The following is a 115,343-nucleotide window of genomic DNA, read 5'->3' on the forward strand; positions in this document are numbered from 1 at the left end:
CCGCACGTCGCACACGACACGCCGCCCCGGACACCCGCCGCGTGAACAACGAGGCGCCGCCGAGCACCCAGCCCGGCGGCGCCTCACCCTGCCCACTTGACAGGAAACCGCTACATATCAGCCGAGGTCGACCGTCCGCACCGTGTCCGCACCGATCTCGACACCGATCGCGGTCACGACGTCCTCCGGTATGGCGCTGTCGACGGTCAGCGCGACGAGCGCCGGGCCGCCCTCGTCGTTGCGCGAGACCTGCATCGAGGCGATGTTGACGTCGGCGTCCCCGAGGAGACGGCCGAGCGCGCCGATGACCCCGGGGCGGTCGACGTAGGAGAAGAAGGCCATGTGCTGGCTCATCGGCACCTCGAGGTCGAAGCCGTTGACGCCGATGACCTTCTGGACCATCTTCGGGCCGGTCAGCGTGCCCGAGACCGAGACGACGGTGCCGTCGGCGAGCGTGCCGCGCAGCGTCGTGACGTTGCGGAAGGCCTCGCTGTCGGCGTCGGTGAGCAGCCGCGACTCGCATCCGCGCTCCTGCGCGAGCAGCGGGGCGTTGACGTAGGTGACCGGGTCCTCGGTGATCGCGGTGAACAGGCCCTTGAGCGCCGAGAGCTCCCAGATCGAGACGTCGTGCTCGGTGATCTCGCCGCGGACGTCGACGTCGAGCTGGACCGGGACCGAGCCGGCCACGGCCGTGAAGACCCGGCCGAGCTTCTCGACGAGGTCGATGCCCGGGCGGACCTCCTCGGCCACCGCGCCGCCGGAGACGTTGACCGCGTCCGGGACGAGGTCGCCGCCGAGGGCGAGGCGGACGGACCGCGCGACCGCGACGCCGGCCTTCTCCTGGGCCTCCTCCGTGGACGCACCGAGGTGCGGGGTGACGACGACGGACTCGAAGTCGAACAGGGGGCTCTCGGTGCACGGCTCCTTGGCGTAGACGTCGAGCCCGGCGCCGGCGACCCGGCCGTCGGCGATGGCCTCGGCCAGGGCCTCCTCGTCGAGGACGCCGCCGCGGGCCGCGTTGACGACCCGCACCGAGGGCTTGACCTTGGCGAGGGCCTCCTTGCCGATGAGGCCGATCGTCTCGGGGGTCTTCGGCAGGTGGATCGTGATGAAGTCGGACTCGGCGAGCAGCTCGTCGAGGGTCACGAGACGGGCCCCGAGCTGGCCGGCGCGCTGCACCGAGACGTAGGGGTCGTAGGCGAGGATCTCGACGCCGAAGCCCTTGAGCCGCTCGGCCACGAGCTGGCCGATCCGTCCGAAGCCGACGATGCCGACCTTCTTCTCGAGCAGCTCGACGCCGCCGTACTTGCTGCGGGCCCACCTGCCGCCCTTGAGCGCCTCGTTGGCGGGGGCGATGTTGCGGGCGCAGGCCAGGAGCAGGCCGATGGCGAGCTCGGCGGCGGACGTGATGTTCGAGGTCGGCGCGTTGACGACCATGGTCCCGGCCTTAGTCGCGGCGTCGATGTCGACGTTGTCGAGGCCGACGCCCGCACGCGCGATGACCTTGAGGTTCTTCGCGGCGCCGATGGCCTCGGCGTCCATCTTCGTCGCCGACCGGATGAGGACGGCGTCGACGTCGGCGAGGGCCGGGAGCAGCTGGGAGCGGTCGGCGCCGTCGGTGTGGCGGACCTCGAAGTCGGGTCCGAGGGCGTCGATGGTCGCGGGCGAGAGCTCCTCGGCGATGAGCACGACGGGCTTGGTCACGTCTGGGTGCCTTCTTTCGATGCGGGAACCGGGGTCACCGGACGGCGATGGGGCGCCCGGCGCACCGCTGCGTCCGGACCCGTCCATCGTAGGTCCAGGCCAGCATGTGGACACCGGTGCCCACCATCCGGGCAACGCCGGGACGTCAAAGCGTGGCACGGTCGGCGACCCGGCGGTCCACCCGGTGCATGACGAGCACCACCCCGGCGAGCAGCGCCGCTCCCCCGACGGCCCACCACCAGGAGAGCCTGCCGAGCCAGGCGTCGACGACGGCGAGGCCGACGGTCGTGTAGAGGACGGCCCACACGAGCGCCCCGAGCGTCACGGCGGGCAGGAAGCGGCGCAGCGGCATCCGCAGCATCCCGGCCGAGGCGTTGATGGCGCTCTGGAGGCCGACGGTGAGGAACCCGAGGGTCACGGCCGGCGGGCCGAGGCGGCGTACCCAGCGCTCGGCGCGGGCGACGACCGGCCGGTCGAGGTGGTGTGCCCAGCGCGAGCGCGCTCCCCCGGCCCGCACCCCACGCCCGACCCAGTACGTGGCAGTCCCGCGGGCGAACGCGCCGAGCCAGAAGGCGACGAGGACGACCCAGTAGGGCCACCCGTCGACGAGCTCGCGCACCCTGCCACCCTACGGCGGCCGACCGGTGCGCCCGGACCCCGCTCCCGCACGTCCGCGCGCCACGCCGGACGGACGGCGTGGCGCGCGGAAGGGACGGGGCGGACGTGGTCAGCGCGCGGCGGAGCCCTCGGTGTAGTCGCTGTCCTGGTCGGTGTCGATCCAGGCCATGAGACCGCGCAGCTCGCGGCCGGTGCCCTCGATGGGGTGGGCCGCACCCTTGGCCCGCAGCTCCTGGAACTCCGGCGCGCCGGCGTCCTGGTCGTCGATGAACCGCTTGGCGAACGAGCCGTTCTTGATGTCCTCGAGGACGGCCTTCATGTTGTCCTTGACGCGGGGGTCGATGACCCGCGGCCCGGACACGTAGTCGCCGTACTCGGCGGTGTCCGACACCGACCAGCGCTGCTTGGCGATGCCGCCCTCGATCATGAGGTCGACGATGAGCTTGAGCTCGTGGAGGCACTCGAAGTACGCGACCTCGGGCTGGTACCCGGCCTCGACGAGGGTCTCGAACCCGTACATGACGAGCTGCGAGGCGCCACCGCAGAGGACGGCCTGCTCGCCGAAGAGGTCGGTCTCGGTCTCCTCGGTGAAGGTGGTACGGATGCCGCCGGCCCGCAGGCCGCCGATGGCCTTGCCGTAGGACTTCGCGAGGTCCCAGGCGCTGCCCGAGGCGTCCTGCTCGACCGCCAGCAACACCGGCACGCCGCGGCCGTCGACGTACTCGCGGCGGACGATGTGGCCCGGGCCCTTCGGCGCGACCATGAGGACGTCCGAGCCGGCCGGCGGCTCGATGTACCCGAAGCGGATGTTGAACCCGTGCCCGAAGAGCAGCGCCGCGCCCTCGCGCAGGTTGGGGGCGATCTCGGCGGCGTAGAGCCCGCGCTGCACCTGGTCGGGCGTGAGGACGACGACGAGGTCGGCCTCGGCGACGGCGTCGGCGACCGACAGCACGCGCAGGCCCTCGGCCTCGGCCTTGGCGCGGCTCTTCGACCCCTCGGCGAGACCGACCCGGACGTCGACGCCGGAGTCGCGCAGGTTGAGGGCGTGCGCGTGGCCCTGGCTGCCGTAGCCGATGACCGCGACCTTGCGGCCCTGGATCACCGACAGGTCGGCGTCGTCGTCGTAGAACATCTCGGCCATGGGAGGCGGCCTCTCCTTCGATCTCGGGGGTGGGTCTTCGGTGACTCTAGGTGGTGCGGGCTCAGGCGCTGCGGAGCGCCCGGTCCGTGATCGAGCGCGGCCCGCGGCCGATCGCGACCATCCCGGACTGGACGAGCTCGCGCACGCCGAACGGCTCGAGGACCTCGAGCAGCGCGGTGAGCTTCTCGGAGGTTCCGGTGGCCTCGATGGTCAGCGACTCCGTGGCGACGTCGACGACCTTGGCCCGGAACATCTGGACGAACTCGAGCACCTGGCTGCGCGTGGCCGCGTCCGCGCGGACCTTGATGAGCATGACCTGGCGCTGCACGGCCGAGGACGGCTCGAGCTCGACGACCTTGAGGACCTCGACGAGCTTGTTGAGCTGCTTGGTCACCTGCTCGAGCGGCAGGTCCTCGACGTCGACGACGACAGTCATCCGGGACACCTCGGGGTGCTCGGTCTCGCCGACGGCGAGGGACTCGATGTTGAAGCCGCGCCGGGAGAACAGCGCCGCGATGCGGGCCAGGACGCCCGGCTTGTTCTCGACGAGGACGGACAGGGTGTGCTTGGACATCGGGTGCTCCTGCCGGCTCAGCGGCCGTCGTGGTCGGCGTCGGTGGGCTGCTCCATGGCCTCGGACTCCTCGCGGTCCCACTGCGGCGCGGTGTCGCGCGCGACCTGGATGAGGTCGTTGCTCACCCCGGCCGGGACCATCGGCCACACCATGGCGTCGCGCTCGACGACGAAGTCGACGACGACGGGCCGGTCGGTGACCTCCATCGCCGTGCGGATCGTGTCGTCGACGTCCTCGGGGCGCTCGCAGCGCAGCCCGACGCAGCCGTAGGCGTCGGCGAGCTTGACGAAGTCGGGCACCCGGGAGCCGACCGAGGTGTGGAGGTCGGTGTTCGAGTAGCGCTCGTTGTAGAACAGGGTCTGCCACTGGCGGACCATCCCGAGGCTGCTGTTGTTGATGACGGCGACCTTGATCGGGATGTTGTTGATGACGCAGGTGGCGAGCTCCTGGTTGGTCATCTGGAAGCAGCCGTCGCCGTCGATGGCCCACACCGTCCGGTCGGGCTCGCCCACCTGGGCTCCCATCGCGGCGGGCACCGAGTAGCCCATGGTCCCGAGCCCACCGGAGTTGAGCCACGAGTTGGGGCGCTCGTACCCGACGAACTGGGCGGCCCACATCTGGTGCTGCCCGACGCCCGCGACGTACACGGCCTCCGGGCCGGCGATCGCCCCGAGCCGCTCGATGACGTACTGCGGGGCCAGCGCCTCGCCCTCCGGAGCGGTGTAGCCCACCGGGTAGGTCTTCTTCCACCCGGCGACCCGGGTGCGCCAGGCCGAGTAGTCACCGCCCTTGCCGGCCTCCATGTCGGCCTCGACGGCCTCGGCGAGGTCGGTGATGACGGCCTTGCAGTCACCGACGATCGGCACGTCCGCGGTGCGGTTCTTGCTGATCTCGGCGGGGTCGATGTCGGCGTGGACCACCTTGGCGTGGGGGGCGAAGGTCGACAGCTGCCCGGTCACGCGGTCGTCGAAGCGGGCGCCGAGCGCCACGATGAGGTCGGCCTTCTGCAGCCCGGTGACGGCCGAGACCGAGCCGTGCATCCCCGGCATGCCGAGGTGCAGCTCGTGACTGTCGGGCAGCGCGCCGCGCGCCATGAGCGTCGTGACCACGGGGATCCGGGTGAGCTCGACGAAGTGGCGCAGCTCGTCGCTGGCCCGGGCGCGGAGGACGCCGCCGCCGACGTAGAGCACGGGACGCTTCGCCGCGGCGATGAGCCGGGCGGCCTCGCGGATCTGCTTGCCGTGCGGGCGGGTGACCGGGTGATAGCCGGGCAGCGCGACCTTCGGCGGCCACGAGAAGGTGGTCCGCGACTGGAGGACGTCCTTGGGGATGTCGACGAGCACCGGCCCGGGACGTCCCGTGGAGGCGATGTGGAAGGCCTCGGCGATCACCCGAGGGATGTCGGCGGCGTCGGTCACGAGATAGCTGTGCTTCGTGATCGGCATCGTGATGCCGCGGATGTCGGCCTCCTGGAAGGCGTCGGTGCCGATCGCCGACGACACGACCTGCCCGGTGATCGCGACGACCGGCACGGAGTCCATGTAGGCGTCGGCGATCGGCGTGACGAGGTTGGTGGCACCGGGCCCCGAGGTGGCCATGCAGACGCCGACCTTGCCCGTGGCGCTGGCGTAGCCCTCCGCCGCGTGGCCGGCCCCCTGCTCGTGGCGCACGAGGATGTGCCGGACCTTGACCGAGTCGAGCAGCGGGTCGTACGCCGGGAGGATCGTGCCGCCGGGGATGCCGAAGACGGTGTCGACCTCCATCGCCTCGAGCGCGAGGACGAGGCTCTGCGCACCGGTCACCTCGACGGGGGTCTTGGCTCGGGCCTGCTGGGCGACCTGCGCCGGGGTGGGGGCCGGACGCAGGGCTGCCGGGGTCGCCGGTCGGGTCTCGCTCACGATGGGGTCACCGCTCTCTCTCGCCGTGGTGGCGTGGTCCGTGGTCCGCACACAAAAAAACCCTCCAGTCCCGTGGCGGGACGACGGAGGGAGCGCGCCTGGTCGTGCGGGTCAGGCGCGCTGTCGAAGTACGAGGACTCGAGCCACGCCCTCAGCGTCCTCCCCCGTCTCATCCGTGTCAACCGGCGAGACGGCCGGTCCCATCATCCGGGACCGTGAGATCGGCCACGCGATCCTCAGAGCTGCGCGTGCGCGAGCTGGCCCAGCATCTCCGGCGCGCGCCGGTCGAGCCGGCGGCCACCGAGGACGACCCCGGCCACGAGGAGCGCGGCTCCGTAGGCCGTGGCTCCACCGAGGACGACCCACCGCAGCACCGGGTGCCCCGAGGTCACGATCGCCAGCCACGCGACCGGCACGACGAGCACGACCGGACCGACGAACGAGATGAGCGCGGTGAGACATCCCTGGGCCGCGCCCCCCGACGTCGCGGCGAACGGGTTGCCGCCGGTCCTCGGCGCCGTCCCCGGCAGCACGGCCCCCACGCCCACCGCGAGCGCGAGGCTGGCGAGGAAGGACGCGACGACGACGGACAGCCACGGCACGGGCGACCCGATGACCCCGAGGGCCCACGAGACGAGGTAGGTGGCGAGGACGACCGGGCCGAAGACGACGAAGGACGCGATGGCCCGTCCGAGCCGGTCCTCCCAGCCGCGCAGGCCCGTCGAGACGTGCATCCACCAGGCCTCGCCGTCGAAGGCGAGGTCGTTCATCAGGGTGAGCCCGGCGAAGATGCCGAGGGTCACGACGCCGGTACCCGCCAGGGCGTCGACCTCGGTCAGCACGGCCTGGACGACGAAGAAGACGGGGAGCACTCCGGTGCGCAGGGCGATGCCGACGAGCCGGCTGTCGCGGTACCAGGCCCGGATCCGGCGCGTCGCGACGGTGGCCACCGGGGAACGGCCGAGGAGGAGGGGCAGCAGGCGGCCACGGCCGATGTGCTGCCCGCCGCTGCTCGTCATCGGCGAGGTGAGCACCCGTCCCAGCTGCGCGACCCAGACCCACCACAGGAGGGCCACGGTGGCGACCGCGAGGGCCAGGTGCACCGCGGCCACCCACCAGCGCCCCGACGCGACGTCGAAGGGCAGCGCCCACGCCCAGCCGACCGGCGTCCACGACGTCGCCCGGGCGGAGGCCCGCGCGTCGAAGGTCGAGAGGTCGGTGCGCAGCGTGTCGGTGGCGATGAGCAGGTTGAGCAGCAGCGGCAGCAACGTCGCGAGCGACACGACGGCCGCGCCGATGACCCGGCCGCTGCGGCTCGTCATCACCCGGGCCAGGACGCTGGTCACCGCTCGGGAGGCGAGGATGGCCGTCATCGTGCCGAGCACCGCGGCGACGAGGGCCGCGACGAGCGTGGCCGGACGGGCGCCCCAGGCGATGACCTGGGCGAGGGCCAGCAGGCAGAGCATGACGGCCGGCACCCCGGTGTAGGCCGCGGCGAGCAGACCCCGGCCGAGCTCGCGGCGACCCAGCGGGAGCACCGCGAACCGGGTGGGGTCGAGCATGTTGTCGACGCCTGCGGCGACGAGGCTGAGCACGACCCACATGAGCGTCACGAACGAGAAGAGCGGGACGGTGGCCGCGCGGATCTCGAGCGGCTGGAGGACGAGCAGCGCGATCGCCGGCCCGAGGAGCAGGACGATGCCCAGGGCGGCCAGGCCGCCGACGATGCTCGAGAACAGATGCAGCGGGCTGCGGGCCATCGACGTCCGCCACATCGTGAGCCGCAGCCGCACGATGAGCCGCGTCATGCGTCCCCGTCCGGCGCGCCGAGCCAACCCAGGCCGTCGTGGGCGACCTCGGCGGCACCGACGAGCTGGAGGAACCGCTGGTGCAGCGACCCACCCGCGGTGAGCTCGGTGACGGCGTCCGCGGCCAGCACGCGGCCCCCCGCGACGACCGCGACGTGGTCGCACAGCCCCTGGACGAGCTCCATGACGTGGCTGGACATGACGACGGTCCCGCCGGACGCCACATAACGGCGCAGGATGGTGCGCACGACCTCGGACGAGACCGGGTCGACGGCCTCGAACGGCTCGTCGAGCACGAGGAGCCGCGGGGCGTGGATGAGCGCGGCGGCCAGGCTGATCTTCTTGACCATGCCGGCGCTGTAGTCGGCGACGACGGTCTGCGCGTCCCCCGCGAGGTCGAGGACGTCGAGGAGCTCGGTGGAACGCTCGTCGACGACGGCCGCGGGCATCCGGCGCAGGGATCCGACGTAGCGGAGCAGCTCGCGCCCGGAGAGCTGCTCGAAGAGCCGCATGCCGTCCGGTGAGACCCCCATGAGGGACTTCGCACGCGACGGGGACTCCCAGACGTCGACGCCGAGCACGCGAGCCACGCCCGCGGTCGGGCGGAGCAGACCGGTGGCCATCGAGAGCGTGGTCGTCTTGCCCGCGCCGTTCGGCCCGACGACACCGTAGAGCGACCCTCGGGGCACGCTGAGCGAGAGCTCGTGGACGACCCTCCGTCCCCGGAACTCCTTGACCAGGCCGACGAGCTCGAGCGCCGGCGTCTCGACGACCGTGTCAGTCACACACGGCGCCCTTGCTGGCGCTGCGGACGAGCCGGCGGTACTTCGCGAGCACCCCGCGGGTGTACTTCGGCGCGGGGTGGGTGACACCGGCGGCCCGGCGGCGCTCCATCTCGGCGTCGTCGACGAGGAGGTCGAGCGTGCCGTTGGCGACGTCGAGCCGGATCGGGTCGCCGTCCTCGACGAACGCGACGGGGCCCTCGTCGACGGCCTCGGGCGCGACGTGGCCGACGCACAGCCCGGTCGTCCCGCCGGAGAAGCGGCCGTCGGTGAGGAGCAGGACGTCCTTGCCGAGCCCGGCTCCCTTGATCGCACCGGTCACGGCGAGCATCTCGCGCATCCCGGGGCCGCCCTTGGGGCCCTCGTAGCGGATGACGACGACGTCACCGGCCGTCAGCGTGCCGTCGGCCACGGCGTCCATCGCCGCCCGCTCGCCGTCGAAGACCCGCGCGGTGCCCTCGAAGACCTCGGAGTCGAATCCGGCCGACTTCACGACGGCACCCTCGGGCGCGAGCGAGCCGGTGAGGACGGTGATGCCGCCGGTGCGGTGAATGGGCTCGCGCATGGCCCGGACGACCTTGCCGTCGACGTCCGGCGGGGCGATGTCGGCGAGGTTCTCGGCCATGGTGCGGCCGGTGACCGTGAGGCAGTCGCCGTGCAGCAGCCCGGCGTCGAGCAGGGCCCGCATGACGACCGGCACACCACCCACCCGGTCGACGTCGGTCATGACGTACTGCCCGAAGGGCTTGACGTCGGCGAGGTGCGGGACCCTGGCACCGACCCGCCGGAAGTCCTCGAGGGTGAGCTCGACCTCGGCCTCGTGGGCGATCGCGAGCAGGTGGAGGACGGCGTTGGTGGACCCGCCGAACGCCATGACGACGGCGATGGCGTTCTCGAACGCCTCCTTGGTCATGATGTCCCGCGCGGTGATGCCGCGGCGGAGGAGCCCGACGACGGCCTCGCCGGACTTGCGGGCGAACCCGTCGCGGCGCCGGTCCGTGGCGGGCGGCGCGGCCGACCCGGGCAGCGACATCCCGATCGCCTCGGCGACCGAGGCCATCGTGTTCGCCGTGTACATGCCGCCGCAGGCGCCCTCGCCCGGGCAGATGGCGCGTTCGATGGCGTCGACGTCCTCGCGCGACATCAGGCCGCGCGAGCACGCACCGACGGCCTCGAAGGCGTCGATGATCGTCACCTGCTTCTCGGTGCCGTCGGAGAGCTTGGCGATGCCCGGCAGGATCGAGCCCGCGTAGAGGAAGACCGAGGCGAGGTCCAGCCGGGCCGCGGCCATGAGCATCCCCGGGAGGGACTTGTCGCAGCCGGCGAGCAGCACGGAGCCGTCGAGGCGCTCGGCGTTCATCACGGTCTCGACCGAGTCGGCGATGATCTCGCGGCTCACGAGCGAGAAGTGCATCCCCTCGTGGCCCATCGAGATGCCGTCGGACACCGAGATGGTGCCGAACTCGAGGGGGTAGCCACCGCCCGCGTGGACGCCGTCCTTGACGGCCTTGGCCAGCCGGTCGAGGGAGAGGTTGCACGGGGTGATCTCGTTCCACGAGCTCGCCACCCCGACCTGCGGCTTGGCGAAGTCGTCGTCCCCGAGCCCGACCGCCCGCAGCATCCCTCGCGCGGCGGTCTTCTCGAGACCGTCCGTGACGTCGCGGCTGCGGGGCTTGATGTCGGGTGACGTCGTCATGGCGTCATCCTAGGTTCGGCCGTCGCAGCCTGCCGGTCGGTTCCGGAGGCCGGTCGCCGACGGCCGGGCCACCGCGTCCCGGCCGTCGTGGACGACGGCGGGCGGTCAGGCCGGCCCGGCCAGCGCCCAGTAGCCGACGGCCAGGCTCGTCGCGACCGTCATCCAGGCTGCGTACGGCACGAGGGCCCAGCCCGCCCAGGTGAGCTGCTGACCGGCGAGCACGACGAGGACCCAGGTGAGGACCGCGGCCCCGGCGAGGGCGGCGGCCGCCGGGCCCAGGGCGTGGGGGACGTAGAACAGGTACGCCCAGCCGAGCGCGAGCACCACGGAGGCGCCGAGCACCCCGAGCACCGGCCAGGCCTCGCGCACCGGCGTGGTCCACGCCACGGCTCCACAGGCCACGGCGAGCGCGAGGAAGTTGAGCGGCCACATGACCCCGAAGACCACCGGCGGTGGTTGCCAGGCCGGCTTCTCCAGGTCCGCGTACCAGCCCGGGTCGGCCCCGACCCACGTGCCGGAGAGGCCTGCGTAGGCGGCCACGAGGGCCAGGACGGCGACCGTCGCGGCCGCCCTCATCGTCCGGCCCCCACCGCGACGGTCCGACCGGCGGGCTCCGGCTCCGGCTCGGGGTCGACGGGAGCGACCGTGCGCGGCCACCAGAACCGCTCCCCGAGCACCAGTGCCACGGCCGGGACGAGGAGGGTCCGGACGACGAGCGTGTCGAGAAGGACGCCGATGCAGATGACCGTGCCGAGCTGGGCGAGCACGACCAGGGGCAGGACGCCGAGCACCGCGAACACCGCGGCGAGCAGGATGCCGGCACTCGTGATCACCCCGCCCGTGGCGGCGAGGGCGCGCAGCATCCCGGCTCGGTGCCCGCGCGTGCGTGACTCCTCGGCCGCGCGGGTGACGAGGAAGATGTTGTAGTCGACGCCGAGCGCGACGAGGAACACGAACGCGAGCAGTGGGACCCCCTCGTCCAGGCCCGTGAAGCCGAACACCTGGGTGAAGACCACCCACGAGAGGCCGAGGGCGGCGAGGTAGGTGCCGACGACCGTGGCGACGAGCACGACGGGTGCCACGACGCTGCGCAGCAGCCCCGCGAGCGCGACGAGGACGAGCCCGAGGATGAGGGGCAGGATGAGTGCTCGGTCCCGGTCGGAGGCGTCGGCCGTGTCGAGGGTCTCGGCCTCGGTGCCGCCGACGTGGGTGCCCGTCAGGCCGGCCACCGCGTCGCGGACGTCCCGCACGGCCTGCCGCGCCTCGTCCGAGCCGGGCGCCGCGTCGAGGACGACGTCCACCTGGGTGACCCCACCACCGCTCGCGCCGACGCGTACGTCGTCGAGCGACGGGGTCCGGCCGAGGGCGTCCGCGACGGCCTGGCCGTCCCCGGTCGTGAGGACGAGCACGGGGTCCACCGAGCCGGCGGGGAAGGACTGCTCGTACCGCTCGGAGGCGGTGATCGACTCGGGGGTGTCGAGGAACTGGTCGGCGGTCGGCAGGCCGGTGCGTACCTGGGTGAGGCCGACCGTCGCGAGCGCGAGGGCGGCGAGGACGCCCACGGCCACCGCGGCGGGCCGCGCCGCGACGGCGTCCCCGACCCGGCGCCAGACGGACCGGCCGTCGGCCAGCCCCGTCTGTCCCACCCGGGGCACCCGCGGCCAGAAGACCCAGCGCCCGAACACGACGAGGGCGGCAGGCAGGACGACCAGGGCGAACAGGGCCGCGACGACGACGCCGACGGCACAGGCGAGGCCGAGCCCTCGCGTCGAAGGGAAGGCCGACAGCAGCAGGGTGAGGAGGCCGACGACGACGGTGGAGGCGCTGGAGAGGACGGCCTCGCCCGTGCGGCGCACGGCCGCCGCCATCGCGACCCGGCGGTCCTCGGTGGCGCGGAGCTCGTCGCGGTACCGGGAGATGAGGAGGAGGGCGTAGTCGGTGCCCGCCCCGAAGACGAGCACCGAGAGGATGCCGACCGTCGACTCGTCCCACACGACGTCCACCGCGGCGAGGGTGCGCGTCGCGAGCACCGCCGCGAGCTGGTCGGCCACCCCGACGACCGTCAGCGGGACCAGCCAGAGCAGGGGGCTGCGGTAGGTGACCACGAGGAGCAGGGCGACGACTCCGGCGGTGACCGCCAGCAGCCGGGTGTTCGCGCCGTCGAAGACGCCCGCGAGGTCGGCCTGGACGGCCGCGGGACCGGTGACCTGGGCGGTCAGCCCTTCGGGCAGGTCGGCCCTTGCTGCTGCGCGCAGGTCCGCGACGAGCTCGGCAGTGCGCGCGGCGTCCCCGGCGGGCACCGGCACGACGACGACGGACGCCGTGCCGTCCTCGCTGGTCCGCGGGGGCGCCCCGGAGGCACCCGGGAGGTCGGCGGCACGCTCCTGGACGAGGCGGGTGTCCTGCGGGGTGAGGCCGGCGTCGCGGGTGAAGAGGACGATGGCGGCCACGCCCTCCGTCTCGGGAAGTCGTTCGCGCAGCTCGGCGGCCTGCCGGCTGTCCGAGCCCAGGGGAAGGGCGGTCAGCGTGCCGTCGGGGGTCTCGGGCTGGCCGAGCAACCCCACGGTCGCGCCGGCCCCGAGCAGGGCGGTCAGGGCCAGGAGACCGGCCACCCAGCGGCGGGTGATGAGGTCGGGAAGCGTGCGCACGGAACCCCTCCGGAGTAGAGTCGATGAATAGATAAGTCATCTGATTGCTAAGTTGGTGAGTGACATTAGTGACCACGGAACCCCGGACGCAAATCGCGTGGTCGCCGAGGTCGTCCCGGGGTGGCGGCCGTCCGGCACGCTGGACGCGCTCCAGGAGCTCGTCGACGTCGCGGCCCAGGTGCCGCAGGAGGTGGCCCGGCGGGCCGGGCTGTCCACCTCCGAGCTGCACGCGCTCAGGCACCTCTCGGGCGGGGCCATGGGCCCGGTCGACCTCGCCCGGGCGCTCGGTGTCACCTCGGCCGCCGCGTCCGGAGTGGTCGACCGGCTGGCCGGGCGCGGTCACGTCGAGCGCCGCCCCCACCCGGACGACCGCCGCCGCACCGAGGTCGTGCTCACCGATTCCGGCAGCCACGAGGTGGCCGTTCGCCTGGCCCCGATGTTCGCGGAGCTCGCCCGCGTCGACTCAGAGCTCGGCCCCGACGAGCAGGCGGTCGTCGAGAGGTACCTGAGGGGCGCGACGAGGGCCATGAAAGCGGTGCTGTAGGGACACCTCGCGAGCCGCGCGGCGTCGCTCGCGACCCGCGGCGTCAGGACCGGGAGCGACGAGGTACGGCGTCAGTCCCCGTCGCAGGCCACTCCGTCACCGTCCCGGTCCAGGTCGTAGGGGTCGCTGCCCGTGACCCGGACCGGGCCCGTGTACGCGGGGCCGTTGCCCGACCCGCCGGCGCAGTCGTAGTCGGACGCGGGCGGAAGGCAGGGGTCGTAGCCGGGGGTGCAGCTCGCCGCGAGGATCGTCGGCTTCTTGGTCTTCGTCGCCTTCGGGGCAGGAGGCGGCTTCGGGGCGACGACCTTCGCGACGACGAGGGTCACGCGGGCGCCCGTCTCCGGTCGCGTCGCGGCCTTCGGCGACTGGCCGAGCACGCGACCGGACGTCCCGGACGACACCTTCTTGGTCGTGACGCGGACGACGTACCCCGCCGCCTCGAGCGTCTCGACGGCCGCGGCCTTGGACCGACCCACCACCGTCGGGAGCTTCGGGTAAGGCGACGCGACGACGAGGGCCACGAGACCGCCCGGGCTCAGGACCGTGCCGTCGGAGACGTTCTGCTCGAGCACCGTGCCCACCGCCTCCGCCGACGGCTGCTGCTCGACCTCCCCGACCTCGAGCCCCGCCGCCTCCAGTGCGTGCTCGGCGTCGTCCTGCCCCAGCCCGACGAGCGCAGGTACCTGCACCGGCGTCTCGGTGGGCTCCGGCGAGGGTGACGGGGTGGGGGGCCGCTGCGTCTCGGTGGTCAGGGCGACGGTCCCGTCGTCCGACCCGCCCGGGTCACCGGCCAGGGTGACCGCGACCGCCCCGGCGGGGAGGCACAGGAGCGCGGTGGCGAGAACCGCCCACCCGGTCCGCCACCAGGGACGGGAGACCGGTCCTCCGGGCCTCGCGCTCGCGGCGCCGGTCGTCGCGGTCGCCGGGCCGGCAGCCGCCATGGGTGCCCGGTGCTCGGTCCAGCGCGTGCCGTCCCAGTACCGCCACTGCCCGGGCACCTCGGGGTCGGGGTACCAGCTCGCTCGGGGTGTCGACGTCACGACGACCCCTCCCTCCGTCCGTACCGGTCCGCGGCACACCCAGGTGCCGCGCCCCTGCACGGCAGCGAGTCAAGCAGGAGGAGGGGTGCCGCGTCAGGCGATCGGAGGAAGCCGGCTGCTCCGGCCCGGGGCCGTGCGGCAGGCTCAGGCGTCGGCGCGCGCGACGTGGAAGCGCTGGAGGCGGGCGTCACCGTAGGTGAGGTCGGCCCACGGCCCGGCGTAGTGCAGCACCGCCAGCCCGCACGTGGGGAAACCCTCGGCGAGCGCCCGGTGGCCGGCGTCGCTGCCCGCACCCTCGGCGAGCATCGACGTCAGCCCCGGGATGCCCGGCGCGTGACCGACGACCATGACGACGTCGGCGTCGTCGTCGGCCTCCCGGACGACCTCGAGGATCGCCTCCGGCGACGCGTTGTAGATGCGGCGGTCGTGGTGCACCTCGCCCTCGCTGCAGCCCGCCTGCCAGAGCGCCTCACAGGTCTGGCGGGTCCGCTCGGAGGTCGAGCACAGGACCTCGTCGATGCCGACGCCCTGGCCACACAGCCAGCGCCCCGCCTCCGCCGCGTCCCGCCGTCCACGGGCGGTGAGGTCGCGTTCGTGGTCCGGGCCGGTGCCCTGCTCGGCCTTCGCGTGCCGCAGCAGGACCAGGGTCCGGTCGCGGGCTGCACGGGTCACTCTCCGATGATGCACCCCCGGGCCGCTCACGTCAGCCCCGGTGGGGGCCCCGGCCGTCGCCGGGGACCCCACCGGAGGGGCCGGTCGTCAGGGTGCGGCGACCAGCACGTCCCACTGGGAGGCGTCGGACGTGTTGCCGATGGCCGTGCGGACGCTGCCGACCATGCTCTGCAAGCTGCTCGCGCCCGTCAGCACGTGCACCGCGGTCCGGCCTCCGTCGTTCGTGTTGAGCGCGTACAGGTCACCTCTGGCGTCCCCGTCGTAGCGGCCCACGTCGAGGCGCCACACCGGGTCGGTCGTCGCGTGCATGGCGGTTTTGGTGTGCGCGAGCGGCGACTGGAAGCTGCTCGCCGCGCTGTAGATGTGCGCCGCGGTCGCCCCTCCGTCGTTGCGGTTGACGGCCCACAGGTCCGCCCGGCCGTCACCGTCGTAGTCCCCGGCCATGAGCTTCCAGACGTCCGCGGTCGTCTCGTGCTGCCCGCTCAGCGTCTGCATCGAGAACAGCTGGTAGCTCGACGCGGCGTCGAGGACATGGACGGAGGTCCTGCCCTGGTCGTTGCGGTACATCGCGTACACGTCGTCCCTGTTGTCGCCGTTGAAGTCGGCGACGTCGAGGGACCACAGGCTCGAGGTCGTCTGGTGTAGTGCCGTGAGGGTGTGGAGCAACGCGGTCTGGTAGTTGTTCGCGCCGTTCCACACGTGGACGGCCGTCTTGCCCTGGTCGTTGCGGTTGATGCTGTAGAGGTCGAGCACCCCGTCGCCGTTGAAGTCACCCATGAAGTTGCTCCACACGGGGTTCGTGGTCTCGTGCATGCCCGTCTTGGTCTGGGTGGAGTACGCCTGGAACTGGGTCGAGCTCTGCAGGCGGTGCAGTGCGGTGGTGCCGCCGTCGTTCTTGTTCAGCGCGAAGAGGTCGCCGGGCGAGTCGTTCTTGGCCTGGGTGACGACCCGGGCGTCCGTCACGACCATCTGCTGGGTGGGGAAGACCGCCGACGCGTCGGGTGGCGCGAACTTCCCGCTCTGCGTGGCGCTGAAGACCTCACCCTGCAGGATCGCCCTCCAGCTGCCACCGCCGAGCGACTGCGAACAGGTGTAGCTGGTGTTCGGGAACCCGTTCTGCTCGAGCTTGGCCGCACTGAACGTGCCGACGCCGCAGGTGTAGTCCGCCACGCCGCCGCCGTTGAGCCGGTAGCTGATCGCGTTGTCGGTCCGGGACGCCTGCCAGGTGTTGAACTCACCGGGCCGGAACAGCTCCGCCTTCGTGCCGGCGGAGACGAACGACCCGTCCTTGCACGAGATGTGCGTGTTGGTCTCGGACGTCGTCCGGGCGGAGCCGTACATCTCGGTGAGGTCGAGCTCACCCAGGTAGCTCTTCTCGCCGTTGGCGCAGTAGCGGCCGTTCGTCATCCAGATGGCGTTGCGAGTGCCCCGGACGGCGTTGGCGGGGAGCTTTGCCGTGGCGGTCATCGTGAAGTTCTGCCCGGCGAGCGCGGCGTCCGGAAGCTCGATACGACCCGTGGAGTACCACATCTGGCCCTCGCCCGGCTGGCACGCCGCGGGATGCTCCGGCTGTCCTTCCGCGCCCACGTTGCCACAGTGCCGCTTCGTCGTGATGACCACCTGGCCCGAGGCGTTGGTGTCCACGTTGCCTTTCATCATGTACGCACCCGAGCGTGGGTTGGTGGCGGGCCCCTCCCGCTTGAACCAGGTCTGACCCCCCAACACGATGGTCGGGTCGCTCGGCGCCGCGGTGGCGGTGCCGGCTCCGGCCAGGCCGGCCGCGGCGAGCAGGCCGAGCAGGACCACCCCCGAACCGAACGTTCTCGATGTGCGTCGACGCATGACGTGTCCCCTCGATGAGCGGTGGCGGAGGCAGGCCCCCCGCTGACGGGCCCAGTCTGGTGTCGCGGGGCCCCGTGCTCCAGCGAGACGGCCCTGGTTGCAGGTTCCTGCAACCAGGGCCCCGTCGAACAGCCGAGGCCGGGCCGCGGAGGAGGCCGCCGGGTCAGGCCTGGCCGAGCCTGTCGAGGATCAGCTGACGGGCGGCGCCGGCGTCCGCCTGGCCGCGCATCTCCTTCATCACCTGGCCGATGAGGGCACCGACCGCCTGGACCTTGCCGCCGCGGATCTTCTCGGCGACGTCGGGGTTGGCGGCGATGACCTTCTCGACGGCGGCTTCCAGCGCACCGGTGTCCTGGACGAGCTCGAGCCCGCGCGTGTCCGCGACCTCGGTGGGGCTGCCCTCGCCGTCGAGGACGCCCTCCCAGGCCTGCCGGGCCATCGAGTCGTTGAGCCGCCCACCCGTGACGAGGCCCTCGAGCTCGACGACGTGCGCCGGCGTGACCCCGAGGCGCGCCGCGTAGGTGGGCACGTCCTCGCCCTCGGCGTTGGCGCGCCGGGCGACCTCGCCGGACCACCACTTCCGGGCGGCCGCCGGCGAGGCACCGGCGGCGACGGTCTCCTCGACGAGCTCGACGAGGCCGGCGTTCATGACGTCGCGCATCTCGAGGTCGCTGTAGCCCCACGCCGTCTGCAGCCGCTTGCGCCGCTCGGCGGGCGGCTCCGGCAGAGTGGCCCGCAGCGCCTCCACCGTCTCGCGCGAGGGCGCCACGGGGACGAGGTCGGGCTCGGGGAAGTACCGGTAGTCCTCGGCGTCGGACTTCACCCGCCCGGACGTCGTGATCCCGGTGTCCTCGTGCCAGTGCCGGGTCTCCTGGGTGATGGCGCCGCCACCGGCGAGCACCGCCGCGTGCCGGCCGATCTCGTAGCGCACGGCACGCTCGACCGACCGCAGCGAGTTGACGTTCTTGGTCTCGGTCCGGGTGCCGAAGACGTCCGAGCCGGCCGGCGTGAGGGACAGGTTGACGTCGCAGCGCATCGAGCCCTGCTCCATCTTGACGTCCGAGACGTCCATCGCCTTGAGCAGGTCCCGGAGCGTCGCGACGTAGGCGCGGGCGACCTCCCCGGCCCGCTCGCGGGTGCCGGTGATGGGCTTGGTGACGATCTCGATGAGCGGGATGCCGGCGCGGTTGTAGTCGACCAGGCTGTGCGTCGCGCCGTGGATGCGGCCGGTGGCACCGCCGACGTGCAGCGACTTGCCGGTGTCCTCCTCCATGTGGGCGCGCTCGATCTCGACCCGGTACGTCGACCCGTCCTCGAGCTCGACGTCGAGGTGGCCGTCGAACGCGATGGGCTCGTCGTACTGCGAGGTCTGGAAGTTCTTCGGCATGTCCGGGTAGAAGTAGTTCTTCCGCGCGAACCGGCACCACGGCGCGATCTCGCAGCTCAGCGCCAGCCCGATCCGGATGGCCGACTCGACGGCGGTCGCGTTGACGACGGGCAGCGCGCCCGGCAGGCCGAGGCACACCGGGCAGACCTGGGTGTTCGGCTCGGCGCCGAACCCGGTCGGGCAGCCGCAGAACATCTTCGTGGCGGTCCCGAGCTCGACGTGGACCTCGAGGCCCATCACCGGGTCGTAGGACGCGAGCGCGTCCTCGAAGGACAGGGTCGGCTCGCCGGTCGTCGTGCTCATCGGGCCACCTCCAGCTCGGGGGCGCGGTCCAGGAGGGGGCCGCCCCAGGCTGCCGTGAGCCGCGCCTCCAGGGCGGCGCCGACGGCGTACATCCGGTCATCGGCCATCGCCGGCGCGAGCACCTGGAACCCGGTGGGCAGGCCGTCCTCGTCGGCGACGCCGCTCGGGACGGACAGCCCCGGGATGCCCGCGAGGTTCGCCGGGATGGTCGCGATGTCGTTGAGGTACATCGCCATCGGGTCGTCGAGCTTGTCGCCGAACCGGAAGGCCGTGGTCGGCGCGGTGGGGCTGACGAGGACGTCGGCGCTGCCGAACGCGGCGGTGAAGTCGTCCGCGATGAGCCGGCGCACCTTCTGGGCCGAGCCGTAGTACGCGTCGTAGTAGCCGCTGGAGAGGGCGTACGTGCCGAGGATGATGCGGCGCTTGACCTCGTCGCCGAAGCCCGCGTCACGGGAGGCGGCCATGACCTGTTCGGCGCTCGGGGCGTCGACGCCGCCCGGCGCGACGCGCAGGCCGTAGCGCATGGCGTCGAACTTGGCGAGGTTGCTGCTCGCCTCGCTCGGGAGGATGAGGTAGTACGCGGCGAGCGCGTAGGTGAACGAGGGGCAGGAGACCTCGACGACCTCGGCCCCGGCGTCGACGAGGTGCTGCACGGCCTCGTCGAAGCGCTGCTGCACCCCGGCCTGGAAGCCCTCGCCGGTGAGCTCGCGGACGATGCCGATACGCATCCCGGACACGTCGGCGCGGCGGGCGGCGTCGACGACCGGGGGCACCGGGGCGTCGACGGACGTGGAGTCCATCGGGTCGTGGCCGCCGATGACCTCGTGCAGCAGCGCGGCGTCGAGGACGGTGCGGGTGCACGGGCCGGCCTGGTCGAGCGAGGAGGCCAGCGCGACGAGCCCGTAGCGGGAGACCCCGCCGTACGTGGGCTTCGCGCCGACCGTGCCGGTGACGGCGGCGGGCTGGCGGATGGAGCCGCCGGTGTCGGTGCCGATGGCCAGCGGTGCCTGGAACGAGCCGACGACGGACGACGACCCGCCGCCCGACCCGCCGGGGATGCGCTCGAGGTCCCACGGGTTGCGGCTCGGCCCGTACGCGCTGTGCTCGGTGGAGGAGCCCATCGCGAACTCGTCCATGTTCGTCTTGCCGAGGATGGGCATCCCGGCGGCCCGCAGGCGCGTCACGAGCGTGGCGTCGTACGGCGGCACCCAGCCCTCGAGGATCCTCGAGCCGCACGTCGTGGGCAGACCGCGGGTGGCCATGACGTCCTTGACGGCGATCGGCACACCGGCGAGCGCGTGCAGCCCCTCGCCCGCGGCCCGGGCGGCGTCGACGGCGTCGGCCGCCGCGAGCGCGCCCTCGGCGTCGACGTGCAGGTAGGAGTGCACGGCGCCGTCGACGGCGGCGGTGCGGTCGAGGAGCGCCTGGGTCACCTCGCGTGAGGAGACGGAGCCGGCGCCGAGGAGGTCGGCGAGCTCGGCGGCGGTGGCGCGGGTCAGGTCGGTGGTCACGGTCGGGTCCTCAGGGGGTCCGGGAGCGGCGGGCGGCGAACGGGCCGCGGCTCACTCGTCGTCCAGGATGCGCGGCACGCTGAAGCGCTGCTGCTCGGCCTCGGGGGCCCCGGCCAGGGCCTCCTCCGGGGCGAGGCAGGGCCGGACCTCGTCCGGCCGGGTCACGTTGACGATCGGCATCGGGTGGCTCATCGGCTCGACGTCGGCGATCGGGGCCTGCTGCACGGTGGCCACCGACTCGAGGATGACACCGAGCTCGCCGACCATCCGGTCGAGCTCGGCCTCGGACAGGTCGATGCGGGCGAGCCCGGCGAGGTGAGCGACGTCGTCGCGGGTGAGGTCGGCCATGGCGGCCAGTCTATGGGCGTGCCGGCACTGCGCCCGCCGCGGGCCGGGTGCGGCCCGCCCGGCGCGCACCCTGCGAGAATCGCGCGGTGCTCACGGACACCGCGTCGCTCCAGACGGTCCTCGACGTCTGCGGTGTGTTCGTGTTCGCGCTGTCCGGCGCACTCGTCGCGGTCCGTCGCGGCCTGGACCTCTTCGGCGTCATGGTGCTCGCCTGGGTGGCCGGGCTCGGCGGCGGGATCATCCGCGACGTCTTCCTCGGGATCACCCCACCGGTGGCCGTCAGCGACTGGAGGCTCCTCGCCTCGGCCGTCCTCGCGGCCCTGGCGGTCTTCTTGCTGTACGGCAGCTGGCAGCGCCGGTCCGCGGGCGGGGGTGGCGGGCGGCGGCACGTGACCCGCGCCGTCCGGCTCCTCGACGCCGCCGGGCTCGCGCTCTTCGCGGTCAACGGCGCCCTCGTCGCGCTCTCCCGCGACGCGGGGCCACTCGCCGCCACGATCGTCGGTGGCATCACGGCGGTCGGGGGCGGGGTGCTGCGCGACGTGCTCGCGCGGCAGGTGCCGGAGGTGCTCCAGCGCGAGCTCTACGCCGTGCCGGCCCTGGCGGGGTCGGCCGCCGTCGTCGTCCTGGACCGCACCGGCACGCTCTCCCCCGCGACGGCCTGGCTCGCGGTGGCGCTCGTGTTCGGGATCCGCGTGCTCGCCGTCGCGCTCGACCTCAACGCACCCCGGGCGCTGCGCAGCAGCCCGGGTGACTGAGCGGCTCGTCAGGCGTCGGCGCCGAGCAGCCGCTCGCGGGAGTAGTCGCCCTCGACGAGCGAGGGGTCTCGCCTGGCCCACTCGCGCACGACGCCGAGGGCCGCCGGCCACTCCCGCATCGACTCCTCGAGCTGGGCGGCGACGCGTCCGTCACCGTCGAGCAGCTGCACCCGGGCGCCGCGGTTCGCCCGCCCGACGACCGCGGCAGGCAGGGCCCGGATCTCGCGGAGCGCCGAGACGGGGACCGACACGTTGCCCGGGCGGCGCTCCACCCGGTCGTTCACGACATCGAGCACGATGCGGTACCGGGCGATCCCCCACGCGGCAGGGGGGATGACCGCGACGAAGAAGAACAGCAGCACGTAGCCGACGAGCGTCGCGGCGAGCGGCGTGCCGTCCCCGAACCCGGCCCGGGTGACGACGAAGCCGACGAAGGTGTAGGCGCACGCTCCCCAGAACACGAGCATCAACGGCAGCGCGACGAACCGGACCCAGGCCGGGGACCGGACGACGACGCGGGCGGGGAGTGCTCCCCGTTGAGGCTCGCTCACGCCCGTCAGTATCGTCTCTTTCCGAGGGGCCGCACCCATCGAGGACACGGCCACCGCAGACGCACCACACCGGGAGGAGACCCGACGTGACGCACTTCGACGTGACTCCGGGCGAGATCCGGGCGCACGCCGCGGATGTCTCGCGGGTGGCCCAGACGCTGGGCCAGATGCAGGAGGCGAGCTCGGTCAGCGGGGACAGCTACGGGCTGCTCCTCCAGTGGCTGCCCGGGGCCATCAACGCCGTCATCGGCGACGTCGAGGGCGCCCTCGACTCCGTGGCCCGCAACGCCGACCACGCCGTCAACGGCCTGAAGGCGATGGCCGACCAGTACGAGGCCGACGACGTCAACGCCTCGTGGCAGCTGAGGGGCTCCTACCCGTGACCGAGACACCCCCGTCCATGGGCCCCGCCAACCCCTACAGCGTCGCCGACCAGGGCAGCACCAACGCCGGGGACTCCGTCCTCGGTCTCGACGAGGGGTCCGGCTGGACCTCCGGCGCGGGCCTCATCGACAGCGGCTACGGCACGATCGACGCGCTGTGCAGCGGCAACTGGGTCGACGCCGCCCTGAGCGGTGTCGCCACCGTCATCGACGCGGCCGCGACCGCCGCCGACCCGCTGGGCTCCGCGCTCGCCGCCGGGATCGGATGGGTCATCGACCACCTCAACCCGATCAAGAAGTGGTTCGAGGAGGTTGCGGGCAACCCCGGCGGCGCCATCGCCCAGGCGCAGACCTGGGGCCTGGTCTCCGCCGACCTCGGCCCCGCCGCGACCGACTGGGGCGCGAGCGCCGCGACCCTGTGAGGAGGCAACGAGGGCCCGGCCGTCAACGCGTACCTCGGATGGCAGCAGACCCACACCGAGGCGATCACCGCGCTCCAGGGAGCCACGTCCGCGATGGAGACCGCGATCAGCGTCTCGGCGGGCATCGTCGGCTTCGTCCACGGGTTCCTGCGCGACATCCTCGCCCAGCTCGTCGGTGCAGCGATCAGCTGGATGGCCGAGGCGCTGCTCTCCTTCGGCACGCTCATCCCGTGGATCTGTACCCAGATCGGCACCCGGGTCGCCGCGCTCACCTCCAGGTGCTCGACCTTCGTCGAAGGCCTGGTCAGGTCCGGCAGCAAGCTCGGCGAGCTGCTCGAGCTGCTCGGCTCCTGGGGCCGCCAGCTGCTGCACCTGCTCGACAAGGTGCAGACCAACCCGGCCCTGCACCGCCCGGCCCCACGACACCTCGCGCCGGGTGGGCCCACGGTGAGGCCGTGGAGCTGGACACCGCCGGACGGATGGCGCCCCCGCGGGGCCCACTCGGCAGCCCCGCCGACCTTCGGCGACGCCATGCGCGACGCCGGCGCGGCGGCCGGCCGGGATACCGGCTACACGACGACGACCAACGCGACCGACGGTGGCAAGAACACCCACGAGGCGCTCGACGAGCCCGAGGACTAGGCCCCCCCGGGCAGCGTCAGAAGGCGCGTGCGATGAGGACGGCGAGGTAGACCGGGTAGTAGGCGAGCCCCGCCACGACGACGGTCCAGACGACCCAGCGGGTGACCAGCCCTGCCGTCGTCCGGCGCTTCGGCTCCGGGGCGCGGAAGACGGCGAAGAAGCGCGAGGCGGCCATCGGCCCGTAGTTCCCGCTCGCGCGGCCGGCGAAGGGACTCCACCAGTCGCCGGTGCGCAGCCCCACGACGACACCACGGACGAACGGGATGAGGAAGACGAGCAGGATCCCCCCGAAGAGCAGGAGCCCGATCGCCCCGGCGAGGGCGACTCCGCGCTCGGGGTGCAGCTCCTGGACCAGCACGACGCTCTCCTCCCAGACGACGGCCCGCCCGTCCGCTCCGGCGTGCTCGGGCCCGACGGTACACGCCGGCTGCGCGCGGTCGCCCCTGGCCGAGGACGCGGGCTAGGGTCGCCGTCATGACACAGCCGAGCGGCTACTCCAGCCCCGAGGAGGCCCTCGCCGCGATCGCGCGGGACACCGCCTCGGCGGGCCCCGCGGCCGACGCGGCCCTCGCGTGGCAGCAGGAGGCCGAAGCCCTCACCGGCACCGGGACCGCCGAGGACGGGCACGTGCGCGCCGTCGTCGACGTCCAGGGGATGCTCACCGGGCTCGTCGTCGGTGACGCCGTCGCCGCCCGGGGCGGGCGGGCCGTCACGGCCGCGGTCCGCACTGCGCTGCGCGGAGCCCAGGAGGACGTCCGCCGCGCCGCCCGAGAATCCGCCGAGCGGGCGTGGGGCCCGGGCTCGGCCACCGCTGAGGCGTTCGGCGCCGAGGTCGACCGCGCGACGCCGCTCGTCGAGATCGAGCCCCCCGAGTCCGACGGGCGCACGATGCCCGGCGACCGTCCCGGCGGCCCGACGACGGGTGGCACGTGGTGAGCGGCCCGGCGTTCGGCGCCGACCCACAACGGTTCGCCGGCGAGACGCCCACCGAGACCGAGCTGGGCCGTCTCGTCGCCCAGGCCCAGGCCGCGATGGCCTGGCGGGCGTCGGTCGACGCGCTGCGCGGCCGAGGGCGGTCGGCCGACGGGGTCGAGGCCGAGGTCAGCGCGTCAGGCGGTGTCGTCGGCGTGCGCGTCCCCGACGCCGCGTGCGCGAACGGCGGGCAGGGTGTCACCGAGCAGGTGCTCGACGCCGTGCTGGCAGCCCAGCAGGACCTCGCCGAGCAGCTGCGACGCTCGAGCGCGGAGACGTTCGGCGAGGACTCCCCCGCCGCCCGCACCGTCGCGACGTCCACCGAGACGCGTTTCCGTCGGGCGGCGCCGCTCCCCGACGACCCGGACGCACCGGGCGGCGGCTGAGCGAGCACCACTGCCCCGTCCGGTGCGGCCCGGACGTATCAGGAGGGGGCTCCGGCCCTCCTGCGAGGTGAGCGGCCAGACGGACTGGTGGATCGGCCCGCCACGCTCGGAAGAAGCACCAGCATGCCGACCAAGAAGAGGAAGAGTCCCTCCCTGCCCGCCGCCGTGCGGACCCGTCTCGCGGACGCCCTGGGCGCCGACCCGGTGCTCGGCCCCGTCGCCGAGACGACCCTGACGTCCGGCACGACCCTCACGGCGTTCCACGCCACCCACCCGGAGCGGCCCAACGAGGTCACCTCGGTCGTCGTCGACGACGAGGGGAGCATCCGGCCGCTCGCCGACGTCGTCGCGACCCTCGGCCACGACCCGTTCGTCCCCGTCTTCGGCCCCGGCGTCCTCGTGCCGAGGCCGCTCCCGAAGGACCCGGTCACGATCAGCCCGACCCGCAACGACTGGCGCCTCGACGAGTGCGACCGGCACCGGGAGAAGATCACCGTGACGATCCCCCCGACCGGTGCCGCCCCGAAGGCGGACCTCTACCTGCTCGCCGACACCACGGGCAGCATGGCCCCGGTCATCGAGGCCGTGAAGGCCGGGGCCGACGCCATCCTCGGCGACCCCGGCCTCGCCGCGTTCGACATCGCGTGGGGCGTGGGCAGCTACCGCGACTTCCCGGCGCCGGGTGTCAACTCCTACGCCTTCCAGCACCAGCTGAGCCCGACGACCGACCACGTCGCCGCGGACGCCGCCATCTCGGCGTGGAGCGCCGACGAGGGCGGGGACACCCCGGAGGGACAGCTCTACGCGCTGCACGAGCTCGCGACGAACCCCGGCATCGGCTGGCGGCCCGACAGCAAGCGGATCGTCGTCTGGTTCGGCGACGCGCCGGGCCACGACCCCGTCTGCACCGACCTGACCGGGCTCGCGTCGGCGGTCACCGAGGCCTCCGTCACCGCCGAGCTCACCGGAGCGGACGTCACGGTCGTCGCCGTGAGCACGACGACCGGGACCCCGGCCGCGCTCGACGGTGACCCCGACGTCGGGGTCACCGACTACCCGACGTGCCCGCCGAACGGGAACGCCGGGCAGGCGACGCGCATCACGGCGGCGACCGGCGGTGAGCACCGCACCGGGGTCGACCCGAGCGCGATCGTCACGACGCTCACCGACCTCGTCGAGGCGGCGGTGACGTCGACCGGCAACGTCCACCTGGAGCCGACCGGAGACACCGCCCAGTTCGTCGGCTCGATCACGCCGTCCGGCGGATACGGCCCGCTGCCCGGGGACGAGACCCACACGCTGTCGTTCGTCGTCGAGTGGGTGGGGACGCGTCGCTGTCTCGAGCGGGACCAGGTGTTCACCGGGACCATCGACGTCGTCGCCGACGGCGTGGTCGTCGCGCGCAAGCGGGTGCGGGTCACCGTCCCGAAGTGCCGCTACCACTACGTCGTCGAGATGGTCTGCGGCACCCGCAAGCCGGGCGACGGCGACGACCGCGAGGGCGCCTGCGCCGTCGTCCCGGGTCGCTACGCGACCGCCGTGCTCGTCGACAACCCGGGCACGTGCCCGGCGACGATCGAGAAGCGCTTCGCCCCGCTCGTCGTCCACGGCAAGACCATCGGGCGAGAGCCGGAGGTCCAGCCGGCGCGGCCGTTCGCGCAGATCGAGCTGCCCGCCGGGCACGCGACGATGGACGACTGCTGCGCCCTCGACGAGGCCGTCGACCACGGCCCGGAGCTGCTCGTCGGCGTGCTCGACATCGTGTCGGACCGACCGCTCGAGGTGCGGGCCGTGCACACCGCGGACGGCGGGCCCGAGTCGGTCGGTGCGCCGTCCATCACCACCCGGTCGGTCGAGGCGCGGCACGCGCCCTGACCGAACGTCCGGGCGCACCCACCGACCTGGGCGCGCCCCCGGAGCACGACCCGGCGGGCCATCGCCGATCCAGGCCCGCCGGGTCGTCTGCGCGCGGCCCCGCCCGCTCAGCCCGGGTCGCCGGTCTCCAGGAGCCGGACGAACTGCGCCTCGTCGAGGATGGTCAGGCCGAGCTCGCGGGCCTTGGTCTCCTTGCTGCCGGCGTTCTCGCCGACGACGACGTAGTCGGTCTTCTTCGACACCGAGCCGGATGCCTTCCCACCCGCCGCGAGAACCGCCTCCTTCGCCGAGTCGCGCGAGAACCCCTCGAGCGAGCCGGTGACGACCACGGTCTTGCCGGAAAGCACTCCACCTCCCTCGCCACCGCGTCCCGGCCCGGGATGGTCCGGCACGGCGAAGGCCACGCCTGCCGCGCGCCACTCCCGGACGATCTCCTGGTGCCAGTCGCCGGCGAGCCACTCGACGACGGCCTCGGCGATGACCGGCCCGACGCCGTCGACCTCGGCGAGCTCCTCGACCGACGCCCGCTCGATGTGCTCCAGCGAGCCGAACCAGCCGGCGAGCGCACGCGCCGCGACCGGTCCGACGTGCCGGATGTTGAGCGAGACGAGCTGGCGCCAGAGGTCCTTGCCCTTGGCGGCCTCGAGCTCGGCGATGAGCGTCTCGGCCTGCGCGGACGGGAGGACCTCTCGGTGGCTCTTCGTGACGCCCTCCCTGCGGCGTTCGGCCGGCGTGAGGCCCTCGGTGCCGGGCGGGTAGGTCGCCTCCCCGAGCTTCTGGAACGGGCGGCGCACGACCGGCTCCCCGGTGTCGTCGTCGACCTTCGGCTCGCCGGTCTCGGCGTCCCGGACGACGACCTCGATGGGCACGAGCTGCTCGAGGGTGAGGCCGAACAGCCCGGCCTCGGTGCGCAGCGGAGGCGCCTCGGGGACCCGGGGCTGGGTGAGCGCCGCCGCGGTGACCTCGCCGAGCGCCTCGACGTCGAGGGCTGCGCGGGACCCGATGTACTCGACCCGCCCGCGCACCTGCGCCGGACACGACCGCGCGTTCGGGCAGCGGAGGTCGACGTCGCCCTCCTTCATCGGGCGCAGCGTCGTGCCGCACTCGGGGCACCCGGTGGGCATGACGAACTCGCGCTCGCTCCCGTCCCGGAGCGCGACGACCGGGCCGAGGATCTCGGGGATGACGTCGCCGGCCTTGCGGAGCACGACCGTGTCGCCGATGAGCACTCCCTTGGCGCGCACGACGTCCTGGTTGTGCAGCGTGGCCTGGCGCACCTGGCTGCCGGCCACGAGCACCTTCTCGAGGACGGCGTACGGGGTGGCCCGCCCGGTGCGTCCGACGCCGACCAGGATGTCGAGGAGCCTGGTGTTCACCTCCTCGGGCGGGTACTTGTACGCCATGGCCCACCGGGGCGCCCGGCTCGTGGCCCCGAGCTGACGCTGCACCGCGGTCTCGTCGACCTTGACGACGACGCCGTCGATCTCGTGCTCGACGCCGTGCCGCTGCTCGCCGTAGCCGTCGACGAACGCCTGGACGTCCTCGACGGTGTCGAGCACCCGGTAGTGGCTGCTCGTCGGAAGCCCCCAGCCGTGCAACAGGTCGTAGGCCTCCGACTGCCGGGTGATGTCGAAGCCCTTCCGGGCGCCGATGCCGTGGACGAGCATCTGCAGGGGGCGCGTGGCCGTGACCCGGGGGTCCTTCTGCCGCAGCGACCCTGCCGCCGCGTTGCGCGGGTTGGCGAAGGGTGGCTTGCCCTGCTCCACGAGGCTCGCGTTGAGGCCGGCGAACGCCTCGACGGGGAAGAACACCTCGCCCCGGACCTCGACGAGGGCCGGGACGTCGTCGCCGTGCAGCTCGGTGGGGACACCGTCGATGGTGCGGACGTTGAGCGTGACGTCCTCGCCGGTGCGGCCGTCGCCGCGGGTCAGTGCGCGGGTGAGCCGACCGTCCTCGTAGAGGAGGTTGACCGCGAGGCCGTCGATCTTCAGCTCGCACAGGTAGTGGAAGACCGCTCCGCCGATGTCGCGCTCGACCCGGGCGGCCCAGGCGGCGAGCTCCTCGGCGGAGAAGGCGTTGTCCAGGCTGAGCATCCGCTCGAGGTGGTCGACGGCCCGGAAGTCGGTGGCGAACACCGCACCCCCGACCTGCTGGGTGGGGCTGTCCGGGGTGCGCAGCGACGGGTGCGCCTCCTCGAGCTCGTTCAGGCGGCGGACCAGCCGGTCGTACTCGCCGTCGCTGACCGTCGGGGCGTCCTTGACGTGGTACGCGAACTGGTGCGCCCGTGCCTCCTCGGCCAGGCCCTCCCACTCGTGGCGGACGTCGTCCGGCACGGCCTCGGCAGGCTGCTGCACGGCGGGGTCCGAGGGGGTGTCGCTCACGGCGTCATCCTGCCGCACGGCACCGACCGGGACCGACGACGAGCCCCGGACCCGGCTTCAGAAGGTCGGCGGCACGAGGACGATCATCTGCGTGGCCTGGTGCCCCTTCGACGCGAAGCCGACCGTGCTGGCCGGCTGCGCCATGCCCAGGCCCTTCGGCTTGTAGAAGCCGTCGATGGACCCCTCCGGAGCCCGCGGGACGATCCGCCCGCCGGTGCGCGCCGACAGGTCGTTCGGGTCGCTGCGGACGACCTTGTTCCAGTCGCCGCCGAGGACGAGCCGCTTCGGGTGGCTGTCGGAGAGCTGCTTGACGTTCCTGACCATCCGCTCGTACGGGCCGTCGGCGCCGGTCTGGCAGCGCGGGGGCGGCAGGTGGAGCGACGCGGGGCGGATGACGCCGCCGTTCTTCAGCTCGACCCGCACGTGGGCCACGTACCGGGCGAGGATCCCGCAGGCCCCGCCCACGTCGGGGGTCCCGAGCGTGAGCCGGAGCGGGCCGATGTCGGACGCCGCGGCGACGATCGAGCGGCGGACGATGACCGCCGAGCCCTGCTTGGCGTCCGAGGTCGTGTCCTGGCGCACGACCCACCGGTCGTCGCCGCGCAGCGCGCGGGCGAAGTCGACGTTCTTCGCCTCCTGGACCAGGACGACGTCCGCCCTCTGGCTGTACTTGGCGAACCGCTCCATGACCAGGTCCGGGTCGGCGCCGAAGTTCACGTTGGCCGTGACGATCCGGACCCGCTGCGGGTCGGCGGCCGACGCGGCCGGGGCGCCCGTCGCCAAGGCCGTCCCGGCCAACGCCGTCGCCAGCGCCGCGAGCACCGTCCGTCGGGTGCGTGTCGTACCTGCCATCGCCGATCACTCCTCGAGTCGTGCCCTCCCCCGTCGGACGGGCCCGGGGGCGACCCTCCCGACCGCCGCTGTGCCCGTGGTGCGTGTTCGCTGCGAGACAGTGGGCCGGGAGCACGGTACGGCCGACACCACCATTCGGCACAGATGCTGGCGGTCCGGCCGTCCGGCGGCAAGGATGGGACTCCGCCACCGCCGCCGGACAGGAGCACCCGATGACCAACCTCTCGACCAACCTCGTCACCACCGCGACGGAGCTGCCCGAGAAGGACGCGCTGCGGGTGAACGGCCAGGGGGTCACCTACGCCCAGCTGCACGGCATGGCGGCGAAGGTCGCCGGCACCCTGCGCGAGCAGGGCGTCGAGCCGGGCGACCGCGTCGCCGTGATCCTGCCCAACGTCCCGGCCTTCCCGGTCGTGTACTGGGGGATCCTGCTCGCCGGGGGGATCGTCGTCCCGATGAACCCGCTGCTCAAGGCCGGGGAGATCGACTACTTCTTCACCGACTCCGGCGCGAAGATCGCCTTCGTCTGGCCCGACTTCGTCGACGAGGCCACGAAGGGCGCGCAGAACAGCGGGACGCGCATCGTCACGACCGGTGCGATGGGCCCGGAGGACTTCGAGGGCGGCGAGGCGGTCGCCGAGCCCACGCCGCGCGAGGACGACGACACGGCGATCATCCTCTACACCTCTGGCACGACCGGCCGGCCCAAGGGCGCCGAGCTGACGCACAGCAACATCCACCTCAACGCCCACCGCTCGGCCCAGGTCATCCAGGAGATGACCTCCGACGACGTCGTCATGGGCTGTCTGCCGCTGTTCCACGTGTTCGGTCTCGTCGTGGGCCTCAACGCGGCGACGATCGCCGGGGCGTCGCTCGCCCTCATCCCCCGTTTCGACCCGCAGGCCGCGATCGAGGTCATCGAGAAGGAGCGGGTGACGATCATGCAGGGCGTGCCGACGATGTACGCCGCCATCCTCAACCACCCCGGCTCGGACGGCATGGACGCCTCGAGCCTGCGCACCTGCGCCTCCGGTGGCTCGGCGATGCCGCTCGAGGTCATGCGCAGCTTCGAGGAGAAGCTCGGCTGCGTCATCCTCGAGGGCTACGGCCTGTCCGAGACCTCGCCCGTCGCGTCCTTCAACATGCCCGACAAGGAACGCAAGCCCGGCACGATCGGTGTCGCGATCCCCGGCTGCGAGATGCGCTGCGTCGACCTGGACGGCAACGAGGTCCCCGTCGGCGAGGTCGGCGAGATCGCCATCCGCGGCGACAACGTCATGAAGGGCTACTGGAACAAGCCGGAGGCCACGGCCGAGGCGATCCCGGACGGCTGGTTCCGCACCGGCGACCTCGCGACGATGGACGACGAGGGCTACTTCACGATCGTGGACCGCAAGAAGGACATGATCCTGCGTGGCGGGATGAACGTGTACCCGCGCGAGGTCGAGGAGGTCATCTACACCCACCCGGACGTCCTCGAGGTCGCGGTCGTCGGGATCCCGGACGACCTCCTCGGCGAGCAGGTGGGCGCGGCCGTCGCGCTGCGGGAGGGCGCCGAGACCACGCCGGAGGACATCGTCGCGTTCACCAAGGAGCGCATCGCCGCGTACAAGTACCCGCGCACGGTCTGGGTCGTCGAGGCCCTCCCCAAGGGCCCCACGGGCAAGATCCTCCGGCGCGAGGTCCACGCGCCCGCCGGATGAGCACCGCACCGGACGCCGCGGAGGCACAGCGCCAGCACGCGAGGCTGCGTGCCGCCGAGCTCTGGCGTGCCACCGGACTGGGCTTCTCCATCGTGTGGGCCGTCGTCCTCGCCCTCGTCGTCTTCTTCTGGGTCAGGATCGCGTTCATGCCGCGACCGGGTGACGACGTCTCGCGCTGGAACGACGCCCTGCTGGCCCCGATCGCCCTGGCCGCGGCCTGCCTCGCGGTGTGGGTGGTGGTCTGCGCGTACCGCCTGGCGAGGCGACGGGCGAGCGGATGGGACGCCGTCGTCGTCTGCGGGGCGTTCTCGCTGGCCATCGCGGCCTTCCTGTGGCTGCCGGGAAAGCTCGTCGACCGGCTCGACCCGGGGTCCTCCGAGCTCATCCTGCCCCTGACCGTCCTCGGCGCCGCGTCGGTCGTCACCGGGCTCGTCGCCCAGCGGGCCTTCCGTCGCGTCGCGGTCGACCTCGAGCCCACGGAGGAGTGGGTCGACGGCGACGAGTGGGACCGGACCCCGGTCATCGAGCCCCGGGACGGCTACCGCGACTGAGCCCGGGTCAGCCCCGGGTGGTGGCGGCGTCGGCGAGACGCCGTGCGAGGTCGAGCGAGCCCCGGGTCACCGTCCTGGCGGCTTCCGGTGCCAGCCCGGCCAGCCCGCAGGCGGGTGAGACGTCGAGCCCCGAGGCCTCCTCGGCGACGAGCCCGGTCCGTTCGAGCGCACGGCGCAGCAGGTCGTGGGCCCGGGCGTCGTCGGTCCCGCCGTCGGTGGCGAGCACGCCGGCGACCACCCCGACGCCGGACTCGAGCGTCGCGGCCACGGACTCCCAGCGCGTGGCGGAGGCGTCGACGAGGTCGAGCGCGAGCGCCCCCGCCCCGACCGACCGCAGCAGCGGCAGCGGGGCACGCGGATGGCACGAGTGGACGACGGTCGGCCCGTCGTGGGCGGCCAGCACGTCGCGCAGACCGGCCGCGACGACCTGGCGGTCGACGGCCCGGACCCGCCCGTACCCGGACGCCGTCGGCAGGCTGCCCTCGAGCACGGCCGGCAGCGACGGCTCGTCGAGCTGCAGGACGACCTCGGCCCCGGGCACGAGCCGGCGGACGTCGCCCACGTGGTCCGCGACACCCTCTGCGAGCGAGGCGACGAGGTCGGCGACCGCTCCGGGGTCGGAGACGACACGCTCACCGCGGGTCAGCTCGAGCGTGGCGGCGAGGGTCCACGGGCCGCAGACCTGCACCTTGAGGGGGCCTGCGTACGCCTCGTAGGCCTCGGCGAGCTCGTCGAGATCCTCGCGCCGGAACGCGGCGGTGCGCGCTGCGTCGCGGCCGGGGCGGCCGACGAGCCGCCAGCCGCTGGGCTGGAGGTCGACCGGAAGGTCGACGAGCAGCCCGGCCGCTCGGCCGATCATGTCGGCACCCGGGCCACGCGCCGGGGTCTCGGGGAGGTACGGCAGCCCGAGCCCGTCGGCGTCCACGAGGAGGTCGCGCACGGACCGGACGGCCTCGCGTGCCGAGGTCCCCGGCCACGACCCGATGCCGGTGGCACGGGTGGGTGTCGGGTTCGTCGTCACCCGGACATTGTCCAGGGGCCGTGGTCGGACGTGTCGCCGTGGTCCGGTGCCGGGCGCCGCCGGACCGCACCGGCGGCCATCAGCCCGAGGCACAGGATCCACAGGCTCGTCACGGAGATCTGGAACCGCTGGGCCAGGCCCGCCTCCCACGAGGACGGTCCGACCAGCGCGGTCACCCCGAGGAGGACGGTCCCGAGGACGCCGCCTACCCACACGGTCGCCCACGCGCTGCGGTGCAGCCAGGCCGGTCCGCCCCGCCGGGTGTCGAGGCCCACCGCCGCCGCCCCGACGAACACGCCCCCCTGGGAGACGACGCTCAGGGCGTCGTGGACCCACCACTGCACGAGGTCGGCCCCGGTGCCGCACCGCGAGATGTCCTCGCACGGCAGCGGGACGAGGGCGGCCGCCGCACATCCGATCGCGAAGGCCGTCGTCGCGACCACGAGGACGCGGCGCCACCGACGCCTCCCGGCGACGGTGGCCACGAACGGCAGCAGGACGAGGACGAGAAGACCGCACACGACGTCCGCGGTGCGCAGGAACCCCGACAACGGGGCGCCGGGGACCTGGAGCCTGCTGACGACGGCGAACCAGTCATGGCCCGGTGAGACGGCGGCGTCGACGAGGTACGCGGAGTAGCAGCACGCGGCCACGGCGCCGGCCGCCGCGAGCGTCAACGCGCGGCGCCCGCCGCCGCCCGCGCCGTGCTCCCCGGGACCCGGAGCCATGGACAGGATTGTCCCCCGACCGGCTCGGACCAGGCACCCCGCCGGGCGACGCGCTACGTTGAAACCTGTGCTTCCGGGGCTGGTCGGAGCCTTCGGTGCCGCCGTGGCGTACGGCCTCGGCTCGGTGCTCCAGGCCGTCGCGGCCCGGAGCACCCCCACGGTGGACGGCCTCGACCCGCGCCTCATGCTGCGGCTGGCCGCGTCCTGGCGCTACCTGCTCGGCGTGGGTCTCGACGTCGTCGGCTTCGTCCTGTCGATCGCCGCGGTCCGGACCTTGCCGCTCTTCGTCGTCCAGGCGGTCGTCGCGTCGTTCCTCGCCATCACGGCGGTCGTCGGGGCGGTCGTGCTCAAGATGCGGCTGCGCCGGTCGGACCGGGTGGGGCTCGTGGTCGTCGTCGCCGGGCTCGTGCTCGTGGGCCTGTCCGCGGCCGAGGACCGGGCGGTCGACGTCGTGCGGGCCGAGGAGTGGGGCGTCCTCGTCGCCACCGTCGTCCTCGCGCTCGTCGCCGTCCCCCTGGCCCGGCTGTCCGGTGCTGCCGGCGCGGCCGCGCTCGGCGCCGTGGCCGGTCTCGCCTTCGGCCTCACGTCGGTGGCCGCCCGGATGCTGCCCGGCTCGCTCGCGCCGGACGCGCTGCTCGGCTCGCTCGAGGTGCTCCTCGAGAGCCCGGCGACGTACGCGCTCGGGCTCGCCGGCGCACTCGCCCTGCTCACCTACTCGACCGCGCTCCAGCGAGGAACGGTCACTCAGGCGACCGCCCCGCTCGTCGTCGGTGAGACCGTCCTGCCGGCCGTCGTCGGGCTCGTGCTGCTCGGGGACCGGCCCCGCGAGGGCTGGGGCTGGGTCGCGGTTGCCGGGTTCGTGCTCGCGGTGGCCGGGGCCGTGAGCCTCTCCCGGCACGGCGAGGTGACCGACCACGACCTCGGCGACGCGCCCCACCCCGGCGCACCCCCCACGCCCACCACACCGACAGGGAGCCCCGAATGACGGACGTGCGCGTACCCACCGACTCCCCTGCGCCGGAGGACACCGAGGCGGAGCAGCCCGCCGACGGTCCGCGGGTCGACCTCACACGGCACGACCCCCGGCGCGACGTGTGGCCGGACCACCTCGCCCTCGGGACCTTCGCCGTGGCGGCCCTCGTGCTCGTCGCCACCCTCGTCCCGCCATGGCACCGGTACTTCGCCCAGGAGGACGACACGGTCTCCGCGCTGCTCGTGCCGGTCGTCCCGAGCCTGGTCTACGCGGCGCTGCTCGTCGTCCTCGGGGTCGCGCTGCGGCGGCGGCTCAGGGCGGCCTGGTGGGTGCTCGTCGTCTGGTGGCTCGTCCTCCCCGAGCTGGACCGGCTCGCCCGCATCGCCATCGGTGACCAGGTCCTGGTCCAGTCGGCCGGTGCGGTCGTCGGGCTCGCGCTCATCGTCCTCGCGGTCCGGGCCCGCCCGCAGTTCACCGCGCACCGGGTGTCCGGCAGCCTGCGGAAGGCCGTGGCCGTCTTCCTCCTCGGTGGCCTCGTCGTGCTGCTCGGCGGCGGCTGGCTCGTCACCCGCTTCGCGCGCCCGACCGGGTACGGCGAGGCGACGACGTACGTCTACGGCCAGATGCTCGCCGACATCGGCCGGATCGGGCTGGCCTCGCCGCCGCTCGACATCCCGGTCTGGGTGCGGCTCGTCATCGGCGTCTCCGGGGCGGCGGTCGTCGGGTGGTCCGCCGCGCTCCTCTTCCGGCCGTCCCGGACCACCCGGACGAGCTCGGTCGCGGACGAGGCACGCATCCGCACCCTGCTCCGCGACTTCGGGGAGCACGACTCCCTCGGCTACTTCGCGACCCGCCGCGACAAGGCGGTCGTGTGGGACACCGGCGACCCCGCCACGGCCCGGGCGGGCGTCTCGTACCGGGTGTTCGGCTCGGTGAGCCTCGCGAGCGGCAACCCGCTCGGGGACCCGGCGCACTGGGCCGCCGCGATCGAGCGCTGGCGCGCCGAGGCCCGGCAGCACGGGTGGTCGCTCGCCGTCATGGGCGCGGGCGAGGAGGGCGCGGTCGCGTTCACCGACGCCGGGCTCGTCGCCTACGAGATCGGCGACGAGGCGATCGTCGACCTGCGCGCGTTCTCGCTGAGCGGACCGGGGATGAAGGCGGTGCGGCAGTCGGTGTCGCGGCTGCAGCGCGAGGGGTACACCACGCGCATCCTGCGCCACTCGGCGCTCGACGCGAGCGGCTTCGCCGACCTCGCGACCGCGGCGTCCCGGTGGCGCGGGGACGGCGGGGACGAGCGCGGCTTCTCGATGGCCCTCGGCCGGCTGGAGGACCCGCTCGACGGGGACTGCGTCGTCGTCCTGGCCCACGGGGCGACCGGTGAGCTGCGGGGGTTCCTCAGCCTCGTGCCCTGGGGCCGGACCGGCCTCTCCCTCGACCTCATGCGCCGCGACCCGTCGGCGGGCAACGGGCTCGTCGAGCTCATGGTCAACGCCCTCGCGGACGAGTCCGCGGCCCTCGGGGTCGGGCTGGTGTCGCTGAACTTCGCGATGTTCCGCGAGGCGTTCGAGCGCGGCGCGCAGGTCGGGGCGGGGCCGCTGGCGCGGGTCTGGCGCCAGGGGCTGCTCCTCGCGAGCCGCACCTGGCAGCTGGAGTCGCTGTACCGGTCCAACGCCAAGTACCTGCCGGACTGGCAGCCGCGGTTCATGTGCTTCGAGTACGCCTCGGACCTGCCGCGGGTTGGCACGGCCGCGGGGAGCGCCGAGGGCTTCCTCACCGCGCCGTCCCTCGCACGGATCCGGCGCCCGGGCGGACCCGGTGACGGCGACGCCCTGGCGCGCCGGGGCCAGGAGTACGCGGACGCGGTGCGTGCGCTCGTCCCGCCCGCGCCGGACCCGCTCGCCGAGGCGATGTCGGACGCCGGCCTGCCCGAGCAGGTGCGGGTGCGGCGGGCCAAGCTGCGCCGGATCCGGGAGATGGGCGTCGACCCGTACCCGGTGTCCTACCCGCGCACCCACACCCTGGCGCAGGTGGTGGCCGAGAGCGGCGACCTGCCGCCGGACACCTCGACCGGGCGTGAGGTGTCGGTCGTCGGCCGGGTCCTGCTCAAGCGGGACCACGGACGGCTCGGGTTCGCGCAGCTGCGGGACGGCAGCGGCGACCTCCAGGTCATGGTCGACCTCTCCGACGTCGGACAGGAGCTCGACGACCTCTGGCGGCACGAGGTCGACCTCGGCGACCACGTCGGCGTGACCGGCGAGGTGATGACGACGCATCTCGGCGAGCTGACCGTCCGGGCGCGCACCCTGGCGCTGACGAGCAAGTCGCTGCGGCCGCTGCCCGACAAGCACAAGGGGCTGACCGACCCCGAGGCACGGGTGCGGATGCGCTACGTCGACCTCGTCGTCCGCCCCGACTCGCGCGACATCGCCTACAAGCGCGCCACGATCGTGCGCAGCGTGCGCGACTCGCTGCACACGCGCGGGTTCACCGAGGTCGAGACGCCCGTGCTCCAGGCCATCCACGGCGGGGCGAACGCCCGGCCGTTCGAGACGCACATCAACGCCTACGACCTCGACCTCTACCTGCGGATCGCGACCGAGCTGCACCTCAAGCGGCTGCTCGTCGGCGGGATGGAGAAGGTGTTCGAGGTCGGGCGGCAGTTCCGCAACGAGGGAGCCGACTTCAAGCACAACCCCGAGTTCACCTCGCTCGAGGTCTACGAGACCTACGGCGACTACGACACGATGCGGGTCCTCACCCAGGAGCTGGTCCAGGAGGCCGCCACGGCCGTGTACGGCTCGCCCGTCGCGTACCGCGCCGACGCGGACGGGCGGACGGTCGAGTACGACTTCTCCGGCGACTGGCCGGTGGTCACGATCTGCGAGGCGGTCTCGAGGGCGCTCGGCGAGGAGGTCACGGCCGACACCCCGAAGGCCGAGCTGCTGCGGCACGCGGAGGCCGTCGGGCTCGACCTCGACCCGGCGAGCCCGTGGGGCTTCGTCCTCGAGGAGATCTACGGCGAGCTGTGCGAGGGCAGCACGACGACGCCGGTCTTCTACACCGACTTCCCCAAGGAGAACGCGCCGCTCACCCGGCAGCACCGGGACGACCCGCGGCTCGCCGAGAAGTGGGACCTCGTGATCTTCGGTGCCGAGCAGGGCACGGCGTACTCCGAGCTCGTCGACCCGCTCGACCAGCGCGAGCGCCTCGTGTCGCAGTCGCTGCTCGCCGCCGCGGGCGACCCGGAGGCGATGCAGGTGGACGAGGACTTCCTCCAGGCGCTCGAGTACGGGATGCCGCCGACCGGCGGGATGGGGATGGGCATCGACCGCCTCGTCATGAACCTCACCGGGCTGTCCATCCGCGACACGATCCTGTTCCCCCTGACCCGGCCCGGAGCCTGACGACCACCCGAGGAGCACAGCGGATGACGACCGTCGACCAGCCGACCGGCACCCTCGGGCGCGTCTCCCTGCTCACCCTGACGGGCGTGGTCGTCGGCTCCATGGTGGGCGGCGGCGTGTTCACGCTGCCGGCCGAGTTCGGCGGGTCGGCCGGGGTCATCGCGGCGGTCGTCGCGTGGACGCTCGCCGGGGTGGGGATGCTCATGATCGGCTTCGTCTTCCAGTCCCTCGCCGTGCGCAAGCCCGACCTCGACTCGGGCGTCTACGTGTACGCGCAGGTGGGGTTCGGCAACTATGCCGGGTTCAGCTCCGCCTTCGGGTACTGGGCGAGCAACATCGCGGGCAACGTCTTCTACCTCGTCTTCACGATGACGTCGCTCAGCGCGTTCTTCCCGGGCCTGGACGACGGCACGACGCTGCTCGCCGTGGTGCTGTCGTCGGCCGGGATCTGGCTCATCCACACGCTCGTCGCGCGCGGGGTGCGCGAGGCGGCGGGGGTCAACCGGGTCGTCACCGTCGTCAAGGTCGTCCCCATCCTCGTGTTCGTCGTCGTCGTGGCGCTCGCCTTCGACCCGGCCACGTTCGCGGCGAACCTCTGGGGTGGCGAGGCGCACACCGTGGGGTCGCTCTTCGAGCAGGTGACGCAGACGATGCTCGTCACGACGTTCGTCTTCCTCGGCATCGAGGGCGCGAGCGTCTACTCGCGGCTGGCGCGTCGCCGCGAGGACGTCGGGCGCGCGACGCTCGCCGGGTTCGGCAGCGTCCTCGTCGTCTTCGTCCTCGTGACGATGGTGTCCTACGGGGTGCTCCCCCGCACCGACCTCGCCGACGCCGCGCAGCCCTCGATGGGCACGGTCCTCGAGGAGGTCGTCGGGCCGTGGGGGGCCACCTTCGTCCGGGTCGCCGTCATCGTGTCCGTGCTCGGCGCCTACCTCGCGTGGACGCTGCTCAGCGCCGAGGTGCTCTACATGCCGGCGCGCACCGAGGTGATGCCGCGCTTCCTGCGCCGGCTGAACCGGCACGAGACGCCGATCGCGGCGCTGCTCACGACGAGTCTGGCCGTGCAGGTGCTCCTGCTCGCCACGTTCGTCGTCGAGGACGCTCTCGACTTCATGCTCAAGCTCGACACCGCACTGGCCCTCATCCCGTACCTGCTCGCGGCCTCCTACGCGCTCAAGCTCACGGTGACCGGAGAGACGTACGGCGCAGGCGACACGGGCGAGCGGCGGCGGCAGCGGACGGTCGCGGTGCTCGCGGTCGTCTACTCGGTGTTCCTGCTGTACGCGGCCGGGGTCGTGTACCTGCTCATGGCCTGCGTCGTCTACGCCCCGGGGACGCTGCTCTACGTCATGTCCCGGCGCGAGCAGGGGCTGCCGGTGTTCCGGCCGGTCGAGGCCGTCGTCGCGGCGGTGTTCGTGACCGCCGGGGTGGTGGGCGTGGTCGTCGTCGCGACGGGGGCGCTGTCGATCTGACAGCGCCCCGCGTCGGACCGGAGGACGACTCGCTCAGAGGACGTCGTGCCCGGGGTGCGGCTCGCTCGGGATGGTCCCGAGCCGGCCGGCCTGGAAGTCCTCGAAGGCCTGGACGAGCTCGGCGCGGGTGTTCATGACGAACGGGCCGTACGCCGCGACGGGCTCGCGGATCGGGCGCCCGCCGAGGATGTAGAGGTCCAGGCTCGGGCTGCGGCTCTCCTGGGACTCGTCGGCGCCGACCTCGACGACGTCGCCGCCACCGAGCACCGCGAGCTGGCCCATCCGCAGGGCGCGCCGGTCCGGGCCGACGCTGCCGTTGCCGTTCAGGGCGTAGACGAGGGCGTTGTAGCCCGGCTCCCACGGCAGACGGACCCGCGCGCCGGGCGCGACGGTGACGTGCAGGGCCACGATCGGGGTGTGCGTGATGCCCGGACCCTCGTGGCCGTCGAGCTCGCCGGCGATGACCCGCACGAGCGCCCCGCCGTCCGGGCTGGAGAGCAGCGCGACGTCACCGCCGCGGATGTCCTGGTAGCGCGGCGGGGACATCTTCTGCGCCCGCGGCAGGTTGACCCACAGCTGGAGGCCGTGGAAGAGGCCACCGCTGACGACGAGCTCCTCGGGCGGGACCTCGATGTGCAGCAGGCCGGAGCCGGCGGTCATCCACTGGGTGTCTCCGTTGGTGATGACGCCTCCCCCACCGGTGCTGTCCCGGTGCACGAAGGTGCCGTCGATGATGTAGGTGACGGTCTCGAAGCCACGGTGCGGGTGCCAGGCGGTCCCCTTGGGCTCGCCGGGGGCGTACTCGACCTCGCCCATCTGGTCCATGTGGATGAACGGGTCGAGCGCTGCGAGGTCGACGCCGGCGAACGCGCGCCGGACCGGGAAGCCCTCGCCCTCGAAACCCTGCGGCGCCGTCGTGATGCTGCGGACGGGCCGCGAGACCGCCGTCGCCAGAGGCTCGGCGACCTTGGGCAGGGTCAGGATGTCCTCGACGGTCACGGCCGGCATGTCACTCACGCTCCTCGGTGCACATCCTCCGGGGTGGAGGCTGCCGGGTCCAACGATAGTTGACGCTTCAACATTCCGGTGGAGGACGAGGGTGCGCAACATGCCGACCGTCGAACCTCGTCGTCCGCATGTCGCGCGCCCTCGTCATGCGGCCCGCTGCCGCACGGCGTGCCCCCGGGCTAGGGTCGGGGGCGTGAACCGGACGGTGTCGCTCGTGCTCGGGGTCGTGTGCGTCCTCGTCGGTCTGCTCTGGACCGGACAGGGGCTCGGCTACGTCGGTGGCAGCCCGATGACGGGAGTGACCCTGTGGGCGGTCGTCGGGCCGGTCGTCGTGCTCGCCGGTGTCGCGCTGCTCACGGTCCGGGGTCGTGGCCGCCGCGGCGGAGGCTGACGCGGGTCAGCCGGCATGCTCGACACAGGTGCGGGCGGTGGGCCGCGCCTCGAGGCGCGCGGCCGGGATGGGCTCGCCGCACACGTCGCACCGGCCGTAGCCGCCCTCCCGCAGCCGGTCGGCCGCAGCCTCCACCTCGGCCAGGCGGCGCCGCACACCGTCGGTCAGCGCGGCGAGCTGGGACCGCTCGTAGGCGATCGTCTGCCCCTCGGGGTCGTGCTCGTCGTCGGCGTTGGAGTCGCGCGAGGCGGCGACGAGCCGCTCCATGTCGCGCTCCATCGTGGCGAGCCGCTCGCGGAGCGCGTCGCGCTCGTCGGTGACCCGGGCGGCCGCCCGCGCGTCGGGCGGCGGCTCAGCGGGCACGTGAAGCCGCGGTGATGGTGGCCGAGCCCACGACGCGGGTGCCGTCGTAGAGGACCACAGACTGCCCCGGTGCGACGCCGCGCACGCGACGGTCGAGGCCGACAGTGACGGCGTCGTCGGCGACCTGCGCCACCGCCGGCACCTCCTCGCCGTGTGCCCGCACCTGGGCGCCGACCCGCACCTGTCCCGCGGGGGCCGGCCCGCACCAGCGGAGGTGCTCGCCCTCGACGACGTCGACGCCGAGGAGCTCGGCGGTCCCGATGACGACGCGGTTGCGCGGGGCGTCGACCTCGACGACGTAGCGCGGGTCGCCGTCGAGGCGGGATCGGTCGATGCCGAGGCCGCGCCGCTGTCCGACGGTGAACCCGTGGGTGCCGGCGTGCTCGCCGACGACCTCGCCGGTGACGGCGTCGACGAGCTCACCGGGCTGCTCGCCGAGACGCCTCGTGAGGAAGCCGCGGGTGTCGCCGTCCGGGATGAAGCAGATGTCGTGGCTGTCCGGCTTCTTCGCCACCGAGAACCCTCGCTCGGCGGCCTCCTCACGGACCCGGGACTTCAGCGAGTCGCCGAGCGGGAAGAACGACCGGGCCAGCTGGTCGGCGTCGAGCACGCCGAGCACGTAGGACTGGTCCTTGGCGGGGTCGACGGCCCGGTGCAGCTCGCGACCGGCCGCGCCCTCGACGACCCGCGCGTAGTGACCGGTGGCGACGGCGTCGAAGCCGAGCGCGAGGGCCTTGTCGAGCAGGCCGGCGAACTTGATCTTCTCGTTGCAGCGCAGGCACGGGTTGGGGGTCCGGCCCGCGGCGTACTCGGCGACGAAGTCCTCGACGACGTCGCGCTCGAAACGCTCGGCGAGGTCCCAGACGTAGAACGGGATGCCGAGCCGGTCCGCCACGCGGCGGGCGTCGCCGGCGTCCTCGATCGTGCAGCAGCCGCGCGCGGACTCGCGCAGCGTGGCGGCGGACCTGGACAGCGCGAGGTGCACCCCGACGACATCGTGGCCGGCGTCGAGCATCCGGGCCGCGGCGACCGCGGAGTCGACGCCGCCGGACATCGCGGCGACGACGCGCATCAGGCCGGGCCGCCGGCCCGTCGCGCCCGCTCGACGACCCCGGGCAGGGCCGCGAGGAAGGCGTCGACGTCGGCGTCGGTCGACGTGTGCCCGAGGGAGAGCCGCAGCGCGCCGCGGGTCTCGGTCTCGGAGTACCCCATGGCGAGGAGGACGTGGCTGGGCTGCGGCACGCCCGCCTGGCAGGCCGAGCCGGTGCTGCACTCGACCCCCGCGGCGTCGAGCAGGTAGAGCAGCGAGTCGCCCTGGCATCCGGGGACGAGGAGGTGGGCGTTTCCGGGCAGCCGCCCGGTGCCGTCGCCGGCGCGCCAGCATCCGCTGACCGTGATGCCGAGGTCGAGCGCGAGCGCGCCTTCGACGAGACGGTCGCGCAGCGCGAGGACCCGCTTGGCCTCGACGTCGCGGGTCGCGACGGTCTCGTCGAGGGCGACGGCGAAGGCGTGCACGGCCGGGACGTCGAGGGTCCCGCTGCGGACCTGACGCTCCTGGCCGCCTCCGTGCAGCTGCGGGACGAGGGAGGCGTCACGGGCGGCGATGAGCGCGCCGACCCCGACGGGTCCCCCGACCTTGTGCGCCGTGACGGTCATCAGGTCGGCGCCGGACTCGTCGAAGCGGACGGGGAGGTGGGACAGCGCCTGGACGGCGTCGGTGTGGAACGGCACGCCGTGCTCGCGGGCGACGGCGGCGAGCTCGGCGACGGGCTGGACGGTGCCGACCTCGTTGTTCGCCCACATGACGCTGGCGAGTGCGACGTCGTCGCCCTCGTCGAGCGCGGCGCGGAGGTCGTCGACGGCGAGGTGGCCGCAGCGGTCGGGCTCGAGCCGGCTGACGGTGGCGCCGTGGTGCTCGGCGAGGAAGTCGACCGGGTCGAGGACGGCGTGGTGCTCGATGCGGCTCGTGACGAGCCGGGTCCGCGCCGGGTCGGCGTCGCGGCGGCTCCCCCAGGTGCCCTTGACGGCGAGGTTGTCCGCCTCGGTACCGCCCGAGGTGAAGACGACCTCGGACGGGCGGCAGCCGAGGGCGGCCGCGATCCGCTCGCGGGACTCCTCGACCGTCTTGCGGGCGGCACGGCCGGCAGTGTGCAGCGAGGATGCGTTGCCGACCCGGCCGGCGGACTGCGTGAAGGCCTCCACCGCGGCAGGGAACATCGGCGTCGTCGCCGCGTGGTCGAGGTAGTGCGTCACAAGGGTCGAGTCTACGGTTCCGGCGGGCTTCGAGCCCTCCCGAGCCCCGCCCCGGGCGGTCAGGCCGGGAAGATGCAGAACGGGTGGCCTGCGGGGTCGGCGAGGACGTAGAGCGGCTCGTCCGGGTCGTCGGTGCGGTCGAACACGAGCCGCGCCCCGAGCGCCTCGGCCCGCGCGCGCTCGGCCTCGAGCTCCGAGACGTCCGCCACGGTGAGGTCGAGGTGCAGCTGCATCGGCACCTCGTGGTCGGGCCAGGTCGTCGGTGTCAGCCGCTCGACCTCCTGGAAGGCGAGCCGGCGCGTGCCGTCGGCCTCGGTGAGGACGAGCCAGTCGGCGTCGTCGGTCGAGCCGTCGGTGGGCGGCTCGTCGCCCGGCCGGTACACCAGGCCGAGCAGCTCGCGGTAGAACTCCGCGAGCACGCGGACGTCGGTCGTGTCGATCACGGTGTGCAACAGACGCGGCGGCACGGCATCCCCTCTCGGTCGCTACGGGCTCCTGAGGGGCCACCATCCCCCATGCCCACGCCGCGGGCAACCGGCACCCGTGCGCCGGCCCGTCCGTCCGGCGGGTACCGGGTCGCGTCCTGCCGCTCGCTGCGGTCGCTGCCCTCGGCGGCCCGCCGAGACGTCGGCTTCCGAGCCTTCCCCGCGCTGGCCGGTCGTGCGCCCGTACTGACCGGCCGGGCGACGGACGGGAGCCGACGGTCGGCCCGGGCGCCTCCTGACACGATCCATGGTGTGAGAAGTGGGGTGATCACCCCACTTCTCACACCATCAGACAGGCTGTCACCGAGTGCACGGGGTCAGCGGCCGGCGAGACCGGCCTGATGGCAGCGGTCTCTCCGGGCGCGGCCGGGGGCACGCCCGGGAGTGCCGCGGGACGACGAAGGGGCGAGCGGATCGCTCGCCCCTCATCGGTCGCGCACCGCGCGGCAGGACCGCCTCGTGAGCGGTGGTCGTGCTCAGCCCTTGCGCTTCTTGACCTCACCGGTCGCCTGCGGCAGGACGGAGAAGAGGTCGCCGACCACACCGAAGTCGACGAGCTCGAAGATCGGCGCCTCCTCGTCCTTGTTGACGGCGACGATGGTCTTCGACGTCTGCATCCCGGCCCGGTGCTGGATGGCCCCGGAGATGCCGGCCGCCACGTAGAGCTGCGGCGAGACCTGCTTGCCGGTCTGGCCCACCTGGTTGCTGTGCGGGTACCAGCCGGCGTCGACCGCGGCGCGGCTCGCACCGACCGCGGCGCCGAGCGAGTCGGCGAACTCCTCGACCGGCGAGAAGTCTCCGCCGGTGCCGCGCCCGCCGGAGACGACGATGGCCGCCTCGGTGAGCTCCGGGCGTCCGGTGGCCTTCTTCGGCTGGCTGTCGGTGACCTTGGCGGCCTTGGCGTCGTCGCTGACGGTGGCGTCGAACGCCTCCACGGCGCCGGCCTCCGGGGCGGCCTCGATGGCGGCCGAGTTGGGCTTGACGCAGATGATGGGCGTGCCGGTCGTGACCGTCGCGGTGACCGTGTACGAGCCGGCGAACACCGACTGCGTCGTCTCGACCCCGTCGTCGCCCGCACGGACGTCGACGGCGTCGGTGATCATCCCCGAGCCGGTCTTGACCGCCAGGCGAGCCGCGATCTCCTTGCCGGAGGCGTTGCTCGGGACGAGCACCGCGGCGGGCGAGACCTTCTCGACGAGCTGCGCGAGGATCTCGGCCTGCGGCGCGACGAGGAACGACGCGGCGTCCTCGGCGTCGACGGAGTAGACCTTGTGCGCGCCGTACTTGGCGAGGGTCTTCTGGGCGGTGTCGGCGCCGGGGCCGATGTGGACCGCGGACGGCTCGCCGAGCCGGCGGGCGAGCGTCAGCAGCTCGGCGGTGGCCTTGCGCAGGCGGCCGCCGGCGTGGTCGGTGAGAACGAGAACTTCAGCCATGGGTGTGCTCCTGGTCTTCGGTGCGGCCGCGGGTCAGAGGAACTTCTGGGCGCTGAGGAACTCGGCGAGCCTGGCGCCACCGTCCCCCTCGTCCGTCACGATCTCGCCCTGCTCGCGCGGCGGGCGCTTGGCGAACGACACGACCTTGGTCCAGGCGGCGTCCAGGCCGACCTGCGAGGCGTCGACGCCGAGGTCCTCGAGCGACCACGTCTCGACCGGCTTCTTCTTCGCGGCCATGATCCCCTTGAAGGAGGGGTAGCGCGGCTCGTTGATCTGGTCGGTGACCGAGACGAGTGCGGGCAGCGAGGCCTCGATCGTCTCGGACGCGGTGTCGCCGTCCCGGCGGATGGTGACCCCGCCGTCGGCCAACGTGAGCTCGGAGGCGTACGTGACCTGCGGGAGCCCGAGCCGCTCGGCCATCATCGCCGGGACGACGCCCATGACGCCGTCCGTGGAGGACATCCCGGTGAGGACGAGCTCGGGGCTGCCGTCCGAGGCCTTCTTGACGGCCTCGGCGAGGACGAGCGAGGTGGCGGCGGCGTCCGAGCCGGCGATCGCGTCGTCCTGGACGTGCACGCCCTTGTCGGCCCCCATCTGCAGCGCCTTCTTGATCGCGTCGGCAGCGGCCGCGGGCCCGACGGTGACGACCGTGACCTCGCCCTCGCCCTGGGCCTCGACGATCTTCAGGGCCTCCTCGACGGCGTACTCGTCGAGCTCGGAGAGCAGGCCGTCGACGGCCTCGCGGTCGACCGTGTTGTCGGACTCCTGGAACGTCCGCTCGGACTGTGCGTCCGGGACGTGCTTGACGCAGACGACGATGTTCATGCGCGCCTCGTCCTCTTTCTGTCGCTCGTGGGTCGCCCGCGGGGCGGGCCGGTTCGCGCCCCATCCTCTCAACAGGTGAGCGCTTGTTCACCACCCGGGCGGCGTGACGGTCACCACCCCGGCCGGTCGCCTCACGCCGGGACCGTCCGGTGATCTGACAGGATCTGGCGGATGAGCAGCGAGGACGCGGTCGGGCCGGGGTCGGTACGCCGGACGCTCGGGCCCCTCGGGGACCCCGAGACCGTCGGGTGGTGGGAGAGGGTCTGGCGCCCCTTCTGGGTCCTTCCGTCGACCATCACGGCCGGTGCCGTGCTCCTCGGCCTCCTCCTGCCCTGGGTCGACGACCACGTCCTCGGCAACGTGGCGTTCCTCTTCAACGGCAACGCCGACTCGGCTCGAAGCCTGCTCGGCACCATCGCCAGCGCGATGATCTCGGTCACCGGCCTGGTGTTCTCGATCACGATGGTCGTCATGCAGCTGGCGAGCAGCCAGTTCACGCCGCGGCTGCTCGGGACGTTCCTCGGCAGCCGGATCACCCAGGTGACGCTGGGTGTGTTCACGTCCTCGTTCGTGTTCGCCTTCATGGTGCTGCGCGACGTCCGCGGCGGTTCCGCGCCGTTCGTCCCCCAGCTGTCGGTGACGGTGGCGTTCGGTCTCGTCCTCACCAGCGTCGCGCTGTTCTTCGCGTTCATCCACCACATCACCGTGTCGATCCAGGTCGACCGCGTCATCGACCGTATCGCCGAGAACACGGTCGCCGCGCTCGAGCGGGGCTCGGAGCAGGAGTGGGACGACACCTCGGCCGTCCCGCCGTCCTGGGCCCCCGGCGACGGGCCGACGGTCGTGGTGACCACCCGCGAACGGCACGGCATCGTCCAGCGCGTCCACTACACCGCGATGGTCCGCGGCGCCCGGGAGGCCGGCGCGGTCGTCGAGCTGCTGGCGAGGCCCGGCGACGTGCGACACCGGGGCCAGGAGGTCGCCCGGGTGCACGGGGCGCAGGCCGACGACGAGATCGTCCACGAGGTGCGCGCGGCGTTCGGCCTGGGGCGGGAGCGCACTCTCCAGCAGGACCCGGAGTTCGGTGTGCGCCAGCTCGTCGACATCGCCGAGCGCGCCCTCTCCCCCGGCATCAACGACCCGACGACCGCCGTGCAGGTTCTCGACGAGCTGCACCGCATCCTGCGCGTCGCGGCGGTACGCCCGGACCGCAGCGAGTACGTCGTCGACGGCGAGGGCGCGGTACGGGTGGTCGACCGGCCGACGACGTTCGCCCGGATGCTCGACCTCGCCCTCGACGAGGTGGCGTACTACGGCAAGGACACCCTCCAGGTGCCGGTCCGGATCGAGGCCCTGCTCGACGACGTCGAGGGGATGGCCCGGACCGAGCACGCGGTGACCGTCGGTCAGAAGCGCGCCGACCTGCGGTCCCGGCACGGCGGCCGGCACGCGGAGACGTGAGGCCCCCGGGCCTCAGGCGCCCTCGAACTCCGCCTTGCCCGGACCGTTCTCGACGAAGCTGCGCATCCCGGTGGCACGGTCCTTCGTGGCGAACAGTCCCGCGAACAGCTGCCGCTCGATCTCGAGCCCGGTCTCGAGGTCGACCTCGAGGCCGCGGTCGATGGCCTCCTTGGCCGCCCGGACCGCGTAGGACGGCCCGCCGACGTAGCGCGCGACCATCGCGCGGGCGGTGTCGTAGACCTCCGCGGCGGGCACGACGGCGTCGACCAGGCCGATCTCGAGGGCCTCCTGGGCCGCGACGAAACGGCCGGAGAGGACGAGGTCCTTGGCCTTGGCCGGGCCGACGAGACGGGCGAGGCGCTGGGTGCCACCGGCCCCCGGGATGATGCCGAGGAGGATCTCGGGCTGCCCGAGCTTCGCGTCGTCGGCAACGACCCGCCAGTCGCAGGCGAGCGCGACCTCGCACCCACCACCGAGCGCGTACCCCGTGACGGCCGCGACGGTGGGCTTCGGCAGCTTGGCGAGCGCCTTGGTGAAGTCCTGGAGCATCCCGGAGCGGTCGACCATGTCGGTGTACGACATCGCCTCCATCTCCTTGATGTCCGCGCCGGCCGCGAACACCTTCTCCCCGCCCCAGACGACGACCGCGGCGACGTCGGAGCGCTCGGCGGCCTCCCGGCACACCTCGACGATGCCGGCCTGCACCTCGCCGTCCAGGGCGTTCATCGGCGGCCGGTCCAGGCGGATCGTCCCGATCCCGTCCTCGACCTCGAGCCGGACGACGTCGCTCACGCCTCGCCCTCGGGCTTTCCGGTCTGGGGGTCGATGCCCATGATCCGCTGGTGCCACAGGTGGACGGCGGAGAGCACGACCTGGATGGAGACCTGGACCATCGCGTCGAGCTGGGCGCCCTCGGTGACGACGTGCTCCCCGGTGACGACGAGGGTCGTCCCGGCCAGCCCGGTCTTGACGTGGTTCATGTGCAGATTGATCTCGTTGCACGTCTCGTGCAGCTTGAGCCGGTCGCCCGTCAGCTCGTCCTGGACCTGCCACTGGCCGAAGAGCCGCATGATCTCGACGTCGCCCTCGGTGCAGCGCACGAAGAGCTGCTGCTCGTTGACCGTGAAGGCCACATCGCCGTCGGAGTCGATGTTCGGCGCGACCCCGAGGTCGACGAGGACGTCGAGGACGCGGCCGCGCAGCGGGTGCTCGTCCGGCGGCGGCGGGAAGTTGGGCAGCGACGTGGGATCGGTCATCGCTCCACCGTAGCCATCCCCCACGGTGGCTTCCATGGCGGGCGGGCCCGCGCGCGCCCGGTCAGTGACACGGGGCCTCCCGGTTGGCCGGGTCCTGCCAGTCGAGCTGCCCCAGGTCGTCGCGGCGGGCCAGCTCCGTCACGAAGACCTCGAGGTCGGTGAGGGCCAGACCGTGGTCCCCGGCCGGGCCGGCCCGCCAGGCGGCGACGACCGGCGTCACCTCCTCGTGCCACCACGCGGCCGCGAGGTCGGCCGCGCAGCAGTAGCTCGTGCCGTCCACCAGGAGCCTGCGGTACCCCCAGGCCATCGCCGCGTCCGCGATGCGCGTCCAGTCGGCGGGCGAGCCGAGACTGTTCTCGGTCCGCACGTCGTCGGGCAGGGGCAGCACCTCGAGGAACCGGCGCTCGGCGGCGCTCGTCGTCAGGTCGCAGGCCCGCAGGCAGGCCCGGGCGTAGGCCGTGGTGCAGATGCGTCGCACCGAGGCGGGGAGCGTGGTCCAGCCGCGCTCTCGCGCGACGGCCACGCGGTGGTGGCCGTCGACGACGAAGTACAGCTCACCGAGACGCAACAGCCGGATCGGAGGTGGCCACTCGCCCGCGTCGAACCGACGGCGGACCTCTGCCAGGCGTGCCGAGCGCCGGAGCGGGCGGAAGTCCCGGTCGAAGTCGTCGCTGCGGCCCACCGACCCGACGACCGCCCCGAGCGGAACCTCCTCGGCGGTCTCCCCCATGTCGTGCTCGCGCCCCACGGCCTCGATGACCTCGTGGAACGAGAGCAGCGGGTCGTGGTCACGGTTCCACAGCGACATGATGCCCATGCCTCCATCTGAACAGATCTGTTCAGGTTAGTCTAGGCCCGAGAGGAGGACCGATGTCGAGGTCGAAGCGCACCGAGGTGCTGGCCGCCGCCGAGCGGCTCTTCTACACCCGCGGGGTGGCGAGCACCGGGGTCGACCTCGTCGCCCGGGAGGCCGGGGTCTCCAAGGCGACCCTCTACCACCACTTCCCCTCCAAGGACGCGCTCCTCACCGCATACGTCGACCACATCGAGGCCCGATGGCGCGAGCGCCTGACGGACCGCCTCGCCGCGCTCAACGACCCGTGGGACCGGCTGGCCGCGTACACCACCGCCTACATCGACGGCGGACCGTCCGTCCGTGGGCTCGGCCAGCGCGGATGCGGCCAGCAGAACCTGGCCTCGGAGCTGCCGGACGACCACCCCGCGCTGGCCGTCATCGTCGCGGCGAAGCGGCGCACCGAGGAGGACGTGGCCGGGCTCCTGCGGGAGCTCGGGAACCCGCACCCGGAGGCCCTGGCCGAGGCGATCGTCACGCTGCTGGAGGGCGGCTGCATCCGTTCGGGCATGCAGCGCACGACGATCGACCTCGCACCCGTCCTCGCCGCCGTGCGAGTCCTCGCCCTGGGGTCGGGCCCACCTGGCGCCACTCACTAGGCTCGTCCCCATGCCGCCCTGGGACCACCCGTCACCGACGCCGCCGGGGCCGCTGACCCGCGACCTGCCCCCGCCGCCCGGGGTCACTCCCGCCCTGGGGGGTGCCGACGTGTCGGTCTACGCGGGCCACGCCGAGGCCGTGGAGGTCTGCCTCTTCGAGCCCGGCGACGAGACCGGCGAGAGCGAGCAGCGCGTCCCGCTGCGCGAGCGCGCGCACGGCTGGTGGTTCGGCACCGTGCCCGGGCTGGGGCCCGGCCGGCGCTACGGGCTACGCGCCCACGGGCCCTGGCAGCCCGACGCCGGGCACCTGTTCAACGGCGACAAGCTGCTCCTCGACCCCTACGCCGGTGCCGTGGAGGGTGAGGTCACCTGGGGGCCCGAGCTCTACGGCCACGCCGTCGACGACACCTGGCACGGCGACCTCGACGTCCGCTCGGCCCTCGACAGCCGCGGGAGCGTGCCGCGCGGGGTCGTCGTCGACCACTCCTTCGACTGGGGCGGCGACACCCCTCCCCGGCACTCACGCAGCGAGACCGTCGTCTACGAGGCGCACGTCCGCAACCAGACGATGCGCCATCCGGGCGTTCCCGAGCACCTGCGCGGCACGTACGCGGGGCTCGCCCACCCGGCAGCGGTCGAGCACCTCGTCTCGCTCGGGGTCACCACCCTCGAGCTCCTGCCGGTGCACGCGTTCACGCACGAGCCGCACCTCGTCCGGCGCGGGCTGACGAACCACTGGGGCTACAACACCCTCGGGTTCTTCGCCCCGCACCCGCAGTACGCCGCGGCCCGCGACCCGCAGGGGGTCGTCGACGAGGTCAAGGGCATGGTCAAGCTGCTCCACGAGGCGGGCATCGAGGTCGTCCTCGACGTCGTCTACAACCACACCGCCGAGCAGAGCCGCGCCGGCGCCACGCTGTCCTGGCGCGGCCTGGACCAACGGGCCTACTACCGCCTCGACGAGCGCGGCCGCGACATCGACGTCACGGGCTGCGGCAACACCCTCGACCTGCGCCACCCGGTCACCTGCCGGATGGTGCTCGACTCGCTGCGGCACTGGGTGCAGGAGTTCCACGTCGACGGCTTCCGCTTCGACCTCGCCGTCGCACTCGGCCGGGGGCGCGGGGACGACTTCGACCCCGACCACCCGTTCCTCGTCGCGCTGCGCACCGACCCCGTCCTCTCCCGCGTCGCGCTCGTCGCCGAGCCGTGGGACCTCGGGATGCACGGGTGGCGCACCGGGCAGTTCCCGCCCCCGTTCCTCGAGTGGAACGACCGCTTCCGCGACACCGTCCGCCAGTTCTGGGTCGGCGACCTCCGGGCGCAGGCGCACGGGCACGCCGGTCACGACGCCCGCGAGCTCGCCACCCGGCTCACCGGCTCCCGGGACCTCTTCGGCGCCCGGGACCGCGGGCCCACCGCATCGGTCAACTTCGTCACTGCGCACGACGGCTTCACCCTGGCCGACCTCGTCTCCTACGACCACAAGCACAACGAGGCCAACGGCGAGGACAACCGTGACGGCAGCAACGGCAACGGCTCGTGGAACCACGGGGTCGAGGGCGGCACCGACGACGCCGAGGTCCTCGCGGCGCGGTCGCGCACCCTGCGGGCGCTCCTCGGCACGCTCCTGCTGAGCCAGGGTGTCCCGATGCTCACCGCCGGCGACGAGCTCGGCCGCACCCAGGGCGGCAACAACAACCCGTACTGCCAGGACACCGAGATCTCGTGGACGGACTGGGGCCTCGCCGCGTGGCAGGAGGACCTCCTCGCGACGACCCGCCACCTGCTGGCGCTGCGCCGCACCCTGCCCGTGCTGCGCGGGCGCTCCTGGCTGCTCGGGCGGCCGGTCGGCCCGGAGGGCACGCCCGACGTCGACTGGCTCGGCGCGGACGGCGAGCCGATGGGCGAGCGCTGGTCCGACCCCGCGTCCCGGGTGCTGCAGATGGTGCTCGCGGCGCCGGACGACTCGTCCGACGGTGCCGTCCTCGTCGTCAACGGCAGCGCGGACGCCACGCCGGTCCGCCTGCCCGCGCCGCCCGGGGGTGGCCGGCTCCGGCTGGTCTGGGACAGCGCCGAACCCCGCCCCGGCCACCCGGAGGACGTCCCGCCCGACGCCACCGCCACGGTCCCGGCGGGGACCCTGCGCCTCTACGTCACGGCCACGGACGGCTGACGGCTCGCCGCCACGGACGCCCGCCGTGCGGTACAACACGAGGATGGCGAGCGTCGGACGGACCGTGCAGTCGGCGATCTACCGCGCGGGCTCGTTCGGCCGCCGCCCGACGGTCCCCACCGACGGGGGGCAGCTGGAGACCGCCGCCGAGAGGGCGATGTCCCGCCGCGCGTTCGGCTACGTCGCGGGCTCGGCGGGCGGTGAGGCCACCGCCCGCGCCAACCGTGCGGCCTTCGACCGCTGGAGCATCGTGCCCCGGGTGCTCGCCGGCACCCCCGAGCGCGACCTCGGGGTCGAGCTCCTCGGCCGCCGGCACGACCTGCCGCTGCTCCTCTCGCCCATCGGTGTGCTGTCCTCGGCCCACGAGGACGCGGACGTCGGGGCGGCCCGGGCCGGACGCACGGCCGGGATGACCCCCGTGCTCAGCACCCAGGCGTCCCGCCCCATGGAGGAGGTCGCGGCCGCGCTCGGCGGCAGCGACTTCTGGTACCAGCTCTACTGGAGCAGCGACGACGACCTCGCGGCGAGCCTGGTCTCGCGCGCGGAGGCGTGCGGCGCCGAGGCACTCGTCGTCACGCTCGACACCGCCTACCTCGGCTGGCGCCCCCGGGACCTCGACCTCGGGCACCTGCCGTTCGCCCGGGGCGAGGGCATCGCGCAGTACACCTCCGACCCGGTCTTCCGCCGCCTCGTCGAGGCCCGGGTGGCCGCCTCCGCCGGCACGGACCCCGGACCGCAGCCCCGCCCGACCCCGGCCGCGGTCCGCACCCTGCTCGCGATGAGCCGCAACCACCCGGGCCCCACCCGTGACAACGTCCGCTCCCCGGTGCCGCGCGCCGCCGTCGAGACGTTCCTCGACGTGTTCTCCAACCCGTCGCTCACCTGGGACGACGTCCCGCGGCTGCGGGAGATGACGTCCCTGCCGGTCGTCCTCAAAGGCCTGCTTCACCCCGACGACGCCACCCGCGCGGTCGAGGCCGGCGTCGACGGCGTCTGGGTGTCGAACCACGGTGGGCGTCAGGTCGACCGCTCGGTCGGTGCGCTCGACGCCCTCCCCGGCGTCGTCGACGCCGTCCGCGCCACCGGCTCCGCCGTGCCGGTGCTCTTCGACAGCGGCGTCCGCTCCGGCGCCGACGCCTTCGTCGCCCTGGCCCTCGGCGCGAGCGCGGTCGGCATCGGCCGGCCGTACGTCTACGGTCTCGCGCTGGCCGGCGAGCCCGGGGCCGCCGAGGTCCTGCGGCACATCGCCGCCGAGCTCGACCTCACGATGGGGCTCGCGGGGTGCCCCACACTCGCCGACGTCACCCGCGACCGGCTCCGGACCTCACCCTGAGCGCATGTGCGTACGCTGGCCAGCGCACCACCGTCGCTGCGTCCGCTCCGCCTCTCCGCTCCGAAGGACGACCCCGATGTCCGAACCCGTGACCACGCCCGCCGCTGCACCCGGCACCCCGGCGGGTGCCGTCGTCTCCGACGAGACGCCGTCCACCGACGCGCGCCGCATCGGCTCCACGTTCCGGGCCGGTCACACGCTCGCCTCCGGACCGGTCGTCCAGCCGCCGGCGACGGTCGACGGGTTCGTCGAGACCTTCCTCGCCGAGCTCAACTACGGCCAGGGGGTCCTGCTGTCGCAGTCGACCGTCAACGACCAGTACCTGGCGCTGGCGCGCACGGTCCGCCGCTATCTCATGGCCGACTGGCTCGAGACCGGCGCGCGGCGCCGGCAGTCGCAGCAGAAGACCGTCGGCTACCTCTCCGCGGAGTACCTCCTCGGGCGTCAGCTGGGCAACAACCTCCTCGCCACCAACCTCCAGGACATCGCCGAGGCCGCGATGCACGGCTGCGGCCTGGACATCGCCACGCTGCGGGCGCAGGAGGTCGAGCCGGGACTCGGCAACGGCGGCCTCGGCCGGCTCGCCGCGTGCTTCGTCGACTCGCTCGCGACGATGGACGTCTCGTGCATCGGCTACGGCATCCGCTACGAGTACGGGATCTTCCGGCAGACCTTCGAGGACGAGCGCCAGGTCGAGGTGCCGGACTCCTGGCTCGCCCTCGGCAGCCCGTGGGAGTTCCCCCACCCCGAACGCCAGGTGCTCGTGAGCTTCGGTGGCCGCACCGAGAGCACGACCGGCGACGACGGCACCGAGCGGACCCGCTGGGTCCCCGACTGGAACGTGCTCGGCATGCCGTACCACTACATGGTCCCCGGCTTCCGCAACGGCGTCGTCAACACGCTGCGCCTGTGGAGCGCACGCGCCACCCAGGCCTTCGACCTCCAGATCTTCAACTCCGGCGACTACGCCCAGGCCGTACGCGCACAGACCTTCGCCGAGAACATCTCCAAGGTCCTCTACCCCGAGGACTCCACGCCGCAGGGCAAGGAGCTGCGGCTGCAGCAGCAGTACTTCTTCGTCGCCTGCTCGCTGCACGACTTCATCGACAACACCCTGCCCCCGGACTTCGACCTCCGCCGCCTGCCGGAGCGGATCGTCTTCCAGCTGAACGACACCCACCCGGTCATCGCGATCCCCGAGCTCATGCGGATCCTCGTCGACCGCAAGGGCTTCGGCTGGGACGAGGCGTGGGAGACCACGAAGCAGTGCTTCGCGTACACCTGCCACACCCTCCTGCCGGAGGCCCTCGAGGTCTGGTCGGTCGAGCTCCTCGGCCGGCTGCTCCCCCGGCACCTCGAGATCATCTACCGCATCAACGAGGAGTTCCTCGACGAGGTCCGCGAGGCCTTCCCCGGCGACGAGATGCTCGTCCGGCGGATGTCGATCATCGCCGAGCACCCCGAGCGCTCGGTGCGGATGGCCTACCTCGCGACGGTCGCCGGCGCGAAGGTCAACGGGGTGGCCGAGCTGCACAGCCAGCTGCTCCGGGACAAGGTGCTGCCCGACTTCTCACGGCTGTGGCCCGAAAAGTTCACGAACGTCACGAACGGCGTCACGCCGCGCCGCTTCGTCCTCCTCGCCAACCGCCGGCTCTCCGACCTCGTCACCGACACGATCGGCGACGGCTGGGTCACCGACCTCGACCGCCTCCGCGAGCTCGAGCCCTACGCCGACGACGCCGCGTTCCGCGCCGAGTTCCGGCGGGTCAAGCAGGAGAACAAGGAGCGTCTCTTCTCGCTGCTGCGGGTGCGCGACGGCCTGGAGCTCCCGCACGACGCGATGCTCGACGTCATGGTCAAGCGGCTGCACGAGTACAAGCGGCAGACGCTCAAGCTGCTCCACATCGTCTCGCTCTACGACGACGTCGTCTCGGGCCGCGTCCCCGCGGAGTCGGTGACCGCGCGCACCTTCGTCTTCGGGGCCAAGGCCGCGCCCGGGTACCACATGGCGAAGGAGATCATCTTCCTCGTCAACGCCGTCGCCGACGTCGTGAACACCGACCCGCGCGTCGAGGGCCGCCTCTCCGTCGCCTTCCCGGCCAACTACAACGTGACGCTCGCCGAGAAGCTCATCCCGGCCGCCGACCTCTCCGAGCAGATCTCCCTCGCGGGCAAGGAGGCCTCGGGCACCGGCAACATGAAGTTCGCCCTCAACGGTGCCCTGACGATCGGCACCGACGACGGCGCGAACGTCGAGATCCGCCGGCTCGTCGGCGACGACCACTTCTTCCTCTTCGGGATGGCCGAGCCCGAGGTCGAGCAGCTGCGCACCTCCGGCTACACGCCCTCGGCGGTCTACGAGTCGAACCCGCGGCTGCGCAGCACGATCGACCTCCTCGCCAGCGGGCACTTCACCGGCGGCGACCGGCGGGCCGTCGCGCCGGTCATCGACAACCTGCTGCACCAGGACACGTTCATGGCGCTCGCCGACTTCCAGTCCTACCTCGACGCCCAGGAGCGGGTCGACGCCGCGTACGCCGACCCCGACGGCTGGGCGCGCTCGGCCATCCTCAACGTCGCGCGCTCCGGCTTCTTCTCCTCGGACCGCTCGATGCGCGACTACCTCGACCGCATCTGGCTCGCCTGAGGCCGGCAGCCGGGACGGTCTCCCGGACGGTTGGGGTCACCCGCCACCGCCCGTGTAGGTTCGTCAAGGTGAGTGACGACCTCCGAACCGCCCCTCCGCAGGCCCCGATCGGACGGATCCCCGTCCAGGACGTCAGACCCGTCGTCGACCACGGCGCGCGCCCCGCGAAGGCCGTCGTCGGCGAGGAGTTCGAGGTCCGCGCCACCGTCTTCCGCGAGGGTCACGACGCCGTGAGCGCCACCGTCGTCCTGACCGACCCGGACGGCGCCGAGCACCACCTGCCGATGACGTGCGTCAACGAGGGGCTCAACACCTGGGTCGCCCGGGTGACGCCCGACCGCACCGGGTGGTGGGCCTACCGCGTCGAGGGATGGTCCGACCCGTACGGCACGTGGGAGCACGACGCCACCATCAAGGTCGCGGCCGACGTCGACACCGAGCTGATGCTCGAGGAGGGCGCCCGGGTGCTCGAGCGGGCGGTCGACGAGGTCGAGCGGAGCGCCGCCCAGGAGCAGGTGCTCGTCGACGCCGTCACGGTGCTGCGCGACACGACCCGTCCTCCTGGTGTACGGCTCAAGGCCGGCACCGACGCGGCCGTCGAGGACGAGCTCGGCGAGCGGCCGCTGCGCGAGATGGTCTCGCCGTCCCCGGAGTACGCCCTCCTCGTCGAGCGGGAGCGCGCGCTCTACGGCGCCTGGTACGAGCTCTTCCCGCGCTCCGAGGGCGCCACGTACGACGCCGAGAACCACCGGTGGACCACCGGGACGCTGCGCACGGCCGCACGACGGCTCCCGGCCATCGCCGACATGGGCTTCGACGTCGTCTACCTGACCCCGGTGCACCCGATCGGCCAGGCCGCCAAGAAGGGTCCGAACAACACCCTCGACGCCCGCCCGGAGGACCCCGGCAGCCCGTACGCGATCGGCTCGCCGGACGGCGGCCACGACGCCATCCACCCCGACCTCGGCACCTTCGACGACTTCGACGCGTTCGTCGCCCGGGCCGAGGGGCTCGGCCTCGAGGTCGCGATGGACCTCGCGCTGCAGTGCTCGCCCGACCACCCGTGGGTGGAGGCGCACCCGGAGTGGTTCACGACGCGCGCCGACGGCACGATCGCCTACGCCGAGAACCCGCCGAAGAAGTACCAGGACATCTACCCCCTGAACTTCGACAACGACCCCGAGGGCATCTACCGCGAGGTCCGCCGCGTCGTCCAGGTGTGGATCGACCACGGCGTGAAGATCTTCCGGGTCGACAACCCGCACACCAAGCCGGTCGAGTTCTGGCAGTGGATCATCGACGACGTCGCGCAGGACCACCCGGACGTCATCTGGCTCGCGGAGGCGTTCACCAAGCCCGCGATGATGCACACCCTCGCCAAGGTCGGCTTCCAGCAGAGCTACACGTACTACGCGTGGCGCAACACCGCCGAGGAGATCGAGGAGTACCTCACCGAGCTCTCCGGCGACGCGGCGGCCTACATGCGCCCCTCGTTCTGGCCCACGACGCACGACATCCTCACGCCGTACATGCAGTTCGGCGGGCCGGCCGCGTGGAAGGTGCGGGCCGCCCTCGCCGCCACCCTCGTGCCCACCTACGGCATCTACGCGGGCTACGAGCTCATGGAGCACGTCGCCCGCCCCGGCGCCGAGGAGCAGATCGACAACGAGAAGTACGAGTACAAGGACCGCCGCTGGGCCGACCACGCGCCCGGCGGGCCGCTCGAGGGGCGCTCGCTCGCGGGGTGGCTGACCCGGCTCAACGAGATCCGGCGCGCGCACCCGGCGCTGCACCGGCTGCGCAACATCCGCTTCCACGAGGTCGACGACGAGAACTTCGTCGCGTACTCCAAGCGGCGGGTCCTGGACGACGGCACGACCGACATCGTCCTCGTCGTCGCCAACCTCGACCCGCACTCCACGCGCGCCACGACGCTACGCCTGGACCTCACCTCGCTCGGCTTCGAGCCCGGCGACTCCGTCGAGGCCCGTGACCTCCTCACCGACCAGACCTGGGTCTGGCAGCGGGACGTCTACGTCCGGCTGGGCCCGGAGGTCGAGCCCTGCCACATCGTGTCGCTGAGGAGGCCCTGGTGAGCGTGATCCCCGGCATGGGGCACAGCACGCCGGGCCTCGGCATGAACCAGCCCGGCCTGCGGCACGACCCCGAGTGGTTCCGCACCGCCGTCTTCTACGAGGTTCTCGTGCGCGCCTTCGGCGACACGACGGGCTCCGGCGAGGGCGACTTCGCGGGCATCGTCGGCCGGCTCGACTACCTCCAGTGGCTCGGCGTCGACTGCCTGTGGCTGCCGCCGTTCTACGCGAGCCCGCTGCGGGACGGCGGCTACGACATCTCGGACTACACCCAGGTGCTCCCCGAGTTCGGGACGCTGCCGGAGTTCCGCGAGCTCATCACCCAGGCGCACGCCCGCGGCATCCGGATCGTCACCGACCTCGTGATGAACCACACGAGCGACCAGCACCCGTGGTTCCAGGCCTCGCGCAGCGACCCGGAGGGCCCGTACGGCGACTTCTACGTGTGGTCGGACACCGACGACCGGTACACCGACGCCCGGATCATCTTCATCGACACCGAGACGTCCAACTGGACCTTCGACCCCATCCGCCGGCAGTTCTTCTGGCACCGCTTCTTCAGTCACCAGCCGGACCTCAACTTCGAGAACCCGGCCGTCCACGAGGCGATCTTCGACGTCGTCCGGTTCTGGATGGACATGGGGATCGACGGCTTCCGGCTCGACGCCGTGCCCTACCTCTACGAGGAGGAGGGCCACAACGGCGAGAACCACCCGCGGACGCACGATTTCCTGGCGTCGCTGCGGGCCATGGTCGACACCGAGTACCCGGGACGGGTGCTGCTCGCCGAGGCGAACCAGCCCCCGAAGGACGTCGTCGACTACTTCGGCACCGAGGACGCGCCGGAGTGCCAGATGTGCTTCCACTTCCCGGTCATGCCGATGCTCTACTACTCGCTGCGCGAGGAGAAGGCCGCCCCGATCATCGACGTCCTCGCCGACACCCCGGCCATCCCGCCCGGCACCCAGTGGGGCACGTTCCTGCGCAACCACGACGAGCTGACCCTCGAGATGGTCACGCCCGAGCAGCGCGCGGCGATGTACGGCTGGTACGCCCCGGACCCGCGGATGCGCGCCAACGTCGGCATCCGGCGCCGGCTGGCGCCGCTGCTCGACAACAGCCGCCCCGAGATCGAGCTCATCCACGCGCTGCTGCTCTCGCTGCCCGGCTCGCCGTGCCTGTACTACGGCGACGAGATCATGATGGGCGACAACATCTGGCTCGACGACCGCGACGCCGTGCGCACCCCGATGCAGTGGACCCCCGACCGCAACGCGGGGTTCTCGACCTCCGACCCCGGCAAGCTCTACCTGCCTGTCATCCAGTCGCTCGTGCACCACTACAACCACGTGAACGTGGAGGCCCAGATGGCCTCGGGCTCCTCGTTCCTGCACTGGGTGCGCGGCATGCTCGCGGTCCGTCGCGAGCACCCGGTGTTCGGGCTCGGCGACTTCACGGTGTGCGACTCGGCGCACGAGCGGGTGCTCGCCTACGTCCGCGTCGACACCCGCGACCGCGACGTCGAGGACCGCTCCGCGCGAGCCGTCGTGTGCGTCAACAACCTGTCGTCCCGGCCCCAGGCGACCACGGTCACCCTTCCCCCGGAGTTCGCCGGGTGGCAGACGCGAGACCTCTTCGGCGGCACCGGCTTCCCGGACATCGCCGACGACGGCACGTTCACGGTGACCCTCGGGTCGCGGGACTTCTTCTGGCTGGCTCTCGACCCGCCTCCCGGGGGCGAGCATGGCTGAGATCCACCACGCGACCCTCGACCCCACGCGCATCGGTCTCGTCGAGGCCTGGATCGGCAGCCAACGCTGGTACGCCGGCCGTGGCCGCGATCCGCGGCTCCGGCTGCTTGCCGCGTGGCGTCTCGACGACCCTTCGGGTGAGGTGGGTGTCGAGACGCTCCTCGTCGCCGACGAGGGCGACCCGGGCCGGGACGACACCGTCGTCTACCAGGTGCCGCTCACCTACCGTGGCGCGCCGCTCGAGGGTGCCGAGAGCGCCCTCGTCGGCACCGCCGAGCACTCGGTGCTCGGGCGCCGCTGGGTCTACGACGCCCCGCACGACCCGGTCTACGCCGCCCAGCTGATCGAGCTCGTCCAGGGGCGCGTCCGTGCTGCGTCCTCACACCACAGCCACGAGCCGGAGGACGCCGTCTCCGGTGTGCCGCAGCCCAGCTGGGCCGAGCCGGTCCGGGTCACGGCATCGCACGTGCTCCGCGGCGAGCAGTCGAACACCTCGGTCGTCCTCGATGCCGAGCGCGCGGACGGCACCACCGTCCCCCTCATCGTCAAGGTCTTCCGCACGCTCTCCCCCGGCGACAACCCGGACGTCGTCCTCCAGGGCGCCCTCGTCGACGCCGGCTCGCGGCGCGTCCCGGGCGTCGTCGGTGCGGTCACGGGCGCATGGCCGCACCCGACCCCCGAGGGCGACGTCGCCGCCACCGGCCACCTTGCCTTCGCCCAGGAGTTCCTCCCCGGGGTGCAGGACGCCTGGCGGGTCGCCCTCGCCGCGGCCGAGCGCGGAGACGACTTCACCGGGCCGGCTCGGGACCTCGGCGCCGCGACGGCCGAGGTCCACCACAGCCTCGCCGAGGCCCTCGGGACCACCCCGACCACGGACGAGCAGGTGCGTGGCATCCTCGCCGGGATGCGCCAACGGCTCGACGCCGCCGTCACCGCCGCGCCGGAGCTCGAGGAGACCCGCCCCGCCGTCGAGGCCGTGCTCGCCGCCGCGGCCGACACCCACTGGCCGGACCTCCAGCGGGTGCACGGCGACTACCACCTCGGCCAGGTGCTGCACTCCCCCGAGCGCGGCTGGGTGCTCCTCGACTTCGAGGGCGAGCCGCTGCGCCCACTCGCCGAGCGTTCCCTGCCGGACCAGTGGGTCCGCGACGTCGCCGGGATGCTCCGCAGCATCGACTACGCGGGAGGCTCCCGGGAGCAGGCCACCGGGTCCTCCGCCCGGGACTGGGTCGCAGCCACCCAGGAGTCGTTCCTCGACGGCTACGCGGCCGAGGTCGGCGTGGACCCGCGTTCCCTCGGGCCGCTCCTCGCCGCGTTCGAGCTCGACAAGGCGCTGTACGAGGTCGTGTACGAGGCTCGCCACCGTCCGGACTGGCTCGCGATCCCCCTGGCCGCGACCCGCCGCCTCACCGACCACTCCTCCCCCGCGACCCCGCAAGGAGACCTCTCGTGACCTCCACGCCCAGCCCCGAGATCCACGGCGCCATCACGGCGCTCGTCCAGGGGCGCCACCAGCAGCCGCACGACCTCCTGGGGCAGCACCTCGAGCCCGGCGGCCTGCGGATCCGGGTGCTCCGGCCGATGGCCCGCTCGGTGCGGGTCCGCTTCGAGGACGGTGAGGTCCTCGACCTCGCCCACGAGGCCGAGGGCGTCTGGACGGGCGTGCGCGCGGGGCAGACCCGCACGATGGACTACCGGCTCACGGTCGCCTGGGACGACGGCGTCGAGCACGAGCAGGACGACCCGTACCGGTTCGCCCCCACCCTCGGTGAGCTCGACCTCCACCTCGTGAACGAGGGCCGGCACGAGGAGCTGTGGACCGTCCTCGGAGCGCGGGTGCACACCTACGACGGACCGCTCGGCCAGGTCACCGGCACCTCGTTCGCCGTGTGGGCGCCCCGGGCCAAGGCCGTCCGTGTCGTCGGCGACTTCAACGGCTGGGACGGCCACGTGAACCCGATGCGCCTCATCGGCGGCAGCGGCGTCTGGGAGCTCTTCGTCCCGGGCGTCGGCGTCGGCGACGTCTACAAGTACGAGATCCGCGGGGCCGACGACGTCGTGCGCACCAAGGCCGACCCGATGGCCCGCCGCACCGAGTGCCCGCCGCGTACGGGCTCGGTCGTCGACGACTCGACGCACGCGTGGGGCGACGACGCCTGGATGGAGCAGCGCGCGGCGCGGGACCCGCACACCGGCCCGATGAGCGTCTACGAGGTACACCTCGGCTCCTGGCGGCAGGGCATGACCTACCGCGACCTCGCCGAGCACCTCGTCAACTACGTCGTGGACCTCGGCTTCACCCACGTCGAGCTCCTCCCCGTCATGGAGCACCCGTACGGGCCGTCGTGGGGCTACCAGGTCACCGGCTACTACGCCCCGACGGCTCGCTTCGGCACCCCCGACGACTTCAAGTTCCTCGTCGACACCCTCCACCAGGCCGGGATCGGCGTCATCCTCGACTGGGTGCCGGGCCACTTCCCCCGCGACGAGTTCGCGCTCGCCCGCTTCGACGGCCTCCCGCTCTACGAGCACCCGGACCCGCGCCGTGGCGACCAGCCCGACTGGGGCACCCACGTGTTCGACTTCGGCCGGCTGGAGGTGCGCAACTTCCTCGTGGCCAACGCCGCGTACTGGCTCGAGGAGTTCCACGTCGACGGCCTGCGGGTCGACGCCGTCGCCTCGATGCTCTACCTCGACTACTCGCGCCGCGACGGCGAGTGGATCCCCAACGTGCACGGCGGCCGCGAGCACCTGGAGGCCATCGGCCTGCTCCAGGAGTCGAACGCCACCGCCTACAAGCGGGTGCCCGGCATCGTCACCGTCGCCGAGGAGTCCACGTCGTGGCCGGGCGTCACGAAGCCGACGTCCGGGGGCGGCCTCGGGTTCGGCCTGAAGTGGAACATGGGCTGGATGAACGACACGCTGCGCTACCTCCACGAGGAGCCCGTGCACCGCCAGTACCACCACAACCTCCTGACGTTCTCGCTCATGTACGCCTTCAGCGAGAACTTCGTCCTGCCCATCAGCCACGACGAGGTCGTGCACGGCAAGGGGTCGCTGCTCACGAAGATCCCGGGCGGGCGGACCGAGCAGCTCGCGACGCTGCGGGCGTTCCTCGCCTACATGTGGTCCCACCCCGGGAAGCAGCTGCTCTTCATGGGGTGCGAGTTCGCGCAGCCGGGCGAGTGGGCCGACGGACGCTCGCTCGACTGGTGGCTGCTCGACCACGCGGCGCACTACCGCGTGCACAACCTCGTCAAGCAGCTCAACGCCACCTACCGGGCGCACCCGGCCCTGTGGGCGATGGACAGCCACCCTGCCGGGTTCCGCTGGCTGGACGCGGACGACAACACCGGCAACCTGCTCTCCTACCTCCGTTTCGAGAACGCCGACCAGAGCGGCGACGTCGTCGCGGTGCTCGTCAACTACAGCGGTGCCGACAAGGACTGGGTCCGGCTCGGCGTGCCGCGCAGCGGGTCGTGGGAGGTCGTCCTCGACACGAGCGGCTACGACGAGGCGGGCTCGCCGAGCCAGGCCGGTGTCGTGGTCGAGGCGGTCCGGGAGCCGTGGAACGACCAGCCGTACTCGGTCACCGTCCGGGCGGCCGGGCTGTCCGCGCTCTATCTCGTTCCGGTGGAGGAGTCCGCCGATGCCGACACCGGCGGACACGCAGCCCGGACCCACCTCTGACAGGATCGGAGGCATGAGCTCCTCGCGCGCCGGACAGCCCGCCCAGCCCTCCGATCTCGTCGACGTCGCCTCGCTCGTCACCGCCTACTACACGCGCGAGCCGGACCCGGAGAACGTCGACGAACAGGTGGTCTTCGGCACCTCCGGGCACCGCGGGTCGAGCCTGAAGGCGTCGTTCAACGAGGCCCACATCCTCGCGACGACCCAGGCCATCTGCGACTACCGCCGCGAGCAGGGCTACGACGGCCCCCTGTTCATCGGCCGGGACACCCACGGGCTCTCCGAACCCGCCTGGGCCAGTGCGCTCGAGGTCCTCGTCGCGAACGACGTCACCGTGCTCGTCGACGCCGCGGACCGCTACACACCGACCCCGGCCGTCTCGCACGCCATCCTCGTCGCGAACCGCGGCAAGGTCTCCGGGGTGGCGGACATGGCGGCCGGCCGGGGGCTCGCCGACGGCATCGTCGTCACGCCGTCGCACAACCCGCCGACGGACGGCGGCTTCAAGTACAACCCGCCGCACGGCGGGCCGGCCGACTCCGACGCGACGAAGGTCATCGCCGCCGCCGCCAACGCCTACGTCCGGGCGGGGCTCGACGGCGTACGGCGAGTGCCGTTCGCCCGGGCCCGGGCCGCCGCGGACACCTACGACTTCCTCGGCACCTACGTCGACGACCTGCCGAACGTCCTGGACCTCGAAGCGATCCGGTCGGCCGGCGTGCGGATCGGTGCCGACCCCCTCGGCGGCGCGGCGGTCGACTACTGGGGTGCGATCGCCGAGCGCCACGGTCTCGATCTCACCGTGGTGAACCCGCTCGTCGACGCGACGTGGCGGTTCATGACGCTCGACTGGGACGGCAAGATCCGGATGGACTGCTCGTCGCCCTCCGCGATGGCCTCGCTCATCGAACGGCGTGACGAGTACGACGTCGCCACCGGAAACGACGCCGACAGCGACCGGCACGGCATCGTCACTCCGGACGCCGGACTGATGAACCCCAACCACTATCTCGCCGTGGCCATCCAGTACCTCTACGGCGGCGCGCGGCCGGAATGGCGCGACGACGGCTTCGTCGGCAAGACGCTGGTCTCGAGCTCGATGATCGACCGGGTCGCCGCGGACCTGGGCCGCCGGCTCGTCGAGGTGCCGGTGGGCTTCAAGTGGTTCGTCCCCGGCCTGCTCGACGGCTCCGGCCCGTTCGGCGGCGAGGAGTCTGCCGGAGCGTCGTTCCTGCGTCGTGACGGGTCGGTGTGGACGACCGACAAGGACGGCATCCTCCTCGCCCTGCTCGCTTCCGAGATCATCGCCCGCACCGGCAAGACCCCGTCACAGCACTACGGGGAGCTCACCGCCCGACACGGGTCACCCGCCTACGCACGCGTCGACGCCCCCGCGGACCGAGAGCAGAAGGCGAAGCTCGCGGCCCTGTCCCCCGAGGACGTCACCGCCGAGTCACTCGCCGGCGAGCCGATCACCGACAAGCTGACCGAGGCCCCCGGAAACGGCGCGGCGATCGGCGGGCTCAAGGTCGTCACCGAGTCGGCGTGGTTCGCCGCCCGCCCCTCGGGTACCGAGGACGTCTACAAGATCTACGCAGAGTCCTTCCGAGGCCCGGACCACCTGGCCCAGGTGCAGGCCGAGGCCCAGGAGGTCGTCTCCGCAGCCCTCGGCGGCTGACCACGAAGCTCCGGGGCCGGGCAACCACTCCTCCGCCCGCGCCCACGGCCCACCCCATCCCACCCCCGTGAAGCCCCAACCACTCCCCGCCCCCGTGAAGCCCCAACCACTCCCTGCACCTGGGAACCCGACCCACTCCCCGGCAACCGCGGAACCCCACCCACTCAGGCGCCCGGGAGGACCCACAACCACCCCCGGCGCCCGGGAGGACCCACAACCACGCCCGGCGCCCGGGAGGACCCACAACCACGCCGGGTCGTCGACCTCCGGGTCTACGTCCCCCCGCCGGACGATCTCGGAGGTGCCCGATCCCAGCCCTGTGCTCTGCTTCTCCTCGAGAAGCAGAGCACAGGGCTGGGACGGGGTCCTCCTGCGCGGGGGATGAGAACCAGGAGCACGACGCTGGAACGAGGGCCCCGGAAGATGGACCTCCGAGGGAGCGCCCGGAAGGGGTACCAGGCGGGAGCATCAGGAGCACGGGACCAGAACGAAGCATCGGCCCCCGCCGGCCCAACCCTCGGCCCTCGGCCAGCGCGGCGAATCCAAGTTGCCCTCGGCTAGCGAGAAGACCCCGAGTTGCCCTCGGCCCGCGCGGAGACCCCCGCTTGCCCCCGGCTAGCCCGGCGGATCGGGGTTCCCCTCACCGATCCGGGTCGGGAAGCTCCTCCTGTCCTCCGGCCTGCGCGCGAAGGTCCAGCCCGGCCCGTACGGGTTCTTCTCGCCCAGGAAGCGGCTCGCGTCGTTCACGAGCAGGCCACCGCCCGGGCAGGACGCCGGCAGATGGGCCGGGTACCGTCGCCCGGCCCGGTCACGCACGTGCGGCGTGCTGTCGTTCGCACCCGGTACGGGCGCCGCCGGGTCACAGGGGACGACGACGACGCGGTAGCCGAGGAGACGCAGCAGTCCGTCGACCCGATCCAGCGCCGGTGGGCCGTACCCGCTCTCCCAGCGTGCGACGACACCCCGGTGCACGCCGAGCAGCTCGGCGAGCTCACGCTTCGAGAGGCGGTAGCGCGCCCGTGCACTCCGCAGGGCGGCCCCGACGAGGTCGAGTGGAGAGTCGCGGTCGTCGACGCTGTCCATGACGCACAGCCGACCGCATCCCGGTATGTCCGGCGAACACGTGCCGCGGCGCTGTGGACGACGGACCCGGAGTCCGGGTGCTGTGGACGACGCGCCCCGAGCACCGTTCCTCGGGACCGCCACCTGGGGCGACCCACGCAGAGGACGGGGCGCGCCACCTCCACGAACCGCGCGAGGCATCCGGAGGCTCCGCCCTGCGCGCCTCAGAACAGGAGGCATCCGGAGGCTCCGCCCTGTACGCCTCAGAACAGAGCGCTCATCAGCGCCGTGCGGCCCTTGCGGACACGCTCGTCGTCGTTGCCGACGACGGAGAAGAGCTCGATGAGGTGGGTGCGCACACGGTCGCGGTCATCGCCCGCGGTGGTCCGCACGAGGTCGACGAGCCGGGTGAACGCGTCCTCGACGTGACCACCGAGGACGTCGAGGTCCGCGACCTGCAGCGCGGCGGCGATGTCTGACGGGTCCGCGGCCGCGGCCGCACGCGCCGCCACGAGGTCGACGCCCGCGGTGCGCTCCATGAGCCGCACCTGCGACAGGCCGAGCCGCGCGTCCTCGTCCTGCGGGTCGGCCGCGAGCGCCCGCTCGTACGCGTCGGCCGCGGCCGGGAGGTCACCGCGCTCGAGGGCGTCGTACGCCTCCTGGTGCAGGGGCGGAACGGGCGGCTCGGCGTCCTCCTCGGAGACCCCGGGGACCGGGCCGAGGTCGGCGCGCCCGGTGATGCCGTTCTGCACCGCCGCCTGGAGCAGCTGGTCGACGGCCTGGCGCACCTGGTCGGCGTCGGCGACGCCCGGGAAGAGCGGAACCGGCTGGCCCTGGAGCAGCCCGAAGGTGGCCGGAACGGTGGGCTGCCCGAACGCCTGGGTGAGCAGCGGCTGGAAGGCCTGGAGCAGCTCCGGGGAGGTCGAGAGGTCGGCGGTCAGGACGATGACCCGGCCGTCCATCCCCGCAGCCACCTGGGTCACGGTGTCGACGAGCTCACGGGTCTGCGGGTGCTCGGAGGCCCACAGGACGAGCAGCCCGGGAACCTGGACCGTCCGGGTCAGCGCCTGCTGGAGCGTGGCCGCGGTGACCTCGGTGACGAGGCCCTCGGGCACTCCGGGCGCGCCCGGCGCTGCCGGTGCCGTCGCGTCGGCCGCGCCGGGGACGGAGGACAGGTCGATGGCTCCTCGGGTGCCCGCGGGCTCGGGTGTCTGCGTCATGCCGGGATTGTCTCGCATCCCCGGGGACCGTGGCGCAGCCGGGTCAGGAGCCCTTGCCGGAGACGAGCAGCTCGGTCGCGCCGATCGCCCGGACATCCCCTTCCGGCGGGACGACGAGGACGACCGGCTCCAGGCTCTTCAGGCTCATCTTCTTCGTGACCTTCTTGGAGCCCACGAGGTCGGCGTACCGCTTCGGGAGGACGAGCTCCTTGGCCTTCTTGCCCACGGTGATCGTGTCGGTGCGCACGAGCAGCCCGAAGGTGACGGCGGACCCGTCGGCCAGGCGGAAGGCGACCGTGTGCTCCGTACGGGCCTCGTGGGCCTGGGTGAGCGAGGCCAGCTTCTTCAGCGACTTGACCTGGAGGGCGGCGCTGTCGCCGAGTCGGGCGCCGAAGGCGTCCTCGGTCGTGACCGAGGCGATCGGCTTCTTCGGCTCGGGTCGGGCGAGCGCCGCGGCGTAGGCCTCGAGGGCGTTCGCCGGGGAGCGCACGAGGCCCTCGTCCGAGGCCGGGTCGAGGAACGGGGACCCGGCGCCCTCGGTGGTCACCGCGGGCAGCTCGGCGCCGCCGAACATCGGCACGGTGGACTCCAGGAGGAACGGCTCCTCCGGGGCCCGGGACGCCATGACGTGCAGGTACTGCGTGCTGCTCGCCTCGTCGAAGGTCGTCGCGAGGATCGCCCGGGGCCACTCCCTGCCCTGGGACTGCGCGATGACCGTGGGCTGCGGGTCCTTGGCCAGGGTGTCCGCGGCACCGCCGGCGGCTCCCCGGTCGGCGAGCGCGTCCGCATAGCTCAGGGCGTCGCCCCGCATGACCTTCGCGCGGGCCTCGTGCCCCTTGTCGCCCTTGGTCTCGGCCTCGGCGCGGGCGGCCGAGAGGACGCGCGCGGCGATCACCGTGGCCCCCTCGTCGTCGAGCGGAGCCCCCGAGGCGGACTCGGCCGGGGCGTCGCGGAGACCGACGAGCGAGTCGGTGGTCCCACACCCGGCGGTCACCAGGGCGAGGGCGCAGACCGCGGCGGCGATCCCGGCGGAACGGTGGCGGCGGGTCATCGGCGGACCTCCTCGACAGTGGTGGGCGACACCGTCGAGGCGGGCTCCACGGTCTCCGGGTGTGCACTGCGCCGACGCGGCCACACCGCGATCACGCCGGCCGCGAGCAGGAAGAGACCGATGAGCACGGCGACCACGGACTCCACGAACCACCGCTTGTCCGAGACGGTCAGCGTCACGCTGCTGACCAGGCCGTCGGCGGAGGAGATGACCAGGCTCTCGGGAGCGTCCTCCTGGGTCACGGTCAGGGTGACCGGCCCCTGACCGTCGTCCTGCTGTCGCCAGAGGTCGGCGTTGCCGAGTGTCGGCGGCTCCTCGGTGCCCGTCGTGCGGGTCGTGAGCAGCCAGTCCCGGATGTCGACACCGGTGATCTCGACACGCCGCGCGTCGCCGAGCACGGCGTCCGCGTCGGACGGGTTCGCGCGGGCCATCCACAACCCGGCACCCTCGGACGGCGTCGCCGTGACGACGACGTCGCTGTCGACCCGGTTGAGCACGTCGGGTGCGATGAGGACCGGGCTGGCGGCCTCCGGCCGGGCGGAGAACTCGGCCGTGCCGTCGCTGCCCAGACGGAGCGCGAACCAGACGCCGGCGACAGTGAGCGCGAGCCCGGCGAGGGCGAGCAGCACCCCGACGACGCGGGTGACGAGCATGACCATGCGGGTGTGGCCCTTCGGGAATCGGGGCCCGGGCGGACGGCTCCGGGCGCGGAGGTACCCTCCACGATGGCAAACGCGCGGGGAACCGACAAATCCCCGGGCTTGCGGTCCCGTCCCGCGGCGCTCTCCGCCGGCTACGGGAGGAAGTCGCCCGCCCCCACGCGCACCGCGCGCAACAGGGCGAACAGGTCGTCGTGCTGCTCGGCCGACAGCATGTCCAGGCCGAAGTCGGCCTCCTCGAGGTCCCGGGTCACGGCCTCCATGGCGGCCAGGCCGTCCTCGGTGAGCACGGCGAAGGCGCTGCGCCGGTCGGCGGGGTTGGGCACCCGCTCCACGAAGCCCTGCGCGACGAGACGCTGGACGATGTTCGTCGCGCTCGTGGGGTGCACCATGAGCCGCTGCCCGATCGTCGACATCGACAGCCGACCCTCCCTGCTGAACGCGAGGAGGACGAGCGCCTCGTACCGCGCGAAGGTCAGGCCGTGACCTCCGGCGATGGCGTCGAAGCGGGCGATGAGCAGCTGCTGGACACGCATGACGGACGTCGCGGTGGCCATCGACCGCGCCCGCGAGCCCTGCCCCCACCGACGCACCCACAGCTCGCGCGCCCGCGCGATGGGGTCGAACGGAAGTCGGACCGGCTCGCTCACATCGCAGAACGCTAGCGCCCCGACAGCGTGGAGGATTGTGCGTCTCGGCCCCGAGTCCCTAGCGTGGACGGATGACCGGCTCGAGCCCGATGGCCTGGGACCACTACGAGGCAGTGCTTTTCGACCTCGACGGCGTCCTCACCCCCACCGCCCGTGTCCACATGGCCGCGTGGGCCGAGATGTTCACCTCCTTCCTCGGCTCGCTCGACACCTCCCGCGCCGGGTTCGAGGACGCGGACACCTCGCCCTACACCGAGGACGACTACTACGCACACGTCGACGGCAAGCCCCGGTACGAGGGCGTCGCCGACTTCCTCGCGTCCCGCGGCATCGAGCTGCCGGAGGGCTCCCCGACGGACCCGCCCGAGGCCGAGACCGTCTGCGGGCTGGGCAACCGGAAGAACGCCGCCTTCACCGCGGTCCTCGAGCGGGACGGCGTCGAGCCGTACCCGGGGTCGGTCGCGGTCCTGGACCTCCTGCGCGAGCTCGGGACCCCGCTCGCCGTCGTGTCGTCCTCCGCGAACGCGCCCGCCGTGCTCGCGGCCGCGGGGCTCGCCGACCGCTTCGTCACCGTGGTGGACGGCGCGGTCGCCGCCGCCCTGCGGCTGCCCGGCAAGCCCGAGCCGGACACCTTCCTCCACGCCGCGCGGGAGTGCGGGTCCGCCCCGGACCGCGCCGTGGTCGTCGAGGACGCCGTCTCCGGGGTCCGCGCGGGGGCGGCGGGCGCGTTCGCGCTGGTCCTCGGCGTCGACCGCGGCGCCGGCGTCGACACGCTGCGAGCCGCCGGGGCCGACGTCGTCGTCGGCGACCTGGGGGAGCTCGCGTGAGGACCGGCCGGGTCGGCTCCGACCCCCTCGACCGCACCCGGTTCCCCGCCGACCCCTGGCGTCTCGTCGAGACCCGGTTCGAGGAGGAGGACCTCGGGGTCACCGAGACCCTCTTCGCCGTCGCCAACGGGTACATCGGGCTGCGCGGCAACCCCGAGGAGGGGCGCGAGGCCCACGAGCACGGCACGTTCGTCAACGGCTTCCACGAGACCTGGCCGATCCGGCACGCCGAGGCCGCGTACGGTTTCGCCCGCACGGGGCAGACCATCGTCAACGTCCCGGACGCCAAGCTCATGAAGGTCTACGTCGACGACGAGCCCCTCGTCCTCGGCCAGGCCGACCTCGAGTCCTACGAGCGCAGCCTGGACTTCCGCGACGGCGTCCTGCGCCGCTCGCTCGTCTGGCGCACCCCGTCGGGCAAGCGGGTCAAGGTGGACTCGACGCGGATGGTGTCGATGTCCGAGCGGCATCTCGTCACGATGACCCTCGAGGTGACGATGCTCACCGGCGACGCCCCTGTCGTCGTCTCCTCCCAGCTGCTCAACCGCCAGGACGGCGAGGACGAGTACCACGAGCGCCACCCGGGCAAGGTCGCCGCGGTCGACCCTCGCAAGGCCGGAGGCTTCGAGGGCCGGGTCCTCCTCCCTCGCCTTCGGCACGCGAGCGAGCACCGTCTCGCCCTCGGCTTCCGCTGTGCGCACTCGGGGATGACGGTCACGGCGATGGCCGACCACACGGTGACCGGCCTCGACCCCTACCAGGTGGTCGTCCGGGACGAGGACGACCTCGCGAAGGTCGTCTACCGGGTCGACGCCCACGAGGGGCACACGGTGCGGGTCGAGAAGCTCGTGGCGTACCACACCTCGCGCAGCCTCCCGAACCGCGAGCTCGCGGACCGCTGCCAGCGCACGCTCGACCGTGCGGGGACCCGGGAGGTCGAGGACCTCCACCGCGAGCAGCGGGAGTGGTACGACCGCTTCTGGGCCGCGAGCGACGTCGAGATCGCCACGGACGACCCGGCCGCGGACGCGCTGCGCCAGGCGGTGCGCTTCAACCTGCTGACCCTTGCCCAGGCGAGCGCCCGCGCGGACCGACAGGGGGTCCCGGCCAAGGGCGTCACGGGGTCCGGCTACGAGGGCCACTACTTCTGGGACAGCGAGATCTACGTCGCGCCGTTCCTCACGTACACCCAGCCGGACGTCGCCCGGAACCTACTCAGGTTCCGCAGCCAGATGCTGCCGGCCGCCCGCGACCGTGCACGCGAGATGTCCCAGCACGGCGCGCTCTTCCCGTGGCGGACGATCAACGGCGAGGAGGCGTCGGCGTACTACGCGGCGGGGACGGCACAGGTGCACATCGACGCCGACGTCGCGCACGCCCTCGTCCAGTACCTCGCGGCCACCGACGACGTCGGCTTCCTCGTGCGGGACGGGCTGGCGATGCTCGTCGAGACCGCGCGCCTCTACGCCGACCTCGGCTTCTGGCGCAGCAACGGCACGCCGAGCTTCCACATCCACGGGGTGACCGGACCGGACGAGTACACGACGGTGGTCAACAACAACCTCTTCACCAACGTCATGGCCCGCTACACCCTCGAGCAGGCGGCCGCTGCCGTCGAGCGGGTGCGCCGCGAGGAGCCCGAGGAGTGGCAGCGGTTCGCCGGGCGGTACTCCGTGCGGGACGAGGAGGTCCGCGAGTGGCTGGCCTGTGCGGCCGGGATGCACATCCCGTTCGACGAGGGGCTCGGCATCCATCCGCAGGACGACTTCTTCCTCGACCGCGAGGTGTGGGACCTCAGCCGGACGCCCGCCGAGCTCCGTCCCCTGCTGCTGCACTACCACCCGCTGGTCATCTACCGCTTCCAGGTGCTCAAGCAGGCCGATGTCGTCCTCGCCCTGTTCCTCCAGGGCGACCGGTTCACGACCGAGCAGAAGCGCGCCGACTTCGAGTACTACGACCCGATCACGACCGGCGACTCGACACTCTCGGCCGTGGTGCAGTCGGTCGTCGCGGCGGAGGTCGGCTACCACGACGCGGCGTACGAGTACTTCTGCCGCGCGCTGTACGTCGACCTCGCCAACCTGCACGACAACACCGTCGACGGTCTGCACGTGGCCTCCGCCGGTGGGGTGTGGGCGGCGCTCGTCGGCGGGTTCGGCGGGATGCGCGACCACCAGGGGGCGCTCTCCCTCGACCCGCGGCTGCCCGTCGGCTGGGACCGGCTGACCTACCGGCTCACCTGGCGCGACACCCGGGTGCGCGTGGACACCGGCCCGACGGAGGTCGTGCTCACGGTGGAGGCCGGGGACGGCACCGTGCCGGTCGCAGTCCGCGGGGTCCGGTACGAGGTCCGGCCGGACGCTCCGGTCTCGGTAGGGCTCGAGGACCAGGGCCCACGCATCGACGGGCTCATCGCCCAGAAGCCGCAGACCGGCGGACGGCGTGCGGACGGCTCGACCATCACGGCAGGCGTCCCGGACCCGATCCCGTTCGACGAGATCGAGGCGCCGGATGCCCTGGTCACCGACTCGCAGCGCTCCCCGACCGCCGGGTGAGCTCCATGTCGACCGCCGCCACTGCGACACCGTCGAAGACGAGCGCCTCAAGGCGCGTGCCGGTCTGCACGAAGCCGACCTTCTCGTAGACGCGACGGGCGCGCGGGTTGAACTCGAACACCTCCAGGGTGAGCCGCTCCAGCCCGGCCACCTCCAGCGCGTAGTCGCAGACGAGGCGCACCGCCTCGGTGCCGAGCCCGCGGTCCCGGCCGTCCGGGCCGACGAGGCACCGGAGGTTCGCCACCCGCCCGTCGTCGTCGTACTCGTTGAGGACGACCTCACCCTGCACCACGCCCGTCGCCCGGTCCACGAGCGCGAGGTCGAGCCGGTCGGGCTGCTCCGCGCGCGTGGTGTACCAGCGCACCAGGTGATCGTCGACCGGCTGGGCCTGCTCGGCCTCGGCACTCGTGTCGACGCTGCCGGTGAGCCGGCGGACCTCCGGGTCGGAGAGGATCTGCGCCATCCGCGGCGCGTCGGCTCCGGTGAAGGGCCGCAGCTCGACGAGCTCACCGACGAGCGTGGGTTCGGTCGCGAGGTCGTGGGCGGGCATCCCGCCATCCAAGCAGAGCGGCTCAGCCCAGCTCGGCGACGAGCGCGTCCGCGGCGGCCCAGGGGTCGGTGCGCCCGTCGACGACGTCCACCGCGAGGGCGTCCAGGCGCTCGTCCCCGGCGACGCCGCCGACCCGGGCCCGCAGCGTCTCGAGCACGAGCCCCTCCACCTCACGTGCGGCGCGCAGCAGCCGTCGCTCGCGCAGCCCACGCTCGCCGAGGTGCTCGCGGTGCCGGTCGACCGCCTCGAGGAGCTCGTCGACACCGTGCCCGGAGGTCGCGACGGTCCGCACGACGGGGGTCCGCCAGGCCCCCGCGGCACGCTCTCCCATCGCCACCGCGCCGCGCAGCTCGCGCACCGTGCGGTCCGTCCCGTCGCGGTCGGCCTTGTTGACGACGAGGACGTCGGCGACCTCGAGGATGCCGGCCTTCGCGGCCTGGATGCCGTCCCCCATCCCCGGTGCGAGCAGCACGACCGTCGTGTCGGCGGTACCCGCGACCTCGACCTCGCTCTGCCCCACCCCGACGGTCTCGAGGAGGACGACGTCGCAGCCCGCGGCGTCGAGCACCCGGACGGCCTGCGGCGCAGCCCAGGACAGCCCGCCGAGATGCCCCCGGGAGGCCATCGAGCGGATGAAGACGTCCGGGTCGCCGGCGTGCTCCGACATCCGCACCCGGTCGCCGAGCAGCGCGCCACCCGACAAGGGCGACGTCGGGTCGACGGCCAGCACCCCGACCCGCTGCCCGCGCTCGCGGTAGGAGGTGACGAGCGCGGTGGTCGTCGTCGACTTGCCGACCCCGGGCGCGCCGGTGAGACCGACGACGTGCGCACCACCGGTGTGCGGCGCGAGCGCCGCCATGACCTCGCGCAGCGCCGGATGGGCGTCCTCGACGAGCGAGACGAGGCGGGCGACGGCGCGCGGGCTGCCCTCCCGCGCCGCGGACACGAGGGAGGGGACGTCGACGTCGCGACGACCGGCCAGCGGGGTCAGCCCTGTGCCGGGACCGTGACGAGCAGCGCGTCGCCCTGGCCGCCGCCACCGCAGAGCGCGGCGGCCCCGACCCCACCGCCACGACGCTCGAGCTCGAGGGCGAGGTGGAGGGTGATCCGGGCGCCGGACATCCCGATCGGGTGCCCCATGGCGATCGCACCGCCGTTGACGTTGACCTTCTCGGGGTCGAGCCCGAGCTCCTGGGTGGAGGCGAGCCCGACGGCGGCGAAGGCCTCGTTGATCTCGACGAGGTCGAGGTCGGACGGCGAGATGCCCTGCCGTTCACAGGCCTTCGCGATGGCGCGGGCGGGCTGGCTCTGCAGCGTGGAGTCCGGCCCGGCGACGACCCCGTGGGCGCCGATCTCGGCGAGCCAGGACAGCCCGAGCTCCTCGGCCCTCGACTTCCTCATGACGACCACCGCGCACGCGCCGTCACTGATCTGCGAGGCGGAGCCGGCAGTGATCGTGCCGTCCTTGCTGAAGGCGGGGCGCAGCCCGGAGAGCGACTCGGCGGTGGTGTCGGCGCGGATGCCCTCGTCGGTCTTGAGCTCGACCGGGTCGCCCTTGCGCTGTGGGACGGCCACGGCGACGACCTCGTCGTCGAAGTAGCCGTCCTTCCAGGCGCGCGCGGCGAGCTGGTGGCTGCGGGCCGCGAAGGCGTCCTGCTGATCGCGGGTGAACGCGACGTCACCGGTGTTGGCCTTCTCGGTGAGCAGGCCCATCGCCTGGTCGGTGAAGGCGTCCCAGAGGCCGTCGGCGGCCATGTGGTCGTGCATCGTGACGTCGCCGTACTTGAACCCGGCGCGGCTCTTCTCGAGCAGGTGCGGCGCGTTCGTCATCGACTCCTGGCCGCCCGCCACGACGACGTCGAACTCCCCCGCGCGGATGAGCTGGTCGGCGAGCGCGATGGCGTCGATCCCCGAGAGGCACACCTTGTTGACGGTGAGCGCGGGCACGCTCATCGGGATGCCGGCCTTGGACGCCGCCTGGCGGGCCGGGATCTGGCCCTCACCCGCGGTGAGGACCTGCCCCATGATCACGTAGTCGACCTGGTCGGGTGCGACGCCGGACTTCTCGAGGGCGCCGGCGATCGCGAAGCCGCCGAGGTCGGAGCCGCTGAAGCCGGCCAGCGAGCCGCTCATCCGCCCCATCGGGGTGCGGGCGCCGGCGACGATGACGGTGGGGTCGGTGGACATGCTGGGCCTCTCGTGACGTGGAGGACGGGGTCTGCGCTCGACTGTAGCCACCGGGCCGCTCGCTGCCATCCCCGTGGCCCGGTGATGCTCGCCACGGGGCGGGGACGACCCGCACGGTCGCTCCTAGGCTGGACGCATGACCACCACGGACCTCTTCACGGCCATCGACCACGTGGGCGTCGCCGTGCGCGACCTCGAGGAGGCCGTCGCGTTCTACGAGAGCACCTATGGGATGCGGCTGCTGCACGAGGAGACGAACGAGGAGCAGGGCGTGCGCGAGGCGATGATGGGGGTCGGTGACTCCGGCTCGTGCATCCAGCTGCTCGCTCCGCTCACCGAGGAGTCGACGATCGCGACGTTCCTCGAGCGCAGCGGGCCGGGCATCCAGCAGCTGGCCTACCGTGTCGAGGACCTCGACGCCGTGTGCGCGACCCTGCGCGAGCGTGGCGTGCGGCTGCTCTACGACTCCCCGAAGCGCGGTACCAGCGACAGCCGGGTCAACTTCGTGCACCCGAAGGACGCCGGCGGCATCCTCGTCGAGCTCGTCGAGCCCGCCGCGGACCCCACCCACTGACAGCGACGGCGGGACGGCGCGTGTCGGCTACGGGCGGCTGCGGACGACCGGCGCCTCGCTCTCGGCGGTCGGTGCGGGCTCGGCGAGGAGCAGGGGCACGAGCGCCACTGCGGCGAAGGCCGGTACGACGAGACCGGAGTCGTTGACGGCGAACCCGACGACCGCCATCACCGCCGAACCGCGCAGGACGACGGAGGCCGGCGTCGACAGCGGCCGTCCCACGCGCCACAGGACGATCCCGAGGACCACCGCGGCGAGGGTCATCGTCAGCAGGGGCGGCGAGGTGAGGTTGGTGAGGTTCTGCGAGAGCTTGCGTCCGATGACGTCGTCGAGCCCGCCGTCGAGCACGGTCTGGACGAACTCGCCGAGGTGGGTCCGTGACTCGGGGGGGCGGAGCCAGTCGAGGACCGCGACCGTCCCGGTGACGAGCCCGACCCCCGCGACCGCGAGCAGCGCGCGTACCGGGGTGACCCGGACTCCGGCCGCGGCGGTGAGGACGACCAGCCCGCCGAGCAGCAGCCCGGGCGGCCCTCCGAAGTCCGCCCCGAACGACGGGTGCCCTTCGACGGCGGCACAGAGCAGGAGCACGAGGAACGGCAGCCCGAGGGTGTGCCGGAGGCCACCGCTGCGGCGCGTCGCGAGCAGGCCGACCACGGCCATCGTGGCGACCCCGTACACCGCGTAGCTCGTGTTGCCGATGCCGTAGAAGCGCCCGCCGACCGTGGGGTTCTGGCCGAAGACGGACGCCAGCTGCAGCCCGGACCCGGTGAGGACGTCACCGCCGAGGACGACGAGCGTGACGAGCGACGCCGCGAGGAGGGCACCGAGCGGCCGGCTGCGCTCCGCGACGACGGCCAGGGCGGTCAGCGCTGCGACGACGACCGCGAGGACGACGGTGAAGGCGACGGCGGGTGCCCCCGCCGACCACCACGGCACGAGGTTGGCGACGAAGGTCGCCGTCGGGACGAGGGCGACCGCGACGCCCGCGCCGCGCAGCCAGGACGGCATCCGTCGGCCACGCCACGCGAGGACGGCGACGGCGAGGCACCAGGCGGCGAACGCGGCGGCCAGCCAGCCGGTGACCTGCGGGCTCACCGAGCGCAGCGTCCCGGCTCGCACCTCGAAGCCCACCCGGTCGGCGACGAGGTCGGCCGCGGAGGCGTCGCTCGGCACGGCGTCGACGGGCCGTCCGGTGATCTCGCTGTCGGGCACACCCTGGTCGTCGAGGAGGGTCGCCGTGAGGTCCTGGAGCTGGACGAGACCGGGCTGGCGGGTCGACGGCGAGGTCAGCTCGCCGCCACCGGCCGCGTCGTCGATGACGAGCAGGGCCCTGGGCCGGATGCTCGACGCGCCGTCACCGACGCCGGCGACCCAGACCGTCCCGCCGCGGGCGGCGTCGACGGAGCGGCGCACGATCTCGTCGACCCGGGTCAGCGCGACCCCACGCGCTGCCGGGTCGGGGGGCAGGATGCCGCCGTCGACGAGCACGAGCGGGCACGAGAACGTCTCGGGGACGGACGCCTCGTAGTGCTCCACCCGCCCCTGCGCGTCCGCGGCACCGATCGCCGCGCCCGGGCCCACCGCCTCGACGCAGCGCCCCGCGGCGCCCATCCGCTCACCGAGCAGCCCCGGCACGGCACCGTACGAGGCGGCGTCCGCGGCGGCGACGTACCCGTCCCACGCGGTCACCCGGCCGTCCGCCACCGGCCCCGGGGGGAGGCAGGGACCGACCGGCCCGGCCGCGCGCCGACCGGCCGAGAGCGTCAGCCAGCCGTCGACCGCACACGCGCGGGAGCGGACGGCCCGCACGGTCATCGACGCGACACCGGCGCCGTCGGCCAGGCGGCGGGTCGCCGGCATCGCGCCGGAGTCGACGTCCGCCCAGGTCAGGCCTGGGACACCGACGACGACCATGCCGCCGTCCGCGGGCTCGGCCACCGCCGGGGCGATCCCCCCGAGCGCCCCCAGCAGGACGAGGAACCACGCCACCGGGACCCCGCTCACGACCCTCATCGGCGGTCCAGCTCGTGACGCGCGATGACGACGAGAGCCGCGGTCCAGGCGAGCGGGGCCACCGCGGCCGGGCGGCCGTCGTGGAGCACCTTCTCCGGGAACGACCCGGCCGCCGTCCGGTGCGCACCGAGCCAGCCGAGCAGCTCCTGGGCCTTGCCCGGGTAGCCGGTGGCCGCCCACGCGGCGGCGAAGAGCGCCGTCTCGGGGGTCCAGCTGATGCCGTCCTCCTTCCAGGACGCGCCCGGGGCCACTCCGCCGGCGGGCCGGGCCATCGCGAGCTGGGCGCGGTCGAGCGCGACGAGGACGTCGAGGTCGGGCCGCGGGTCGCCGATGGGGGCGACGAGGAAGGTGACCGCGGCGTCCGGGGCGCTGCCGCCGAGCAGCCGCGGGTACCCGTCGGGCGAGAAGTGGGTGCGCAGGCTGCCCGCGAGGGCCTCGGCGGCCCGGCCCGCGCGGTCTGCCATCGCCATCTCTCCGACGACCCGCAGCACCCGGTCGGCGCTGCGCAGGCCGGCGAGCACCGCGGCGGCGGTCCCCAGGGTGAGCTCGCGCTCGACGAGCTCCCAGTAGTCGGAGGACGGGTGCGGCAGCCCCGTGCCGCTCTCGCGGGACGTCAGCAGCCGGCGGGTGCACCGGATGAGCATCGTCCGCAGCGGCCCGAGTGCCTCGCCGGCGTCCTCGGGCGCGAAGCGGGCGAGCTCGTCGGCGGCCCACAGCACCCATCCGGACCCGTCGAGCTGGGCGACCCGGCCGTCCGGCGCCTTCTTCGTGGCGACGTCGTAGCGGGCCTCGAACCCGCCGTCGTCGCCCTGGACCGACGCGAGGAAGGCGAGCTGTCCCGCCGCGTCCTCGGCGCGCCCCACCCGGGCCAGGGCGCTGGCGACGAACGCTGCGTCCCGCGGCCACGCGTACCGCCAGCGGCTCGACCAGCCGGCGACGGCGACGGGCAGGCCTGCGGTGAGCGCCCGGAGGTCGAGCAGAGCCGAGTGGAGCAGCCCGTCGTCGTCGACGCCGCGGCGGGTCCACGCGGCGCATCCGGCGAGCCACTCCTCCTCGTCCTCGACGAGCCGGTTGCGCCACGGGCCGGCGTCGACGACGCGGGTGCGCGGGACCAGGATGTCGGTGCGGCCCACGGGGACGAGCTCACGCAGCGCCGGGGCGGTGAACGCGACCGTCTCGCTGTACAGCGGGATCTCGGCGTGCCGTGCACGGTGCAGCGACCTGGCCCCGCCGAGGAGGCCGAGCGCCGCGGCGCCGCTCCCGGCGACGACCACGCGACGGCTCACGGCGGGACTCACCCGGGAACGGTATCCCGCAGCCGTGAGAGGGATCACGGGTGACCACCGTCTCAGCCGCCTACGCCGGGCCCGACCGGCCAGTAGGTTCGCCGCCAGGTATCCCCGTCCTGCCCCGAAGGAGCCCGACCCCATGGACCAGATCCGCGAGGCCATCCTCTCCGGAGACCGCAGCATCGAGACCTACGCCGGGCTCGCCGTGCCCGAGGCGTACCGGGCGGCGACGGTCCACAAGGACGAGGTCGGGATCTTCGAGGGGATGTCGACCCAGGAGAAGGACCCGCGGCGCTCGCTGCACGTCGAGGACGTGCCGGTCCCCGAGCTCGCCCCCGGTGAGGCCCTCGTGGCCGTCATGGCGAGCGCGATCAACTACAACACCGTGTGGACCTCGATCTTCGAGCCGGTCTCGACCTTCGGGTTCCTCGAGCGCTACGGCCGGACCTCCGAGTTCGCCGAGCGGCACGACCTGCCGTACCACGTCGTCGGCTCCGACCTCGCCGGCGTCGTCCTGCGCACCGGCCCCGGCGTCACGAAGTGGAAGCCCGGTACCGAGGTCGTCGCGCACTGCCTGTCGGTCGAGCTCGAGGACGCCGAGGGCCACGACGACACGATGATGGACCCGCAGCAGCGCATCTGGGGGTTCGAGACGAACTTCGGCGGCCTCGCCGAGCTCGCGGTCGTCAAGGCCAACCAGCTGATGCCCAAGCCGGCCCACCTGTCCTGGGAGGAGGCCGCCTCCCCCGGGCTCGTCAACTCCACCGCCTACCGCCAGCTCGTGAGCAAGAACGGTGCGGCCATGAAGCTCGGCGACCGGGTGCTCGTGTGGGGGGCGTCGGGCGGGCTCGGGTCGTACGCCACCCAGATGGCCCTCGCCGGAGGCGCGACCCCGATCTGTGTCGTGTCCTCGCCGCAGAAGGCCGACATCTGCCGGTCGATGGGCGCCGAGCTGATCATCGACCGCAGCGCCGAGGACTACCGGTTCTGGAGCGAGGACGGCACCGAGCAGAACCCGAACGAGTGGCAGCGGTTCGGCAAGCGGATCCGCGAGCTCACCGGGGGCCACGACGTCGACATCGTCTTCGAGCACCCGGGCCGGGAGACCTTCGGGGCATCCGTCTACGTGGCCCGCAAGGGCGGCACGATCGTCACCTGTGCGTCGACGTCGGGGTACATGCACGAGTACGACAACCGGTACCTGTGGATGAACCTCAAGCGGATCGTGTCGTCGCACTTCGCCAACTACCGCGAGGCGTGGGAGGCCAACGACCTCGTCGACCGCGGCATCGTCCACCCGACCCTGTCCAAGACCTACCGGCTCGAGGAGGTCGGCCAGGCCGCGCTCGACGTGCACCGCAACGCGCACCAGGGCAAGGTCGGCGTGCTGACCCTCGCGCCGGAGGCGGGGCTGGGCGTCACCGACCCCGAGAAGCGGGCCGGTTTCGAGTCCGCGATCAACCGCTTCCGGGACGCCTGAGCAGCGCCGCGCGTCCTCCTGCACCACACCTGCACCAGGCCGCCACTAGGGTGTGGCCGGAGGTGCATGGTGCGACTGTCGACGGTCTGGGGGCCGGTGTCCCGGTGGGGCGAGTACCGCCGGCGTCAGCGGGCGGCGCTCGACCGCAGCAACCACCTGCCGCAGCGCCCCGACCGTCCTCCGGCACCCGACCCGACGCCCGGCGAGGGGATGGACGACACGGCCGGCCGGTTCGGCCTGGCCCAGCCGCTCAACCGGCACTCGCCCTTCTACCTCGGCTTCTTCGGCGCCACCGGCGCGATGCTCGCCGTCGGGCTCTGGAGGACGCTCGGCGTCCTCGCCCCGACGCTGAGCATCCTCCTCGTCGCGTTCTTCCTCGCGCTGGCCCTCGACCCCGTCGTCGAGCGCCTCGTCGCGGGCGGCATCCGTCGCTCAGCGGCCGTCTCGCTCGTGTTCTTCCTCCTGCTCGTCGCCCTCGGCATCCTCGGATGGCTCGTCGTGCCGACCGCCGTCGCCCAGGGCACCGCGCTGGCGCAGCAGGTCCCGCAGTACGCCACCGACCTCCTCGAGACCCGCTGGGTACGCGACCTCGACCGCAGCTACGACGTCGTCGACCGGCTCCAGGCCGAGCTCACGACGAAGCTGCAGGACCAGCGGTTCCTCGAGGGCGTGCTCGGCGGGCTGCTCGGGGCCGGTCGCGCCGTGGTGTCCGGCACGTTCCAGACGGTCACCGTCCTCGTCCTCACGCTCTACCTGCTCGCCTCGTTGCCGCGGGTCAAGCAGGCGACCTACGCGCTCGTCCCGGCGAGCCGCCGGCCGCGGGTGGTCTCGCTCTCGGAGGAGATCATGCGACGGGTCGGGTCCTACGCCGGCGGGCAGGTGGCCATCGCCACGCTCAACGCCTTCCTGTCGTGGGTGATGATGCGGGTCGTCGGGGTCCCGTACGCCGCCGCGCTGTCGGTGCTCGTCGGGTTGCTCGGGCTCATCCCGATGGTCGGCGCCACCCTCGGCGCCGCGATCGTCACCCTGGTCGCGTTCTTCGACGAGCCGCGCTCGGCGCTGGTCGTCGTCATCTACTACGTCGTCTACCAGCAGCTCGAGAACTACGTCGTCGCGCCACGGGTCATGCAGCGGACGGTGTCGGTCCCGGGTGTCGTCACCGTCGTCGCGGTGCTCGCGGGCGGGGCACTGCTCGGCGTGCTCGGCGCGCTGCTCGCGATCCCCGTCGCGGCCGGGATGCTCCTGCTGTACGAGGAGGTCGTCGTCCCCCGCCAGCGCAACGCCTGACCCGCGACCCCACACCCCCTCTCGAACGTGTGTGAACACGCCGCACTTCCAGCGGCCGTGTTCACACACGTTCGCGAGGGGGGAGGGGAGGAAGTCAGGGGCGGGCGGCGTGCCGCGAGGCCCAGCAGCGGGTGTGCCAGTGGCGGCGTTCCTCCACGCCCCCGACGCCCTCGGCGGGCCAGGCGACGACGTGCGGCGTCCCCACGGGGATGCCGTGGTGGCAGCCCGGACAGCGGTACTCGCGGCTCGACGTCGCGCCGCTCAGCCGGCGGACGTGCCAGGGGCGTCCACGCCACTGCTCGGTCGTGACCTCGGTTGCCGCGGACAGTGGACGGCGGTCCAGGTCCCGGCGACGGCGGTTGGAGCGGGGCACGGGTCCAGTCTCGCCGGTCAGCCGCGGACGCGGGAGGAGAAGGGGTCGTACGGCGGGCGCAGCGACACGCGCGCGGGGTACCGGCGCCCGGCGACGTCGACCTCCCAGGTGCCGTCCTCGACCCACGCGGCCGTGACGCCACTCGCGTGCTCGACACCGCCGAGCCCCACCGCACCACCGACCGTCCAGCCGTAGGACCCCGAGCGCACGTCGCCGGTGGGAACGCCGTCACGGACGAGGACCTCGCCGTGGACGAGCAACGGCTCGGGGTCGTCGACGACGACGGAGACGATGCGATGCGTGGGCGGCCCGGCCGCCCGGGCGGCGAGCACGGCCTCGCGTCCGACGAACCCCCCGGGCTTGTCGAGCGCGACGGCGAAGCCGAGGCCCGCCGACCACACGTCGTCGGTGGTGTCGAGGTCGTGGCCGTGGTCCCGGTAGCCCTTCTCCAGCCGGAGGCTGCCGAGGGCCGCGAGCCCGACCGGGCGGGCCCCCTCCCCCAGCACTGCGTCCCAGACCCCCGCGGCGTCGTCCGCCGGGACGTACAGCTCCCAGCCGAGCTCGCCGACATAGGTGACCCGCACGGCGAGGACGTCGACGTCGCCGAGACGCACCCGCCGCACGGCCCGGAAGGGGAAGGCGCCGGGTGACCAGTCCTGCCCCGGCGCCAGGGCCGCCAGCACCTCCCGCGACCGCGGCCCCTGGACGCCGAGCAGCGCGAGATCCTCGGTGAGGTCGGTGACCGTCACGTCCGCGTCCCCGAGCCCGCGGCGGAGCAACCCCGTCACCGCGCCGTACGCCGTGTCCGAGGCGACGACGAGGAGGTCGTCGGACGTCAGCCGGGTGACGGTGAGATCGGCGTCGATGCCGCCGTCCGGGCCCAGCCACTGCGTGTAGGTGATACGTCCGTCGTGGGACAGGTCCCCCGCCGACAGCCGGTCGAGCACGCGGAGCGCGTCCGGGCCGCGGACGGCCAGCTTCGTCATGAAGGACAGGTCGACCAGCCCGGCAGCCTCGCGGACGGCGCGGTGCTCGGCCTGCCAGTGCGACGCCCATTCGGGCAGCCCCCAGCCCGGCTCGGCCGTCGGGCGCTGCCCCGGACCGGCGTACCAGGCGGCGGAGTCCCATCCGGAGACGTCACGGAGGAAGGCACCGGCGGCGACCATCCGGTCGTGGGCCGGCGACCGGAACACGCCACGGGACGACCTGAGCTGCGTGCCCGGAGGGTGCGCCGCGTAGACGGTGCCGAGGATCTCGGCGGTGCGCGCCCGACGGTGCTCCGGCAGCAGCTGCCAGCCGCGGAAGCGTGCGACGTCGATGCCCGTGACGTCGACGTCCGGACGCCCCTGCACCACCCAGTGCGCGACGATCCGGCCGAGCCCGCCCGCCGAGAGGATGCCGACGGAGTTGAGGCCGGCACACACGAAGTAGCCGTGGACGCCCGGCGCCTCACCCACGGCGGGTGCAAGGTCGGGCGTGAACGACTCGGGGCCGCAGAAGAACGTGCGAATCCCGGCACCCTCGACGCCGGGCACCCGTGCCATCGCCCGCTCGAGGAACGGGGCGACGCGGTCGGTGTCCGGCGGGATGGTGCCGAACGCGAAGTCCGTCGGGATGCCGTCGACGTGCCAGGCCGCGGCCTGCGGCTCGAAGAGCCCGACCATGAGGCCGCCGCCCTCCTCGCGGTAGTAGCCGTAGGAGGCGGGGTCCTCGAAGACCGGCAGCCCGGCGTGCACACCGTCGATCGGCTCGGTGACGAGGTAGTAGTGCTCGGCTGCCTGGTTCGGCACGACGACGCCGTTCGCGGCGGCGAGCTCGCGGGCCCACATCCCCGCCGCGTTGACGACGACCTCGCACTCGACGACGCCCTGGTCGGTGACGACGCCGGTCACCTGCTCGACCGCGCCCCGCGGGCGGGTACGCACCTCCTCGACCCGGACGCCCTCGACGACCCGCACACCGCCGGCTCGGGCTCCCTTGGCGAGCGCCATCGTGAGGTCGACCGGGTCGACCCTCCCGTCGCCGGGCACGTGGAAGCCCCCGACGAGGTCGTCGGTGCGGGCGAGCGGGAAGAGCTGCGCCATCTCCGCCGGCGAGACCTCCTCGACCTCGAGTCCGAGCCGCCGCTGGAACGCCGCCACCCGTCGGTACTCGTGCAGCCGGCCCTCGTCCGCGGCGGCCTCGACGAGCCCGACCGGGCGGAAGCCGGTGGACTGCCCGGTCTCGGCCTCGAGCCGTCCGTAGAGGTCGCGGGAGTACAGCCGCAGCCGGGTGCTCGTCTCGCTGAAGGACCCGAAGCACGTCATCAGACCGGCGGCGTGCCAGGTCGTGCCGGAGGTCAGCCGATCGCGCTCCAAGAGCACGACGTCGGTCTCGCCGGCGTGCGCGAGGTGGTAGGCGACGGACGTCCCGATGACCCCGCCGCCGATGACGACGACCCGCGCCCGGTCCGGCAACGGCCTCGAGGTGCTCATCCGCCGGACACTATCGAGTGACGGCGGTGGTCAGGCACACGCGCTGTCGCGGCCCGCACCGGCCATGTGCTGTGCGGATGCCTCCACGGTGTGCATCTGCACCGAAGCGCGGGTACCGAGCCGGAGGTGTCAGTCGTAGGTGCGGAAGCCGCGGCCGGTCTTGCGGCCGAGGTAGCCGGCGGTCACCAGGTGTTCGAGCAGCGGCGCCGGAGCGAAGCCGCGCTCGCGGAACTCGACGTACAGCTCGCGCTCGATGGCCAGTGAGACGTCGAGGCCCACGACGTCGAGCAGCTCGAAGGGACCCATCGGCAGGCCGCAGCCGGTCTTCATCGCGGTGTCGATGTCGTCCGCGGTGGCGTAGTTGGCCTCGAGCATCTTCACGGCGTCGTTGAGGTACGGGAAGAGCAGCGCGTTGACGATGAAGCCGCTGCGGTCGCCGCACGTCACGGCCACCTTGCCGATGCGACCGCAGAGGTCCTGCACGGTCGCGAGGACGTCCGGCGCGGTCGTCACGGTGTGCACGACCTCGACGAGCCTCATCACCTGCGCCGGGTTGAAGAAGTGCATCCCGATGACGTCCTGCGGGCGCGAGGTGACCTTGGCGCAGTCGATGATCGGCAGCGAGGACGTCGTCGTCGCGAGCACCGCCCCGGGCTTGCAGATGCGGTCGAGGTCGCGGAAGAGGTCCTGCTTGACCGCGAGGTCCTCGGCGATCGCCTCGACGACGAGGTCGGCCTCGGCCAGCGCCTCGCGCTCGGTGACGCCGGTGACCCGGGCGAGCATCGCGCCGGCGGCCGCCTGGTCCATCCGGCCCTTCTCGACGGCCCGCCCACAGCTCTTCTCGAGGGCCGCGCGCACGGCCGCGACCTTGTCGTCGGACCGCGCGACGAAGGTGACCGGGTGGCCGGCCTTGGCGAAGACCTCGATGATCCCCGTGGCCATCGTGCCGCTGCCGACGACCCCGACGCTCGCGACCTCGCGCAGCTCGACGCCGGCGGGCACGCCGCCGGTCGGGGTCTGCGCGTCGGGCACGACCTCGGGCGAGCCCGGCTCGGCGTAGGTGTAGAACCCGCGCCCGGACTTCCGCCCGAGCAGCCCGGCGCTCACCATCTGCTTGATGATCGGGCTCGGCGCGTGCAGCCGGTCACGGCCCTGCTTGTACATCGTGTCGAGGATCTCGTAGGCGGTGTCGAGCCCGATGAGGTCGAGCAGCGCGAGCGGGCCCATCGGGTAGCCGCAGCCGAAGCGCATCGCGGCGTCGAGGTCCTCGCGCGTGGCGTACTTCGACTCGTACATCGAGACGGCGTGGTTGAGGTAGCCGAAGAGCAGGGCGTTGGCGATGAAGCCCGCCTTGTCGCCGACGACCACCGGCTTCTTCCCGAGCCGCTCGGCGAGGGCCTTGACGTCGTCGAAGACGTCCTCCGCGGTGATGACCGTGCGGATGACCTCGACGAACTGGAGCACCGGGGCCGGGTTGAAGAAGTGCATCCCGACGACGCGCTTGGGGTCGGTCGTCGCGACGGCGATCTCGGTGACCGGCAGCGACGAGGTGTTCGTCGCGAGCACGGCGTCCGGCGAGACGATGGCGTCGAGGCGGGAGAAGATCTCCTTCTTGAGGTCGAGGTGCTCCGGCACGGCCTCGACGACGAGCCGGCAGCCGGCGAGGTCCTGCAGGTCGGTCGTGTACGTCACCCGGGCGTGCAGGGCGTCGTGCTCGTCCTGGGTGATCTTCTCGCGCTTCAGCGCCCGCCCGGTGCTCCCGGCGAGGACCTCCTTGCCGTGCTGCACCCCCGACTCGTCGACCTCGGCCGCGACGACCTCGAGCCCGTTCCGGGCGAACACCTCGACGATGCCCGCCCCCATCGTGCCGAGTCCGATCACACCCACGGTCGAGAAGTCACGCGCCATGGCGGCGATCCTTCCAGAGCCCTCGCGGGTGGACGACGGGCTGCGGGCGTGACGCTGCTTACGCCACGGGGCCGTCGTGCGGGATGCCCTGCGGGAGCCCGCTCACCAGTCGACCCCGCTCGCCACGAGGTCGGTCTCGAGGGCCAGCCGGTGCCGCGGGTCGAGCGGGAGCAGGCCGATCGGGACGCGGAGGTCGGCGCGGCCGCAGAGCTCGACGAGCACGTGGTCGTAGGCGGCGAGCGCCGCGGCCAGGCGCGCCGCCTGGTGCGGCTGGCCTGCGGCCTCGATGGCACAGACCTGCGCGGCCAGCCGGCGCAGCTCGAGGACGAGGAGCACGGTGGGTACCGGCTCGGGCCTGGGCGTGCGCCGGACCAGGCCGACCCGCTCCAACCCGTCCAGCAGGCCCTCGACGGACGCGGCGGCTCGACGCACGGCGCGGTGGGCCCGCCGGACGACCGGGCGCAGCAGCCGGGGCGCGTCGCCCTCGCCGAACCACCGCAGGCCCTCGAAGACGACGACGTAGGCCGCCCCGGGCAGGAGGACGAGACAGAGCACCGCCAGCGTCGCCCTCATCGGCCTCACCTCGGTGTCCAGTGTGCGACCGCGGCCCGGCGTCGGCAACAGGTCGGTCCGCCGCCCCCGCCCAGGCATCGGTAGGGTGTCGGCCCGTGCGGATGGTCATCGCGACGTGCTCGGTCGACTACGAGGGACGGCTGACCGCTCATCTCCCCCTCGCCACCCGGCTGCTCCTGGTCAAGGCCGACGGCTCGGTGCTCGTCCACTCCGACGGCGGCTCGTACAAGCCGCTCAACTGGATGTCGCCGCCGTGCGCCATGGCCGAGGTCGAGCCCGACGAGACCGAGGCCGCCGACGGGGTGACCTCGGTCTGGGTCGTCCAGCACGCGAAGTCCGAGGACCGCCTGCGGGTCCGGCTGCACCAGGTGCTGCACGACAGCGCCCACGACCTCGGCGTCGACCCCGGCCTGGTCAAGGACGGGGTCGAGGCGCACCTCCAGCGGCTGCTCGCCGAGCACATCACGACGCTCGGGGACGGCTACACCCTCTCCCGGCGCGAGTACATGACCGCCATCGGTCCCGTCGACATCCTCTGCCGGGACGCTGCCGGGAGCCACGTCGCGGTCGAGATCAAGCGCCGCGGGGAGATCGACGGCGTCGAGCAGCTGACCCGCTACCTCGAGCTGATGAACCGCGACCCGCACCTGGCGCCGGTCACCGGGGTCTTCGCGGCCCAGGTCATCAAGCCGCAGGCGCGCACCCTGGCCGAGGACCGAGGCATCCGCTGCGTCGTGCTCGACTACGACGCCCTGCGAGGGGTCGACGACAGCGAGCACCGGCTGTTCTGAGCCCCTGGCCGGCCGTTTGCCCCGTTCGCGGCCGGGGTACGGACCCGTCATGACCGACACCCAGAACAGCCAGAAGGTCGCCTTCCTCGTCGCCGCGGAGGGCATCGAGCAGGTGGAGCTCACCGAGCCGTGGAAGGCCGTGGCGGACGCCGGGCACACCCCGGTCCTCGTCTCCCCCGACTCCGGCTCGGTCCAGGCGTTCGACCACCTCGACAAGGGCGACACCTTCGACGTCGACGTCACGGTGGCCGAGGCGGAGGTGGGCGACTACGCCGCCCTCGTGCTCCCCGGGGGCGTGGCCAACCCGGACGCGCTGCGCACCGACCCTGACGCCGTCTCGTTCGTCCGCACCTTCGTCGAGTCGGGCAAGCCGGTGGCCGCGATCTGCCACGCACCCTGGACGCTCGTCGAGGCCGACGTCGTGCGGGACCGCACGCTCACCTCGTGGCCCAGCCTGCAGACCGACCTGCGCAACGCCGGCGCGACCTGGGAGGACCGTGAGCTCGTCGTCGACGACAACCTCATCACGAGCCGCAACCCGGACGACCTGCCCGCCTTCACGAAGGCGCTGACCGACGCCCTCGTCGGCTGAGCCCGAGGGGACCGCTCCCCATTTCCGTCGACGGCCCTCGCTGGTTGCCTGTGACGAGTCAGTGCACCCATCAGCACAGGAGTCGTCATGCGCATCCCCACCTCACTCCGCCCCCGTCGCATCGGTGCCATCGCCGTCGTCGCCGCGATGTCTGCGGTCGGTCTCGCTGCCGCCCCACCGGCCAACGCCACATGGAGCGTCCTGTTCCAAGACGTCCATGACAACGCCTTCGTCGCGTGCAAGACCGCGACGTCGAGCTCGGCCTACGGCCCACTGTGGCAGGTGAAGCTCGTGGCGACCAGCTCGCGGCTGAGCTCGATCCGCGCGACCTTCCAGGTCACCCGTAACGGCAGCACGGTGAACACGACCGAGCTCTCGGCGTCGAGCGGCGTCTGGGACGTCAAGACCACCTACGCATCACGGTGGTACACCGACCGCTACCAGCTGACCGGCTCAGCAGGAGTCGACAGGATGGGAGGAGTGGTGCGGGCGTCCGGCCGGGTCAAGGACCTCGCCACCTGCTGAGCCGACCTCATGTGGGGGTGGACCCGAGCGGCCTCGTGCTGACCGGGTCCATCTCGCGCGAGACGCGGATGACGTCGACGAAACGGTCCATGATCTCGGTCAGGCCGAAGTCCTTCGGCGTGAAGACCGCGGCCACGCCGAGCTCCTCGAGCCGCGCCGCGTCCGTCGACGGGATGATCCCGCCGACGACGACCGGGACGTCGCCGGCGCCGGCGTCCCGCATCCGCTCGAGGACGTCCGGGACGAGCTCCATGTGCGACCCGGAGAGGATCGACAGCCCGACGAGGTGGACGTCCTCGGCGACCGCGGCCGAGACGATCTGCTCGGGGGTCAACCGGATGCCCTGGTAGACGACCTCGAAGCCGGCGTCGCGGGCCCGGACGGCCACCTGCTCGGCGCCGTTGCTGTGGCCGTCGAGCCCCGGCTTGCCGACGAGGACACGCAGCGTCTCGCCGAGCTCGGCGCCGGTGTCGCGGACCCGGCGGCGGACGCGCTCGAGGCCCTCGGTCGTCGTGGCGGCTCCCACCGAGCCGCTCACGCCGGTCGGGGCGCGGAACTCGCCGAAGACCTCCCGCAGTGCTCCGGCCCACTCCCCCGTCGTCAGACCCGCGCGGGCACACTCCAGGGTCGCGGGGACGAGGTTCGCGTCCGACGTGGCGTCCGCGCGGAGCCGGTCCAGAGCGGCCTCGGCACGGGTGCGCCGGTGGTCGTCGGCGTCGCGCTCCTCGCGCCAGCGGCGCACGGCCTCGGCGGCAGCGGCCTCGACCCCGGGGTCGACGGTCTGGATGGCGGTGTCGAGGTCGGCCGTCAGCGGGTTGGGCTCGGTGGACTCGAAGCGGTTGACCCCGACGACGACCTCCTCGCCGGCCTCGATCCGCCCACGGCGCCGGGCGTGCGACGCCACGAGCTCGGACTTCATGTAACCGCCCTCGACCGCCGCGACGGCACCGCCGAGCTCCTCGACCCGGGCCATCTCCTCCCTGGCGCCTGCCACGATCTCGTCGACCTTCTCCGCGACGACCACGGAGCCCTCGAAGAGGTCGCCGTACTCGAGGAGGTCGGACTCGTAGGCGAGCACCTGCTGGATCCGCAGCGACCACTGCTGGTCCCACGGCCGCGGCAGCCCGAGGGCCTCGTTCCAGGCCGGCAGCTGGACGGCGCGGGCCCGGGCGTCCTTGGACAGGGTCACGGCGAGCATCTCGAGGACGATCCGCTGGACGTTGTTCTCCGGCTGGGCCTCGGTGAGCCCGAGGGAGTTGACCTGCACCCCGTAGCGGAACCGGCGCTGCTTGGGGTCCTCGACGCCGTACCGCTCGCGGGTGACCTCGTCCCAGAGCCGGACGAAGGCGCGCATCTTGCACATCTCCTCGACGAAGCGCACCCCGGCGTTGACGAAGAACGAGATCCGCGCGACGACCTCGCCGAACCGCTCCGGCGGGACCTGGCCGGAGTCGCGGACCGCGTCGAGGACGGCGATCGCCGTCGACATGGCGTACGCGACCTCCTGCACGGGCGTCGCCCCGGCCTCCTGGAGGTGGTAGCTGCAGATGTTGATCGGGTTCCAGCGCGGGATCTCGGCGACCGTGTAGGCGATGAGGTCGGTGATGAGCCGCATGGACGGCCCCGGCGGGAAGGCGTAGGTCCCCCGGGAGAGGTACTCCTTGATGATGTCGTTCTGCGTGGTCCCGGCGAGGGCGTGCAGCGCCCCGCCGGGGTCCTCCCCCGCTGCCTCGGTCTGCTCCTCGGCGACGACCTGGTAGAGCGCGAGCAACCACATCGCCGTCGCGTTGATCGTCATCGACGTGTTCATCCGCGCGAGAGGGATCTCGTCGAACAGCGCCCGCATGTCGCCGAGGTGCGACACCGGCACCCCGACCTTGCCGACCTCGCCCCGCGCCAGCGGGTGGTCGGGGTCGTAGCCGGTCTGGGTCGGGAGGTCGAAGGCGACCGAGAGCCCGGTCTGCCCCTTGTCGAGGTTGCGCCGGTAGAGGGCGTTGCTCGCCGCGGCGCTCGAGTGCCCCGCGTAGGTGCGCATCACCCAGGGGCGGTCGCGCTCCGGTCGCGGCGCACCCGTGCTGTCGGACATGCCGGAACGCTATCCACGGCTCCGCGGCGCAGGTAGGTCTTCGCGCGGTGAGAGTCCCCACACCCACCCCGAGGAGGCGGTGACGCTGCTCACGTCGTGGCTCAGACCGCTTTCGCGAGCGCGGCCGACGGGGTGACCCCGCGCAGGGTGGGAGCGAGCATCGTGGACAGCCGAGCGCGGCGGAGCAGACGGCCCGTTCGCGCGTCGGCCGCGACGACCCGCACGTCCGACCCCGCCCGCAGCGCGCGCCGCCGCAGCTCGACGAGGAGGCCGAGGGCCGTGGCGTCGCCGACGACGACCTCGTCGAGGTCGAGGAGGACGATTCCCGGCGTCTCCAGGAGCAGCTCGTGCAGCCCCAGCCGGACGTCGGCGACGGTGCGCCGGTCGAGCCGGCCGGCCAGCCGTACGAGCGTCCCGTCGTCGCACGGCTCGTCGGTCATCGTCACGCGGGCGATGTGCTCCTGAGCCATCTGGGCCCCCTTCGGTGAGGTCACACCCTATGGACGCACGAAGGTCCTCAGGGGATACACAGGACACGGTAAAGGTTCGGCAAAATGTTGCCACTGGCCATTTACTGTCAACCGTGAGGCAGCACGGTGCATCTGCCAGGCTGTCCCCATGGTCAACCTCACCCGGATCTACACGCGGACCGGTGACGACGGGACGACGGCGCTCGGCGACATGAGCCGGACCCGCAAGACGGACCCCCGGCTCGCCGCCTACGCCGACGTCAACGAGGCCAACGCCGTCCTCGGTCTCGCACTCGCCTGCGGCGACCTGCCGGACGACGTCCGGGTCGTCCTGCTGCGGGTGCAGAACGACCTCTTCGACGTCGGTGCGGACCTCAGCACCCCGCTCCAGGAGGAGTACGAGTACGAGCCGCTGCGCGTGCTCGACGCCTACGTCGAGGAGCTCGAGACCGACTGCGACCGCTACCTGGCCCCCCTCGAGAAGCTGCGCTCGTTCATCCTCCCGGGCGGCACCCCCACAGCCGCGTACCTGCACCAGGCGCTCACCGTGGTCCGTCGCGCCGAGCGCTCGACCTGGGCGGCGATCGAGGAGTACGGCACCGAGCCGGGCACCTCCCGCGGCGAGGGCGGGGTCAACCCGACGACCGCGACCTACCTCAACCGGCTCTCCGACCTGCTCTTCGTCCTCGCCCGCACGGCGAACCTCGACCGTGGCGGCGACGTCCTGTGGCAGCCCGGTGGCGGACGGGCCGAGGCTCCCGCTCCTTGACCCGACCGACCTCGGCTCCACCCCTCGGGGGCGGTGGAGCCGAGGCGTGACGGCACGGGAGCCCGCTCAGGCGACCATGCCGTGCGGGTCGATGACGAACTTCTGCGCGGCCCCGGCGTCGAACTCCTGGTAGCCGCGCGGGGCGTCGTCGAGGCTGATGGTCTGCGCGTTGACCGCCTTCGCGATGTGCGCGCGGTCGGCGAGGATCATGTTCATCAGACCGCGGTTGTACTTCTTCACCGGACACTGGCCGGTCATGAGGTACTGCGACTTGGCCCAGCCGAGCCCCAGCCGCACCCCGATCTGCCCTTCCTTCGCGTGCTCGTCGGAGGCTCCCGGGTCGCCCGTGACGTAGAGGCCCGGGATGCCGAGCCCGGCGCCTGCCGCGGCCAGCTCCATGATCGCGTTGAGGACGGCCGCCGGCTGCTCCCCCGCGTCGGCGCCGTGCCCCTTGGCCTCGAAGCCGACCGCGTCGATGGCGGCGTCGACCTCGGGCACACCGAGGATCTGCTCGACCTTGTCGACGAGCTCGCCGTCCTCGGCGAGGTCGACCGTGTCGCACCCGAAGCTCGCCGCCTGGGCCAGCCGCTCGGGCACCATGTCGCCGACGATGACCCGGGACGCTCCGAGCAGCTGCGCGGAGTGCGCCGCCGCCAGTCCGACCGGTCCCGCACCGGCGACGTACACCGTCGACCCCGTCGTCACGCCGGCGGTGTAGGCGCCGTGGTAGCCGGTCGGGAAGATGTCGGACAGCATCGTCAGGTCGAGGATCTTCTCCATCGCCTGGTCCCGGTCCGGGAACTTCAGCAGGTTGAAGTCGGCGTACGGAACCATGACGTACTCGGCCTGGCCACCGACCCAGCCGCCCATGTCGACGTACCCGTAGGCGGCTCCCGCACGGGCCGGGTTGACGTTGAGGCAGATGCCGGTCTTCCCCTCGTTGCACAGGCGGCACCGTCCGCAGGCGATGTTGAACGGCACCGAGCAGATGTCCCCCTCCTGGACGAAGAGCACGTCGTCCCCGCACTCGACCACCTCACCGGTGATCTCGTGGCCGAGAGACTGGCCGACCGGTGCGGTCGTGCGGCCGCGGACCATGTGCTGGTCGCTGCCGCAGATGTTCGTCGTGACGAGCTTGAGGATGGCGGCGTGCGGGGCCGCCTGCTTGATGCCGAAGTGCTGGGCGACCTCCTGGGGGATCTCCAGCTTCGGGTAGTCGACGGACTCGACGGCGACCTCTCCGGGCCCCTTGTAGACGACGACGCGGTTTCCAGTCATGCCTGCTCCCTCGAGCGTGATGGCTCATCGGCCCACACGGCGCGCGGGCCGGACGTCGGGATCGGCGTCACCACCCACCCAAACACACGGCCGGGCACGCGGCCATGCGAGGGACGGACTGTTTCCCCTGGTCAGGCCACGTTCACGTTGTACCCGGGCGGGCTGGACTCCAGCCAGGCCCGGACGGCGGTGTAGGCGGCCGGGACGAAGGCGAACTCGCAGGTCCGGCCGGCCGCGCTGCCCGTGACGGACACCGGCTCGGCGAGCCCGGGGATGACGTCCGAGGTGGGCTTCGGAGAGCCGAGCTGGACCTCTCCGCGCAGCCAGGAGACCTCCGGCCGCAGCGAGGGTCCGACGATGCTGAACCACTCGAACCGCTCGGAGCCGAGACGGGCCAACCCCAGCCGCCAGCGGGTGTCGTGCTCGCGGCGTAGCGCGCAGAGCATCACCGGGCGGCCGTCGCCGGAGATGAACCGCCGGCGCCCCCACACGAAGCTGAACGCGGCGACGACCACGAGCATGACGACGGCGAGGACGAGCTCGACGGAGAGGAGTGGATCCATCCGCAGCCCGTCCTCGCTCGTCGTCAGGAGGCCATGCCGGAGCCGTCGACGGTCTCGGCGACGATCGTCACGCGGTCGTGGTCGACCGACATGAAGCCGCCGTCGACCGTGGCTGTCTGCCAGCCGCCCGCGTTGATCCGCACCTCACCCTCGGCGAGGACGACGAGCATCGGCTGGTGCCCGGGCAGCACACCGAGTTCACCCTCGGTGGACCGGACGCTGACCTGGCTCGCCTCGCCCTCCCAGACCTTGCGGTCCGCGGCGACGAGGTCGACCTGGAGTGCCATCAGAGGTTCTTCTGGATCTCGGCCCACTGGCGCTCGACGTCGTCGAGGCCACCGCACATGAAGAACGCCTGCTCACCGACGTGGTCGTACTCGCCGTCGCAGATCTTCGTGAACGCCTCGATCGTGTCGGACAGCGGAACCGTGGAGCCCTCGATGCCGGTGAACTGCTTGGCGACGTAGGTGTTCTGCGACAGGAACCGCTGGATGCGACGCGCCCGGTTGACGAGGATCTTGTCCTCCTCGGAGAGCTCGTCGATACCGAGGATCGCGATGATGTCCTGCAGCTCCTTGTTGCGCTGGAGGATCTGCTTGACCCGCACCGCGGTGTCGTAGTGCTCGCTGGTGATGTAGCGGCGGTCGAGGATCCGGCTCGTCGAGGTGAGCGGGTCCACGGCCGGGTAGATGCCGAGCGAGGCGATCTCACGGGAGAGCTCGGTCGTCGCGTCCAGGTGGGCGAACGTGGTGGCCGGCGCCGGGTCGGTGTAGTCGTCGGCGGGCACGTAGATCGCCTGCATCGAGGTGATGGAGTGACCACGCGTCGAGGTGATCCGCTCCTGGAGCGTGCCCATCTCGTCGGCCAGCGTCGGCTGGTACCCGACGGCCGAGGGCATCCGGCCGAGCAGCGTCGAGACCTCGGACCCGGCCTGGGTGAACCGGAAGATGTTGTCGATGAACAGGAGGACGTCCTGGTTCTGGACGTCTCGGAAGTACTCCGCCATCGTCAGCGCCGAGAGCGCCACGCGCAGGCGGGTGCCCGGCGGCTCGTCCATCTGACCGAAGACGAGCGAGGTCTGGCCGAGGACGCCGGCCTCCTCCATCTCGACCATGAGGTCGTTGCCCTCACGGGTGCGCTCGCCGACCCCGGCGAACACCGAGACACCACCGTGGTCGCGGGCGACGCGGGCGATCATCTCCTGGATGAGGACGGTCTTGCCGACCCCCGCACCACCGAACAGGCCGATCTTCCCGCCCTGGACGTACGGGGTGAGGAGGTCGATGACCTTGATGCCGGTCTCGAACATCTGCGTCTTCGACTCGAGCTGGTCGAAGGCCGGAGCCGGGCGGTGGATGCCCCAGCGCTCCTCGACGTCGAGGGTCTGGCCCTCCTCGAGGTTGAGGCAGACACCGGTCGCGTTGAAGACCTTGCCGAGCGTCACGTCGCCGACCGGCACCGAGATGGGACCGCCGGTGTCCTGCACGGCGGTGCCGCGGACGAGGCCGTCGGTGGGCTGCAGCGAGATGGCGCGGACCATGTTGTCGCCGATGTGCTGGGCGACCTCGAGGTTGAGCACGCTCGTGGAGCCCCCGAGCTCGACCTCGGCGGTGAGCAGGTTGTACTGGTCCGGCATGGCGTCGACGGGGAACTCGACGTCGACGACCGGGCCGATGATGCGGGAGATCCGGCCGGTGCCGCCCGCGGCGGTGGCCTCGCTCTTCTCCGTGACAGTGGCAGTCATGGTCTCTCTCTCACTCACTTGCTCTCGGCCAGCGCCGCTGCGCCACCGACGATTTCGCTGATCTCTTGGGTGATCTCGGCCTGGCGCGCCTGGTTGGCCAGCCGGGTGTACTTCTTGATGAGCTCTTCGGCGTTGTCGGTCGCCGACTTCATCGCCCGCTGCCGGGCGGCGAGCTCGGAGGCCGCGGCCATGAGCATGCAGTTGAAGAGCCGGGCGTTGACGTACTTCGGGAGCAGCGCGTCGAGCACCTGCGAGGCGCCCGGCTCGAACTCGTACAGCGGCAGGAGGTCCTCGGGCTCGGGAGCCTCCTCGCCCTCGACGACCTCGAGGGGCAGCAGCCGGATGACCTCGGGCTCCTGGGTCACCATCGTCACGAACCGCGTGTACACGACGTGGACCTCGTCGATCCCGCCCTCGTCCGTGCTGGTCGTGAAGTCGGCGACGAGCCGCTCCCCGACCTCGCGGGCGACGTCGAAGGTCGGCTTCTCGGAGAAGCCGCTCCACTCCGCGGCGAAGTCCCGCTGCCGGAAACGGTAGAAGCCGATCGCCTTGCGGCCGAGGAGGTAGGGGACGACCTCCTTGCCCTCGTCCCGGAGCCGGGCGACGACGCGCTCGCTCTCCTTGAGGACCGAGGACGAGTACGCGCCCGCGAGGCCACGGTCGGAGGTCATGATGACGACCGCGGCGCGGCGCACGTCCTCCTTCTCCGTGGTCAGGGGGTGGTCCTCGTTCGAGAACGTCGCGACCGCCGAGACCGCGCGGGTCAGCGCGCGGGCGTACGGCGTCGACTCCCGGACGGCCTGCTGGGCCTTGACGACCCGCGAGGCCGCCATGAGCTCCATGGCGCGCGTGATCTTCTTCGTCGCACTGACGGACCGGATGCGCTGCCGGTACTCCCGGATCTGCGCTCCCATGTTGTCCCGCCTTTCGTGGTGTCTGCTCGGTGGACCGCGCTCAGCGCTTCTGCTTGACGATCTGCTCCTGGCCGGAGTCCAGCGCTTCCTCGCCGTCCTGCTCCTCGGAGCCGACCTGGATGCCGTCCTCGTCCGACGCGTCGAACTGCTTGTCCTTGAAGGTCTTCACCTCGGACTCGAGCGCCTCGCGGGTCTCGTCCGGGAACTTGCCGCTCTCGCGGATGCCGGCGAGCAGGTCGGACTTGGTCCGCCGCAGGTGGTCGAGGAACTCGGTCTCGAAGCGGCGCACGTCCGACACGCCGATGTCGTCGAGCTGACCGGTGGTGCCGAGCCAGATGGAGACGACCTGCTCCTCGACCGGGTAGGGCGAGGCCTGCGGCTGCTTGAGCAGCTCGACGAGCCGGGCGCCCTTGGCGAGCTGGGCCCGGGAGGCCGGGTCGAGGTCGGATGCGAACATCGCGAAGGCCTCGAGGGCGCGGAACTGCGCGAGGTCGAGCTTGAGGCGCCCGGCGACGTCCTTCATGCCCTTGATCTGCGCGGCGCCGCCGACCCGGGAGACCGAGATGCCGACGTCGATGGCCGGCCGGACGTTGGAGTTGAAGAGGTCGGCCTGGAGGTAGATCTGGCCGTCGGTGATGGAGATGACGTTGGTCGGGATGAACGCCGAGACGTCACCGGCCTTGGTCTCGATGATCGGCAGGCCGGTCATCGAGCCGGCGCCGAGGTCGTCGGAGAGCTTGGCGCAGCGCTCGAGCAGCCGGCTGTGCAGGTAGAACACGTCGCCGGGGTAGGCCTCGCGGCCCGGCGGGCGGCGCAGCAGCAGGGACACGGCGCGGTAGGCCTCGGCCTGCTTGCTCAGGTCGTCGAAGACGATGAGGACGTGCTTGCCGTCGTACATCCAGTGCTGGCCGATGGCCGAGCCGGTGTACGGGGCGAGGTACTTGAAGCCGGCGGAGTCGGACGCCGGCGCGGCGACGATGGTCGTGTACTCCATCGCGCCGGCCTCCTCGAGCGTGCCCTTGACGGACGCGATCGTGGAGCCCTTCTGGCCGATGCCGACGTAGATGCAGCGGACCTGCTTCTCGGGGTCGCCGGTCTCCCAGAACTCCTTCTGGTTGATGATCGTGTCGACCGCGACCGTCGTCTTGCCGGTCTGGCGGTCGCCGATGATCAGCTGGCGCTGGCCGCGGCCGATCGGGGTCATCGCGTCGACGGCCTTCAGGCCCGTCTGCAGCGGCTCGTGCACCGACTTGCGCTGCACGACCGTGGGGGCCTGGAGCTCGAGGGCGCGGCGCTGGTCGGACTCGATGTCGCCGAGGCCGTCGATCGGGTTGCCGAGCGGGTCGACGACGCGGCCGAGGAAGCCGTCGCCGACGGGGACGGAGAGGACCTCGCCGGTGCGCTTGACCTCCTGGCCCTCCTCGATCTTGGAGAAGTCACCGAGGATGACGACGCCGATCTCGTGGACGTCGAGGTTGAGCGCGAGGCCGAGGGTGCCGTCCTCGAACTGGAGCAGCTCGTTGGTCATGGCCGAGGGCAGGCCCTCGACGTGCGCGATGCCGTCGCCGGCGTCCGTGACGCGGCCGACCTCCTCGCGGGAGGCCGCCCCCGGCTCGTAGGAGCGCACGTAGCTGTCCAGCGCGTCCCGGATCTCGTCCGGACGGATCGAGAGCTCCGTCATGTCTGATCTTCTCCTCGGTCACCGGCCCCTCGTGGGCCGAAGTTCGTGTGGGTCGTGCGTGTGGAGTTGTGGTGCGGGTGCGGCTCAGCCGCCGGTGACGTGCCGGCGCGCCTCCTCGAGGCGGCGCAGCACGGTGCCGTCGACGACCTCGTCGCCGACCTGGACCCGGATGCCGCCCATGACCGCGGGGTCCTGGACGACCTGGAGCGTGACGCTCTTGCCGTAGTGCGCCTCGAGCGCGCTGCGCAGGCGTGCCTGCTGCTGCTCGGTGAGCGGTGCGGCGACCGTCACCAGTGCGGCGAGCTCGTCCCTGCGCTGCGAGGCGAGCTCGAGGTAGGACTCCATGACGCGGTCGAGCCGGCGTCCGCGCGGCACGCGGACGGCCTGCTCGGCGAGACGGATGGTCTCGGGCGCGGCCTTGCCGTCGAGCAGGCCCCGCACGAGCGATGCCTTGCCGTCGGCGTCGCTGTTGCGGCTCGAGAGGGTGTCCCGCAGCCCCGGGTCGGCGGCGACGATCCGCTCGAAGCGGAAGAGCTCGTCCTCGACGCGGTCGATGTGCCCGGCCTTCTCGGCACTCGCGAGCAGGGCCTGGACGGCCAGGCTCTCGAGCATGTCCCCGAAGTCGCGCTCGGCCGCCCAGCGCTGGGCCGCGACGGCCTCCACGAGCTTGAGCGCGGGCGCCCCGACCTTGCCGTCGAAGAGCGAGCGGGCGAGCCCCGACTTCGCGGACCCCTCGCGCGACGGGTCGGCGAGCGCCCGGCGCAGCGAGGCGCTGGACTCGACGACCCCCGTCACGGCGAAGAGCTCCTCGGCGAGCTTGGCGGCGTTGACGCGGCCCCGGAGGGTCTTGTCGAAGGCCGCCGAGGACTCGCGGGCGGCACCGCGGGACGAACCACGCATCAGGCGTCCTGCCCCGCCGGGGCGACCTTCTCGGGCTTGACGTCCCCGGACTCGAGCTCGTCGAGGAAGCGGTCGACGATGCCCTTCTGGCGCACCTCGTCCGCGAGCGACTCGCCGACGATCTTGCTCGCGAGGGCGGTCGACAGCGTGCCGACCTCCTGGCGGAGCTGGACGACGGCCTGCTGGCGCTCGGCCTCGACCTGGCGCTTGGCCTGCTCGGTGATCCGGGCGGCCTCGGCCTGGGCCTGCTCGCGCATCTCGGCGACGATCTGGGCGCCCTGCTCACGCGCGGACTCCCGGATCTGGTTCGCCTCGCCGCGGGCCTCGGCCAGCTGCGCGCTGTACTGCTCGAGCGCGGCCTTGGCCTCGGCCTGGGCCTCCTCGGCCTGCTTCATGCCGCCCTCGATGGCGGCGGCGCGCTCCTCGTACAGCTCCTCGAGGCGCGGCACGACCTTGCTCTTGTACAGCCAGTACAGGATGGCGAAGGCGATGAGGCCGATGACCATCTCGCCGGGGTGCGGCAGCAGCGGGAAGCCCGACGGGTAGCCGGTCTCCTCGGCCGCTACTACGGATGCGGTGATCACGTCGCGTCCAATCTGTTGGTCCTACGGGCGGGCGGAGCGGACGCTCGTCAGCCCTGGAAGACGAAGGCGAAGACGAGACCGAGGATCGCGAGGGCCTCGGTGATCGCCATACCGGTGAAGGCGATGGTCTGGAGCATGCCGCGGGCCTCGGGCTGGCGGGCGACGCCGTTGATGTAGGCGGCGAAGATCAGACCGACACCGATGCCGGGGCCGATGGCGGCGAGACCGTAGCCGAGGTACGCGATGTCGCCCGTGACCTCGGCGGCAACGATGCTGTTCATGCTGACTGTTCCTTTCGGTGGCGCCGGGCCGGTCCCGGCGTCGGTGGTCGTGCGGTCGTGCTACCGGACGGAGCCGGGGGTCAGTGGTGCTCGCTCACCGCGTCGCCGATGTACAGCGCGGCGAGGAGGGTGAAGATGAAGGCCTGGAGGAACTCGATGAGGAGCTCGAAGAACGTCATCGCGATCGAGAAGGCGAAGGACAGCACTCCGGAGAACTGGAGGAAGAGGTTGTCCCCGTGGAGCAGCAGGTACTCGCCACCGACGATGAAGACGAGCAGCATGAGGTGGCCGGCGAGCATGTTGCCGAACAGTCGCAGCGCGAGCGTCAGGGGGCGGATGACGAAGTACGTGAGGAACTCGAGCACGAAGAGGATCGGCCGCAGCCAGGCGGGCAGGCCCGGGGGCACGAGCGACTTCATGTAGCCGACGACGCCGTGCTTCCGACGGATCGCGACGGTGTGGTAGACGACGTAGACGATGAGGGTGAGGACGATCGGGATGCCCACCCGGCTCATCGTCGGGAACTGGACGAACGGGACGATGCCGAAGACGTTGTTCACGAGGATGAGCGTGAAGAGCGTCAGGAGCAGCGGGACGAACTGCAGGAAGTCCTTGCTGCCGATGATGTCGCGGCCGATGGTGTTCCGGACGAAGTTGTAGGAGCCCTCGACGAGGAACTGGTTCTTGCTCGGGACGACCGAGAGCCTGCGGGTGGCGCCGAGGTAGAACCACGCGAGCAGGCCCACCGAGACGAGGAGCACGATCGCCGGACGGGTGACGGTCCAGGCGCCCTCGCCGTCGAAGGGGATGACGGGCCACCAGAAGTTCCCGACGCCCGGGGTGACGAAGCCCCCCTCGCCTCCTTCGGCGGCGACGACGGCACCGGACAGCCAGCTAGCGGAGACCACGCTCGGGCTCACACCTTCTCCTCGGGGATGTCTCGGGCGCCGCCACGGGGCGCCCGGTCGGACTGGACGTACGCTACCCGACCGCCGCAGGTGGTCGCGACGGCGGGACGGGGGGCCGGGACCGTGCTCATCGGGCCTCCTCGGTGGGCTCGTCGGGCTCGTCGTAGACGGGCATCCGGGTGGTGCGCAGGGCCCGGTAGGCGAAGGCCTGCCAGGCGATGGTGACGACGAGCGCGACGACGCCCAGGCTGAAGCCCTCTAGCCACGGCGCACCGCGGAAGACGTAAATGAAGAGCAGCAGGGCGATGACCTGGCCGAGGTAGACGGTCATGGCCACGGCGAAGAACGCGTGCGGGCTGGTGCTGCGGACGAGCCGGCTGAGGAGGAACATCCCCGAGGCGTAGAAGAGGACGGACACGACGACACCGAGGGCTCCCCCGGCCAGGGCCTCCGAGCCTCCCCGCACGAGCCACAGGACGAGGGCCGCGACGGCCCCGGCGACGGTGGCCGGGACGAGGGCCCCGCGCAGCATGACCGCGAACGGCGCGCCGGGTCCGGCGGCGTGGGTCGTGCTGGGGTCGGTCATCGACGATCGGCCTCTTCGGGGTCGTGGCGGAGGGTTCTCCGTGACGGCTTGTGAAAACTATCACAAGCACTCTCCCGGGGCGAACCGGGGCCGGAGGGGGTCACACCCGGCGCGACAGGACGACCCAGATCGTCCGTCCGATGATCTCGAGGTCCAGCACCGGCGACCAGTTGACGAGGTACTGCAGGTCGTAGCCGAGCTTGTACGACGCGTCGGTGTGGTACCGGCCGTGGATCTGCGCGAGCCCGGTGAGGCCCGGCGGGACCTCGTGCCGCCGGGTGTACCCGGCGATCTCCCGCTCGAACCCCTCGGTCAGCTCGGGACGCTCCGGACGTGGCCCCACGACGGACATCCGGCCGGTGATGATGTGCAGGATCTGGGGCAGCTCGTCCGCCCGCGTCGCCCGCATCCACCGCGAGGCCGGGATGACGCGCGGGTCCCCCCGGGCGGAGAGCTGCGCCCCGCCCTCGGCCTCCGCGTCGACCCGCATCGTGCGGAACTTGACCATCTCGAACGTCGTCCCCCCGGCGCCCACCCGGGTCTGCCGGAAGATGAGGGGGCGGCCCCCCACGGCGAGCTGGTAGACCGCCGTGCCGAGGAGCAGGAGCATCCACACCGGCGCGGTGAGCACGACGAGGAAGAGGTCGAAGAGCCGCTTGAAGTGCCGCCGCGACGCCGCCATCGTCTGCGGCATGAGGAGGACGAACGGCAGCCCGGCGACCTCGCGCAGCCGGGTGAGGCCGAACAGCGTCTCCTGGCCGCCGACCCGGACCATGAGCGTGACGTCCCCGCGGTCGAGGCGGCCGATCGTCCGGGGGTACCACTCGTCGAGCCATCCGGGGGTGAGCAGCAGGATATCGGTGGCGCGCACCCGTCGCACCGTCTCGACGATGTCCTCCGGCTCGTCGACCTCGGCCACCACGCGCAGGTCCGCGGCGTTGGCCACGACGTGCTCACGCGCGAGCGCGAGGTCGTTCGCCGAGCCGGCGAGCACCACCCGCGGCGGCCCCTCGCGCCGGGTCCGCACGGCGTGGACCACGGCGCGGTTCACGGCCACGGCAAGGGCCATGAGGACGATGACGACGATGAGGTTGGAGATCGGGAACGGCAGCGCCCGCTCGGTCACCGACCCGCGCTGTCGCACGTACCCGCTGAGCACCAGGTTGAGCAGCGCGACGAAGCTGCCCGCCGCGAGGGAGAGCCGCGCCGCGCGGGCGAAGGCCCCCGACCCCCCGAGGCGCGGCTCGCGCTCGTACATCCCGCCGAAGTAGAAGGCGACGAGGAAGATCAGGGTCGAGACGCCGATCGACACCGCGTACTGGTCGATGGTGTAGCGCGGCCACGGGGGCGTCCCGAAGCGGACGACCATCGAGCCGATCATGAGACCGAGGACCGCCAGGCCGTCCAGGAGCATGACGAGCCGGAAGCCGCGCCGGTTGAGCCGTGCGAGAAACGGCGGGTCGGGCGGCGTCGGGGGGCTCTGGCTCACGGCGGATCGGGCTCCGGGCCGCTCAGGCGCCGGTGCGGGGGTACGCCGGGAAGGCGTCGACGAGCTCGGTGACGCCGGCCCGCACCTCGCGGGAGACCGGGTGCTCGGGGTCGGCGTCGCCGTCGACGACCGCGCGGGCGATGAGCTGCCCGACCCGGCGCATCTCGGCCTCCCCCATCCCCTGCGTCGTGACGCACGGGGTGCCGACCCGGATGCCGGAGGCGATGTTCGGCTTCTGCGGGTCGAAGGGGATGGCGTTCTTGTTGAGCGTGATGCCGGCGGCGTCGCACCGGGCCTCGGCGTCGACCCCGGTGACGAGCACGCCCTGGAGGTCGTGCAGCGACAGGTGGGTGTCGGTGCCACCGGTCGTCGGCCGGATGCCCTGCTCGCCGAGCGCCTCGGCGAGCACCGCGGCGTTGGCCACGACCTGGCGGGTGTACTCGGCGTACTCCGGCGTGGCGCACTCCTTGAAGTTCACCGCCTTGGCCGCGACGGTGTGCATCTGCGGGCCGCCCTGCATCATCGGGAAGACGGCCTTGTCGATGGCGGCGCGGTGCTCCTCGCGGCAGACGATGGCGCCCGATCGCGGGCCGCGCAGCACCTTGTGGGTCGTGAACGAGACGACGTCGGCGTGCGGCACGGGGCTGGGGATCGCGCCGCCGGCGACGAGACCGATGAAGTGCGCGGCGTCGACCCAGAAGATCGCGCCGACCTCGTCGGCGATGGCCCGGAACCGCGCGAAGTCGATGAGCCGCGGGATGGCCGAGCCGCCGGCGAGGATGACCTTCGGGCGGTGCTCGCGCGCGAGCCGCTCGACCTCGTCGTAGTCGATGTCCTCGGTGTCCTTGTCGACGCCGTAGTGGACGGCGTCGAACCACTTGCCCGAGAACGACACCTTGGTGCCGTGGGTCAGGTGGCCGCCGTGCGGGAGGCTCATGGCGAGGATGGTCTCGCCGGGCGTGAGGAACGCCCCGTAGACCGCCTGGTTCGCGCTCGCCCCCGAGTGCGGCTGGACGTTGGCGTGGTCGGCGCCGAACAGGGCCTTGCACCGCTCGACGGCGAGCTCCTCGGCGATGTCGACCTGGGCGCACCCGCCGTAGTACCGGCGGCCGGGGTAGCCCTCCGCGTACTTGTTCGAGAGCGTCGAGCCGAGCGCGGTGAGGACCTCGGGGCTCGAGAGGTTCTCGCTCGCGATGAGCTGCAGGCCGCCCCGGAGCCGGGCGAGCTCCCCGGTGAGGACCCCGGCGATCTCGGGGTCGAACGCCTGCAGCGCGTCGAAGTCGGATCCGTAGAACGTCTCACTCATCGTCAGGGGTCTCCCGCGGCTCGCTCTGGGTCGGTGCGTCGGTCTCGGCACGAGGGTCGTCGGCACCCGGGCCGGTGCCCGCGTCGCCCAACTCTAGGGCGTCGCCGCGGGCCCGCCGGACGACGTCCATGACGTCCTCCTCCGAGATCGCCCCGAGCCGCAGTACCTCCGGCTCGTCGCGGGTGCAGTCGACGATGGTCGAGGCCAGCCCTCCCGTGCTAGGCCCGCCGTCGAGGTAGAACTGGACGCTCGCCCCCAGCTGGCTCGCGGCCTCGACGACCGTGCGGCTGGCCGGGTGGCCCGTGCGGTTCGCGCTGCTCACCGCCATGGGGCCGACCTCGCGCAGCAGGGCCAGGGCGACGTCGTCGTCCGGCATCCGCAGCGCGACGGTGCCGCCGGTGTCGCCGAGGTCCCACATGAGCGAGGGCTGGGCCCGCAGGACGACGGTCAGCGGTCCGGGCCAGAACTCACGCACGAGGGCCCGGGCGTACTCGGGGACGTCGGTGGCGAGCCCCTCGAGGGTGCGTGCCTCGGGCACGAGGACGGGCGGTGGCATGTCGCTGCCGCGGCCCTTGGCGTCGAGGAGGTCGCGGACGGCATCCGGCGAGAACGCGTCCGCACCGATGCCGTAGACGGTGTCCGTCGGGAGGACGACGAGGCGGCCGCGGCGGACCCCGTCGGCGACCTTGGGGAGGGCGTCGGCGCGCCCGGCCTCGGTCGTGCAGTCGAAGACGGGGCTCATGACGGACAGCCTAGGGCTCCGGTTTTGCTCGGTCCGCAGACGCCACACCGGCGCCCCGTACCCCTAGGGTCAGGTGCTGGCCGCGGGCGAGAGTCGCCTGCGGATCGACAAGAGAGGTGACCCATGCGTGGTTCCGGTCTCATCTGGACCGTCGTCGGCGTGCTCCTGATCATCGCACTGCTGATCTTCATTCTCGGCCGCGTCTGAGGCGTGACCCCGCGGGTTCGGTCGAGAAGAGGCCGACCCGTAGGGGTCCCCTCCGAGTCACCCCTCATCTCCTCTCCGTCGCCCTCCCCAGGACGGCCGTCGTCACCCGGGGACGGCCGGTCAGGTCGGCCCGGTCCTCGACCGTCGCCCAGGCCCCGGTGCTCCTGAGCGCCGCGGGCAGCGACTCGCCCTGGGCGTCGGCGTGCTCCATGACGAGTACGCCACCCGGGCGCAGCAGCACCGCTGCCCGCTCCCCCACCGCGAGCGGCACCGTCAACCCGTCCGCCGAACGCCCGTAGAGCGCGACCTCCGGGTCGTGGTCGCGCACCTCCGGGTCGACCGGCACCGCACCGTCCGGGATGTACGGCGGGTTGCTCACGACGACGTCCACGGTGCCCTCCAGGTCGTCGAAGGCCGTGGTGGCGTCCCCGAGCCGCAGGTCGACGGCGTGCTCGGTCGACCCCGCGTACCGCGCGACGTTCTGCGCCGCCCAGGCGTGTGCCTCCTCCGAGAGCTCGACGGCGTGGACGCGCGCGCCGGGCACCTCGTCGGCCACGGCGAGCGCGATGGCACCCGACCCGGTGCAGAGGTCGACGACGACCGGATCGGGCCCGGCGGCCAGCGCGGCGTCGATCGCGAGGCCGGCCGTCACCTCGGTCTCCGGCCGTGGCACGAAGACCCCCGGGCCGACCGCGAGGGCCAGGCGGCGGAAGAACGCCCGCCCGGTGAGGTGCTGCAGCGGCACGCGCAGCAACCGCTCCTCGACGAGGTCCTGGAAGCGGGCGGCGTCCTGGTCGTCCACGGGCGTGCGCAGCACCATCCGGCGGCGGACCTCGGCGGTGTCGCAGCCCAGGGCGAAGGACGCGAGCTCGAGGGCGTCCGCCTCGGGCGACGGCACGTCGGCTGCGGCGAGGGCCGCGCGGGCCCGGGCGACGATGCCGTCGAGGGTGGCCTCGCTCATCCGTCCGCGATCTTCGCGAGCCGGGCCGCCTCGTCGGCGTCCACCGCGGACTGGACGACGGGGTCGAGGTCGCCGTCGAGCACGGCGTCGAGGTTGTAGGCCTTGAAGCCGGTGCGATGGTCGCTGACCCGGTTCTCGGGGAAGTTGTAGGTGCGGATGCGCTCGGAGCGGTCGACCGTGCGCACCTGGCTGGCGCGCGCGTCGGCGTCGGCGGCGTTGCGCTCGTCCGCCGCCATCTGGTGCAGCCGGGCCCGGAGCACGCGCAGCGCGGCCTCGCGGTTCTGCAGCTGGGACTTCTCGTTCTGGCAGGAGACGACGACACCCGTGGGCACGTGGGTGATCCGCACGGCCGAGTCGGTGGTGTTCACGCTCTGCCCGCCGGGGCCGCTGGACCGGAAGACGTCGATGCGCAGGTCGTGCGGGTCGATGGAGACCTCTACCTCCTCGGCCTCCGGCATGACCCAGACCCCCGCGGCGGAGGTGTGGATGCGGCCCTGGCTCTCGGTGACGGGCACGCGCTGCACGCGGTGCACCCCGCCCTCGAACTTGAGCCGGGCCCAGGGCGCCTCCCCGGGCTCCGGCGTGCCACGCGACTTCACGGCGACCCGGACGTCCTTGTACCCCCCGAGGTCGGACTCGGTGGCGTCGAGGACCTCGGTGCGCCAGCCGCGACGCTCGGCGTGCCGGAGGTACATCCGCAGCAGGTCACCGGCGAACAGGGCCGACTCCTCGCCGCCCTCCCCCGCCTTGACCTCGAGGATGACGTCGCGGTCGTCGTCGGGGTCTCGCGGGACGAGCAGGCGGCGCAGCCGGTGGGCGGCGCCGGCCTCGGCCTCCTCCAGAGCGGGCACCTCGGCCGCGAAGGAGGCGTCCTCGGCGGCGAGCTCGCGGGCGGCCGCGAGGTCGTCGCGGGACGCGGTCCACGCCCGGTGCGCGGCGACGACCGGGCCGAGGGCGGCGTAGCGGCGGTTGACGTCGCGCAGCCGGTCGGGGTCGGAGGCGACGGCGGGGTCGGCCATCTCCCGTTCGAGAGCGGCGTGCTCGGCGACGAGCGCCTCGGCGGACTCGAGCATCGAACGCCTCCTCCTCCCGCCCGTTCCGCGGGCCTGGCCTCGACATTTCGGGGTCACCCCGAAATGTCGCCGAGACACGGGAAGCGAGCCGGTGTCTCGTTGACGAACCGGGGTCTCGGCCGCCGCGACGGCGGGCGGCCACGAACAGCGACGCGCCGGCCCACCACGGAGGCGGACCGGCGCGTCGGAGGTGCTACTTGGCGGCCTTCTTGCCGTAGCGGGCCTCGAAGCGGGCGACGCGGCCGCCGGTGTCGAGGATCTTCTGCTTGCCCGTGTAGAACGGGTGGCAGTTGGAGCACACGTCGGCGTGGATGACGCCGTTCTCGGCGGTGCTGCGCGTCGTGAACGTGTTGCCACAGGTGCAGGTGACCGTGGTCTCCACGTAGCTCGGGTGGATGTCCTTCTTCACGATTCTCTCCTTGGATGTCTCCGGGTCGGCGGGCTCAGCACCGTGCTGCAAACCCTCTGGCGCCCCGCCTGCGACCCTCGTGGGGAGGTCGCTCAGGAAACGCGTCACTGCCGTGAACCGGTCCAGCGGTCAAGTGTGCCAGAGCAGGCACACCGTCACCTAAACGACGCCGGGACCGGGCCCATTCCCGATGCGTGAGCGCTGCTGCGCTTCCGCACCGCCCGCGCTGCCGGGCGCGTCAGGACGCCCGGTCGGCAGCACGGAGGGCGGGTTGGTCGGCGGGCACCGCTACGGTCGCAGGATGAGGTTCGGAGCCGTCCTGCCGTTCGTGTCGGAGACGCAGTTCTGCGAGCTCGCCCGGGTCGCCGAGGACGCCGGGTGGGACATGGTGCTCACCTGGGAGGCGGTCTGGGCGCAGGACGCCTGGGCCACCCTGGCGGCGGCCGCGACGACGACCGAACGCATCCGGCTCGGCACCCTCCTCACCCCGGCGGCGCGCTACAAGCCGTGGGACCTCGCGAGCCGGGTGGGGTCGGTCGACCGGCTGTCCGGCGGGCGGGTCACGCTCGGGGTCGGGCTCGGCGCGCTGCACGAGAACTGGCTCGCCTTCGAGCCCGACGAGGGGCGCGCCGTCCGGGCGGCGAAGCTCGACGAAGGGCTGGCCGTGTACGCCGGTCTGCTCGGTGGTCAGCCGTTCGAGTTCCACGGCGAGCACTGGTCGGCGTCGCCGGTCGAGGTGCTCGTCCCTCCCCCGCCGGTCCAGCGCCCCCACCCGCCGGTGTGGTGCGTCGGGGCGCTCGTCCCGGGCCGCTCCCGGCAGCGGTCGCTCGAGCGCGCGGCCCGGTGGCAGGGGGTCCTCGCCGCCGTGGCCGGGGGCAGCCTCGACGACCCGGGCAGCCGCCTCACCCCGGGCGGCCTGCGCGAGATCGCCGAGCGCATCGGCACTCTCCGCGCGGAGGCCGGGCTGACGATGGACGGCTACGACGTCGTCGTCGAGGGTGACAGCCACGGTGGCGTCGGGGACGTCCGCCCGCCCGTCGACCCGTGGCGCGAGGCCGGCGCCACGTGGTGGGTCGAGTCGTGGTGGGACCTCCCGGACTCCGACGCGGGCCGGGCCGAGCTCCGTCGTCGGCTCGAGCTCGGGCCGCCGCGATGACCTCGCCGGCGGTGCGGTCGGCTCGGCGGTCGGACGCCGACCACCTCGTCGCGCTCCGGGTGCTCATGTTCGAGGCGATGGGGACCGACCCCGCCGCCCTGGCCGACCCGGCGTGGCGGTACGCCGCCCGGGACTGGTTCCTCGACGCCGTCGACGCCTCCGGGGTGCGGGTCGTCGTCGCGGAGGTCGAGGGTGCCGTCGCCGCCTGCGCGGTGGGTGAGGTGACCGCCCTGGTGCCCGGCCCCTCGACACCGAACGGCTCGGTGGGCCTGGTCTCGAACGTCGCCACCTACCCGGCGCACCGCGGCAAGGGGCTGGCGGCGGCCTGTACGGACGACCTCATCGCCTGGTTCACCGAGCACACGGACGTCACCCGGGTCGACCTCTTCGCCACCGAGGCCGGCGCGCGGATCTACGCGCCGCGTGGGTTCACGACGAGCGCGTTCCCCGCGATGCGCCGGCGCCTGCCGCGGGGCTGAGCCCCGAGCCGCGGCCACGGCGCAGAGACCCCCGGCGCCGAAACGGGAACATGCCGTGCCACCCGGGGTGGCACGGCATGTTCCGTCGGCTGTCGAGGGCGGGCGTCAGTCCTCGTCCTCGTCGTCGAGCTTGATCGAGCTGGTCTGCTGGACCTGCATGAGGAACTCGTAGTTGTTCTTCGTCTTCTTCAGACGGTCGAGGAGCAGCTCGATGCCCTGCTGGCTGTCGAGCGCGGCGAGCACCCGGCGCAGCTTCCACATGATCTTCAGCTCCTCGGGCGCGAGGAGGATCTCCTCGCGGCGCGTACCCGAGTTGTTGACGTCGACCGCCGGGAAGATGCGGCGGTTCGCGAGCTGCCGGTCGAGCTTGAGCTCCATGTTGCCGGTGCCCTTGAACTCCTCGAAGATCACCTCGTCCATCCGCGAGCCGGTCTCGACCAGCGCGGTGGCGAGGATGGTCAGCGAGCCGCCGTTCTCGATGTTGCGCGCCGCACCGAAGAACTTCTTCGGCGGGTACAGCGCGGCGGAGTCGACACCACCGGAGAGGATGCGCCCGCTCGCCGGGGCGGCGAGGTTGTAGGCGCGGCCGAGCTTGGTGATCGAGTCGAGGAGCACGACGACGTCGTGGCCCATCTCGACGAGCCGCTTGGCGCGCTCGATCGCGAGCTCGGCGACCGTCGTGTGGTCGTCGGCCGGGCGGTCGAAGGTCGAGGAGATGACCTCGCCCTTGACGGCCCGCTGCATGTCGGTGACCTCCTCCGGACGCTCGTCGACGAGGACGACCATGAGGTGGCACTCGGGGTTGTTCGTCGTGATCGCGTTGGCGATCGACTGCATGACCATCGTCTTGCCGGCCTTCGCCGGGGCGACGATGAGGCCGCGCTGGCCCTTGCCGATCGGGGCGACGAGGTCGATGATCCGCGTCGTCGTGATGCTGCCCTCGGTCTCGAGGCGCAGGCGGTCCTGCGGGTAGAGCGGCGTCAGCTTGCCGAACTCGGGCCTGCGCCGGGCGTCGTCGACGGACATGCCGTTGACGGTCTCGAGCTTGGCCAGCGGCGTGTACTTCTGCCGGTTGTTGCGCGAGCCGACGGTCTGCTGCTGCGGCTCCTCGCCCTCCCGCGCGGCCTTGATGGAGCCGGTGACGGCGTCGCCCTTGCGCAGGCCGTTGCGCTTGACGACCTGCATCGGGACGTAGATGTCGCTGCTGCCCGGGAGGTAGCCGGTGGTCCGGACGAAGGCGTAGCTGTCGAGGATGTCGAGGATGCCGGCGACGGGGACGAGGACGTCGTCCTCGTGGACCTGCGGCTCGCCGTCGCTCTGCTGGCCGCCCCCGCCGTCCTGCTGGCCGCGCCGCTTGTCGCGGTTGCGGCCCCGGTTGCGGCGGCGCCGGCCGCGGCCGCCCCCGCCGTCCTCGTCGTCGTTGCGGTTCTGGTTCTGGTTCTGCTGGCCGCCGCCCTGCTGGTCGTTCCGCTCGTTGCGGTCGCGGCGGTCGTTGCGCTCCTGGCGGTCGGTGCGGTTGCCGCGGTCGTTCCGCTCACCGCGGTCGCCGCGGTCGTTGCGCTCCTGGCGGTCGGTGGTGTCGGTGCGGTCCTCGGTCCGGGCCGGCCGGGCGTCGTGCCCGTCGGGCTGCACCGAGGCGCCGTCGTGGGCCTCACGGGCGGTCTCGGCCCGGTCGGTGGCGCGCTCCTGCGGACGCTCGGACCGGCTCAGGGCCGGGTCCTGCGCCGCGGGGCTGTGCGCCGCCGGCCCGCTCTCGCCGTTCTGGCGGGCGCGGATCGCGGCGACGAGGTCGCCCTTGCGCATCTTGGCGGTACCACTGATCCCCATGCTCGAGGCGAGGCCCTGCAGTTCGGCGAGTCGCATCGCGGAGAGTGCTCCGGAGCGGCGCTGGCCGGCGGGGGCCGCCGTCTCAACGGTGGTGTCTGTCACGAAGGATCCTTCCCCTCGTTCGTGGACCGGCTCTGAACGCCGGTCTGGTGGAAGAGTCACACGCCGGGCGCGCAGCCTGGACCGGCTGCGGTCAATGCCCTGGGGCGTGGGAGGCGATTCGCGGCAGGCAACGGGTGAGAAAGCCCGGCATCGGCTGCGAACGCGTCTTCACAGTACCACCGTGGCGGCCCTGCAACGTCACCCCACGGAATCCCGTCTCACGGTCGTGACACGACTGTGACCGACGCGCCGTGCTCCGGGATGCCCGGCCGCAGGACCCGCCAGCCGGCCGATGCCACGCCGGGCACGTCCGAGGCGCGGTCCCGGCGGGCGAGGACGAGGACGGAGGGCCCGGCGCCCGAGATGGCCGCCGCGTGGCCGGCCGCGCGCAGGGTGTCGACGAGGGCCATCGACTCGGGGTAGGAGGGGCGGCGCGCCTCCTGGTGCAGCCAGTCGCGGGTCGCCTCGAGCAGGAGGTCGGGGTCGGCGCCGACGGCGTGGGCGAACAGGGCGGCCCGGGCCGAGTTGGCCGCGGCGTCCGCGAGGCGCACCTGCTGCGGCAGCACCGAGCGGGCCCGGGCGGTGGAGAGCTGGGCGTCGGGCGCGAAGACGACGGGCTCGACCTCGGGGTGGACGGGGAGGTGGACGGTGGTCGTCCCGGACTCCTCGGTCCAGGAGAGGGTGACGCCGCCGTGGACGCTCGCCGAGGCGTTGTCCGGGTGGCCCTCCAGCCGGGCGGCCAGGTCGCCCGCGAACCGTCGGTCGACGTCCTCGCCACCTGCACCGCGGGAGACGTCGTACAGGGCCTGTGCCGCGACGATGCCGGTGACGATCGCGGTGGCGGACGAGCCCATCCCGCGGCCGTGCGGCACGTCGTTGCGGCAGGTGAGGCGGAGCCCGGCGGGTGCCTCCACGGCGAGCTCGCTCCACGCGCTGCGCATCGCTCGGTGGACGAGGTGGGTCTCGTCGAGCGGGACCGCCCCGACCCCCTCCCCCTCGACCTCGACGACGAGCCCGGGCCGCTCCGTGACCTCGGCTCGGCACTCGTCCCAGACCCCGAGGGCGCAGCCGACGGAGTCGAAGCCGGGGCCGAGGTTCGCGCTGCTCGCCGGGACGCGGACGAGTACCGCCGCCCCGGGTCGCAGCACCGCGCTCACCCCTCGAGCCCGAGCGCCGCCGCGACCGAGTAGGCGTCGACCGGCACCCGGACCGGCTCGACGTCGGCGCCGTCGGCGGTGCGCAGCGCCCACTGGGGGTCCTTGAGGCCGTGGCCGGTGACCGTGCACACCACGGTCGCACCCTGCGGGACGCGCCCCGCCCGGTGCATCTTCACGAGACCGGCGATGCTGGCGGCCGAGCCGGGCTCGACGAACACGCCCTCGGTGGAGGACAGCAGCCGGTGCGCCTCGAGGATCTCGTCGTCCGTCACGGAGTCGACGACCCCGCCGGACTCGTCGCGCGCGGCCTCGGCCTGCCGCCAGGAGGCGGGGTTGCCGATCCGGATGGCGGTCGCGACCGTCTCGGGCTCGTCGACGGGGTGGCCGAGCACGATGGGTGCGGCGCCGGCCGCCTGGAAGCCCCACATCTGCGGGCAGCGGGTGGCGGCGGGCTCGAGCACCTGCCCGTCGACCCCCGGTGTGGGTGACGCGTACTCGCGGTAGCCCTTCCAGTAGGCCGTGATGTTGCCGGCGTTGCCGACGGGCAGCACGTGGATGTCGGGGGCGTCACCGAGGGCGTCGACGACCTCGAAGGCCGCGGTCTTCTGCCCCTCGATCCGCGCGGGGTTGACCGAGTTGACGAGCTCGACGGGGTAGGCCTCGGCGAGCTTGCGCGCCACGGTGAGGCAGTCGTCAAAGTTGCCCTCGACCTGGATGAGCGTGGCGCCGTGGGCGATGGCCTGGCTGAGCTTGCCCATCGCGATCTTGCCGTCGGGGACGAGCACGGCGCAGGTCATCCCCGCCTTGACGGCATAGGCCGCGGCACTGGCGCTCGTGTTGCCGGTGCTCGCGCAGATGACGGCTTTGGCGCCGTTGCCCTTGGCGACCGAGATCGCCGCCGTCATCCCGCGGTCCTTGAAGGACGCCGTGGGGTTGAGCCCCTCGTACTTGACGAGGACGTTCGCCCCGGTGAGCTCGGACAGCCGCTCGGCGGGGATGAGCGGGGTGCCGCCCTCCAGGAGCGTCACGACCGGGGCGCCGGCGAGGGCGGGCAGCCGCTCCGCGTACTCGCGCAGGACGCCGCGCCACTGGTGTGCGGCCACGTCAGGCTCCTTCCACGCGCAGGACGGAGGCGACGTCGTCGACCGC

Annotated in this window: 105 protein-coding genes (1 of these 105 running past the window's edge); 35 read left to right on the top strand and 70 right to left on the bottom strand. The window is 72.9% G+C overall.

Annotation, left to right across the window (positions count from 1 at the left end):
* Positions 1–117: 117 nt before the first annotated feature.
* The 10 genes from serA to JQN72_RS14245 all read right to left on the bottom strand — a co-directional run bounded on the left by serA (position 118) and on the right by JQN72_RS14245 (position 12,869).
* Complete coding sequence (gene serA, locus JQN72_RS14200; RefSeq protein WP_307812705.1) at positions 118–1,704, bottom strand: phosphoglycerate dehydrogenase; 1,587 nt, start codon at positions 1,702–1,704, stop codon at positions 118–120.
* Positions 1,705–1,849: 145 nt separating this feature from the next.
* Positions 1,850–2,323, bottom strand: a complete 474-nt coding sequence (locus JQN72_RS14205) for a DedA family protein (RefSeq protein ID WP_204135786.1) — start codon at positions 2,321–2,323, stop codon at positions 1,850–1,852.
* A 108-nt stretch (positions 2,324–2,431) separates the two neighbouring features.
* On the bottom strand, positions 2,432–3,463 hold the full coding sequence (ilvC, locus tag JQN72_RS14210) for a ketol-acid reductoisomerase (RefSeq protein WP_204135787.1): 1,032 nt from the start codon (positions 3,461–3,463) through the stop codon (positions 2,432–2,434).
* Between the two features lie 61 nt (positions 3,464–3,524).
* Positions 3,525–4,037, bottom strand: a complete 513-nt coding sequence (ilvN, locus tag JQN72_RS14215; protein WP_204135788.1) for an acetolactate synthase small subunit — start codon at positions 4,035–4,037, stop codon at positions 3,525–3,527.
* Between the two features lie 17 nt (positions 4,038–4,054).
* Positions 4,055–5,935, bottom strand: coding sequence for an acetolactate synthase large subunit (locus tag JQN72_RS14220; protein ID WP_374190900.1), 1,881 nt, complete (start codon positions 5,933–5,935; stop codon positions 4,055–4,057).
* Positions 5,936–6,171: 236 nt separating this feature from the next.
* Positions 6,172–7,743 carry a hypothetical protein gene (locus JQN72_RS14225; protein WP_204135789.1) on the bottom strand — a complete coding sequence of 524 codons (1,572 nt, stop codon included), beginning with the start codon at positions 7,741–7,743 and terminating at the stop codon, positions 6,172–6,174.
* The gene (locus JQN72_RS14230) at positions 7,740–8,528 is read right to left on the bottom strand and encodes an ABC transporter ATP-binding protein (protein ID WP_204135790.1); all 789 of its coding nucleotides are present in this window, start codon (positions 8,526–8,528) and stop codon (positions 7,740–7,742) included. Before JQN72_RS14230 ends, JQN72_RS14225 begins: the two co-directional genes overlap by 4 nt.
* Positions 8,521–10,221, bottom strand: a complete 1,701-nt coding sequence (ilvD, locus tag JQN72_RS14235) for a dihydroxy-acid dehydratase (RefSeq protein ID WP_204135791.1) — start codon at positions 10,219–10,221, stop codon at positions 8,521–8,523. Before ilvD ends, JQN72_RS14230 begins: the two co-directional genes overlap by 8 nt.
* 105 nt (positions 10,222–10,326) lie before the next feature.
* A complete protein-coding gene (locus JQN72_RS14240; RefSeq protein ID WP_204135792.1) occupies positions 10,327–10,797 on the bottom strand; it encodes a TspO/MBR family protein in 471 nt (156 codons plus the stop codon).
* Positions 10,794–12,869, bottom strand: coding sequence for an MMPL family transporter (locus tag JQN72_RS14245; RefSeq protein WP_204135793.1), 2,076 nt, complete (start codon positions 12,867–12,869; stop codon positions 10,794–10,796). Before JQN72_RS14245 ends, JQN72_RS14240 begins: the two co-directional genes overlap by 4 nt.
* A 97-nt stretch (positions 12,870–12,966) precedes the next feature.
* Between JQN72_RS14245 and JQN72_RS14250 the strand changes: the two genes are divergently transcribed.
* Entirely contained in the window at positions 12,967–13,413 is a 447-nt protein-coding gene (locus tag JQN72_RS14250; RefSeq protein ID WP_204135794.1) for a MarR family winged helix-turn-helix transcriptional regulator, read from the top strand.
* Positions 13,414–13,484: 71 nt separating this feature from the next.
* On the opposite strand, the gene JQN72_RS14255 is transcribed toward JQN72_RS14250, so the two are convergent.
* From JQN72_RS14255 to gatC, 6 genes are all read right to left on the bottom strand, one after another.
* A complete protein-coding gene (locus JQN72_RS14255; RefSeq protein ID WP_204135795.1) occupies positions 13,485–14,453 on the bottom strand; it encodes a PASTA domain-containing protein in 969 nt (322 codons plus the stop codon).
* 144 nt (positions 14,454–14,597) lie between these two features.
* Positions 14,598–15,125 carry a histidine phosphatase family protein gene (locus tag JQN72_RS14260; protein WP_204135796.1) on the bottom strand — a complete coding sequence of 176 codons (528 nt, stop codon included), beginning with the start codon at positions 15,123–15,125 and terminating at the stop codon, positions 14,598–14,600.
* A gap of 87 nt (positions 15,126–15,212) precedes the next feature.
* Positions 15,213–16,931, bottom strand: coding sequence for a VCBS repeat-containing protein (locus JQN72_RS14265; RefSeq protein WP_204135797.1), 1,719 nt, complete (start codon positions 16,929–16,931; stop codon positions 15,213–15,215).
* A 199-nt stretch (positions 16,932–17,130) separates the two neighbouring features.
* Positions 17,131–18,657: an Asp-tRNA(Asn)/Glu-tRNA(Gln) amidotransferase subunit GatB gene (gene gatB, locus JQN72_RS14270; protein WP_204135798.1), complete on the bottom strand. Its 1,527-nt coding sequence runs from the start codon at positions 18,655–18,657 to the stop codon at positions 17,131–17,133.
* Positions 18,654–20,168, bottom strand: coding sequence for an Asp-tRNA(Asn)/Glu-tRNA(Gln) amidotransferase subunit GatA (gatA, locus tag JQN72_RS14275; protein WP_204135799.1), 1,515 nt, complete (start codon positions 20,166–20,168; stop codon positions 18,654–18,656). Before gatA ends, gatB begins: the two co-directional genes overlap by 4 nt.
* A gap of 51 nt (positions 20,169–20,219) precedes the next feature.
* The gene (gene gatC / locus JQN72_RS14280; protein WP_204135800.1) at positions 20,220–20,516 is read right to left on the bottom strand and encodes an Asp-tRNA(Asn)/Glu-tRNA(Gln) amidotransferase subunit GatC; all 297 of its coding nucleotides are present in this window, start codon (positions 20,514–20,516) and stop codon (positions 20,220–20,222) included.
* Positions 20,517–20,602: 86 nt separating this feature from the next.
* On the opposite strand from gatC, the gene JQN72_RS14285 reads away from it, so the two are divergent.
* On the top strand, positions 20,603–21,271 hold the full coding sequence (locus tag JQN72_RS14285) for a trimeric intracellular cation channel family protein (protein ID WP_204135801.1): 669 nt from the start codon (positions 20,603–20,605) through the stop codon (positions 21,269–21,271).
* An 8-nt stretch (positions 21,272–21,279) separates the two neighbouring features.
* On the opposite strand, the gene JQN72_RS14290 is transcribed toward JQN72_RS14285, so the two are convergent.
* On the bottom strand, positions 21,280–21,822 hold the full coding sequence (locus JQN72_RS14290) for a hypothetical protein (RefSeq protein WP_204135802.1): 543 nt from the start codon (positions 21,820–21,822) through the stop codon (positions 21,280–21,282).
* 86 nt (positions 21,823–21,908) lie between these two features.
* Between JQN72_RS14290 and JQN72_RS14295 the strand changes: the two genes are divergently transcribed.
* The 3 genes from JQN72_RS14295 to JQN72_RS14305 all read left to right on the top strand — a co-directional run bounded on the left by JQN72_RS14295 (position 21,909) and on the right by JQN72_RS14305 (position 23,269).
* The gene (locus tag JQN72_RS14295) at positions 21,909–22,205 is read left to right on the top strand and encodes a type VII secretion target (protein ID WP_204135803.1); all 297 of its coding nucleotides are present in this window, start codon (positions 21,909–21,911) and stop codon (positions 22,203–22,205) included.
* The gene (locus JQN72_RS14300) at positions 22,202–22,627 is read left to right on the top strand and encodes a hypothetical protein (protein ID WP_204135804.1); all 426 of its coding nucleotides are present in this window, start codon (positions 22,202–22,204) and stop codon (positions 22,625–22,627) included. Before JQN72_RS14295 ends, JQN72_RS14300 begins: the two co-directional genes overlap by 4 nt.
* 93 nt (positions 22,628–22,720) lie before the next feature.
* Complete coding sequence (locus JQN72_RS14305) at positions 22,721–23,269, top strand: hypothetical protein (protein ID WP_204135805.1); 549 nt, start codon at positions 22,721–22,723, stop codon at positions 23,267–23,269.
* Positions 23,270–23,285: 16 nt separating this feature from the next.
* Here the strand turns inward: JQN72_RS14305 and JQN72_RS14310 are convergent, their stop codons facing one another.
* The gene (locus tag JQN72_RS14310) at positions 23,286–23,627 is read right to left on the bottom strand and encodes a hypothetical protein (protein ID WP_204135806.1); all 342 of its coding nucleotides are present in this window, start codon (positions 23,625–23,627) and stop codon (positions 23,286–23,288) included.
* Between the two features lie 116 nt (positions 23,628–23,743).
* Here JQN72_RS14310 and JQN72_RS14315 point away from each other — a divergent pair, with 116 nt between their 5' ends.
* From JQN72_RS14315 to JQN72_RS14325, 3 genes are all read left to right on the top strand, one after another.
* Positions 23,744–24,205, top strand: a complete 462-nt coding sequence (locus tag JQN72_RS14315; protein WP_204135807.1) for a YbaB/EbfC family nucleoid-associated protein — start codon at positions 23,744–23,746, stop codon at positions 24,203–24,205.
* Complete coding sequence (locus JQN72_RS14320; protein ID WP_204135808.1) at positions 24,202–24,627, top strand: hypothetical protein; 426 nt, start codon at positions 24,202–24,204, stop codon at positions 24,625–24,627. The genes JQN72_RS14315 and JQN72_RS14320 overlap by 4 nt, the downstream gene beginning before the upstream one ends.
* A 123-nt stretch (positions 24,628–24,750) precedes the next feature.
* Entirely contained in the window at positions 24,751–26,502 is a 1,752-nt protein-coding gene (locus JQN72_RS14325; protein WP_204135809.1) for a hypothetical protein, read from the top strand.
* A gap of 107 nt (positions 26,503–26,609) precedes the next feature.
* Here the strand turns inward: JQN72_RS14325 and ligA are convergent, their stop codons facing one another.
* Together ligA and JQN72_RS14335 are read right to left on the bottom strand one after the other, a co-directional pair.
* Complete coding sequence (ligA, locus tag JQN72_RS14330) at positions 26,610–28,883, bottom strand: NAD-dependent DNA ligase LigA (RefSeq protein ID WP_204135810.1); 2,274 nt, start codon at positions 28,881–28,883, stop codon at positions 26,610–26,612.
* A 57-nt stretch (positions 28,884–28,940) separates the two neighbouring features.
* Positions 28,941–29,735 carry an endonuclease/exonuclease/phosphatase family protein gene (locus JQN72_RS14335; protein ID WP_204135811.1) on the bottom strand — a complete coding sequence of 265 codons (795 nt, stop codon included), beginning with the start codon at positions 29,733–29,735 and terminating at the stop codon, positions 28,941–28,943.
* Positions 29,736–29,947: 212 nt separating this feature from the next.
* Here JQN72_RS14335 and JQN72_RS14340 point away from each other — a divergent pair, with 212 nt between their 5' ends.
* Together JQN72_RS14340 and JQN72_RS14345 are read left to right on the top strand one after the other, a co-directional pair.
* Positions 29,948–31,438 (top strand): long-chain fatty acid--CoA ligase, encoded by a 1,491-nt coding sequence (locus JQN72_RS14340; RefSeq protein WP_204135812.1) that lies wholly within the window; start codon positions 29,948–29,950, stop codon positions 31,436–31,438.
* On the top strand, positions 31,435–31,989 hold the full coding sequence (locus tag JQN72_RS14345) for a hypothetical protein (protein ID WP_204135813.1): 555 nt from the start codon (positions 31,435–31,437) through the stop codon (positions 31,987–31,989). The genes JQN72_RS14340 and JQN72_RS14345 overlap by 4 nt, the downstream gene beginning before the upstream one ends.
* A 7-nt stretch (positions 31,990–31,996) precedes the next feature.
* On the opposite strand, the gene JQN72_RS14350 is transcribed toward JQN72_RS14345, so the two are convergent.
* Together JQN72_RS14350 and JQN72_RS14355 are read right to left on the bottom strand one after the other, a co-directional pair.
* Positions 31,997–33,010, bottom strand: a complete 1,014-nt coding sequence (locus tag JQN72_RS14350; RefSeq protein WP_204135814.1) for a methionine synthase — start codon at positions 33,008–33,010, stop codon at positions 31,997–31,999.
* Positions 33,007–33,738 (bottom strand): DUF998 domain-containing protein, encoded by a 732-nt coding sequence (locus JQN72_RS14355; protein WP_204135815.1) that lies wholly within the window; start codon positions 33,736–33,738, stop codon positions 33,007–33,009. Before JQN72_RS14355 ends, JQN72_RS14350 begins: the two co-directional genes overlap by 4 nt.
* A 67-nt stretch (positions 33,739–33,805) precedes the next feature.
* On the opposite strand from JQN72_RS14355, the gene JQN72_RS14360 reads away from it, so the two are divergent.
* Genes JQN72_RS14360 through JQN72_RS14370 form a run of 3 tightly spaced genes read left to right on the top strand, consistent with a single transcriptional unit; the run spans position 33,806 to position 39,587 of the window.
* A complete protein-coding gene (locus JQN72_RS14360) occupies positions 33,806–34,723 on the top strand; it encodes a hypothetical protein (protein WP_204135816.1) in 918 nt (305 codons plus the stop codon).
* A complete protein-coding gene (gene lysX / locus JQN72_RS14365; RefSeq protein ID WP_204135817.1) occupies positions 34,720–38,115 on the top strand; it encodes a bifunctional lysylphosphatidylglycerol synthetase/lysine--tRNA ligase LysX in 3,396 nt (1,131 codons plus the stop codon). Before JQN72_RS14360 ends, lysX begins: the two co-directional genes overlap by 4 nt.
* A gap of 23 nt (positions 38,116–38,138) precedes the next feature.
* Positions 38,139–39,587 (top strand): basic amino acid/polyamine antiporter, encoded by a 1,449-nt coding sequence (locus JQN72_RS14370; RefSeq protein ID WP_204135818.1) that lies wholly within the window; start codon positions 38,139–38,141, stop codon positions 39,585–39,587.
* A gap of 33 nt (positions 39,588–39,620) precedes the next feature.
* Here the strand turns inward: JQN72_RS14370 and JQN72_RS14375 are convergent, their stop codons facing one another.
* Entirely contained in the window at positions 39,621–40,595 is a 975-nt protein-coding gene (locus tag JQN72_RS14375) for a pirin family protein (protein ID WP_204135892.1), read from the bottom strand.
* 193 nt (positions 40,596–40,788) lie between these two features.
* Between JQN72_RS14375 and JQN72_RS14380 the strand changes: the two genes are divergently transcribed.
* Positions 40,789–40,986: a hypothetical protein gene (locus JQN72_RS14380; protein WP_204135819.1), complete on the top strand. Its 198-nt coding sequence runs from the start codon at positions 40,789–40,791 to the stop codon at positions 40,984–40,986.
* A gap of 6 nt (positions 40,987–40,992) precedes the next feature.
* Here JQN72_RS14380 and JQN72_RS14385 read toward each other — a convergent pair whose 3' ends face one another.
* From JQN72_RS14385 to JQN72_RS14410, 6 genes are all read right to left on the bottom strand, one after another.
* Positions 40,993–41,349 carry a TraR/DksA C4-type zinc finger protein gene (locus tag JQN72_RS14385; protein WP_307812707.1) on the bottom strand — a complete coding sequence of 119 codons (357 nt, stop codon included), beginning with the start codon at positions 41,347–41,349 and terminating at the stop codon, positions 40,993–40,995.
* Positions 41,339–42,421 carry a tRNA 2-thiouridine(34) synthase MnmA gene (gene mnmA, locus JQN72_RS14390; RefSeq protein ID WP_204135820.1) on the bottom strand — a complete coding sequence of 361 codons (1,083 nt, stop codon included), beginning with the start codon at positions 42,419–42,421 and terminating at the stop codon, positions 41,339–41,341. Before mnmA ends, JQN72_RS14385 begins: the two co-directional genes overlap by 11 nt.
* On the bottom strand, positions 42,421–43,602 hold the full coding sequence (locus JQN72_RS14395) for a cysteine desulfurase family protein (RefSeq protein WP_204135821.1): 1,182 nt from the start codon (positions 43,600–43,602) through the stop codon (positions 42,421–42,423). Before JQN72_RS14395 ends, mnmA begins: the two co-directional genes overlap by 1 nt.
* Positions 43,603–43,661: 59 nt before the next feature.
* Positions 43,662–44,069, bottom strand: a complete 408-nt coding sequence (locus JQN72_RS14400) for a VOC family protein (RefSeq protein ID WP_204135822.1) — start codon at positions 44,067–44,069, stop codon at positions 43,662–43,664.
* Between the two features lie 494 nt (positions 44,070–44,563).
* Positions 44,564–45,520, bottom strand: a complete 957-nt coding sequence (locus JQN72_RS14405; protein ID WP_204135823.1) for an electron transfer flavoprotein subunit alpha/FixB family protein — start codon at positions 45,518–45,520, stop codon at positions 44,564–44,566.
* A gap of 33 nt (positions 45,521–45,553) precedes the next feature.
* Positions 45,554–46,345: an electron transfer flavoprotein subunit beta/FixA family protein gene (locus JQN72_RS14410; protein ID WP_204135824.1), complete on the bottom strand. Its 792-nt coding sequence runs from the start codon at positions 46,343–46,345 to the stop codon at positions 45,554–45,556.
* Between the two features lie 171 nt (positions 46,346–46,516).
* Here JQN72_RS14410 and JQN72_RS14415 point away from each other — a divergent pair, with 171 nt between their 5' ends.
* On the top strand, positions 46,517–47,806 hold the full coding sequence (locus JQN72_RS14415; RefSeq protein WP_204135825.1) for a DUF2254 domain-containing protein: 1,290 nt from the start codon (positions 46,517–46,519) through the stop codon (positions 47,804–47,806).
* Positions 47,807–47,818: 12 nt separating this feature from the next.
* Here JQN72_RS14415 and JQN72_RS14420 read toward each other — a convergent pair whose 3' ends face one another.
* The 3 genes from JQN72_RS14420 to JQN72_RS14430 form a co-directional block, all read right to left on the bottom strand.
* Positions 47,819–48,598 carry an enoyl-CoA hydratase/isomerase family protein gene (locus tag JQN72_RS14420; RefSeq protein WP_204135826.1) on the bottom strand — a complete coding sequence of 260 codons (780 nt, stop codon included), beginning with the start codon at positions 48,596–48,598 and terminating at the stop codon, positions 47,819–47,821.
* Positions 48,595–49,062 (bottom strand): YbjN domain-containing protein, encoded by a 468-nt coding sequence (locus tag JQN72_RS14425; protein ID WP_204135827.1) that lies wholly within the window; start codon positions 49,060–49,062, stop codon positions 48,595–48,597. The genes JQN72_RS14420 and JQN72_RS14425 overlap by 4 nt, the downstream gene beginning before the upstream one ends.
* A 61-nt stretch (positions 49,063–49,123) precedes the next feature.
* Complete coding sequence (locus tag JQN72_RS14430; protein WP_204135828.1) at positions 49,124–49,879, bottom strand: ParB N-terminal domain-containing protein; 756 nt, start codon at positions 49,877–49,879, stop codon at positions 49,124–49,126.
* 53 nt (positions 49,880–49,932) lie between these two features.
* Between JQN72_RS14430 and JQN72_RS14435 the strand changes: the two genes are divergently transcribed.
* The 9 genes from JQN72_RS14435 (at position 49,933) to pgm (ending at position 65,882) form a co-directional block, all read left to right on the top strand.
* The gene (locus JQN72_RS14435; RefSeq protein ID WP_204135829.1) at positions 49,933–50,514 is read left to right on the top strand and encodes a TetR/AcrR family transcriptional regulator; all 582 of its coding nucleotides are present in this window, start codon (positions 49,933–49,935) and stop codon (positions 50,512–50,514) included.
* A gap of 10 nt (positions 50,515–50,524) precedes the next feature.
* On the top strand, positions 50,525–52,690 hold the full coding sequence (glgX, locus tag JQN72_RS14440) for a glycogen debranching protein GlgX (RefSeq protein WP_204135830.1): 2,166 nt from the start codon (positions 50,525–50,527) through the stop codon (positions 52,688–52,690).
* A 43-nt stretch (positions 52,691–52,733) separates the two neighbouring features.
* Positions 52,734–54,023 (top strand): alpha-hydroxy-acid oxidizing protein, encoded by a 1,290-nt coding sequence (locus tag JQN72_RS14445; RefSeq protein ID WP_204135831.1) that lies wholly within the window; start codon positions 52,734–52,736, stop codon positions 54,021–54,023.
* A 76-nt stretch (positions 54,024–54,099) separates the two neighbouring features.
* Positions 54,100–56,670, top strand: coding sequence for a glycogen/starch/alpha-glucan phosphorylase (locus tag JQN72_RS14450; RefSeq protein WP_204135832.1), 2,571 nt, complete (start codon positions 54,100–54,102; stop codon positions 56,668–56,670).
* A gap of 68 nt (positions 56,671–56,738) precedes the next feature.
* Positions 56,739–58,766, top strand: a complete 2,028-nt coding sequence (locus tag JQN72_RS14455) for an alpha-1,4-glucan--maltose-1-phosphate maltosyltransferase (protein WP_204135833.1) — start codon at positions 56,739–56,741, stop codon at positions 58,764–58,766.
* A gap of 14 nt (positions 58,767–58,780) precedes the next feature.
* Complete coding sequence (gene treS, locus JQN72_RS14460) at positions 58,781–60,514, top strand: maltose alpha-D-glucosyltransferase (protein ID WP_204135894.1); 1,734 nt, start codon at positions 58,781–58,783, stop codon at positions 60,512–60,514.
* Positions 60,507–61,967, top strand: coding sequence for a phosphotransferase (locus tag JQN72_RS14465; protein WP_204135834.1), 1,461 nt, complete (start codon positions 60,507–60,509; stop codon positions 61,965–61,967). Before treS ends, JQN72_RS14465 begins: the two co-directional genes overlap by 8 nt.
* Complete coding sequence (gene glgB, locus JQN72_RS14470; RefSeq protein WP_204135835.1) at positions 61,964–64,204, top strand: 1,4-alpha-glucan branching protein GlgB; 2,241 nt, start codon at positions 61,964–61,966, stop codon at positions 64,202–64,204. Before JQN72_RS14465 ends, glgB begins: the two co-directional genes overlap by 4 nt.
* A gap of 13 nt (positions 64,205–64,217) precedes the next feature.
* Complete coding sequence (gene pgm / locus JQN72_RS14475) at positions 64,218–65,882, top strand: phosphoglucomutase (alpha-D-glucose-1,6-bisphosphate-dependent) (protein WP_204135836.1); 1,665 nt, start codon at positions 64,218–64,220, stop codon at positions 65,880–65,882.
* Between the two features lie 615 nt (positions 65,883–66,497).
* On the opposite strand, the gene JQN72_RS14480 is transcribed toward pgm, so the two are convergent.
* From JQN72_RS14480 to JQN72_RS14500, 5 genes are all read right to left on the bottom strand, one after another.
* Complete coding sequence (locus JQN72_RS14480) at positions 66,498–66,965, bottom strand: helix-turn-helix transcriptional regulator (protein ID WP_204135837.1); 468 nt, start codon at positions 66,963–66,965, stop codon at positions 66,498–66,500.
* A 242-nt stretch (positions 66,966–67,207) separates the two neighbouring features.
* Entirely contained in the window at positions 67,208–68,164 is a 957-nt protein-coding gene (locus tag JQN72_RS14485; RefSeq protein WP_204135838.1) for a co-chaperone YbbN, read from the bottom strand.
* Between the two features lie 43 nt (positions 68,165–68,207).
* Complete coding sequence (locus JQN72_RS14490; RefSeq protein WP_204135839.1) at positions 68,208–69,215, bottom strand: hypothetical protein; 1,008 nt, start codon at positions 69,213–69,215, stop codon at positions 68,208–68,210.
* Positions 69,212–69,874, bottom strand: coding sequence for a hypothetical protein (locus JQN72_RS14495; RefSeq protein ID WP_204135840.1), 663 nt, complete (start codon positions 69,872–69,874; stop codon positions 69,212–69,214). Before JQN72_RS14495 ends, JQN72_RS14490 begins: the two co-directional genes overlap by 4 nt.
* A 134-nt stretch (positions 69,875–70,008) precedes the next feature.
* On the bottom strand, positions 70,009–70,524 hold the full coding sequence (locus JQN72_RS14500; RefSeq protein WP_204135841.1) for a MarR family winged helix-turn-helix transcriptional regulator: 516 nt from the start codon (positions 70,522–70,524) through the stop codon (positions 70,009–70,011).
* A gap of 71 nt (positions 70,525–70,595) precedes the next feature.
* Here JQN72_RS14500 and JQN72_RS14505 point away from each other — a divergent pair, with 71 nt between their 5' ends.
* Together JQN72_RS14505 and JQN72_RS14510 are read left to right on the top strand one after the other, a co-directional pair.
* Positions 70,596–71,351 carry an HAD family phosphatase gene (locus JQN72_RS14505; protein ID WP_239100680.1) on the top strand — a complete coding sequence of 252 codons (756 nt, stop codon included), beginning with the start codon at positions 70,596–70,598 and terminating at the stop codon, positions 71,349–71,351.
* Positions 71,348–73,906, top strand: a complete 2,559-nt coding sequence (locus tag JQN72_RS14510; RefSeq protein WP_204135842.1) for a glycoside hydrolase family 65 protein — start codon at positions 71,348–71,350, stop codon at positions 73,904–73,906. The genes JQN72_RS14505 and JQN72_RS14510 overlap by 4 nt, the downstream gene beginning before the upstream one ends.
* On the opposite strand, the gene JQN72_RS14515 is transcribed toward JQN72_RS14510, so the two are convergent.
* From JQN72_RS14515 to JQN72_RS14525, 3 genes are read right to left on the bottom strand one after another with little or no spacing between them, the layout of a single operon-like run.
* Complete coding sequence (locus JQN72_RS14515) at positions 73,872–74,456, bottom strand: GNAT family N-acetyltransferase (RefSeq protein WP_204135843.1); 585 nt, start codon at positions 74,454–74,456, stop codon at positions 73,872–73,874. The genes JQN72_RS14510 and JQN72_RS14515 overlap by 35 nt on opposite strands.
* Positions 74,457–74,478: 22 nt before the next feature.
* Positions 74,479–75,402, bottom strand: a complete 924-nt coding sequence (gene meaB / locus JQN72_RS14520; RefSeq protein ID WP_307812710.1) for a methylmalonyl Co-A mutase-associated GTPase MeaB — start codon at positions 75,400–75,402, stop codon at positions 74,479–74,481.
* Between the two features lie 41 nt (positions 75,403–75,443).
* Positions 75,444–76,643: an acetyl-CoA C-acetyltransferase gene (locus JQN72_RS14525; RefSeq protein ID WP_204135844.1), complete on the bottom strand. Its 1,200-nt coding sequence runs from the start codon at positions 76,641–76,643 to the stop codon at positions 75,444–75,446.
* 136 nt (positions 76,644–76,779) lie between these two features.
* Between JQN72_RS14525 and mce the strand changes: the two genes are divergently transcribed.
* Positions 76,780–77,217, top strand: coding sequence for a methylmalonyl-CoA epimerase (mce, locus tag JQN72_RS14530; protein WP_204135845.1), 438 nt, complete (start codon positions 76,780–76,782; stop codon positions 77,215–77,217).
* Positions 77,218–77,244: 27 nt separating this feature from the next.
* On the opposite strand, the gene JQN72_RS14535 is transcribed toward mce, so the two are convergent.
* Positions 77,245–79,221 carry a hypothetical protein gene (locus JQN72_RS14535; protein ID WP_204135846.1) on the bottom strand — a complete coding sequence of 659 codons (1,977 nt, stop codon included), beginning with the start codon at positions 79,219–79,221 and terminating at the stop codon, positions 77,245–77,247.
* Positions 79,222–79,226: 5 nt separating this feature from the next.
* Positions 79,227–80,528: a hypothetical protein gene (locus tag JQN72_RS14540; RefSeq protein ID WP_204135847.1), complete on the bottom strand. Its 1,302-nt coding sequence runs from the start codon at positions 80,526–80,528 to the stop codon at positions 79,227–79,229.
* A gap of 130 nt (positions 80,529–80,658) precedes the next feature.
* Here JQN72_RS14540 and ccrA point away from each other — a divergent pair, with 130 nt between their 5' ends.
* Both ccrA and JQN72_RS14550 read left to right on the top strand, forming a co-directional pair.
* Positions 80,659–81,999 carry a crotonyl-CoA carboxylase/reductase gene (gene ccrA / locus JQN72_RS14545; protein WP_204135848.1) on the top strand — a complete coding sequence of 447 codons (1,341 nt, stop codon included), beginning with the start codon at positions 80,659–80,661 and terminating at the stop codon, positions 81,997–81,999.
* Positions 82,000–82,065: 66 nt separating this feature from the next.
* Positions 82,066–83,286 (top strand): AI-2E family transporter, encoded by a 1,221-nt coding sequence (locus JQN72_RS14550; RefSeq protein ID WP_204135849.1) that lies wholly within the window; start codon positions 82,066–82,068, stop codon positions 83,284–83,286.
* Positions 83,287–83,380: 94 nt separating this feature from the next.
* On the opposite strand, the gene JQN72_RS14555 is transcribed toward JQN72_RS14550, so the two are convergent.
* From JQN72_RS14555 to JQN72_RS14570, 4 genes are all read right to left on the bottom strand, one after another.
* Positions 83,381–83,659: a hypothetical protein gene (locus JQN72_RS14555; RefSeq protein WP_204135850.1), complete on the bottom strand. Its 279-nt coding sequence runs from the start codon at positions 83,657–83,659 to the stop codon at positions 83,381–83,383.
* 17 nt (positions 83,660–83,676) lie between these two features.
* Positions 83,677–86,133 (bottom strand): FAD-dependent oxidoreductase, encoded by a 2,457-nt coding sequence (locus JQN72_RS14560; protein ID WP_204135851.1) that lies wholly within the window; start codon positions 86,131–86,133, stop codon positions 83,677–83,679.
* 129 nt (positions 86,134–86,262) lie between these two features.
* Positions 86,263–88,041: a 3-hydroxyacyl-CoA dehydrogenase family protein gene (locus JQN72_RS14565; protein WP_204135852.1), complete on the bottom strand. Its 1,779-nt coding sequence runs from the start codon at positions 88,039–88,041 to the stop codon at positions 86,263–86,265.
* A 102-nt stretch (positions 88,042–88,143) separates the two neighbouring features.
* Entirely contained in the window at positions 88,144–88,614 is a 471-nt protein-coding gene (locus JQN72_RS14570; RefSeq protein ID WP_204135853.1) for a hypothetical protein, read from the bottom strand.
* Positions 88,615–88,709: 95 nt separating this feature from the next.
* Between JQN72_RS14570 and nucS the strand changes: the two genes are divergently transcribed.
* The 3 genes from nucS to JQN72_RS14585 all read left to right on the top strand — a co-directional run bounded on the left by nucS (position 88,710) and on the right by JQN72_RS14585 (position 90,522).
* Complete coding sequence (gene nucS / locus JQN72_RS14575) at positions 88,710–89,405, top strand: endonuclease NucS (RefSeq protein ID WP_204135854.1); 696 nt, start codon at positions 88,710–88,712, stop codon at positions 89,403–89,405.
* A 49-nt stretch (positions 89,406–89,454) separates the two neighbouring features.
* On the top strand, positions 89,455–89,997 hold the full coding sequence (locus JQN72_RS14580; RefSeq protein WP_204135855.1) for a type 1 glutamine amidotransferase domain-containing protein: 543 nt from the start codon (positions 89,455–89,457) through the stop codon (positions 89,995–89,997).
* A gap of 87 nt (positions 89,998–90,084) precedes the next feature.
* Complete coding sequence (locus JQN72_RS14585) at positions 90,085–90,522, top strand: hypothetical protein (protein WP_204135856.1); 438 nt, start codon at positions 90,085–90,087, stop codon at positions 90,520–90,522.
* 7 nt (positions 90,523–90,529) lie between these two features.
* Here the strand turns inward: JQN72_RS14585 and JQN72_RS14590 are convergent, their stop codons facing one another.
* Together JQN72_RS14590 and JQN72_RS14595 are read right to left on the bottom strand one after the other, a co-directional pair.
* A complete protein-coding gene (locus tag JQN72_RS14590) occupies positions 90,530–92,608 on the bottom strand; it encodes a protein meaA (protein ID WP_204135857.1) in 2,079 nt (692 codons plus the stop codon).
* A 101-nt stretch (positions 92,609–92,709) separates the two neighbouring features.
* Entirely contained in the window at positions 92,710–93,078 is a 369-nt protein-coding gene (locus tag JQN72_RS14595) for an STAS domain-containing protein (RefSeq protein WP_204135858.1), read from the bottom strand.
* Positions 93,079–93,226: 148 nt separating this feature from the next.
* On the opposite strand from JQN72_RS14595, the gene JQN72_RS14600 reads away from it, so the two are divergent.
* On the top strand, positions 93,227–93,847 hold the full coding sequence (locus tag JQN72_RS14600; protein ID WP_204135859.1) for a cob(I)yrinic acid a,c-diamide adenosyltransferase: 621 nt from the start codon (positions 93,227–93,229) through the stop codon (positions 93,845–93,847).
* Positions 93,848–93,913: 66 nt separating this feature from the next.
* Here JQN72_RS14600 and fdhA read toward each other — a convergent pair whose 3' ends face one another.
* The 18 genes from fdhA to rpmE all read right to left on the bottom strand — a co-directional run bounded on the left by fdhA (position 93,914) and on the right by rpmE (position 109,473).
* A complete protein-coding gene (fdhA, locus tag JQN72_RS14605; protein WP_204135860.1) occupies positions 93,914–95,125 on the bottom strand; it encodes a formaldehyde dehydrogenase, glutathione-independent in 1,212 nt (403 codons plus the stop codon).
* A gap of 131 nt (positions 95,126–95,256) precedes the next feature.
* A complete protein-coding gene (locus JQN72_RS14610; RefSeq protein ID WP_204135861.1) occupies positions 95,257–95,688 on the bottom strand; it encodes a DUF2550 family protein in 432 nt (143 codons plus the stop codon).
* A gap of 23 nt (positions 95,689–95,711) precedes the next feature.
* A complete protein-coding gene (locus JQN72_RS14615) occupies positions 95,712–95,978 on the bottom strand; it encodes a F0F1 ATP synthase subunit epsilon (protein WP_204135897.1) in 267 nt (88 codons plus the stop codon).
* Entirely contained in the window at positions 95,975–97,432 is a 1,458-nt protein-coding gene (gene atpD / locus JQN72_RS14620; RefSeq protein WP_204135862.1) for a F0F1 ATP synthase subunit beta, read from the bottom strand. The genes JQN72_RS14615 and atpD overlap by 4 nt, the downstream gene beginning before the upstream one ends.
* A gap of 14 nt (positions 97,433–97,446) precedes the next feature.
* On the bottom strand, positions 97,447–98,346 hold the full coding sequence (locus JQN72_RS14625; protein WP_204135863.1) for a F0F1 ATP synthase subunit gamma: 900 nt from the start codon (positions 98,344–98,346) through the stop codon (positions 97,447–97,449).
* A 40-nt stretch (positions 98,347–98,386) separates the two neighbouring features.
* Positions 98,387–100,027, bottom strand: a complete 1,641-nt coding sequence (gene atpA, locus JQN72_RS14630; protein ID WP_204135864.1) for a F0F1 ATP synthase subunit alpha — start codon at positions 100,025–100,027, stop codon at positions 98,387–98,389.
* Positions 100,028–100,111: 84 nt separating this feature from the next.
* A complete protein-coding gene (locus tag JQN72_RS14635; protein WP_204135865.1) occupies positions 100,112–100,927 on the bottom strand; it encodes a F0F1 ATP synthase subunit delta in 816 nt (271 codons plus the stop codon).
* A complete protein-coding gene (locus JQN72_RS14640; protein ID WP_204135866.1) occupies positions 100,927–101,511 on the bottom strand; it encodes a F0F1 ATP synthase subunit B in 585 nt (194 codons plus the stop codon). The genes JQN72_RS14635 and JQN72_RS14640 overlap by 1 nt, the downstream gene beginning before the upstream one ends.
* Positions 101,512–101,558: 47 nt before the next feature.
* Positions 101,559–101,792, bottom strand: a complete 234-nt coding sequence (gene atpE, locus JQN72_RS14645; RefSeq protein ID WP_204135867.1) for an ATP synthase F0 subunit C — start codon at positions 101,790–101,792, stop codon at positions 101,559–101,561.
* 80 nt (positions 101,793–101,872) lie between these two features.
* Positions 101,873–102,712, bottom strand: coding sequence for a F0F1 ATP synthase subunit A (gene atpB / locus JQN72_RS14650; protein ID WP_204135868.1), 840 nt, complete (start codon positions 102,710–102,712; stop codon positions 101,873–101,875).
* Positions 102,709–102,831: a hypothetical protein gene (locus JQN72_RS18755; protein ID WP_255541795.1), complete on the bottom strand. Its 123-nt coding sequence runs from the start codon at positions 102,829–102,831 to the stop codon at positions 102,709–102,711. The genes atpB and JQN72_RS18755 overlap by 4 nt, the downstream gene beginning before the upstream one ends.
* Positions 102,828–103,286 (bottom strand): hypothetical protein, encoded by a 459-nt coding sequence (locus JQN72_RS14655; protein ID WP_204135869.1) that lies wholly within the window; start codon positions 103,284–103,286, stop codon positions 102,828–102,830. The genes JQN72_RS18755 and JQN72_RS14655 overlap by 4 nt, the downstream gene beginning before the upstream one ends.
* Before the next feature lie 100 nt (positions 103,287–103,386).
* Entirely contained in the window at positions 103,387–104,775 is a 1,389-nt protein-coding gene (locus JQN72_RS18965) for a sugar transferase (protein WP_204135870.1), read from the bottom strand.
* 22 nt (positions 104,776–104,797) lie between these two features.
* Complete coding sequence (glyA, locus tag JQN72_RS14665; protein ID WP_204135871.1) at positions 104,798–106,081, bottom strand: serine hydroxymethyltransferase; 1,284 nt, start codon at positions 106,079–106,081, stop codon at positions 104,798–104,800.
* Positions 106,074–106,823: an L-threonylcarbamoyladenylate synthase gene (locus tag JQN72_RS14670; protein ID WP_204135872.1), complete on the bottom strand. Its 750-nt coding sequence runs from the start codon at positions 106,821–106,823 to the stop codon at positions 106,074–106,076. The genes glyA and JQN72_RS14670 overlap by 8 nt, the downstream gene beginning before the upstream one ends.
* A 271-nt stretch (positions 106,824–107,094) precedes the next feature.
* A complete protein-coding gene (prmC, locus tag JQN72_RS14675) occupies positions 107,095–107,991 on the bottom strand; it encodes a peptide chain release factor N(5)-glutamine methyltransferase (protein ID WP_204135873.1) in 897 nt (298 codons plus the stop codon).
* Entirely contained in the window at positions 107,988–109,064 is a 1,077-nt protein-coding gene (prfA, locus tag JQN72_RS14680; RefSeq protein WP_204135874.1) for a peptide chain release factor 1, read from the bottom strand. The genes prmC and prfA overlap by 4 nt, the downstream gene beginning before the upstream one ends.
* Positions 109,065–109,257: 193 nt before the next feature.
* Complete coding sequence (rpmE, locus tag JQN72_RS14685) at positions 109,258–109,473, bottom strand: 50S ribosomal protein L31 (protein WP_204135875.1); 216 nt, start codon at positions 109,471–109,473, stop codon at positions 109,258–109,260.
* A 301-nt stretch (positions 109,474–109,774) separates the two neighbouring features.
* Between rpmE and JQN72_RS14690 the strand changes: the two genes are divergently transcribed.
* Together JQN72_RS14690 and JQN72_RS14695 are read left to right on the top strand one after the other, a co-directional pair.
* Positions 109,775–110,629 (top strand): LLM class flavin-dependent oxidoreductase, encoded by an 855-nt coding sequence (locus tag JQN72_RS14690; protein WP_204135876.1) that lies wholly within the window; start codon positions 109,775–109,777, stop codon positions 110,627–110,629.
* Positions 110,626–111,108 carry a GNAT family N-acetyltransferase gene (locus JQN72_RS14695; RefSeq protein ID WP_204135877.1) on the top strand — a complete coding sequence of 161 codons (483 nt, stop codon included), beginning with the start codon at positions 110,626–110,628 and terminating at the stop codon, positions 111,106–111,108. The genes JQN72_RS14690 and JQN72_RS14695 overlap by 4 nt, the downstream gene beginning before the upstream one ends.
* Positions 111,109–111,213: 105 nt before the next feature.
* Here the strand turns inward: JQN72_RS14695 and rho are convergent, their stop codons facing one another.
* From rho to JQN72_RS14715, 4 genes are all read right to left on the bottom strand, one after another.
* Positions 111,214–113,037: a transcription termination factor Rho gene (gene rho / locus JQN72_RS14700; RefSeq protein ID WP_307812712.1), complete on the bottom strand. Its 1,824-nt coding sequence runs from the start codon at positions 113,035–113,037 to the stop codon at positions 111,214–111,216.
* Positions 113,038–113,255: 218 nt separating this feature from the next.
* Positions 113,256–114,185, bottom strand: coding sequence for a homoserine kinase (gene thrB / locus JQN72_RS14705; RefSeq protein WP_307812713.1), 930 nt, complete (start codon positions 114,183–114,185; stop codon positions 113,256–113,258).
* A 5-nt stretch (positions 114,186–114,190) separates the two neighbouring features.
* Positions 114,191–115,297, bottom strand: coding sequence for a threonine synthase (gene thrC, locus JQN72_RS14710; RefSeq protein ID WP_204135878.1), 1,107 nt, complete (start codon positions 115,295–115,297; stop codon positions 114,191–114,193).
* Between the two features lies 1 nt (position 115,298).
* A protein-coding gene (locus JQN72_RS14715; protein ID WP_204135879.1) for a homoserine dehydrogenase crosses the window boundary here: on the bottom strand, positions 115,299–115,343 show its 3' end. It continues 1,269 nt past the right edge of the window; the window shows 45 of its 1,314 coding nt (coding positions 1,270–1,314); its start codon lies off the right edge, out of view; it ends in the stop codon at positions 115,299–115,301.

Origin of the sequence: Phycicoccus sp. CSK15P-2, assembly GCF_016888005.1 — a bacterium.
GTDB lineage: Bacteria > Actinomycetota > Actinomycetes > Actinomycetales > Dermatophilaceae > Phycicoccus.

Coding starts and splice junctions, on each gene's coding strand:
- ilvC (WP_204135787.1), bottom strand. CDS start 3,463: ATGGCCGAGATGTTCTACGACGACGACGCCGACCTGTCGGTGATCCAG.
- ilvN (WP_204135788.1), bottom strand. CDS start 4,037: ATGTCCAAGCACACCCTGTCCGTCCTCGTCGAGAACAAGCCGGGCGTC.
- JQN72_RS14225 (WP_204135789.1), bottom strand. CDS start 7,743: ATGACGCGGCTCATCGTGCGGCTGCGGCTCACGATGTGGCGGACGTCG.
- ilvD (WP_204135791.1), bottom strand. CDS start 10,221: ATGACGACGTCACCCGACATCAAGCCCCGCAGCCGCGACGTCACGGAC.
- JQN72_RS14240 (WP_204135792.1), bottom strand. CDS start 10,797: ATGAGGGCGGCCGCGACGGTCGCCGTCCTGGCCCTCGTGGCCGCCTAC.
- gatB (WP_204135798.1), bottom strand. CDS start 18,657: ATGAGCACGACGACCGGCGAGCCGACCCTGTCCTTCGAGGACGCGCTC.
- gatC (WP_204135800.1), bottom strand. CDS start 20,516: ATGGCCGACCTCACCCGCGACGACGTCGCTCACCTCGCCGGGCTCGCC.
- JQN72_RS14305 (WP_204135805.1), top strand. CDS start 22,721: ATGGAGACCGCGATCAGCGTCTCGGCGGGCATCGTCGGCTTCGTCCAC.
- JQN72_RS14315 (WP_204135807.1), top strand. CDS start 23,744: ATGACACAGCCGAGCGGCTACTCCAGCCCCGAGGAGGCCCTCGCCGCG.
- JQN72_RS14325 (WP_204135809.1), top strand. CDS start 24,751: ATGCCGACCAAGAAGAGGAAGAGTCCCTCCCTGCCCGCCGCCGTGCGG.
- JQN72_RS14335 (WP_204135811.1), bottom strand. CDS start 29,735: ATGGCAGGTACGACACGCACCCGACGGACGGTGCTCGCGGCGCTGGCG.
- JQN72_RS14340 (WP_204135812.1), top strand. CDS start 29,948: ATGACCAACCTCTCGACCAACCTCGTCACCACCGCGACGGAGCTGCCC.
- JQN72_RS14345 (WP_204135813.1), top strand. CDS start 31,435: ATGAGCACCGCACCGGACGCCGCGGAGGCACAGCGCCAGCACGCGAGG.
- JQN72_RS14355 (WP_204135815.1), bottom strand. CDS start 33,738: ATGGCTCCGGGTCCCGGGGAGCACGGCGCGGGCGGCGGCGGGCGCCGC.
- lysX (WP_204135817.1), top strand. CDS start 34,720: ATGACGGACGTGCGCGTACCCACCGACTCCCCTGCGCCGGAGGACACC.
- JQN72_RS14370 (WP_204135818.1), top strand. CDS start 38,139: ATGACGACCGTCGACCAGCCGACCGGCACCCTCGGGCGCGTCTCCCTG.
- JQN72_RS14375 (WP_204135892.1), bottom strand. CDS start 40,595: ATGCCGGCCGTGACCGTCGAGGACATCCTGACCCTGCCCAAGGTCGCC.
- mnmA (WP_204135820.1), bottom strand. CDS start 42,421: ATGCGCGTCGTCGCCGCGATGTCCGGCGGCGTCGACTCCGCGGTCGCC.
- JQN72_RS14405 (WP_204135823.1), bottom strand. CDS start 45,520: ATGGCTGAAGTTCTCGTTCTCACCGACCACGCCGGCGGCCGCCTGCGC.
- JQN72_RS14410 (WP_204135824.1), bottom strand. CDS start 46,345: ATGAACATCGTCGTCTGCGTCAAGCACGTCCCGGACGCACAGTCCGAG.
- JQN72_RS14415 (WP_204135825.1), top strand. CDS start 46,517: ATGAGCAGCGAGGACGCGGTCGGGCCGGGGTCGGTACGCCGGACGCTC.
- JQN72_RS14425 (WP_204135827.1), bottom strand. CDS start 49,062: ATGACCGATCCCACGTCGCTGCCCAACTTCCCGCCGCCGCCGGACGAG.
- JQN72_RS14430 (WP_204135828.1), bottom strand. CDS start 49,879: ATGGGCATCATGTCGCTGTGGAACCGTGACCACGACCCGCTGCTCTCG.
- JQN72_RS14435 (WP_204135829.1), top strand. CDS start 49,933: ATGTCGAGGTCGAAGCGCACCGAGGTGCTGGCCGCCGCCGAGCGGCTC.
- glgX (WP_204135830.1), top strand. CDS start 50,525: ATGCCGCCCTGGGACCACCCGTCACCGACGCCGCCGGGGCCGCTGACC.
- JQN72_RS14445 (WP_204135831.1), top strand. CDS start 52,734: ATGGCGAGCGTCGGACGGACCGTGCAGTCGGCGATCTACCGCGCGGGC.
- JQN72_RS14450 (WP_204135832.1), top strand. CDS start 54,100: ATGTCCGAACCCGTGACCACGCCCGCCGCTGCACCCGGCACCCCGGCG.
- treS (WP_204135894.1), top strand. CDS start 58,781: ATGGGGCACAGCACGCCGGGCCTCGGCATGAACCAGCCCGGCCTGCGG.
- JQN72_RS14465 (WP_204135834.1), top strand. CDS start 60,507: ATGGCTGAGATCCACCACGCGACCCTCGACCCCACGCGCATCGGTCTC.
- pgm (WP_204135836.1), top strand. CDS start 64,218: ATGAGCTCCTCGCGCGCCGGACAGCCCGCCCAGCCCTCCGATCTCGTC.
- JQN72_RS14480 (WP_204135837.1), bottom strand. CDS start 66,965: ATGGACAGCGTCGACGACCGCGACTCTCCACTCGACCTCGTCGGGGCC.
- JQN72_RS14485 (WP_204135838.1), bottom strand. CDS start 68,164: ATGACGCAGACACCCGAGCCCGCGGGCACCCGAGGAGCCATCGACCTG.
- JQN72_RS14490 (WP_204135839.1), bottom strand. CDS start 69,215: ATGACCCGCCGCCACCGTTCCGCCGGGATCGCCGCCGCGGTCTGCGCC.
- JQN72_RS14495 (WP_204135840.1), bottom strand. CDS start 69,874: ATGGTCATGCTCGTCACCCGCGTCGTCGGGGTGCTGCTCGCCCTCGCC.
- JQN72_RS14505 (WP_239100680.1), top strand. CDS start 70,596: ATGACCGGCTCGAGCCCGATGGCCTGGGACCACTACGAGGCAGTGCTT.
- JQN72_RS14515 (WP_204135843.1), bottom strand. CDS start 74,456: ATGCCCGCCCACGACCTCGCGACCGAACCCACGCTCGTCGGTGAGCTC.
- JQN72_RS14525 (WP_204135844.1), bottom strand. CDS start 76,643: ATGTCCACCGACCCCACCGTCATCGTCGCCGGCGCCCGCACCCCGATG.
- mce (WP_204135845.1), top strand. CDS start 76,780: ATGACCACCACGGACCTCTTCACGGCCATCGACCACGTGGGCGTCGCC.
- ccrA (WP_204135848.1), top strand. CDS start 80,659: ATGGACCAGATCCGCGAGGCCATCCTCTCCGGAGACCGCAGCATCGAG.
- JQN72_RS14550 (WP_204135849.1), top strand. CDS start 82,066: ATGGTGCGACTGTCGACGGTCTGGGGGCCGGTGTCCCGGTGGGGCGAG.
- JQN72_RS14560 (WP_204135851.1), bottom strand. CDS start 86,133: ATGAGCACCTCGAGGCCGTTGCCGGACCGGGCGCGGGTCGTCGTCATC.
- JQN72_RS14565 (WP_204135852.1), bottom strand. CDS start 88,041: ATGGCGCGTGACTTCTCGACCGTGGGTGTGATCGGACTCGGCACGATG.
- JQN72_RS14570 (WP_204135853.1), bottom strand. CDS start 88,614: ATGAGGGCGACGCTGGCGGTGCTCTGTCTCGTCCTCCTGCCCGGGGCG.
- JQN72_RS14580 (WP_204135855.1), top strand. CDS start 89,455: ATGACCGACACCCAGAACAGCCAGAAGGTCGCCTTCCTCGTCGCCGCG.
- JQN72_RS14585 (WP_204135856.1), top strand. CDS start 90,085: ATGCGCATCCCCACCTCACTCCGCCCCCGTCGCATCGGTGCCATCGCC.
- JQN72_RS14590 (WP_204135857.1), bottom strand. CDS start 92,608: ATGTCCGACAGCACGGGTGCGCCGCGACCGGAGCGCGACCGCCCCTGG.
- JQN72_RS14595 (WP_204135858.1), bottom strand. CDS start 93,078: ATGGCTCAGGAGCACATCGCCCGCGTGACGATGACCGACGAGCCGTGC.
- JQN72_RS14600 (WP_204135859.1), top strand. CDS start 93,227: ATGGTCAACCTCACCCGGATCTACACGCGGACCGGTGACGACGGGACG.
- fdhA (WP_204135860.1), bottom strand. CDS start 95,125: ATGACTGGAAACCGCGTCGTCGTCTACAAGGGGCCCGGAGAGGTCGCC.
- JQN72_RS14610 (WP_204135861.1), bottom strand. CDS start 95,688: ATGGATCCACTCCTCTCCGTCGAGCTCGTCCTCGCCGTCGTCATGCTC.
- atpD (WP_204135862.1), bottom strand. CDS start 97,432: ATGACTGCCACTGTCACGGAGAAGAGCGAGGCCACCGCCGCGGGCGGC.
- JQN72_RS14625 (WP_204135863.1), bottom strand. CDS start 98,346: ATGGGAGCGCAGATCCGGGAGTACCGGCAGCGCATCCGGTCCGTCAGT.
- atpA (WP_204135864.1), bottom strand. CDS start 100,027: ATGACGGAGCTCTCGATCCGTCCGGACGAGATCCGGGACGCGCTGGAC.
- JQN72_RS14635 (WP_204135865.1), bottom strand. CDS start 100,927: ATGCGTGGTTCGTCCCGCGGTGCCGCCCGCGAGTCCTCGGCGGCCTTC.
- atpE (WP_204135867.1), bottom strand. CDS start 101,792: ATGAACAGCATCGTTGCCGCCGAGGTCACGGGCGACATCGCGTACCTC.
- JQN72_RS18755 (WP_255541795.1), bottom strand. CDS start 102,831: ATGAGCACGGTCCCGGCCCCCCGTCCCGCCGTCGCGACCACCTGCGGC.
- JQN72_RS14655 (WP_204135869.1), bottom strand. CDS start 103,286: ATGACCGACCCCAGCACGACCCACGCCGCCGGACCCGGCGCGCCGTTC.
- glyA (WP_204135871.1), bottom strand. CDS start 106,081: ATGAGTGAGACGTTCTACGGATCCGACTTCGACGCGCTGCAGGCGTTC.
- JQN72_RS14670 (WP_204135872.1), bottom strand. CDS start 106,823: ATGAGCCCCGTCTTCGACTGCACGACCGAGGCCGGGCGCGCCGACGCC.
- prmC (WP_204135873.1), bottom strand. CDS start 107,991: ATGAGCGAGGCCACCCTCGACGGCATCGTCGCCCGGGCCCGCGCGGCC.
- prfA (WP_204135874.1), bottom strand. CDS start 109,064: ATGCTCGAGTCCGCCGAGGCGCTCGTCGCCGAGCACGCCGCTCTCGAA.
- JQN72_RS14690 (WP_204135876.1), top strand. CDS start 109,775: ATGAGGTTCGGAGCCGTCCTGCCGTTCGTGTCGGAGACGCAGTTCTGC.
- JQN72_RS14695 (WP_204135877.1), top strand. CDS start 110,626: ATGACCTCGCCGGCGGTGCGGTCGGCTCGGCGGTCGGACGCCGACCAC.